Consider the following 113487-nt stretch of genomic DNA (forward strand, 5'->3'; position numbering starts at 1 on the left):
GGTCGTGTTCCGGGGCGAGGCGTCCGAGCTCACACCGCCTTCGCGCTCCTCTCCGACGGAATGAGCAGCCTGGTGTCGACCATGATGCGGTCCGGGTTGCGGCCGATCACCTGGGCGTTGGCCTTGTGGAGCGCCTGCCAGCCGCCCTTGACGCCGTAACGGCGCGCGATGCCGCTGAGGGTGTCGCCCGGCTTCACGACATAGGTGCGGCCTGCCAGATCCTGGCGCTTCGAGCAGACGGGCCAAGCTCCCCACCCCTGCGTGGCCACCACCCTCTCCGCGACCTTGATCTGTTCCTCCCGCGTGGCGAGGTCGGCGCGCGGTGCGTACGTGAGCCCACCGTGCGCCTTCCAGGTCGGCTGCCCGAACTGCAGCCCGCCGTAGTAGCCGTTGCCGGTGTTCGTGGACCAGTGGCCACCGCTCTCGCATTCGGCGAGGCAGTCCCAGGGCGACTTGTCGGCGGAGCAGTCGAACGGTACGAAGCCGGCGGCGACGCGGCCGCGTTCGGCGGAGGGCGATCCAGGGGTTGAAGGCACTTGCGCGGCCCGGGCGCTCAGCGGCACCGCGGCCAGCAGCACGGCGGCCAGCAGGACAACAGGCCGGCGACGGGAGGACGGAAACTTCGTCAGCTTCGTCATCGGGTCACGCTAAGCAGCAGTGGCGGCGGCACCCCGTCTGCCGCGCGGTGCGGCCGGCGGGGCCCCACCCGGTCGGCCGACCGTATTTGCGCCCGGTGGTTCGATTCCGTTCGCCTCTTCGCGTGACCCCGGCGACAGATCACCCGTTGTCTTCTTGACGAGCCGGGAACCGCCCGGCGTCCGCACCGAGTCCGAGGAGCCCCCCGTGCCGCGCATGCTCGACGTAAGCGACGACGTACGCGCCGAGATCGGCAATGAAGAAGCCGACCGTCTGCTCGCCGGCGACAACGCCCCGGGCAGCTACGACTGCACCTCCTGCCGCACCCAGGGCGACTCAGACCTGGAACGCACCAGCACCGTGCTGTTCGTCGGCGACGAGACCGCCGTGCTCGCCTTCGCCCACGCCAGCTGCATCCCGTCGCAGGTGGTCCAGGTGGCCGAGGAGCAGCTTCAGGGAGCCGTACGCAGCATCACCGGCGGCGGCCCCGACAGCCGGGGCGCCGGACCCACCGGCACGTCCGACCAGGCCGTGCTGGGCATCACCAGCGGCCTTGTGCTGATCGAGGGACAGCTGCACCCGGCGCTGGTGGTCGAGCCGACCGGACCCATCGCCCGCCCCGGCTCCGGTGCCGGCACCGACGAGTTCCTCCCGCTCCTCGTCGAGCAGGGCTTCGAGCCGGTCAGCGACCTGAGTCGGATGCCCGCCGCGCTGCCCGGCTGGTCCGTGCTGCTCGCCATGGGCCAGCTGCACGCCGTGCTCCAGCCCGGCACCGGCGGCGGCACCCCGGTCTCCTGGTGGCAGGCCCACCAGCCGCTCCAGGTCACCGACGGCTGGCGCGCGGCCGCCAACAAGTCGAGCACCGTTCTCGTGTTCGCCGCGCGCGTCGGTTCGATCGGCCAGCAGCCGCGCGAGGACCTCCTGCGCAACGCGCTGGCGAAGGCCGCGGCCAACGGCTCGCTGGTCGGCGCGGCCATGCCGCTGGCCGGCACCTGATGGTCCGTACGGGCTGCGAAATGCTCCCCGTACGGCCTCGCCGAGCAGCGGATTCGCTGCTCGGCCCGCATCCGACAGGCGGTGGGGTCGTTTGCACCTACGTGCACTCATATGACCCCTCCCGCCATCAGTCGTACCAGCCTCAGATCCCTGCGATGCGCCCCTCTCGGGACGCCCAGGCCGACCGCCAGTCGCACACCCCTATTTATGACGCCCTGTACTCCGAGTACCGCAGGTCCTTCCGGACCCTGCCCGGCGACCGCAGCGGCGAGGAGGATCTGGGGTTCAGGGCCTTCGGGGCGGGGACGAGCCGCAGCCAGGGCCCCGGCCAGGGCGGGCACGGCGGGCACACCGGGCACAGCGGCTTCTGGCACAGCAATGGGCGGCAGCACACCGGGAATCTCTTCCCGCCGGCGCTGCCGCCCGCCCCTCGTCGAGGGATGTGAGCCGCTACTTCGTCACTTGTTGCGGCCGCGCTTCTCGCGCACCCGCACCGAGATGTGGATCGGCGTGCCCTCGAAGCCGAACTCCTCACGCAGCCGGCGCTCGACGAAGCGCCGGTAGCCGGCCTCCAGGAAGCCCGAGGCGAAGAGCACGAACCGCGGCGGCTTGGTTCCCGCCTGCGTCCCGAAGAGGATGCGGGGCTGCTTGCCGCCGCGGACCGGGTGCGGGTGGGAGGCGACGATCTCGCCCAGGAAGGCATTGAGCCTGCCGGTCGGGATGCGGGTCTCCCAGCCCTCCAGCGCGGTCTCGATCGCCGGAACCAGCTTCTCCATGTGGCGGCCGGTCTGCGCCGAGACGTTCACCCGGGGCGCCCACGCGACCTGGGCCAGCTCGGTCTCGATCTCGCGCTCGAGGTAGTAGCGGCGCTCCTCGTCGAGCGTGTCCCACTTGTTGTACGCGATGACCAGCGCGCGGCCCGCCTCGACGGCCATCGTGATGATCCGCTGGTCCTGGACGCTGATGGACTCGCTGGCGTCGATCAGTACGACCGCGACCTCGGCCTTCTCGACGGCGGCCGCGGTACGCAGCGAGGCGTAGTAGTCCGCGCCCTCCTGGAGGTGGACGCGGCGGCGGATGCCGGCCGTGTCGATGAACTTCCAGGTGATGCCGCCGAGTTCGATCAGCTCGTCGACCGGGTCGCGGGTGGTGCCCGCCATCTCGTTGACGACGACGCGGTCCTCGTTCGCCACCTTGTTGAGCAGCGAGGACTTGCCGACGTTCGGGCGGCCGATGAGCGCGATGCGGCGCGGGCCGCCGATGGCCTGGCCGAAGGTCTGGGCCGGCGCCTCGGGCAGGGCCTCCAGAACGGCGTCCAGCATGTCGCCGGTGCCGCGGCCGTGCAGCGAGGAGACGGGGTGCGGCATGCCGAGGCCCAGCGACCACAGCGCGGTCGCGTCGGCCTCGCCGCTCTGGCCGTCGACCTTGTTGGCGCAGAGCACGACGGGCTTGCCGGCCCGGCGGAGCAGCTTGACGACGGCCTCGTCGGTGTCGGTCGCACCGACCGTCGAGTCGACGACGAAGACGACCGCGTCGGCGGCCTCGATCGCGTACTCGGCCTGGGCGGCGACGGAAGCGTCGATGCCGAGGACGTCCTGCTCCCAGCCGCCGGTGTCGACGACCTTGAAGCGGCGGCCCGCCCACTCGGCCTCGTAGGTGACGCGGTCACGGGTGACGCCGGGCTTGTCCTCGACGACGGCCTCGCGGCGGCCGATGATGCGGTTCACCAGGGTCGACTTGCCGACATTGGGGCGGCCTACGACGGCGAGAACCGGCAGCGGGCCGTGACCGGCCTCGCCGATCGCGCCCTCCACTTCCTCCGCGTCGAAGCCCTCCATCGCGGCGAGCTCCATGAACTCCGCGTACTCGGCGTCGCCAAGTGCTCCGTGCTCGTCGCCGGAGTGAATCTGGTCGTTCATGAAGTCCGTTCCTCGTTCATCATCGATGGACCGCCGCGATGCGCGGGATCCACTACTCAAGTCTCGCTCAGCGCCCGGTGAAGCGCTTGGCACCTTCCAGGTGGGCGGTCAGCCGCTCCTGGATGCGCACGGTGGCCTCGTCCAGCGCCTTCCGGGTGCGCCGTCCGCTGCCGTCGCCCGCCTCGAACGGGTCCCCGAACACGACGTCCACGCGGCTGCGCAGCGGCGGCAGCCCCGATATCAGCCGCCCGCGGCGGTCCGTACTTCCCAGCACCGCCACGGGGACGATCGGTGCGCCACTGCGTACGGCGAAGTACGAGAGGCCGGCCCGCAGCGAGGCGAAGTCGCCCTCGCCCCTGGTGCCCTCGGGGAAGATCCCGAGCACTCCGCCGTCCGCCAGCACACCCAGTGCGTTCGAAATCGCCGTACGGTCGGCGGTCGCACGGTCCACCTTCAGCTGCCCGATTCCGCGAAGGAACGGGTCGAGGGGGCCGACGAACGCCTCTTTCTTGATCAGGAAATGCACCGGCCGAGGGGCGGTCCCCATCAGCATGGGCCCGTCGATCATGTGCGAGTGATTCACGGCAAGGATCACCGGACCACTCGCGGGCACCCGCCACGCACCCAGCACACGGGGCTTCCAGAGCCCGTACATCAGCCCGATGCCGATGCCCCGTCCGACCGCCGCACCGCGCAAGGTCGGTGCGGTCACTTCGTGACCCGCTTCTCCTCGACAAGGGTAACGACGCACTCGATGACCTGCTGCAGCGTCAGCTCGGTGGTGTCCACCTCGACCGCGTCGTCCGCCTTGGCGAGCGGCGACGTCTTGCGGCTGGAGTCGGCCGCGTCCCGCTTGATCAGGGCTTCCCTGGTCGCGCTGACGTCGGCGCCCTTGAGCTCACCGCTGCGGCGGGCGGCGCGGGCCTCGGGCGAAGCCGTCAGGAAGATCTTGAGGTCCGCGTCCGGCAGGACGGTCGTACCGATGTCGCGCCCCTCCACGACGATGCCGGCCTCGGCACCCTTCGCGATGGAGCGCTGGAGCTCGGTGATGAGCCTACGCACCTCGGGCACGGCGCTGACGGCGCTCACCTTGGAGGTGACCTCCTGCGTACGGATCGGCCCGGAGGCGTCGACTCCGTCCACCGTTATGGTCGGAGCGGACGGGTCGGTGCCGGAGACGATCACGGGCTTGGCGGCGGCGTTCGCGACGGCGGCGGCGTCGTTGACGTCGATGCCGTTGCTCAGCATCCACCAGGTGATCGCCCGGTACTGGGCGCCGGTGTCCAGGTAGCTCAGGCCGAGCTTGTCGGCGACGGCCTTGGACGTGCTGGACTTGCCCGTGCCGGAGGGGCCGTCGATGGCGACAATCACTGCTGCCGGGGCGGTCCGGGCGGCGGTTTCCACGGTGTAGGACACCTTCCTGGTACACGGGCTGGGGCGGATGGGGGCCCGACGGGCCCCACACAAGGTTACCGAGTCCCAGCCACCCTCCTCGACGCCCCCGTATTCCGGGGAAAAAGCGCGGTCGTCCGGGGACAAAGCCCCGGTCGCCGAGCTACGCCGAGCTACTGGCGGATCGACCAGCCCAGCTCCCGCAGCGCCGCACTGAGCACCGGCGCTGTCGCCGGCTCCACCATCAGCTGGACCAGGCCCGCCTGCTGCCCTGTCGCGTGCTCGATGCGTACGTCCTCGATGTTGACGCCCGCACGCCCCGCGTCCGCGAAGATCCGGGCCAGCTCGCCGGGACGGTCGCTGATGAGGACGGCCACGATCTCGTACGTCGTCGGGGCGGCCCCGTGCTTGCCCGGCACCCGTACACGCCCCGCGTTTCCACGCCGCAGGACGTCCTCGATGCCGTCAGCGCCACCCCGCCGCTTTTCCTCGTCGGCGGACTGGAGCGACCGCAGCGCCTGGACCGTCTCGTCCAGGTCCGCGGCGACCCCGGCGAGGACGTCCGCGACGGGTCCCGGGTTCGCGGAAAGGATCTCGACCCACATGCGGGGGTCGGAGGCGGCGATCCGGGTGACGTCCCTGATGCCCTGGCCGCACAGCCGTACCGCTGTCTCGTCCGCGTCCTCCAGCCGCGCGGCGACCATCGACGAGACGAGCTGCGGGGTGTGGGAGACAAGTGCCACAGCACGGTCGTGTGCGTCCGCGTCCATGACGACCGGTACGGCGCCGCACAGGGCGACCAGTTCCAGGGCGAGGTTGAGCACCTCGGTGTCGGTGTCGCGGGTGGGGGTGAGGACCCAGGGGCGGCCCTCGAAGAGGTCGGCGGTCGCCGCGAGCGGGCCCGAACGCTCCTTGCCGGCCATCGGGTGCGTACCGATGTACGGCGTGAGGTCGCACCCCAGCGCCTCCAGCTCCCGGCGCGGCCCGCCCTTGACGCTGGCGACGTCGATGTACGCGCGGGCGACGCCGCGCCGCATGGCGTCCGCCAGCGTCGCGGCCACGTGCGCCGGCGGCACGGCGACGATCGCCAGGTCGACGGGGCCCTCGGGCTCCTCGTCGGTGCCGGCGCCGAGCGCGGCCGCGGTGCGGGCCTGTCCCGGGTCGTTGTCGGCGAGGTGAACGGTGACGCCCCGCCCGGTCAGGACAAGCGCCGCCGAGGTGCCGATCAGGCCGGTTCCGATGACGAGTGCGGTTCTCACTGGGCGATGTCCTTGCGGAGGGCGGCGGCAGCGCCGAGGTAGACGTGCGAGATCCCGGACTTGGGGAGGTCGGACTCGACGTGCGCGAGTATCCGTACGACGCGCGGCATGGCGCCCGCGATGTCCAGCTCCTGGGCGCAGATCAGCGGGACGTCGACTATCCCGATCTTGCGGGCGGCGGCGGCCGGGAAGTCGCTGTGGAGGTCGGGGGTGGCCGTGAACCAGATGCTGATGAGGTCGTCGGGGGTGAGCCCGTTGCGCTCCAGCATGGCCGTGAGCAGCTCGACGACCTGCTCCTCCATGTGTCCGGCCTCGTCCCGCTCCAGCTGGACGGCCCCACGGACTGCTCGTACTGCTCGTCCTGCCACGGACCTGCTCCTCGTTTACGTACCTGCTCGGCGCCTGCTTGATTCAGCGTAGTTGGGCGGGGCGGGCCGGGCCTCGGCAAGCTCCGCTCCTGAGACGCCTGCCGGGACGCCCGGTACCGGGACGCCCGGCGGACGCCTACCGGTGGGACGCGTGCAGCGCGACGAGCATCCGCCAGACGCGCCCGGAGAACGTCGAGGACGACGGCACTATGCGGCTGACCGGCAAGGGCGGCTCCGAGCTCGACGGCACTCTGCGCGCCGGAAAGATCGACGGCACGGTCGACATCCACAAGCGGAAGTGGACGTTCACGGCCGACAAGGCCGTCAAGCCGTCGGGCCTCTACCGCGCGACGGCCGAGGTGCGCGGCGCCGACATCGACGGCGGCTGGATCGTCCTCCAGAACGGCAGGCAGGTCGGCATCCTCAACCGCGACGGCAAGCCGGCCGCCGCCCCCGAAATCGACCCGGCCACCGGGTCCGTGACCGTCGACGGGACCGGGCTCACCGCCCGCCCCGTCGTCCCCTGACGCCCGACTCCCAGGGAGTGTGTCCGTCATGAACGTGGACCCCACGGCCCCGACCGCGTCCTTCCCCGCCCAGCCGAACGGCCGCCACGGCCGCCCCGGCCCGGCCCGTTACCTGGTGCCCGCCCTGGTCGCGGGCGCCGTCGCGGTCGGCCTCGGCGCGTACGGAAAGGTCCACGACCCGGCCGGTACGGCGTTCAATCTGGCCGGTTTCAGCAGCACGGGCGCGGTCAAGTCCTGGCTGGCCACCGCCGCGATCGCCTTCGCGGTCGTCCAACTCCTCTCGGCCCTGGCGATGTACGGCCGCCTGCCGGGCGTAAGGGCCCCGTCCTGGACACCCGCCCTGCACCGCTGGTCGGGGCGGGCCGCCTTCCTCGTCGCTGTGCCTGTCGCCGTCCACTGCCTCTACGGATTGGGCTATCAGACGTACGACAGCCGCGTCATGTGGCATTCGCTTCTCGGGTGCTTCTTCTTCGGAGCCTTCAGCGCGAAGATGCTCCTGCTTCGTGCCGAGCGACTGCCGGGCTGGCTGCTGCCGATGGCCGGCGGGCTGGTCTTCACCGTGGTCTGGCTGACCTCGGCGCTCTGGTTCTTCCGCACCTTCGGTGTGACGACGTGAGGAGCACGTGATGGGCATGGGTACGAGCCGCCGGGCGGTCCTGTCGGCAGGAGCCGCCGCCGCGGGCGCCGCCCTGGTGGCGGGATGCAGCGAGTACGGCGACGAGGGCGGTGACAGCGCCGAAGAGCCTGCGCCTACCGCGTCGCCGCCCGCCGAGTCGCCCGACGGATCGTCACCGACGGCCGGGGAACCACCCGCCGACGGCAAGGAGCTGGCGAAAACGGCCGACATCCCGGTGGGCGGCGGCAAGATCTTCAAGGGCGAGAAGGTGGTGGTGACCCAGCCGGAGGCGGGCACCTTCAAGGCCTTCTCCGCGGTCTGCACCCATCAGGGGTGCACCGTGAGCAGCGTCGAGGACGGCACCATCAACTGCGCCTGCCACGGCAGCAAGTACCGCGTCGCCGACGCCTCCGTCGAGAACGGCCCGGCCACGAAGCCGCTCCCGGCGCGGCAGATCACCGTGGAAAGTAATTCGATCCGGCTCACCTGACTGCGGCACAATCCGGCGCATGACCCAGCCCGCCGTCCTGCCGACACCCGAAGATCTGGTACGCCACCACACCGTCTACTCCTGTGTGATGGGCTCGCGCGCCTTCGGGCTGGCGACGAACGGCAGCGACACCGACCGCCGCGGCATCTTTCTCGCGCCGACCGCGCTGTACTGGCGCTTCGAGAAGCCCCCGACCCATGTCGACGGGCCTGACGACGAGCAGTTCTCCTGGGAGTTGGAGCGCTTCTGCGAGCTGGCTCTGCGCGCCAACCCCAATGTCCTGGAGTGCCTGCACTCCCCGCTGGTCGAGCACATCGACGACACCGGCCGCGAACTCCTCGCCCTGCGCGAGGCGTTCCTCTCCCGCCAGGTCCACCAGACGTTCAGCGGTTACGCGACAAGCCAGCGCAGGAAGCTCGAAGCCGACGTCCGGCAGTACGGCGCCCCGCGCTGGAAGCACGCCATGCACCTGCTGCGGCTGCTCGGCAGCTGCCGCGATCTGCTGCGTACAGGCGAGCTGGTGACCGACGTCGGCGAGGACCGCGAGCCGCTGCTCGCCGTCAAGCGCGGCGAGGTGGAGTGGCCCGAGGTAGAGCGCAGGATGGACCGCCTGGCGGCGGAGGCCGACGCGGCCGCGGCGCAGAGCCCCCTGCCGCCCGAGCCGGACCGGGCACGGGTGGAGGACTTCCTGACCCGTACGAGGCGTGCGTCGGCCCGCTGACAGCCTCCTGGAGGCCTTCCGGGCGCCCTTCCAGGGCGTATCAGGCGCCCGAGGTCAGGCGTCCCACAGCGCCCCCAGCGTCAGCAGCTCGCTCCGGTACTCGACGCGCTCGGCCCACTCGGCCGGCCACGCCCCCGCACCCAGGTGCGCCCCCGCGAACGCCCCCGCCAGGCACGCGATCGAGTCCGAGTCGCCCTTCGTACAGGCGGCCCGGCGCAGCGCGGTGACCGGCTCCTCGGGGAAGAGCAAGAAGCAGAGCAGCGCCGTGGCCAGCGCCTCTTCGGCGATCCAGCCGTCACCGGTGGCCAGGCACGGATCGGTCTCCGGCGAAGGACTGCGCAGCGCCGAGGCGAGCCGTTCCAGTACGGCCAGGCACTCGTCCCAGCCGCGCGCCATGAAGTCCTCCGGCGAGGCGTCGTGGGCGTACGTCCACAGATCGCCGAGCCAGCGCTTGTGGTAGCGCGTGCGGTTCTCGTACGCGTACGAGCGGAGCAGCCCGACCAGACCGGTCGGCTCCCCGCCCTGCGCGAGCAGATACACGGCGTGGGCCGTCAGATCGCTCGCCGCCAGCGCCGTCGGATGCCCGTGGGTGAGCGCGGCCTGCAACTGCGCGGCTCCGGCGCGCTGTTCCTCGCTCAGTCCCGGTACGAGCCCGACGGGCGCGACCCGCATATTGGCGCCGCATCCCTTGGAACCGACCTGACTGGCCTGCTGCCAGGGCCGGTCGCTGTCCAGCAGCCCGCAGGCGTCGAGGCAGGTGTTTCCCGGCGCCCGGTTGTTGTCGGGCGAGTGATACCAGGTGACGAACTCCTTGCGCACCGACTGCGCGAGCCGCTGCGGCTCCACCACACCCCGGTCGGACGTCTCGCGTATCCCCCGCCCCAGGGCGAGCGTCATCTGTGTGTCGTCCGTGACGATCGCGGGCCTCGGCAGCTCCATCTCCCGCCACGGCCCGCACTTGGCGAGAATCGAAGGTACGTCGTTGAACTCGGTCGGGAAGCCCAGCGCGTCCCCGAGCGCGAGTCCCGTCAGAGAACCGGTCGCTGCCTGCTTCATACGGATCGTCCTTCCGGGCGCAGAAGTGGTGGGTGCAGAGTGGCGGCGTTTCCCGCCCGGTAGACGGCGGCGGGTTTTCCCCGCCCTCCCGTACGCCGGGGCGGCCCTTCCACCGGCTCCACGAAGCCGGGCGAGGCGAGCACCTTGCGCCGGAAGTTGGGCCGGTCGAGCTCGACGCCCCACACCGTCTCGTACACCTGCTGGAGCTCCCCGAGCGTGAATTCGGGTGGGCAGAAGGCCGTGGCCAGACAGGTGTATTCCAGCTTGGCGCCGATGCGTTCGCGCGCGTCGGCGAGGATCCGCGCATGGTCGAAGGCGAGCGTCGGCGGCGCGTCGGCGGGCATCCACTGCGCGTGCGCCGCGTCGCCGCCGCCGCGCGGCTCCGGCAGGTCGGGTACGAGCGCGGCGTACGCGACGGAGACGACGCGCATCCGCGGGTCGCGGTCCGGTTCGCTGTACGTACGGAGCTGTTCCAGGTGGAGGGCTGCGGCGGACTCGTCGGACAGGCCGGTCTCCTCCGCCAGTTCGCGCCGGGCGGCCAGCTCCGCGGACTCCCGGGGCAGTACGAAGCCGCCGGGCAGCGCCCATGCCCCGGCGTAGGGGTCCTGCCCGCGCCGGATCAGCAGGACGTGCAGGCGGCCTTCCCTGACGGTGAAGACGGCAAGATCGACGGTGACGGCGAAGGGCTCGAAGGCGCTGGGGTCGTAACCATCGGGTGGCTGCGGGGCGTTCACTGGGACTCACCTCGATTCAGCTCGCAAGGCGGTCCGGGGCGCCCCCGACCGGCTCACGGAGCCTGATCCACCCCCGTGGGTCCAGGTCCACCGGTCGTAGGGAGGCGCCCACCGCCCCCTTAATGGTCACTATGACTATAAATGCAAAAGCGCCCGCACCACAAGCGAAAAAGCCCCCGGCCGGTTCCTGTACGTACAGGAACCGGCCGGGGGCCTTGCAGAGGGGCGACGGCTAGGACACGCCCTACAGGCCGACTTCCTTCATCAGCATGCCGACCTCGGTGTTGGTGAGGCGGCGCAGCCAGCCGGACTTCTGGTCACCCAGCGGGATCGGCCCGAAGGACGTCCGCACGAGCCGCTCGACCGGGAAGCCGGCCTCGGCCAGCATGCGGCGGACGATGTGCTTGCGGCCCTCGTGGAGGGTCACCTCGACCAGGTAGTTCTTGCCGGTGTTCTCGACGACCCGGAAGTGGTCGGCGCGGGCGTACCCGTCCTCCAGCGCGATGCCGTCCTTGAGCCGCTTGCCCAGGTCGCGCGGGAGCGGTCCCTGGATGGCGGCGAGGTAGGTCTTCTTCACGCCGTACTTGGGGTGGGTGAGACGGTGAGCCAGCTCGCCGTGGTTGGTGAGCAGGATGATGCCCTCGGTCTCGGTGTCCAGCCGGCCCACGTGGAAGAGACGCGTCTCACGGTTGTTGACGTAGTCGTTGAGGTTCTGGCGGCCGTCCGGGTCGCCCATCGTGGCGACGACGCCGGCCGGCTTGTTGAGCGCGAAGAAGAGGTGCGACTGGGTGGCGACCGTCAGGCCGTCGACCTTGACCTCGTCCTTGTGCACGTCGACGCGGCGGCCCTGCTCGGTCACGATCTCGCCGTTGACCTCGACGCGGGCCTGCTCGATGAGCTCCTCGCAGGCACGCCGCGAGCCCATGCCGGCACGGGCGAGGACCTTCTGCAGGCGCTCCCCCTCCTGCTCGGCGCCGGGGAACGTCTTGGGCGTCTTCACCTGCGGCTTGCTGTGCCGCTCGCGTACGCGCTCCTCAAGCTTGGCATCGAGCTCGCGCGGCCGGGAAGGGGCGCTCTGCGGGCCACGGCGCAGACCAGGGGTCCTGAAACCGCCCTGCGGGGCCTTGGGGCCGCCCTTGGCGCCACCGCGCGCGGACGCACCACGGCTGCCGGCGCCCGAGGCACCTGTGGCACCGCTGCCGCCGCGCCCTGCACCACTGCCACCACGACCTGCACCGGCGCCGCTGCCACTACGACCTGCACCGGCGCCGCCGCGACCGGCGCCGCTGCCACCACGACCGGCGCCGCTGCCGCCGCGTCCCGCGCCCGCGCCACTGCCGTCGCGGGCGCCGGGGGCGTCACGGCCGACGTCGTAACGGCGCTCCTCCGGACGGGGACGGTCCGGACGCTCGGAGCGCTTCTGCTTGTCGTCGCGCCCCTTGCCCGTGCCCCGCTGGTTCCGGTCGTTGCCGCTTCCGCTGTTCCTGCCGCTGTTCCTGCCGCTGCTGCTTCGCATCAAAATTCCGTCTTGTCGTCGTCTGCGTCGGTGTCCGGGGCGTCCGGATCGAACGACGGCACACCCTCTTGCGTCTCAGCCTCGATCGCGTCCGCCTCTGGGAGGAATGGCGCGAGCTCAGGGAGCTCGTCCAGGCCACGCAGGCCCATCCGCTCCAGAAAGTAGTTCGTCGTCCTGTACAGGATCGCACCTGTTTCGGGTTCCGTGCCCGCCTCCCCGACCAGACCGCGCTGGAGGAGGGTCCGCATCACGCCGTCGCAGTTCACGCCGCGCACGGCCGAGACCCGCGATCGGCTCACCGGCTGGCGGTACGCGACGACGGCGAGCGTCTCCAGGGCGGCCTGGGTGAGGCGGGCCTGCTGCCCGTCCAGTACGAAGCTCTCGACGGCCGCGGCATACTCCGCCCGCGAATAGAACCGCCACCCCCCGGCCACCAGCCGCAGCTCGAACCCCCGCCCCTGTACGGCGTACTCGTCGGCCAGCTCGCGCAGGGCATCGGCGACGGCCCTGCGGGGCCGCTCCAGCACCTTGGCGAGGTGTTCTTCGGTGGCGGGCTCGTCGACGACCATGAGGACCGCCTCCAGGGCGGGCCTGAGGCCGAGATCCGCGACCGCAAGGGGCTCGCTCACGGGCTCGCTCACGCTGTCTCCTCCACCGGTTGATCGAACTCGTCCGTGACGAGACTCGACGGGGGGCCCGCCGCCTCGCCGCCGGTCCACCGCACCATGAGCTCGCCCAGGGCCTGCTCCTGGTCCAGGCTGACGGCCTTCTCGCGATAGAGCTCAAGCAGCGCCAGGAACCGGGCGACAACGGTCAGGGTGTCGGCGGCGTCCTCGGTGAGCACCTGGAAACTCGCCTCGCCCATCTCCCGCAGCCGCGCCACGACCACCTCGGCCTGCTCCCGTACGGACACGAGAGGCGCATGGATGTGGTCCACGTACACCTGCGGCTCGGCCCTGGGCTGCATCGCCTTCACGGCGAGCTTGGCGAAGCCGTCCGGGCCGATGCTGATGACGACCTCGGGGAGCAGGGCCGCGTGGTGCGGTTCGAGCCCCACGGTACGCGGATACCGCCGCGCTTCGGCGTCGAGCCGCCTGCTGAAGATGTCGGCGATCTGCTTGTACGCGCGGTACTGGAGCAGCCGCGCGAACAGCAGGTCCCGGGCCTCCAGCAGCGCGAGATCCCCCTCGTCCTCGACCTCGGCGGCGGGCAGCAGCCGGGCGGCCTTGAGGTCGAGGAGGGTGGCGGCCACGACGAGGAACTCGGTGGTCTGATCAAGATCCCAGTCGGGCCCCATGGCGCGGATGTGCGCCATGAACTCGTCGGTGACCTTGGACAGGGCGACCTCGGTGACGTCGAGCTTGTGCTTCGAGATGAGCTGAAGCAGCAGATCGAAGGGCCCTTCGAAGTTCACCAGCCGAACGGTGAACCGCCCGTCACCGACTGGCGGGGCCGAAGTCGCATCCGGAGGGCCCACGACCGCCGCTCCGAAGGACCCGGCGAACCGGGGGGCCGGATCCGGTACAGGCGCCGCTCCGGAGGAGCCGGTGTCAGGGGGGTCCGGGGGTTCGCTCCCGGTTTCGGGAAGGGGCGGGGTGGGGGAAAGCTCGCCCAGCCCGACGGCCACCGCCTCGACGGGTGCGGCCACCGCCTCGACCGGTGCGGCCGCAGGAACGTCCGGGGCCGCCGGGACCGCCTCGTCCGGCACCTGCGGCGACGCCGTAGCGCGACGTGCCGTGCCCGGCCCGCGCCCCAGGCGTCGGCGTGGGGCGCCGGCAGGGCGGGCGGGATCGTCAGTGGGCGGCATCGCGGTCCAGTGTGCGGGAAAGACGGGCAGGGGCAGCGCGCAGGCTACCGCCGAGCCGGTCAGCGCCCGCGCAGGCGCCGTACGAGAATGCTCGCGTCGCCGCGCGACTCCAGGTCCGCGAGGACGACGGCGACCGCTTCGCGGACGATCCGTCCGCGGTCGACGGCGAGCCCGTGCTCACCGCGCAGCACGAGCCGCGCGTGTTCGAGGTCCATCAGTTCCTCGGCCGAGACGTAGACCGTGATCTTCTCGTCGTGGCGTTCGCGGCCGCTGGGCCTGCGGTTCGCCCCACGGCTGCCGCGCCGTCGCGGCTGAGCACCGGCCGGCTGTCCGGCGGAACGCTGCTGGGAGGGCTGGCCCTCCTGCTGGCCACGGGCCTTGGCGGCGGCCGCCTGGTCGCCGTCGGCGGACCGGCTGCGATGCCCCCCGGCTTCCGCGTCGGCGGCGGCATGCTCCGCCCCCTCACCGGAAGCGGAACCGGAACCGGACCCGGACGCAGCATCCGAACTCGCACCAGCAGAAGCCGACGCACCGTCCGACTGCCCCGCACCCGCGGGGTCACTCTCCCCCGCCGGCCCCGGCACGCGCGCGTCGCCATTGACGGGCGGCCGTCGCGGAGAGGACGACTGCAGCGCCATCCCCCCGGTCGTGCGGAACAGCTCGTCGGCCCCCGGCAGACTCACTCGGCGTGACACCGGGCGAGCACCTCCCTGGCGAGCTGACGATAGGCGGCTGCGCCGACCGAGTTGGAGGCGTACGTCGTGATCGGCTCACCGGCGACCGTGGTCTCCGGGAAGCGGACGGTACGTCCGATCACCGTGTGGTAGACGTGCTCGTCGAAGGCCTCGACGACCCGCGCGAGGACCTCACGGCTGTGCACCGTACGGGAGTCGTACATCGTGGCGAGGATGCCGTCGAGTTCCAGGTCGGGGTTGAGCCGCTCCTGGACCTTCTCGATCGTCTCGGTCAGCAGCGCCACGCCGCGCAGCGCGAAGAACTCGCACTCAAGCGGCACGATGACCTTGTGAGCCGCCGTCAGGGCGTTCACGGTCAGCAGACCGAGCGAAGGCTGACAGTCGATCACGATGTAGTCGTAGTCGGCCAGCAGAGGCTTGAGCGCCCGCTGAAGTGTCGACTCGCGGGCGACCTCGCTGACCAGCTGGACCTCGGCCGCCGACAAGTCGATATTGCTCGGCAGCAGGTCCATGTTGGGGACCGCGGTCTTGAGGAGCACCTCGTCGGCCGACATGCCCCGCTCCATGAGCAGGTTGTAGACCGTGAGGTCGAGCTCCATCGGGTTCACGCCGAGACCGACCGACAGGGCTCCCTGCGGGTCGAAGTCGACGAGAAGGACCCGTCGCCCGTACTCCGCGAGAGCCGCACCCAGGTTGATGGTCGACGTCGTCTTGCCGACGCCGCCCTTCTGGTTGCACATGGCGATGATCTTCGCGGGGCCGTGGTCGGTCAGCGGGCCCGGGATCGGGAAGTACGGCAGCGGCCGTCCGGTCGGGCCGATCCGCTCGCGGCGCTGGCGGGCAGCGTCGGGGGCGAGGGTGGCCGCGTACTCGGGGTCGGGCTCGTATTCGGCATCGGGATCGTAGAAGTGCCCCTCGGGCACCTCGTCGAAGTCGGCGAAGCGGGTGGTGGACTTGTCCCCACTCTTGTCGCCGGCCATGGCGTTCACGTGTAGGCCGTCCATGCTCTGGTGGGCTGTCGTCATGTGCTGATGGGTGGCGAAGGTGCGGACAGCGACGGAGCCGACAGCTTCGAGCCCCGATGGGCCCCGGCCCCGCGCAGGCATTCCTGGTTGACCACCCCCGGGAGTAAATGTCGACTCATTCACAAGTCGTCTTACCTCCTTGGACGTGACCAGGAAACTTATCGATAGGTCAGCGTGGCACCATGCCGACGGTTGGCGACTCTATGGCGTGTCACCGGTCCGCAGCAACACAATCCGCCGGACCCGGCCCGATGTGTCGGCAATGGAACACCCCGATGTCAAGGGTGCGCGGACGCAAATGAGGGGCAGACACCGCGCGTTTCGCAGGTACGCGAAACGGTTAAAGTGTTACGTTCACGGCGAGTTGAGCGAGGCCCCGGAAGGGGCCGGACACACATCCGGCCGGACCTTGCTCGACAAGGTCCGGCCAGTTGCGTGAGGTTGACGACGTCGGTTGACGGGTCAGCCGAGAAGCGAGCTCAGTTCGAGGTGCGCCAGACCGTGGGCCTCGGCGACCTCACGGTAAACGACCTGGCCGTCATGGGTGTTGAGGCCCTTGGCGAGCGACGCGTCGCGGCGCAGCGCCTCGACCCAGCCGCGGTTCGCGAGCTCCACGATGTACGGCAGCGTGGCGTTCGTCAGCGCGTACGTCGAGGTGTTCGGGACGGCGCCCGGCATGTTCGCGACGCAGTAGAAGACCGAGTTGTGGACGTTGAACGTCGGCTCGGCGTGCGTCGTCGGGTGCGAGTCCTCGAAGCAGCCGCCCTGATCGATTGCAATGTCGACAAGGACACTTCCGGGCTTCATCTTGGCGACGAGCTCGTTCGTGACCAGCTTCGGCGCCTTGGCGCCGGGGATCAGAACCGCGCCGATGACGAGGTCGGCCTCGACGACGGCCTTCTCCAGCTCGAAGGCGTTGGAGACGATCGTCTTCACCTTGGTGCCGAAGACCTTGTCGGCCTCGCGCAGCTTGTTGATGTCACGGTCGAGCAGGGTCACGTGGAAGCCCATGCCGACGGCGATCTGCGTGGCGTTCCAGCCGGAGACGCCGCCGCCGATGACGACGGCCTCGCCGGCCGCCGTGCCCGGGACGCCGCCCGGCAGCACACCGCGGCCGCCGACCGAGCGCATCAGGTGGTACGCGCCGACCTGCGGGGCCAGGCGGCCCGCGACCTCGGACATCGGGGCGAGCAGCGGCAGCGCGCGGTTGGCGGTCTCCACCGTCTCGTACGCGATGGCCGTGGTGCCGGACTCCAGGAGGGCGTCCGTGCACTCGCGGGACGCGGCGAGGTGCAGGTAAGTGAAAAGTGTCTGGTCCTTGCGGAGGCGGTGGTACTCCTCGGCAATGGGCTCCTTGACCTTCAGCAGCAGGTCAGCGGTGGCCCAGACCTCGTCGGCCGTGGAAAGGATCTGCGCTCCGGCGGCGACGTACTCACCGTCCGTGATCGAAGATCCGACGCCGGCGTTCTGCTCGACGAAGACCTGGTGGCCGTGGCGCACGAGCTCGTGCACGCCTGCGGGGGTGATGGCCACCCGGAACTCGTTGTTCTTGACCTCGCGGGGGATGCCGACCTTCACGTCGATCACGGTCCTTGGCTCAGGGGGAATAAATGGGTCATTGCCATACATACCCAGGTACGCACGGCACACCCGGGCAACACCGCAGCATGGCGCGGCAGAGCCAGTCTAATGAAGGATTTCCCGCTGTCTAGCCTTACAAAGCATCAATCTCTCGGCGAAGTACTGCGGATTTCGTAGGCGGAACCCTCCTCTCCCAAGAGTGTTTCCGCAGCGCTCCTGTGCACCTCGGCCGCCGCCGGGTCGCCCAGCCGGTCGAGCGTGTCCGCGAGCCGCAACTCCAGTGCCCCCTGCAGCCGTACGTCCTCAGCCTGGCGCGCGCATTCCACGGCTTCCTGGCAGGTGCGCAGCGATTCGTGCGGCCGTCCCGCGTACTCCTGCACACGGGCCACTTCGCTCAACGCCCTTGCGTGGCCCGCCAGATCACCGAGCCTGCGGTGTCCGGCCGCGGCGGCCCGCCAGTGGCGAAGGCCCTCGCCGTACCGGCCCGCATAGGTGTGCACGCTCCCGAGCCGCCCGTACAGCCGCGCTGCGTCCTCGCGTTCACCGCGCGCGAGCCGCTGTTCCAGGGCCCGTCCGTACCAGTCGGAGGCGCGCTGCCAGTCCCCCATTTCCTGGTAGGTCCCGCCTACGGATTCCATCGCACGACCGGTCGCATACGCGTCGGCGGCCGCCCGGCCGGCGTCCAGCGCGGCCCGGTATCGGGTCAGCGCCTCCTGCATACGTCCGGTCCGGGCGTCCAGATCGGCAAGATTCAGCAGCGCGGCGGCCTGCTCCCGGTGCAGACCGTGCCGCTCGGCCACGCCCAGTACGAGCCGGTGCAGCCCGTACAGATCGGGAGCGGCGGCCTCGGCGCCCCGGTGCGCGGCCAGTGCCCGTACCAGCGCGGCCACCAGGCGCCGGGCCAGCGTGTCCAGATCACCGTCCTCGACCGCGATACGGGCGGAGGCGAGCAGCGCGGGCTGCCGGATCCGCAGCCATTCGGCGCCCTCCGGGGCATTGGAGAAGCGCAGCGCGCGCGGCAGTCCCGCCAGTTTCTTGCGGGCCGGGGAGCCGTCGGGCTCGGTGATCGCCCGGCAGGACTGGAGCTGGCGTACAGTCCGCTCCAGCATCCTGGCCCGGGCCAGCTGGACCTCGGTGGGCCGGTCCCGGTTCTCCATGAGCGCCTTCATCATGGGCGCGAGACAGCCGGGCACCTCGTACTGCCGCCCGCTCTTCCTCCTCAGCAGGCCGAACGCGGCGAAGTCGTCCAGTGCCGACTTGGCCCCGGAGACCGAGCAGCCGGCCAGGGCGGACGCGGTGTGCGCGTCCACGAGACCGGCGGGCGCCAGGGACAGCAGGCGCAGCATGCGCGCGGTGGGCTGCGAGAGGGATTCGTACACGAACCGGAAGACGCGGGCCAGCGGCCTGGCGCCGGTGGGCTGCTCCGGTCCGGCCGGCATGTCGTGCAGCCGCTTGGTCACATCGGCGACCGATGCATTGGGCCTGGCCGCCAGCCACCCGCCGACCAGTGTCAGCGCGGCGGGCTGTCCCCCGCACTCCTCGGCGAGCGCGTGGGCCGCCGTGGGGTCGACCGTGATCCTGACCTCGCCCGTGGAGCGACCGAGCAGCGCGACGGCGGAGGCGGTGTCCAGGCCGCCGATCGTGCAGGGCCGGACGTCGGGGATGCCGGTGAGCGGGCCCTGGGCCGTGGCGACGACCAGGCAGTCCGGGTTGTCGGGCAGCAGCGGGTCGACCTGCTCGGCGTCGACGGCGTCGTCGAGGACCAGCAGGTGGCGGCGTACGGCGAGTGCGTCGCGGACCATTGCGGACAGCTCGTCCTCACCGGCTCCCGGCGGGGACGCGATGCCCAGGTTGTCGAGCAGCTCGCGGGCGGTGCGGTCAGTGGGGACGCGTTCGCCGCCCGGGTCGGTGAGCCGGGCGTGCAGGATCCCGTCGGGGTAGTCACCGGCGAGGCCGGCGGCGAGTTCCCCGGCGAGGGCGGTGCGCCCCGAGCCGGGGCGGCCCGCGATCAGCAGCACGCGGGCCCTCGGCGCCTTGCGGCCGGCGAGGGTGTCGAGTCCCGCCCGTTCGATGTCGGCCCGCAGCGCCTTCAACTCGCGTTCTCTGCCGAAGAATTCACCCGTCGCCCACCCTGCCGCGGAACCCGCAGCCGTGCCGCTGGTGTCCACCGCCTGATCCGTCACGGGCCACGCTCCCGTCCGCCTGCGCACAAGCCCGCCGCGACTGCGGTCGGGGGCTTCGAGCGTAGTTCACGCTCTGCTACGAACCGGGCAGAGCAGGGCGGGCGCATCCCCCGATCGGATCAAGGGATTTTCAGACGACCGTTCCGGGTGTGACGGCTACGCGTCGAAGGGCCGGGCCGGCCACGGGTCATCGGCCGGACGCAGCGCGTCGACCCCGTCGCCCGCGAGTGCGGCGGAGAGCGCGAGGGCGCCCACGACCAGGCAGGTGTTGTGCAACTCGCCCGCCAGCACGCCCCGTACGAGTTCCGCGAGCGGCACCCGGGCGTGCTCCATGTCGGCCTCTTCCTCCTCGACGACGAAGCGCTCGCCCTCCACCGCGGAGAGATCGCGGGCGAAGAAGATCCGTACAGCCTCGTCACAGCCGCCGGGCGTCGGGTAGACGTCGGCCAGCACCCGCCAGTCCTCGGCCTTGACGTGCGCCTCTTCGTAGAGTTCGCGCTGCGCGGCGGCCAGCGGGTTCTCGCCCGGTACGTCGAGCAGGCCGGCCGGGATCTCCCAGAGCTTGTGGCGCACGGGGTGCCGGTACTGACGGATGACCAGGACGCGGTCGTTCTCGTCGAGGGCGAGTACGGCCACCGAGCCGGGGTGGACCTGGTAGTCGCGGCTCACCACACTGCCGTCGGGCATGACCACGTCGTCCGTGCGGACACTCGTCTTGTTGCCCGTGAAGGGGGTCGCGGTCGAGGTGACCTGCCACTCCTCGGGGGTGTCCTTGATGGCCATGAAAACGTCCTCCCAAAAAGCAGAAACCGGGGTACGGACCCCCAAAGGGCCGTACCCCGGCAACCGTATCTCCTGCTCCTACTTGCTGGTCCTGCCCACACCCTGCTGACGCTCGACGGCCGCCTTGACCAGGCCCGCGAAGAGCGGGTGGGGGCGGGTCGGGCGGGAGCGGAGCTCCGGGTGCGCCTGGGTGGCGACCAGGTAGGGGTGGACCTCGCGCGGGTACTCGACGTACTCGACGAGCTTGTTGTCCGGGGATGTGCCGGAGAAGACCAGGCCGGCCTTCTTCTCCAGCTCCGCGCGATAGGCGTTGTTCACCTCGTAGCGGTGGCGGTGGCGCTCGTCGACGTAGGGCTGGTCGCCGTAGACCTCACGGACGATCGAGCCCTCGGCGAGCTTCGCCGGGTAGAGGCCGAGGCGCATGGTGCCGCCCAGGTCGCCCGCGCCCTCGACGTACGCAAGCTGCTCCTCCATGGTGGAGATCACCGGGTGGGCGGTCGCGGCGTCGAACTCGGTGGAGTTGGCGTCCGGGATGTCGGCCAGGTTCCTGGCGGCCTCGATCACGATGCACTGCAGGCCCAGGCACAGGCCCAGCAGCGGGACCTTGTTCTCGCGGGCGTACTGGATCGCGCCGACCTTGCCGGACACGCCGCGGTCACCGAACCCGCCGGGGATCAGGATCGCGTCGCAGTCGGCGAGCTGGTTCTTGGCACCGGCCTGGGTCTTGCAGTCGTCGGAGGCGACCCACTTGACCTTGACCCGGGCCTTGTTCGCGAAGCCGCCGGCCCGCATCGCCTCGGTCACCGAAAGGTAGGCGTCGGGCAGGTCGATGTACTTGCCGACGAGCGCGACGGTGACCTCGTGGTCGGGGTTGTGGACGCGGTCCAGCAGGTCCTCCCACTGGGTCCAGTTCACGTCGCGGAACGGCAGGTCGAGCTTGCGCACGACGTAGGCGTCCAGGCCCTCGGTGTGCAGCACCTTGGGGATGTCGTAGATCGACTTGGCGTCGATCGCGGCGACCACTGCGGCCTCGTCGACGTCGCACATCAGCGAGATCTTGCGCTTGATCGAGGTCGGCACCTCACGGTCGGCGCGCAGCACGATCGCGTCCGGCTGGATACCGATGTTGCGCAGGGCCGCGACCGAGTGCTGGGTCGGCTTGGTCTTGAGCTCGCCGGACGGGCCGATGTAGGGCAGCAGCGAGATGTGCACCACGAAGACGTTGTCGCGGCCGACCTCGTGGCGGACCTGGCGGACCGTCTCCAGGAACGGCAGCGACTCGATGTCGCCGACCGTGCCGCCGACCTCGGTGATGACGACATCGACGTCGTCGGTCGCCATGCGGCGGATACGGTGCTTGATCTCGTTGGTGATGTGCGGGATGACCTGCACCGTGTCACCGAGGTACTCGCCGCGCCGCTCTTTGGCGATCACTGTGGAGTACACCTGGCCGGTGGTGACGTTGGCCGAGCCGTCGAGGTCGACGTCGAGGAAGCGCTCGTAGTGGCCGATGTCCAGGTCGGTCTCGGCGCCGTCGTTGGTGACGAACACCTCGCCGTGCTGGAACGGGTTCATCGTCCCCGGGTCGACGTTCAGGTACGGGTCCAGCTTCTGCATCGTGACCCGCAGGCCCCGCGCCTTGAGCAGCGCACCCAGACTGGAGGCCGTCAGGCCCTTACCGAGGGAGGAGGCGACACCCCCGGTGACGAAGATGTGCTTGGTCGTCATGGATTTGGGCGGCATCGCCAAGAGGGGGCTCCCGTGGTCGCGAGGTGAGGTGCGTACCGGCGTCCTGCCCGGATTCGGGAGGTGCCGTCGCTGCGGTTCGGGGGCCGAACTGATGCCACAGCCGCCCACCGGTCCACGGGGTACCAGGGTATCAGCGACAGGGCGAGGCCGCTTCCGGCCACGCGCCACGTGCCGCGCCCCCTTTCACCTGCGAGTCACCCTTCGTCCACTCGTTCGGCCGACCCGCGTTGCCAAGACCGTCGCGCAATCCATCGACGTTGCGTCGTATCCTGCTCAGACACATCGCTGCGAGCCGGCCGGCGAAGGCACCATCCCAGCCCGCTCCCGGGACCAAGAGCTCGTCGAAGATCCCCTGACCGCAGCCGCCCCGTCCGGGGTGGATGTGGCCGTTCGACTGGAGATTGCACGTGGCCGGGCGCATCGAGGACTACGCACTCATCGGAGACATGCAGACAGCGGCACTGGTCTGCAGGGACGGCACGGTCGACTGGCTGTGCCTTCCCCGCTTCGACTCCCACGCCGTGTTCGCCGGGCTTCTCGGCACCGAGGAACACGGCTTCTGGCGCATCGGGCCCGTACACGCGGCCGACGCGGGGCCGCCTGCGGCTGCCCGCCGCAGCTATCGCGGGGACTCCCTGATCCTCGAATCGGAGTGGGACACCCGGTACGGCACGGTCAGAGTGACCGATTTCATGCCGCCGCGTGACGGCGCTCCGCAGCTGATCCGGATTGTCGAGGGTCTCAGCGGCCGGGTGCGGATGCGGTCCTCGCTGCGGATGCGCTTCAGCTACGGGCGTGTGACGCCCTGGGTCCACAAGGTCGACTCGCGCACGGTCGCCGTCGCGGGGCCGGACTCGGTGTGGCTGGACACGGAGGCCGAGACCCACGGCAAGGACCTCACGACGTACTCCGACTTCACCGTCGCACCCGGTGACCGGGTCACATTCACGATCAGCTGGCAGCCCTCGCACAAGGAGCCCCCGCCGGCGGCCGACCCCACCGCCTCGCTGGAGGCGACCGCCCACTTCTGGCGCGAGTGGGTCGAGCAGTGCACGTACCACGGCCCCTACCGCGAGGCCGTCGTCCGCTCGCTGATCACGCTCAAGGCGCTGACGTACGCCCCGACGGGCGGCATCGTCGCCGCGCCGACCACGTCGCTGCCCGAGGACATCGGCGGCGTACGGAACTGGGACTACCGCTACACCTGGCTGCGCGACGCCGCGATCACCCTCTCCTCGCTGCTGCGCACCGGCTACCGCGAAGAAGCCCGTGCTTGGCGCGAGTGGCTGCTGCGCGCGGTCGCCGGCGACCCCGAGAACCTGCAGATCATGTACGGGATCGCGGGCGAACGGGAGCTCGGCGAGGCCGAACTGGACTGGCTGCCCGGCTACGAGAACTCCAGCCCCGTCCGGGTCGGCAACGGCGCCGCGCACCAGCTCCAGCTGGATGTGTACGGCGAGGTCACGGAGGCCCTGCATCTGGCGCACATGACGGGCCTGGCCCGCAACGACTACGCGGCCCTCCTCCAGCTGAAGCTGATCCACTACCTGAAGACCCACTGGGACCAGCCCGACGAGGGCATCTGGGAAGTGCGCGGCCCGCGCCGCCACTTCGTGCACTCCAAGGTGATGGCCTGGGTCGCGGTCGACCGCACGATCAAGCTGATCGAGATGGGCGACGCGGACGGGCCGCTGGAGGAGTGGCGCGAACTGCGCGACGAGATCCACCGCGACGTGTGCGAGAAGGGCTACGACAAGGAGCGCAACACCTTCACCCAGTCCTACGGGTCGACGGAGCTGGACGCCTCCCTGCTGCTCATTCCGCAGATGGGCTTCCTGCCGCCCGACGACAAGCGGGTCATCGGCACCATTGAGGCGATCCAGCGCGAACTGTCCACGGAGGACGGCTTCGTACTGCGCTACCCGACCGTCGGTGAGGACGCGGGCGTGGACGGTCTGGAGGGCGACGAGGGCGCGTTCCTGGCGTGTTCCTTCTGGCTCGCCGACGACCTGGCCATGATCGGGCGGGTCGACGAGGCCCGCAAGCTCTTCGAGAAGCTGCTGGGACTGCGGAACGACCTGGGACTGCTCGCCGAGGAGTGGGACTCCAGGCTCCAGCGCCAGGTCGGCAACTTCCCGCAGGCGTTCAGCCACGTGCCCCTGATCGACACGGCACTGCGGCTGACGGCGAGCGGCGCGTACGGAGGCTAGGGCTCTGGGTCGCGGGGCCCGGCGAGCCGCCCGGGGCGGGACCGTTCGACGCGTCGTCGGCCCCCTCCCCGGGCTACGCTGAAAATGTCCTGTCGCCCCTTGGAAGGGGGGCATCATGGCTCCCCACAGCTTGAAGGACACGGCTCTGGCCGGCTTCCGGGAGGACCTGACCGGCGATGTCCTCGTCCCGGACGACCCGGGCTACGACGAGGCCCGGACGGTGTTCAACGCCATGATCGACCGGCGCCCGGCGGTGATCGCCCAGTGCGCGTCGGAAGAGGATGTGGCCCTGGCGATCCGCTTCGGCCGTGACCACGAGCTCCCGATCGCGGTCCGCGGCGGCGGCCACAGCGTCGCGGGCATGGCGCTCAACGACGGCGGCCTGGTCGTGGACCTGCGCCGGATGAACACGGCGGAAGTGGATCGCGAGGTCCGCACGGTGTATCTCGGCGGCGGCGCCACGATCAGTGACATGGACCGGGCCACACAGCCGTACGGCCTGGCGACCACCGGCGGCCGGGCATCCACCACGGGCGTCGGCGGCTTCACGCTGGGCGGTGGCTCGGGCTGGCTGGAGCGCCGGTGCGGGCTGGCCTGCGACAGTCTGGTCTCCGTCGACCTGGTGACGGCCAACGGCGATTTCGTGCACGCGAGCGGGGACGAGAACCCCGAGCTGTTCTGGGCCCTGCACGGCGGTGGCGGCAACTTCGGGGTGGCCACGGCGATGACGCTGAGGCTGTACCCGCTGCCGTCCTTCGCCATCGTTCTGCTGCTGTATCCGCCGGAAGCCGGCACCGACGTGATCCGTACGTACCGGGACCTCATGGAATCCGCACCGGATGACGCCGGAGGCGGGGCCCTCTATCTGACCGCACCGCCCGAGGAGTACGTACCGGAACACCTGGTCGGTCAGCTCCTGTGCGGAGCGCTGGTGACGTACGCGGGCACCGAGGCACAAGCGCGCGCAGTGGCCAAGCCGCTGCTCGACATCGCGCACGTGGCGGAGGTGATCACCGAGCTGCCCTACGCCGACTTCCAGTGCATGCTCGACGACCCGCCCGGGCTGCGGAACTACTGGTCCGCCGAGTACCTCGACGCGTTCCCGGACGAGGCCGTGGACCTGTTCTGCAACCGCGCGGCCGACATGATCGTCCCTTCGAACAGCCAGCATGTGCTGTTCCCGTTGGGTGGCGCGGTGGCGCGGAGCGGTACGGACTATCCGGTGCCCTGGCGCGGGGCGCCGTGGGCCGTCCATCCGTTCGGGCTCTGGGAGAACGCGTCGGACGACGAGCGCGGGAAGAAGTGGGTCCGTGATTTCCGCGCGGACGTCCAGCCGTGGTCCACGGGCGCCGTCTACCTCAACTTCATCGGCCGGGAGGGCGGGGAACGGGTCGTCGCCGGCTTCGGCGCCGGCAACTACCGGCGCCTCGCCGCGGTCAAGGCCCAGTACGACCCCGACAACGTCTTCCGGCTGAACCACAACATCGAACCCGCACAGGAGCCCTAACCGAGGGCGGTGATCACCTCCCGCGCGGCGCGCTCCCCCTCGGTGGCGCCGCCCCAGCCAAGCTGCGTACGGAGGCCCCTTGGTCCCGTTACGGCGGCAAGTTACGCATTCGGCCCCGCCGTCACGCTTCTCCGTACTACCTTTGGTGCCCTGCCTACGGGCAGCGGTCAGGGCTTGGCCGTCACGAGGGTCCATGCACCTGAGTGAGAAGCCCCTCGCATGCGCGAAGGGGAGGAGTCACGAAGCCCTGGAAGTCGTCGTCACCGCGACTCTTGTAACCAGGGGTTGGGGCGCGGGCCGAAAACTTGCGCCGAGCTGGATGAGGATTCCGCCCGCGTCACACTGGACCGGGCGGTGTCCCAGGTCTGCTGGACGTCGCTGTCGGTGAAGCAGTCACCCGCCGAAACGCCCGGCCAGGCGCCTTCGCCACGCCACGACCGCGAGGTGAACTGCATATTGAGCTTGGTGCAGTGGCCCATACGGGCATCACGCACCAGGTTCGTCATGAGCGGGTCGAAGCCGGCGGAGGACAGATCGAAGCGCTGGAGGACGGGCAGCGGGACGCACAGGACGGTGTGGTCGGCAGTGACGGTGGTCGTGGTGCCCGCGTCGGTGAAGGTAAGGGTCTGGGTGCCATTGGCATTGGCCCTTACCGCCGTAAGCTGTTTGCCCATCTGGAGCGTGCCTGCGGGCAGGGATTGCGCGATGGCGCGCGGGAGCTGATCGTTGCCGCCGGTGATGTGGTAGCGCTCGTTGGACAGGCCCCAGACGTTGAAGTGGCCCGGGTTGGGCTGGTAGCCCATCAGCAGGACCAGGGCGAGGGCGGACTGTTCGGTGGTGTCCGCGCCGTACTCGACGTTGTACGCGACGTCCATGAAGCGGCCCAGCGGTGAGGCGTGCCCGCCCGGGACGCGCGAGTCGATCCACTCGTAGATCGACATGTTGTCGAGGGCGGTGCCGGTCGGGGTCGTCCGGTTCCACTTCACCTCGCCGGCTTCCTGGAGGTCGCGGTGGAGCGCCTGGAAGACGGCCTTGAAGTCCTCGTCGGCCTGTTCGCGCGGGTAGTACGCACCGTTGAACCAGAGCACCTCCTCGGCGCCGTTCGGTCCTCCGCCGAGGAAGTCCTCGACCGGCAGACCGAAGCGGCGGCACAGCTCCAGCATCTTCTTGTGACTGGTGTCGATCAGCTCCCCGCCGATCTCGGAGGTCTGGCCGTACGCCCAGTGGTCACGCTGGGTCCACATCCGGCCGCCGACACGGTCCGGACTCGCCTCGTAGAGCGTGCAGTTCAGGCCCGCGTCCTTGAGGGTGAGGGCGGCGGTGAGTCCCGCTATGCCCGCGCCGACCACGGCGATTCTGGGCGCGGCCGCTCGTACGACGGCCTGGGCGGGTGCGGCTGCGGTGCCGGCAAGGGCGGTGCCGAGGCCGAGGGCCGCGGCACGGCCCAGCAGTTCCCGACGGGTGGACCCGCGGACCTCTGCGGCGGGCATCCGCAGCCTGCGGGCGGCGGCGTGCTCTGCGGCGAGCCGGCGCAGTGCGTGCATCGTGTTCGTACGGGACATGGGGACGCTCCTCAGACTGTGGCGGCGGGCTGGGGGTCTGCGTCGGTGCGCTCGGCCGCGTCGTCGAGGACGATCCGGCCGATGATCTCGTAGCGCTCCGGCTGCTTGGCCTTGAGGTAGAAACCGAGGCCGAGACCGCCGAAGAAGACCGCTCCGACGATCCACGGGATCAGCTTGAAGAAGAGGGAGTCGGCGGCGAGGCCGGCCGCGGTCTCCATGTTGAGCACGAGCAGTACGACGACGGCGATCATGCCGATGCCACCGAGCAGGGGCGCGGTGAACGTCCTGAACCAGTGCCGGTCCTCGGGGTGGTTCCTGCGGAAGTAGCCGATCACCGCGAACGAGCACAGCGTCTGGACGATGAGGATCGCCATCGTGCCGAGGATCGCGAGCAGCGTGTACAGGTGGATGTACGGGTCCTCGCCGCCCAGCCAGAACGCCCCGACGAGCAGGGTGGCGATGCCGGACTGGACGTACGACGCGATGTACGGCGAGCCGTGCGAGCGGTGCGTGCGGCCGAGGGCGGGGGGCAGGAAACCCTCGCGTCCGATGGCGTAGAGGTAGCGCGACGCGCACTGGTGGAAGGCCATGCCGCAGGCGAACGAGCCGGTGAGCAGCAGCCACTGGAAGGCGTCGACGGCCCAGCCCCCGATGAACTGCCGCGTCGGGTCGAAGAAGAGGTCGAGCGGAGAGGCGGACGAGGAGACCTTGACCGCACCGTCCAGCCCGTTGCCGGCGATCGTCATCCAGGAGACGTAGATGTAGAAGAGCCCCACACCCACCACCGCGATCAGCGTCGCGCGTGGGATGACGCGCTTCGGGTCGCGGGACTCCTCGCCGTACATCGCGGTCGATTCGAAGCCGACCCACGACCAGAAGGCGAAGAAGAGGCCGAGCCCGGCCGAGCTGCCGGTGAAGGCGTTGACCGGATTGATCGGCTCGACGGGGATGCCGTCGGGGCCGCCGCCCGCGAGCAGTACGGCGGTGGCGACGGCGAAGAGCACCGCGATCTCGGCGACGAGCATGATGCCGAGGGCCTTCGCGGTGATGTTGATGTCGAAGTACGCGAGAACGCCGGTCACAGCGAGCATTCCGGCGGCGTACACGATCCAGGGGAGGTCGACGCCGAGCTGGTCGGCGACGGTCGTCCGGCCGAAGTAGGCGAAGATCCCGACGATCGAGGCCTCGAAGACGATGTACGCGAGGACGGCGAGCATGCCGGACGCCATGCCCGCGATGCGGCCGAGGCCGTGCGAGATGTAGCCGTAGAAGGCGCCCGCGGCGGTGATGCGCTTCGCCATGGCGACGTATCCGACCGAGAAGACGGTCAGGACGACGGTCGCGAAGAGGTAGCCCGCCGGGGCGCCCGTGCCGTTGCCGAAGCCCACGGCGATAGGGAGATTTCCGGTCATGGCGGTGATCGGCGCCGCGGTGGCCACCGCCATGAAGACCACACCGACCAGTCCCACGGAATTTGCCTTGAGCCGCTGGACTTCACGTGCGGGTTTGTCAGACATGCCGCGCCCTCTCTTACGAACCTTCGTGTACGGGGGCGACAGTCTTTGTCCGGGTGACGTACACCACAACAGACACGGGGTCACTCAAAACCCTTGTCGAGGCGACGAGTTGTCGGGGCACAGGGCCGCGATATCTGTCCCGTAACCGCAGGGTGATGTTCCTGGAACTTGGCCGCAGGTAGCGTCCTCGGGATGGACACTCAGGGCGGAATCACCGTGCAGCGCGCTCTGGAGCTGCCGGGGCTGCGCGGCGGGCTCCCCGAGGTGGTCGCAGGCGCCGACCGTCTGAACCGCACGGTCCGCTGGGTGCACGCCGGCGAGGTGCCGAACATCGCGTCGCTGCTCAAGGGCGGCGAGCTGCTCCTCACCACCGGCCTCGGCCTCGGTACGCGCCCCGCCGAGCAGCGCGCCTTCGTACGCCGCCTCGCCGAGCGCGGGATCGCGGCCCTGGTGGTGGAGCTGGGGCCGCGCTTCAGCCGGCTGCCCTCGACCATCGTGGAGACCGCGCGGGCGGCCGGCCTGCCGCTCGTGCAGCTGCACCGCGAGGTGCCGTTCGTATCGGTCACCGAAGAGGTCCACACCGAGATCGTCAACGGCCACTACACGCTTTTGCGGCGGGCCGAAGAGGTGCACCGCCGCTGCACGGAGGCGCTGCTCGACGGGGGCGGGATTCCCCAGGTCCTCGGCATCCTCGCCGACTTCACCGCCAACCCCGTCTTCCTCGAAACGGCGGACGGGCAGCTCCTCTACGCGGCCGCGCCCGAGTCGGGCGAGGCCTGCGCCGACCCGCTCCAGGTGTGGGAAGGCCTGCGCGGGCAGCGGGAGGCACGCGAGGCGGGCCCGCCCGCGAACGGCGTGCTGGTGGACGTACCGGGCGGCGGCCACGGCGCGGGCGCGGTACGGGCCAGGATCGCCCTGCTCGCCGTCTCGGCGCCTCTCCTTCCCGTCCACCGGATCGCGGCCGAGCGGGCGGCCGGAATCCTCGCGGTGGTCCTGATGCAGGCACGCCAGGAGGAGGAGCTGGCCGCGCGTGGACGCGGCGACTTCCTCACCGACCTGGCGGAGGGCCGTATCGCTGCCGAGGACGCGCCCGCGCAGGCCAGGGTGCTCGGCTTCAAGCCGGGCGAGGGCCCGCTGCTCCCCGTCGTGATGCGGCTCGCGGCCGAGCTGGCTCCTGCGGGCAACTGGGCGGTGCTGGCGCGGGCCGTCCTGGAGGAGCTGTCCTCGGTCGGCGTGCCGGTCCTGCTGGGCGTACGCCCCGTGGAGGGCCGCGTACCTCTGCTGCTCGGCCTGCGCTCCGAATCGGAACGTACGGCGGTCGCCGACCGGGTGGCCGCGGCCCTGCGCGCCGGTGTGGAGCGGGCCGGCCTGGAGCGCGCGGGCGGCCATCCGCCGGTCGTGGTGGTCGGCGTCGCGGGCAGCTGGGCGGCAGCATCGGCGGGCCTGCGGCACGCGGCGGAAACCGCCACGGCGGCCCAGGGGCTCTCCGACCGCCCCTGGTACGACGCCCGGCGCCTCGACATCGACCTTCTCCTGTGGCGCCTGCGGGACCATCCGGACCTGGCGGCCTTCGTGGACCGGGCGATCGGCCCCCTCCGCGACCACGACCGCACGTCCCGCCCGCCCCTGCTGCCCACCCTGCAGACGTATCTCGCGCACGCCGGCCGCAAGGCGGAGACAGCCCGCGAGCTCCACCTGAACCGCCAGACGCTCTACAACCGCCTGGCGCGCATCTCCGAACTCCTCGGCACGGACCTGGACGACCCCCAGACGGTCCTGGCCCTGAGCCTCGCGCTGCGGGCCCGCCGCCACACGTCCTGACCCGACCCAACCGCCCTAACCGGTCAACTCGTCGTACACACTCAGCACCTGCGCGACGGTGTCGTCCTCCGTGGGCCAATGGGCGGCCTGCGCCCTGCCCGCGTCAGCCAGCAACTGCCGTCGCGCCGGGTCGGTCAGCAGCCGGACGACGGCTCCCGCGAGCGCGTCGGTGTCCCCGTACGGCACGAGTTCGGCCGCGTCGCCCACCAGCTCTGGCACCCCGCCGACCGCGGTGGCGACCAGCGGAACCCCCGCGCGCAGAGCCTCCTGCGCGACGACGGACCGCCCCTCCCACTTGCTGGCGAGCACCGCGACGTCGGCGACCGCAAACAGATCGGCGATGTCGTCACGACGGCCGATGAGCTTGACGGGCAGCGACTCGTCCTCGATACGACGCTGAAGGGCCGCCCGCTCGCGCCCCTCACCCGCAACGATCAGCAGCGGCACGGGGTCGAGGTCGCGCCACGCACGGGTGGCGTCCAGCAGCGTTCCGTACCCCCTGCCCCGGACCAGGCTGCCGACCGCAATGATCAACGGCCGTTCCACCGCACCCAGTTCGGCCCGCGCCTTGCCTTCCTTGACGCGCGCGGCCGGCAGCGGCGCGGGCACACTGACCGGCGCGAGCCGCGCGTCACGCGCACCCCGCCGACGGGCCCGGTCGACCAGATCGGACGACGTACCGAGCACAACCGCGGCCGCCTTGGCCGCCCTTCGTTCCAACAGTCGTACGACATGACCGCGCGGGCCGTCGGCATGCGCCCGGGTGTGCCAGGTGACCACCAGCGGAATCCCCCACCCTCGCAGTGCCAACGTGCTCCGTACGGCGGCGTGGAGCCCGTGCGCGTGCACCAGGTCGGCCCCGGCACAGGCGGACCGCAGCGCGCCTACTGCGGCGGGATCGCTCCTCCTGGGTACGGACACGAACTGCGCGCCGGCACCGCCGAAGTCGTAACCCGGCTCCAGCCCCGCAGGGGCGCACACGGTCACCCGCAGCCCCCGCGCGACGAGCCCGGCGGCCAGGGACCTGACGTGCGTACTGCTGCCCGCGCTGCCGCCGCCCAGCACTTGGACCACGCTCAGCGGCGACTGACCGTACGGCGGGACCGGGGTGCTGCTCACGGAGCTCCTGAGTCGACGTCGGTGCGGGGTACGCACGCGGTGCAGGCCCAAGAATGCCAGCCCGCACGCGCGTTCCGGCACCGCAGAACGACCGAACCGGCAGCCGACCCCCACAACGACCACACAGGGACCACCCACATGGGTGAACCCAGGAGGTTGTGGGGCCACGATTGGTGCCGAGGTGCGGGGCCGGTGTTGGTGCCGGGGGCCGGGGCGGTGCGGGGCCCTGTCGTGGTGCCGGGGGCGGGACGCTGCGGGGCCGGTGGTGGTGCCGGGGGCCGGGGCCTACGGGAGCGGCATTCGGGACTGCATGATTTAGCTGCGATCCCGGGTCACCGAAAGCCTCCCGGCGTCCCGCGCACAAATCACGTTTTACGTCCCGAACACCACTCCCTACGGCCCCGTCCCCCTCCCGTACGTCGCAAATCATCGACCGGCGCCGGTTGCGGACCGGGTGAACGGGGTGGGAACGGCGGCGAGGGGGCGGGACGCGCAGGGGGCGCTGTTCGGGACGTAAAGCGTGATTTGTGCGCCAGTTACTGGCCTCGCACACGCAGCCCCCGCACCGCAGCTAAATCATGCAGTCCCGAATGGCGCCCCCGGAGCGGCCCGACCCCGCACGGGGCCCACCCGGCGCAAGCCAAACCCCACCCCCCGCCAACCGCGTTACGCGTCCGCGCGCGCAGCCGCCAGCAGTTCTTCCGCGTGCGCCCGCGCCGTCTCCGAGTCCTCCTGGCCCGCCAGCATCCGCGACAGCTCCCGGACCCGGGCCTCGCCTTCCAGCACCGTGACGCCACTCCTCGTCACCGACCCGTCGTTGGTCTTTTCCACCAGCAGCTGCCGATCAGCAAACGCCGCGACCTGCGGCAAGTGCGTCACCACAACCACCTGCGCCGACTTGGCAAGCTTCGCCAGCCGCCGCCCGACCTCGACCGCCGCCTTGCCGCCGACGCCCGCGTCGACCTCGTCGAAGAGATACGTAGGCACCGGATCGGACCCGGCGAAGACGACCTCCACGGCGAGCATCACCCGCGAGAGCTCACCGCCCGAGGCGCCCTTGGCAATCGGCCGAGGCTGTGCACCGGGGTGGGGAGCGAGCAGCAGCTCGACCTCGTCCGCACCGGACGACCCGTATGCCACAAGCCGCCCGCCCACCTCGATCCCGTTCTCCCGGTCCTCGACCTGCCGGATATCGATCGAGACGCGCGCATGCGGCATGGCAAGGGAGGCCAGTTCAGCGGTGACGGCGTCGGCGAACCGCTGAGCCGCATCCGTACGGGCATCGGTCAAGGCCTGGGCGAGCCCCGCGAGTTCGCCCCGCAATGCGTCCCGCTCGGCCGTCAGCTCACCGATCCGGTCGTCGTCGCCCTCCAGCTCGGTGAGCCGCGCCGCACTCTCCTGCGCCCACGCAAGTACGGCGCTGATGTCCTCGCCGTACTTCCGGGTGAGCTGGTTGAGGGCCGCGCGCCGTTCCTCCACCGCGGACAGCCGCAGCGGATCGGCGTCGAGATTGTCGGCGTACCCGGCGAGCTCCCCCGCCACGTCGCCCAACAGGATCCCGATCTCACCGATTCGCTCAGCAAGCACGGCAAGCGCGGGGTCATGGGCGCGTACGGCGTCCAGCGCCCTGTGCGCCCCGGCGACCAGTGTGGTGGCGTCGACGCTCTCGGGGTCCTCGGGGTTCCCGGCGAGCGCGGCATGAGCCACGGACGCGGCGGATGCCAGTGCCTCGGCGTGCCCGAGGCGCTCCGCCTCGGCGGCGAGTTCGACGTCCTCGCCGGCCAGCGGTTCGACGCCCGCGATCTCTTCGAGCCCGAAGCGCAGCAGATCCGCCTCCTGCGCCCGCTCACGCGCCCGCGTGGTCAGCTCGTCCAGCTCGACCGCGACAGTCCTGAGCCGCCGGTACGCGGCCGCGTACTTCGCATGGGGTACGGCGACGGCGTCGCCCGCGTACCGGTCGAGAGCCTGCCGCTGGCGGGCCGGGCGCAGCAGACCTTGCTGGTCGGTCTGGCCGTGTACGGCGACGAGGTCGTCGGCCAGCTCGGCAAGCAGCCCCACCGGAACCGAACGCCCGCCGACATGGGCACGCGAACGCCCCTCGGCCGAGACGGTCCGGCTGACCAGCAACGCCCCGTCGTCGAGTTCGGCGCCGGCTTCCGCGGCCCGTACGGCGGCGGGCGCGTCGGCGGGCAGGGTGATCCGCCCCTCGACGACCGCCGCTTTGGCCCCGATCCGCACCAGGGCAGGGTCGGCGCGTCCGCCGAGCAGCAGCCCGAGGCTGGTGACGACCATGGTCTTGCCCGCGCCCGTCTCGCCGGTCACCGCGGTGAACCCGGGTGACAGCTCGACGACAGCATCGTCAATGACGCCCAGCGACCGTATCCGCATCTCCTCCAACACGGACACGACCTTACGAGGTCCGGGCCCCGCTGTGCGACGGACCCCACACCACCACTCCTAGGACGGTACGGAAAACCCCACCCTCAAGACGGGTGATCACCCCATGGCGGGGCTCCTCCCTCAGGCCGCACTCTGATTCCATGAGTTCGGGATTGGCAAGATCAGCCCTGCGTGGCCACCGCCCCGCCTTCGTCGGCACCGCGGTTGCGGCGCTTTTCGCGGCGACCGTGGTGAGCGCGTCGACAACCATGCTGACGGTCACGAGCACGGACGGCGTGTCCGTGCATGTCGCCGACATGGCCACGGTCCTGCTGATCGGTTCGATCTACATGTCGATATTCGTGGTCGTGTCGACGATGGGCACGGCAGTGGTCCAGCAGCACCGCGAGCTCGCCCTGGTACGGGCGATCGGCGCCCGCCCCCGCCAAGTCCGACGGGCCGTGGCCACCCAGGCGCTGGCAGCCTCCGTACCGGCCGCGCTGGCCGGTTTCGCGCTCGGCGGGGCGCTGGCCCGGCCGTGGTTCGACGGGATGCGGGACCACGGCCTGATCCCGCCCGAGGTGACGTACCAGTTCAGCTGGATCGCGCTGCCGGTCAGCTTCGCCGTGGCCGTGGTGACCTCAACAGCCGCCGCCCTGCTGGCTTCCCTGCGCTTCTCGCTGCTGCGCCCGGCCAAGGCGCTCGAGGAGGCGTCGGCGGGCCGTCGCGGCCTCGGTGTGGTGCGGGCCCCGCTCGGTCTGATCTCCGTCGGGGGCGGTGTCGCCCTGTCCATAGTGCTGTCCGGGCAGCCTGCGGCGGAGGCGAGCGAGGGCGCGTTTCTCGTGCTGATTCTCTTCTGCGTGGGCGCCGGACTTCTCGGCCCGCGGATCGTGGGCCCCGCGGCCTGGCTCGTCTCCGCACCCGCCCAGCGGCTGGGCAGCAGCGCACGTCTGGCCATGCTCAACGTCCGCTCGCAGCCGCGCCGCTTCTCCGCCGCGGTCGTGCCGCTCGTCCTGGTCGTGGGCTTCGGCCTGACCAAGATCGGGATGCGTACGACGGCCCAGCACCGCACCGGCTCCGCGGGCAGCGCGGGCGAGGTCTGGCTGGACTACGCCGGCACGGGTCTGTACGCGGGCTTCGCGGCCATCGCCGCGGCGAACACCCTCGCCATGATCTCCTTCGAACGCCGCCGGGACGTCGCCCTGCTCCGCGTGATCGGCGCGCTCCCCCGGCAGATACGGGCGATGGCCGCCTGGGAGGCAGGCATCGTGGCGCTCACGGCGCTGGTGCTGGGCGGCGTCATCTCGCTGGCCACGCTCGCACCGATCCTCGCGACAGCCTTCGGCTCACCGTTGCCGTACATCCCGTGGACGGTGGCGGCAGGCGTCGCGGGCGGCACGCTGCTGCTGACCGTGCTCGCCACGGGCCTGCCCGTGCAGTCCGCGATGCGCCGCCGCGCGACAGCCACGGTCAGCGCGACGGCGTAACGGACCCGAGGGGCGAGCCGTGCTGCGTCAGTGCGGCGCCCCGCGCCAGCCCGAAACGGGCAGGGCGAACTTGGCGACCAGCCGGTCGGTGAAGGACGCGTGGTGCAGCCGTGCCAGTCGTACGGGCACGGCCCCCCGCCGCACCTCCACGCGCGCCCCTGCGGGCAGTTCGACGGTCCTGCGCCCGTCGCACCACAGCACGCCGTGCGGCGTGTGCGGCTGCACCTCGACGGCCAGCACCGAGGACGGCGACGTCACCAGCGGCTTGGCGAACAGCGCGTGCGCACTGATCGGCACCATCAGCAGCGCCTCGACCTCGGGCCAGACCACGGGCCCGCCCGCAGAAAAGGCGTACGCCGTGGACCCCGTGGGGGTGGCGCAGACGATGCCGTCGCAGCCGAAACCGGTCACCGGACGGCCGTCGATCTCCAGGACGACTTCGAGCATCCGCTCGGGCGAGACCTTCTGCACGGCGGCCTCGTTGAGCGCCCAGTCCTCGTGCACGACGTCGCCGTTGTTGTGCACGAGGACGTCGAGGGTCATGCGTTCCTCGACCTCGTACGCACGCGTGACGACCCGGTCGACCACCTTGTCGAGGTCGTCGCGCTCGGCCTCCGCGAGGAAGCCGACACGGCCCAGGTTGACGCCGAGCATCGGCACCCCGGACGCACGCGCGAACTCGGCGCCGCGCAGCAGCGTTCCGTCCCCGCCCAGGACAACGAGCAGTTCACAGCCGTCGAGTACGTCGGGCGAGGCCTCCGCCACCGTCTCGACTGATGGCGGCAGCGGCAGGTCGGCAGCCTCGGCTGCCAGCACGCGCACGCCGAGGCCGCTGCGCAGCAGCCCCTGTACGACCAGTTCCGCACTGCGGATCGCCGCTGGGCGCCCGGTGTGCGCGAGCAGAAACACGGTGCGCGTCGATGCAGACGCAACCGCCGTCGCTGTCGTCGCCGTCGCTGTGGTTGTCGTCGTCGCTGTCGTCGTTGTCAACTCGGCCCCTCCGCCACTGCACGGTCAACATCCGCCGGGTCGAGTTCAGGAGCCCCCGCCCGGAGCCAGAGAAAGTATTCGACATTTCCCGAAGGCCCGGGCAGCGGACTGGCGGTGACGCCCCGTACGCCGAGACCGAGCTCCCACGCCTGCCGCGCCACTGCCCGTACCGTTTCCGCCCGCAGTTCAGGACTGCGCACGACCCCGCCGCTGCCCAGCCGGTCCTTGCCCACCTCGAACTGCGGCTTGACCATCATCACGAGGTCGGCATCGGGCGACGCGCACCGCACCAGCGCCGGCAGCACCAGCCCCAAAGGGATGAAGGACAGATCGCCGACGATGAGGTCCACCGGCTCCCCGTCGATCGTGTCGGGTGTCATTTCCCGCACGTTGGTACGGTCCTTGACGGTCACGCGTTCATCCGACTGCAAAGACCAGGCGAGCTGCCCGTAACCGACGTCCACCGCGACGACATGCCCGGCCCCGGCCCGCAGCAGCACATCGGTGAAGCCGCCGGTCGACGCCCCCGCGTCCAGCGCCCGCCGCCCCTCCACCTTCAGCCCGAGCGGTACGAACGCCTCCAGGGCGCCGGCCAGCTTGTGCCCGCCCCGCGAGACGTAGTCGGGGTCGTTGTCGTCCTTGAGCACCACGACGGCGGCGCTGGTCTCGACCTGCGTGGCGGCCTTGGTCGCGACGGCGCCGCCCACCTTCACCCGCCCTGCGGCGATCAGCTGGCTCGCGTGCTCCCGTGAGCGGGCGAGTTTCCGGCGGACCAGCTCGGCGTCGAGGCGTCGGCGCGCGACTCCTGCCACGTTCGGTTCAGCTCCTGTTGTCGTACGACGAAGGGGGCGCCGGAGGTCCCGGGCGGGCGTCCAGCGCGGTCAGCGCCTCACGCAGCCCCCGATGTACATCCTCGTACACCTCGATGTGCCCGTCCGCCGGGAGGTGGTCGGCGTCCCCGAGCCGCTCCAGCAGGGCGTCCACATCGGCGTGCCCGGTGGGGGTGCGCTCCACCCCGATCGGTGCGGGGGCAGCCGGGTCGTACGCCGGCTCGGGCCCGCCCGTCGATCCCGCCGTCTCGTCGTTCATGCCCCGACGCTACCCCGAAGCGCTGGGGTACCGTCGATCCCGATGGCAACGATGGAGGAGTGCCGCAGCGCGCTCGACAAACTTTCGGACAACCTGGCTCAGGCCGACGACGGCGTACGCAGCGCCGCCGCCCTCGACCGCTCCCTGAGCTGCCACATCAAGGATCTCGACGTCACCTTCACCGGCCGCCTCGCGGGCGGCCGGATCGACGTACGGGAAACCCTGGAGGGCCCCCCGCGCGAACGCGCCGAGATCCGCCTCGCCATGACCGGCGACGACCTCGTGGCCATGGTCGGCGGCGAGCTGAGCTTCGCGAAGGCCTGGGCCTCGGGCAGAGTCAGGCTGGAGGCCGGTTTCCGCGACCTGATCCGCCTCAGGACGCTGCTGTAGCCGCAGCTGTAACAGCCGTAGCCGCCGCGTCGGCCTTTCCGGTACGGGCCTTCCTCGCGGCGGGCACCACCAGCGGTGTCCCCGTCTCCGGGTCGTCGATGACCTGGCAGCGCAGCCCGAAGACCCGCTCCACCAGCTCGGCGGTGACGACCTCGGCGGGCGGCCCCTGCGCGACGATCTCCCCGTCCCGCATGGCGATCAGGTGCGTGGCATAGCGGGCGGCGTGGTTCAGGTCGTGCAGTACGGCGACGAGCGTGCGCCCCCGCGTCTCGTGCAGCTCCGCGCACAGGTCGAGTACGTCGATCTGGTGCTGGATGTCGAGGAACGTCGTCGGCTCGTCCAGCAGCAGCAGCGGCGTCTGCTGGGCCAGCGCCATCGCGATCCAGACACGCTGCCGCTGTCCGCCGGACAGCTCGTCGACGTAACGGTCGGCCAGTCCACCGACGCCCGTCGAGGCCATCGACTCGTCGACGATCCGCTCGTCCTCCGGCGACCACTGCCGCAGCAGCCCCTGGTGCGGGTAGCGACCGCGCGCCACCAGGTCGGCGACCGTGATCCCGTCGGGCGCGACGGACGACTGCGGCAGCAGCCCCAGCGTCCTGGCGACCTTCTTCGCCGGCATGGAACCGATGGCGTTCCCGTCCAGCAGCACCCGCCCCTGCGAGGGCTTGAGCATGCGTGAAAGCGCGCGCAGCAGCGTCGACTTGCCGCAGGCGTTCGGCCCGACGATGACCGTGAAGGAGTTGTCGGGTATCTCGACGGACAGGTCTTGCGCGATGACCCGCTGGTCGTAGGCGAGGGTCACCGATTCCGCGCTGAGGCGCTGCACTGGCATGCTCCTGGAGTTCTTCACAGTGGGTTGCGTGGTCGTACGGCTCGTCCGCGTACCGCTCATATGCGTCCCGCCTTGCGTTCGGTGACCAGCAGCCACAGCAGATAGCAGCCGCCGAGCACCCCGGTGACCACACCCACCGGCAGCTGTCCCCCGAAGGCCTGCTGGGCGATCCAGTCGGCGATCACCAGGAGGGCGGCGCCCATGCAGGCGGACGCCCCGAGGTTGGGCCCCGGCATGGGGGCACCTCCCGCGCCCTTAAGGCAGCGGGGGAACGTCAGCCTGCGGGCCAGCTGCGGCGCGCTCAGCGCGACGAAGGCGATGGGCCCGGCGGCCGCCGTGGCGACCGCGATGAGCAGTACGGCACACAGCATCAGCACCATCCGCCCGCGCTCGACGCTCACCCCGAGCGCGTACGCCGCGTCGTCGCCCATCTCCATCATGCGAAGCGCACGCCCGTGCCCCAGCACCAGCGGAACGGCGACCGCGCACACGCCGAGCAGCGGCCACGCCTGGTCCCAGCCCCGCCCGTCGAGCGAGCCGGTCATCCACACCGTGGCCCGGGTCGCGTCGACGATGCTCGCCTTGGTGACGAGATAGTGGTTGAGCGCCGTGAGCATGGCGGCCGCGCCGATCCCGACGAGAACCAGCCGGTAGCCGTGTACGCCGCGCTTCCACGCGAGGAGGTAGACGGCGGCGCCCGTCAGCAGGCAGCCGGCGAGCGCACCGCCCGCGACCGCGAGGGAGTTGCCCTTGGACAGGACGATGACGAGAAGCGCGCCGGCCGTCGCCCCCTGCCCGAAGCCGATGACGTCGGGACTGCCCAGCGGGTTGCGGGAGACGGACTGGAACACCGCCCCGGACATCCCGAGCGCGACACCGACGAGCAGCCCCACCACCACCCGCGGCAGCCGCAGGTCGGTGACGATGAACTCCTGCGAGGCGGTGCCGTTGCCGAGCAGCGTGCGTACGACGTCGCCCGGCGACATCTGGAAGTCGCCGCTGCCGATGAGCACGACGCCCATGGCCAGCGCCACGGCCATGAGCAGCACGATGGCGACGAGCGCCCTGGGTTCGACCCGGACGGAGAGACCGCCGGGGGTGCGTATCGCGCGAAGTCCGGGGGCCCGCCCGCCGGAAGTACGGGAGTTGCGGGAGGCAGCAGTCACAGTTGGGTCATCTTCCGGCGGCGTACGAGATGGATGAAGACGGGCCCGCCGACGAGCGCGGTCACGATGCCGACCTGAAGCTCGGAGGGCCGTGCGACGACGCGGCCGATGACGTCCGAGCCCAGCAGCAGCACCGGCGCGAGCACCGCGGCGTACGGCAGGATCCAGCGCATGTCGGGCCCTGTGATGGCCCGCACGAGGTGCGGCACCATCAGGCCGACGAAGACGATCGGCCCGCACGCGGCGGTCGCGGCCCCGCACAGCAGAGTCACGGCGACCATCGCCAGTACGCGGGTACGTGTCAGATGCGCGCCCAGCGCCCTGGCGGTGTCCTCGCCCATCTCCATGGCGTTGAGCGGCCGCGCGATCAGCATCGCGAGCACGACACCGGCGGCGACGAACGGCCAGACCTTGCCGATGATCTCCATGTTGGCGGACGCGAGCGAGCCGACGGTCCAGAAGCGCAGCTTGTCGAGCGCCGCCGAGTCCATCAGCTGTACGGCGTTGACGTATCCGTAGAGCGCCGCGGTCACCGCGGTGCCGGCGAGCGCGAGCCGTACCGGTGTCGCACCGCGGCTGCCGCCCAGGATGTATACGAGCACGGACACAACCCCCGCGCCGATGAACGAGAACCAGACATATCCCGTCAGCGATGTGACGCCGAGGAAGCTGATGGCGGACACGACGGCGGCCGCGGCCCCCGCGTTGACCCCCAGCAGCCCGGGCTCCGCGAGCGGATTGCGGGTGAGCCCCTGCATGACAGCTCCGGCCAGCCCGAGCGCCGCACCGACGAGTACGCCAAGGAGCGTGCGGGGCATCCGCACGTCCTGGACGATCACGTCGTTGCCGGTGCCCGAGGCGTGGAACAGGCCGTGCCATACGTCGCCCAGCGGGACCTGCTTGGCACCGATCGCGATACTCGCGACGACGACCACCAGCAGTACGCCGAGGGAGACGAGCAGCCCGAGGGCGCGCAGGGCATGGCGTTTGCGGGGCGCGGGGGCCTGCGGGGCCTGCGCCGCGCGCTGTTCGGGAGGACTCTCAACCAACACGGAGTTAGGTTAGCCTACCCTCGCATCGCGACAAACAGGCAGGTGGGACGAGCCCCGGCCCCGTCCTACAAGCCCAACCTGCCGAGCGGCTCACCCGCATCCAGCCCGCACACACCGTCCCCGGCGTACGTCCAAGCCGCCGCGCACAGCGCCCGCAGCCCGTCCAGCGCCGCGCCTTCCCCGTCAAGCACCAGCGCATCCTCCCGCACCGAAGCGGTCCACCCACCGCACACGAACCGGCCGTCCGCTCCGCCCACTTCCGGCTGCCCGGTCAGCAATCCCCGCAGATCCGCGTCGACATACGTCGGCCGGTACTTCGGCTCGGCCGTCAGCAGCAGCGCGGCGTCCGTCACCCCGGTCAGTACGAGCAGCGAGTCGACGCCTCCGGCATTCGCGCCCTCGATGTCCGTGTCAAGCCGGTCCCCGACGACCAGCGGCCGCTCGGCGCCGGTCCGCAGGATCGTTTCCCGGTGCATCGGCGGCAACGGCTTGCCCGCCACCTGCGGAGGCTCGGCGCCCGTGGCGATCCGTACGACCTCCACCGCCGCACCGTTGCCCGGAGCGATCCCCCGCGCACTCGGAATCGTCAGATCCGTATTGGAGGCGAACCACGGCACACCCCGCGCGACGGCGTACGAAGCCTCCGCGAACCGGCCCCACGCCAGGTCGGGCCCGCCGTATCCCTGCACCACAGCCGCCGGATCGTCGTCGGCCGACTCCACCGGCACGAGCCCGCGTTCGCGCAAGGCGACCCGCAGCCCGTCCCCGCCCACCACCAACACCCGAGAACCGGACGGGATCTGATCGGCAATCAGCCGGGCGACCGCCTGCGCCGACGTAATGACGTCCGCCGGCTCCGCAGGCACCCCGAGCTCCGTCAGATGCTTCGCCACAGCATCGGGCGTCCTCAGCGCGTTGTTGGTCACGTAGGCGAGATGCATCCCGCCCTCCCGGGCTGTCCCGAGCGCCTCGACGGCATGCACTATGGCCGCACCGCCCGCGTACACCACCCCGTCCAGATCCAGCAGAGCCGTGTCGTACGCCTCCCTCAGCGCACGCGCGCATCCGTCCGGCCGTGTCCTGGTCTGCTGGCTCATTCCGTAGCGCTCCTCGGTCGGTGCTTGTCCCCCGATCATCGCTCATATAGACATCCCACTTACCATGCACCAATGAGCAATCATGGTCGGCCAGAGGAGGACCACGGCCTGCGCCTGTCCCCATTCCGTGGACTGCGCTATGTCCCCGAGCGGGTGGGCAGCCTGGCCGCTGTGACGTCACCGCCGTACGACGTCGTCGTACGGCCCGACGGCCTGTCCCACCTGGAGTCGGCCGATCCGCACAACATCGTCCGGCTGATCCTCCCGCAGGCCGCGACCCCCGCCGACCGCAACCGCCAGGCCGCCGAAACGCTGCACCGCTGGCTCTCCGACGGCGTACTTGCTCCCGATCGCGAGCCCGCTCTGTACGTGTACGAGCAGCGCAAGGGCGATCTTCTCCAGCGCGGCGTCATAGGCGCCCTGGCCCTCACTCCGCCCTCCGACGGCATCGTCCTCCCCCACGAGGACGTCATGCCGCACGTCGTCGCGGACCGCGCGGGCCTGATGCGAGCCACCGCCGCCAACCTCGAACCGCTCCTGCTGACCTATCGCAGCGGCGGCAAGGCGACCGGCGCGACCGCCGTCATCGACCGCACCATCCTGCGCTCCCCCCTCCTGGCCACCACGACAGAGGACGGTTTCAGCCACCGCCTGTGGTCCATCACGGACCCTACGGAGCTGGCAGAGGTCACCTCGGACCTTTCGACCCGTCAGGCACTGATCGCCGACGGCCACCACCGCTGGGCGACGTACCTCCGCCTCAAGTCGGAGCACCCGAGCCCCGGCCCCTGGGACTCCGGCCTCGTCCTCCTCATCGACACGGCTCGATACCCGCTCCAGGTCCGCGCCATCCACCGCGTACTGCACCGCCTGCCGGTTGCCGACGCGATGGCGGCGGTCGCCGGCACCTTCCGCGTCCGCAAAATCCCGGGCCCCCTCCCCCAGGCCCTCGACGAACTCGCGGAAGCGGCCACCGCAGGCAATGCGTTCCTGCTGGCGGGAGACGGCGCCTTCCACCTCATCGACCGCCCCGACGAAGCCCTGTTGGCCCGTACGATCCCCCGGGACCATCCGGCGGCCTGGCAGACCCTCGACGCGACGGTCCTGCACGCCACGCTCCTGGACCATGTGTGGTCGATCCCCGACGCCCCCGAGGACATCGCCTACATCCACGACACCGAGGCTGCCGTCACCCACGCGGAACGCCATGGCGGCACGGCAGTCCTGATACATCCGGTACGGGAAGAGATCGTCCGGGACCTGGCCCGCCAGGGCGTCATGATGCCCCGCAAATCCACGTCCTTCGGCCCCAAGCCGGCGACGGGCCTGGTCCTGCGGAGCCTCGATCTGAGCTGACCCCGCAAACGCGAAAGGGCGGCACCCCGAAACGGGATGCCGCCCTTACTCACACACTCAGCCCTTGTCGCCCTCGACGTCGGGCCCAACCGGCGACTCGGCCTCGGCCTCAGCCTCCACGGACTCGGCAGCTGCCGATTCCACGTTGGTCTCCTCCGTCGCCTCGGTCGCCTCGTCGAGGGCGTCGACGAAGTCCACGCCGTCGAGCTCGGCGAGCCGGTCGGAAGCGTCCGTCGAACCGTCCTTGTCGGCCTCGACGGCCTTGGCGAACCACTCGCGCGCCTCGGCCTCACGCCCCGCCGTCAGCAGCGCATCGGCGTACGCGTACCGCAGTCGCGCGGTCCACGACTGTACGGAGTTCGACGCCAGCTCGGGGCCCTGGAGGGTCACGATGGCCGCATCGATCTGCCCCATGTCGCGGCGCGCACCAGCCGCGACCAGGCGCATCTCGACCTGGCCGGCCTTGTCGAGCTTCTTCACCTCGGGCTCACCGGCCATCGCCATCGCCCGCTCCGGCCGCCCGAGCCCGCGCTCGCAGTCCGCCATGACGGGCCACAGCTCGACGCTGCCGGTCATACGACGGGCCGCACGGAACTCCGCGAGCGCCTCCGTGTACCGCTGCGTCGCGTACGCCGCAAAGCCTGCCGCCTCACGAACCGCCGCCACTCGCGAGGCGAGCCGCAGCGCGATGCGCGAGTACGCGTAGGCCTCTTCGGGGTCGTCGTCGATGAGGTTCGCGACCATGACGAGGTTCCTGGCGACATCCTCGGCCAGCGTCTTCGGGAGGCTCATCAGCTCCTGACGCACGTCCTTGTCGATCTCCTGGCCCGTGACGTCGTCGGGAATCGGAAGCCGCTTGATGGGCTCACGATCCCGCTCGTCACGCTGCCCGCGGTAACCCTCGCGGTCCCGGTCGTCCCGGCGAGGCGCGCGATCGTCCCGGCGAGGCCCACGGTCGTCGCGACCACCACGGAAGCCACGCTCGTCATCACGACGCCCGCCGGAGCGGTCATCACGGGGGAAGCGACCGCGCTCGTCGTCCCGACGAGGTGCACGGTCATCACGACCGCCACGGAACCCGCCACCCCGCTCATCATCACGACGGGGCCCACTGGGCCGCTCGTCGCGACGCTGATAGCCGCCACCACCACTCGGCCGCTCATCACGACGCTGGTAACCGCCACCACCACTCGGCCGCTCATCACGACGCTGGTAACCGCCACCACCACTCGGCCGCTCATCACGACGCTGGTAACCGCCACCACCACTCGGCCGCTCATCACGACGCTGGTAACCGCCACCACCACTCGGCCGCTCATCACGACGCTGGTAACCGCCACCACCACTCGGCCGCTCATCACGACGCTGGTAACCGCCACCACCACTCGGCCGCTCATCACGACGCTGGAATCCACCACGGTCGTCATCACGACGCGGCCCACTGGACCGGTCGTCGCCACCGCCACGGAATCCACCGCCACCACTTGGGCGGTCGTCACGACGCGGTCCGCTGGGCCGCTCGTCACGACGCTGGTAACCACCGCCACCACTAGGACGGTCATCGCGACGCTGGAATCCACCACGGTCGTCATCACGACGCGGCCCACTGGACCGGTCGTCGCGACCGCCACGGAATCCACCGCCACCACTGGGGCGGTCGTCACGACGCGGTCCGCTGGGCCGCTCGTCACGACGCTGGTAACCACCGCCACCACTGGGCCGCTCGTCACGACGCTGGTAACCACCGCCACCACTGGGCCGCTCGTCACGACGCTGGTAACCGCCACCACCGCTGGGCCGCTCGTCACGACGCTGATAGCTGCCACCGCCACCACTGCTCGGACGGTCATCGCGACGCTGGAAGCCGCCGCCACCGCTGGGGCGACCACCCCGGCTGTCGTCGCGACGGAACCCGCCGCCACGCTCATCATCACGACGGGGCCCACTGGGCCGCTCATCACGACGCTGGTAACCGCCGCCACCACCGGTCGGCCGCCCACCACGGTCGTCGTCACGGCGAGGACCGCCGGAGCGGTCGTCCCGTCCGCCACGCGAAGGGCCGCCGGTGGGACGGTCATCACGACGGAACCCACCGCGGTCGTTGTCCCGGCGCGGCCCACGGTCGTCACGACCGCCGCGGAATCCGCCCCTGTCATCGCCGTCTCGCCGGCGCGGCTCGCGCTCCGGACGATCGTCGGAAGAGTTGGTGGACATCGGTTGGCTCCTGTCTTGGGGTAACGCAGTCATTCTCGCGCAGTCGGCCATCCGACGCGCTTCGGAAAAACAAAAAGGACCCGCAGTCCAGCATGAACGCTGGACCACGGGTCCTGAAAGATTGTTCGGCGGCGTCCTACTCTCCCACAGGGTCCCCCCTGCAGTACCATCGGCGCTGAAAGGCTTAGCTTCCGGGTTCGGAATGTAACCGGGCGTTTCCCTAACGCTATGACCACCGAAACCCTATCGGGCTTAGCGAACAAGCACACTCTTCAATTAAGTAAGTGGATCTGTTCAACCGGTGCGACAACTATTCGCAACCCGGGAACAACACAGTGGACGCGAGCAACTGAGGACAAGCCCTCGGCCTATTAGTACCAGTCAGCTCCACCCGTTACCGGGCTTCCACATCTGGCCTATCAACCCAGTCGTCTACTGGGAGCCTTAACCCCTCAAAGGGGGTGGGAACACTCATCTCGAAGCAGGCTTCCCGCTTAGATGCTTTCAGCGGTTATCCTTTCCGAACGTAGCCAACCAGCCATGCCCTTGGCAGGACAACTGGCACACCAGAGGTTCGTCCGTCCCGGTCCTCTCGTACTAGGGACAGCCCTTCTCAATATTCCTACGCGCGCAGAGGATAGGGACCGAACTGTCTCACGACGTTCTAAACCCAGCTCGCGTACCGCTTTAATGGGCGAACAGCCCAACCCTTGGGACCGACTCCAGCCCCAGGATGCGACGAGCCGACATCGAGGTGCCAAACCATCCCGTCGATATGGACTCTTGGGGAAGATCAGCCTGTTATCCCCGGGGTACCTTTTATCCGTTGAGCGACAGCGCTTCCACAAGCCACTGCCGGATCACTAGTCCCGACTTTCGTCCCTGCTCGACCCGTCGGTCTCACAGTCAAGCTCCCTTGTGCACTTACACTCAACACCTGATTGCCAACCAGGCTGAGGGAACCTTTGGGCGCCTCCGTTACTCTTTAGGAGGCAACCGCCCCAGTTAAACTACCCATCAGACACTGTCCCTGATCCGGATCACGGACCGAGGTTAGACATCCAGCACGACCAGAGTGGTATTTCAAGATTGACTCCACACACACTGGCGTGCATGCTTCACAGTCTCCCACCTATCCTACACAAGCCGAACCGAACACCAATATCAAACTGTAGTAAAGGTCCCGGGGTCTTTCCGTCCTTCTGCGCGAAACGAGCATCTTTACTCGTAGTGCAATTTCACCGGGCCTATGGTTGAGACAGTCGAGAAGTCGTTACGCCATTCGTGCAGGTCGGAACTTACCCGACAAGGAATTTCGCTACCTTAGGATGGTTATAGTTACCACCGCCGTTTACTGGCGCTTAAGTTCTCAGCTTCGCACGCCCGAAAGCGCACTAACCGGTCCCCTTAACGTTCCAGCACCGGGCAGGCGTCAGTCCGTATACATCGCCTTACGGCTTCGCACGGACCTGTGTTTTTAGTAAACAGTCGCTTCTCGCTGGTCTCTGCGGCCACCCCCAGCTCACCGTGTAAAACGGATCACCAGTGATGGCCCCCCTTCTCCCGAAGTTACGGGGGCATTTTGCCGAGTTCCTTAACCATAGTTCACCCGAACGCCTCGGTATTCTCTACCTGACCACCTGAGTCGGTTTAGGGTACGGGCCGCCATGAAACTCGCTAGAGGCTTTTCTCGACAGCATAGGATCATCCACTTCACCACAATCGGCTCGGCATCAGGTCTCAGCCCTAATGTGTGACGGATTTGCCTATCACACGGCCTACACCCTTACCCCGGGACAACCACCGCCCGGGCTGGACTACCTTCCTGCGTCACCCCATCGCTTACCTACTACCACCTTGGGCCGCCGGCTCCACCACTTTCCTTTCCCCGAAGGGTCCGGAACGGCTTCACGGGCTTAGCATCAATGGGCTCGATACTGGGCGTTTCAAAGCGGGTACCGGAATATCAACCGGTTGTCCATCGACTACGCCTGTCGGCCTCGCCTTAGGTCCCGACTTACCCTGGGCAGATCAGCTTGACCCAGGAACCCTTAGTCAATCGGCGCACACGTTTCTCACGTGTGTATCGCTACTCATGCCTGCATTCTCACTCGTGAACCGTCCACAACTCGCTTCCGCGGCTGCTTCACCCGGCACACGACGCTCCCCTACCCATCCCAGCAGGCGTTGGCCCTATTGCTGGAATGACACGACTTCGGCGGTACGCTTGAGCCCCGCTACATTGTCGGCGCGGAATCACTTGACCAGTGAGCTATTACGCACTCTTTCAAGGATGGCTGCTTCTAAGCCAACCTCCTGGTTGTCTCTGCGACTCCACATCCTTTCCCACTTAGCGTACGCTTAGGGGCCTTAGTCGATGCTCTGGGCTGTTTCCCTCTCGACCATGGAGCTTATCCCCCACAGTCTCACTGCCGCGCTCTCACTTACCGGCATTCGGAGTTTGGCTAAGGTCAGTAACCCGGTAGGGCCCATCGCCTATCCAGTGCTCTACCTCCGGCAAGAAACACACGACGCTGCACCTAAATGCATTTCGGGGAGAACCAGCTATCACGGAGTTTGATTGGCCTTTCACCCCTAACCACAGGTCATCCCCCAGGTTTTCAACCCTGGTGGGTTCGGTCCTCCACGAAGTCTTACCTCCGCTTCAACCTGCCCATGGCTAGATCACTCCGCTTCGGGTCTAGAGCGTGCAACTACGTATCTAAATTAGACACAGCGCCCTATTCGGACTCGCTTTCGCTACGGCTTCCCCACACGGGTTAACCTCGCTACACACCGCTAACTCGCAGGCTCATTCTTCAAAAGGCACGCAGTCACGACTGCATGTGCAAGCACATACAGCGACGCTCCCACGGCTTGTAGGCACACGGTTTCAGGTACTATTTCACTCCGCTCCCGCGGTACTTTTCACCATTCCCTCACGGTACTATCCGCTATCGGTCACCAGGGAATATTTAGGCTTAGCGGGTGGTCCCGCCAGATTCACACGGGATTTCTCGGGCCCCGTGCTACTTGGGTGTTGCACAAGCAAGCCGTTGATGTTTCAGCTACGGGGGTCTTACCCTCTACGCCGGACCTTTCGCATGTCCTTCGCCTACACCAACGGTTTCTGACTTGCCCAACAGCCGGCAGACTGTTGAAGTGCAATCCCACAACCCCGCATGCGCAACCCCTGCCGGGTATCACACGCATACGGTTTGGCCTCATCCGGTTTCGCTCGCCACTACTCCCGGAATCACGGTTGTTTTCTCTTCCTGCGGGTACTGAGATGTTTCACTTCCCCGCGTTCCCTCCACATACCCTATGTGTTCAGGTATGGGTGACAGCCCATGACGACTGCCGGGTTTCCCCATTCGGAAACCCCCGGATCAAAGCCTGGTTGACGGCTCCCCGGGGACTATCGTGGCCTCCCACGTCCTTCATCGGTTCCTGGTGCCAAGGCATCCACCGTGCGCCCTTAAAAACTTGGCCACAGATGCTCGCGTCCACTGTGCAGTTCTCAAGCAACGACCAGCCACCCATCACCCCGCCCCGAAGGAGCGAGTGCACTGGGGCCGGCATCGCGAAGATACAAACCAACGGTCCGTACCCTCAGATACCCAACAGCGTGCCCGACACGGTCAACCAGGACTCACGTTCCACGCCGAAGCAGTACTAGTGAACCTTGCCGATCGTGCCGAGTAGTCAACGTTCCACCCATGAGCAACCAGCACCGGACGTTCGCCGATGAACTGGCCTCTGACCAAACCGAAGCCTGGTAAGAAGTGCTCCTTAGAAAGGAGGTGATCCAGCCGCACCTTCCGGTACGGCTACCTTGTTACGACTTCGTCCCAATCGCCAGTCCCACCTTCGACAGCTCCCTCCCACAAGGGGTTGGGCCACCGGCTTCGGGTGTTACCGACTTTCGTGACGTGACGGGCGGTGTGTACAAGGCCCGGGAACGTATTCACCGCAGCAATGCTGATCTGCGATTACTAGCAACTCCGACTTCATGGGGTCGAGTTGCAGACCCCAATCCGAACTGAGACCGGCTTTTTGAGATTCGCTCCGCCTCGCGGCATCGCAGCTCATTGTACCGGCCATTGTAGCACGTGTGCAGCCCAAGACATAAGGGGCATGATGACTTGACGTCGTCCCCACCTTCCTCCGAGTTGACCCCGGCGGTCTCCTGTGAGTCCCCATCACCCCGAAGGGCACGCTGGCAACACAGGACAAGGGTTGCGCTCGTTGCGGGACTTAACCCAACATCTCACGACACGAGCTGACGACAGCCATGCACCACCTGTATACCGACCACAAGGGGGCACCTATCTCTAGGTGTTTCCGGTATATGTCAAGCCTTGGTAAGGTTCTTCGCGTTGCGTCGAATTAAGCCACATGCTCCGCTGCTTGTGCGGGCCCCCGTCAATTCCTTTGAGTTTTAGCCTTGCGGCCGTACTCCCCAGGCGGGGAACTTAATGCGTTAGCTGCGGCACCGACGACGTGGAATGTCGCCAACACCTAGTTCCCAACGTTTACGGCGTGGACTACCAGGGTATCTAATCCTGTTCGCTCCCCACGCTTTCGCTCCTCAGCGTCAGTAATGGCCCAGAGATCCGCCTTCGCCACCGGTGTTCCTCCTGATATCTGCGCATTTCACCGCTACACCAGGAATTCCGATCTCCCCTACCACACTCTAGCCTGCCCGTATCGAATGCAGACCCGGGGTTAAGCCCCGGGCTTTCACATCCGACGCGACAAGCCGCCTACGAGCTCTTTACGCCCAATAATTCCGGACAACGCTTGCGCCCTACGTATTACCGCGGCTGCTGGCACGTAGTTAGCCGGCGCTTCTTCTGCAGGTACCGTCACTTTCGCTTCTTCCCTGCTGAAAGAGGTTTACAACCCGAAGGCCGTCATCCCTCACGCGGCGTCGCTGCATCAGGCTTTCGCCCATTGTGCAATATTCCCCACTGCTGCCTCCCGTAGGAGTCTGGGCCGTGTCTCAGTCCCAGTGTGGCCGGTCGCCCTCTCAGGCCGGCTACCCGTCGTCGCCTTGGTAGGCCATTACCCCACCAACAAGCTGATAGGCCGCGGGCTCATCCTTCACCGCCGGAGCTTTTAACCCCCACCCATGCAGGCAGGAGTGTTATCCGGTATTAGACCCCGTTTCCAGGGCTTGTCCCAGAGTGAAGGGCAGATTGCCCACGTGTTACTCACCCGTTCGCCACTAATCCACCCCGAAGGGCTTCATCGTTCGACTTGCATGTGTTAAGCACGCCGCCAGCGTTCGTCCTGAGCCAGGATCAAACTCTCCATGAATGTTTTCCCGTAATCGGGAGTGAACACCACGTTGAGCGGAACAGATCGGACCGGAATATGGCCCGCTGTCCTCAGCGTCCTCGCTGTGTTTGCCTACCCGCCACATGGGCCGGTAGGACTTCAAAGGAACCACCAACCCACCGAAGTGGGCCGGGGTATCAACATATCTGGCGTTGACTTTTGGCACGCTGTTGAGTTCTCAAGGAACGGACGCTTCCTTTGTACTCACCCTCTCGGGCTTTCCTCCGGGCTTTCGTTCGGTATTTCGTGTTTCCGACTCTATCAGACTCTTTCGTGTCCGACTTCCTCGGCGCCTTTCAGCTCTTCGCTTTCGCGTTTCCCTTTCGGCGATCACTACGTTAGCGGATTTCCCTTGCGGCTCATAATCGAGCCGGTGGGCTTGAATTCGGGCATGCCGAAATTCGAACCCGTCAGGGAAGTCGTAGTAGTGGTTGGCCGCTTCGAGGTGCTTCGGTTCGGCCCGAGGGCCCGTATCGAAAGCACTGCCCGTGTCAAGCGGCTCGGGCTACGTTAGGCGTCCGCCGGGTCCGAGTCAAGTTGCGCGGCGGCGTGGCTTGTGCGCCCTGAAAATGCTCACCGTGGGGTCGTCGGCGATCCAGAAGCGCCAGGGGTGGTGCGCGCCGTCGCCGCCCACTCCGGTGCGCGGGCCGTTCTGCACCAGCTCAGCGGGGGCGGGGGTGCCGTGCAGTACATAGAGAGGGGAGCCGGGGCCGTCGCAGACGTCGGTGCCGTCGAGGGTGCGGTCGATGTCGAGTGCGGTCGCGAGGCGAGCCGGGCCTTTGGCCAGTTCCTTGTCACTTCGGGCTGATAGTCGCCGTTTGCGGACGAGATCGTGGCCCCGTGTCACCTCTCCCGCGCGCAGGAGGACGCCGCTCGCCGTGTGCTCCTGGCCGCAGACCAGGTTGAGGCTGAACCACATGCCGTAGATGAAGTAGACGTACGCATGTCCGGGCGGGCCGAACATGGAGGCGTTGCGTCGGGTCTTTCCACGGAAGGCGTGGGAGCCGGGGTCGCCCGGGCCGTCGTATGCCTCGACCTCGGTGAGGCGGAGCTCGATCGGGCCGTCGGCGGTCTCGCGTACCAAAGTGCGGCCCAGCAGATCGGGGGCGACCTCCAGTACAGGGCGGTCGAAGAACGCGCGAGGGAGCGGCGTACGGTCGGGGTCCGTGATCATGCCCTCCGAGCGTAGTGGATGTCGTCCGTTCGGGTGGGTGGCGGCCGGGCGGCCGCTTTGTCAGGGTGAGGGCGCGGAACCGGGCGTCCCCGTTCCGCGTTTGTAGTGGTCAGAACCAAGAGCTGGGGAGGAAGACATGGGCTTCAAGAAGTTGCTGGCGAGCCTGGGTGCCGGTGGCGCGTCGGTGGAGACGGTGCTGACCGAGGCAAACGTCGTGCCGGGTGGCGTGGTCCAGGGCGAGGTGCGTATTCAGGGCGGCTCGGTGGATCAGCAGATCGAGGCGCTCTCTGTGGGGCTGCAGGCCCGCGTCGAGGTCGAGGGTGGTGACCAGGAGGTCAAGCAGGACATCGAGTTCACGAAGCAGCGGCTCGGTGGCGCCTTCGAGGTGAAGGCCGGCGCGGTGCATGTGGTGCCGTTCGGGCTGGAGATTCCGTGGGAGACGCCGGTCACGAGCATTGCCGGTCAGCAGCTGCACGGGATGAACATCGGGGTGACGACCGAGCTGGAGATCGCGCGGGCCGTCGACTCGGGTGACCTGGACCCGATCAATGTGCACCCCCTGCCGGCGCAGCAGGCGCTGCTGGATGCCTTCGTACAGCTGGGCTTCCGCTTCAGGAGTGCGGACATGGAGCGCGGTCACATCCGCGGGACACGTCAGCGGCTGCCGTTCTACCAGGAGATCGAGTTCGCTCCGCCGCAGCAGTACCGCGGGCTCAACCAGGTCGAGCTGACCTTCATCGCGGACGACCGGGAGATGGACGTCGTCCTGGAGATGGACAAGAAGCCGGGGCTCTTCAGTGAGGGCAGCGACTCCTACCGGTCCTTCAAGGTCGGGCTGAACGACTTCCAGGGGACCGACTGGGTCGCGTACCTCAACCAGTGGCTCGCGCAGGTCGGTGGCCAGCGCAACTGGCTCTAGTTCAGGTTCTAGGCTCGCAGGCTGTCAGGCAGGACAGCCCAATCGGAGGTTCAGACGTGTCCGAGGCGAAGAGGCCGCCGCTTCCCCATGACTTCCATCCGCCGGTGCCCTCCTTCACCGTGGTGAGTGACGACGTCACGCACGGGTCGGTGTTGAAGGACGCTCAGGTCAAGGCGGGCGGCAATACGTCGCCGCATCTTCGGTGGGAGGGCTTCCCCGACGGGGCCAAGAGCTTTACCGTGACGTGCTTCGATCCTGACGCGCCGACCGGCAGTGGGTTCTGGCACTGGACCGTGTTCGACATTCCGGCGTCGGTCACGGAGCTGCCTGCCGGGGCAGGCAGCGGGAAGTTCGAGGGGTTGCCCGAGGGCGCCGTTCAGGTCCGTAATGACTACGGAACGAAGGACTTCGGCGGGGCAGCGCCGCCGGCCGGTGAGAGGCACCGCAATGTGTTCACCGTGTACGCGGTGGACAGCGAGAAGCTCGGGCCGGATGCCGACGCCTCCCCCGCTGTCGTCGGTTTCAATCTGCGCTTCCACACGCTGGGGCGTGCGCAGTTGGTGGCCGAGTACGAGGCTCCCGCGCAGATTTGATCGTTCATCCTCTGTTTGCCCGCCCCCGGTCTTGGAAGAGATCAGGGGCGGGCATCTTTTTATTGCGTTGTCCATCTCGGTGTGCCCGGTCAGAGTTGATCCAAGCCCGCCATGGGGTGGGCGGGCGCAGGGAGGTGGGCGGGATGCGGGACACGCTGGTACTGAACGCGAGCTTCGAGCCGCTGTCGACGGTGACGTTGAACCGCGCGGTGGTGCTTGTCCTGACGGACAAGGCCGTCGTCGAGCAGGCCCATCCCGGACTGCTGATGCGTGCGGCCGCCGTGGAGCTTCCGGTGCCGCAGGTGATCAGGCTCTGCCGGTATGTACGGGTGCCTTTCCGAAGACAGGCACCGTGGTCGAGGCGCGGCGTGCTGGTCCGGGACCAGCACCGGTGTGCGTACTGCGGGCGTCGGGCCACGACCGTCGACCACGTGGTGCCGCGGGCGCAGGGTGGCGGGGACAGCTGGCTGAATACGGTGGCGTCCTGCGCGGAGGACAACCACCGCAAGGCGGACCGTACGCCGGAGGAGGCGGGGATGCCGTTGCTGCGGCGGCCGTTCATACCGTCGCCCGCCGACGCGATGCTGCTGGCGTTGGGGGCTGATGAGCGGTCCGTACTGCCGGAGTGGCTGGCGCAGCCGGCGTAGGAGTGGCGTAGGGAGTTGCTGTACGACGCGGAAGCCCGCCTCTTGCAGGAGGCGGGCTTCCGTGTATCGGTGTCAGCGCAGCAGCAGTTGGACGATGGCCAGCGTCCCTACGGCCACGATCACTGTGCGCAGCATTGCCGGGGGAAGGCGGCGGCCGATCTTGGCTCCGATCTGACCGCCGAGGGTGGAGCCGACGGCGATGAGTGCGACCGCCGTCCAGTCGAATTCCGCGGCGAAGACGAAGAAGAGCGCGGCGATGGAGTTGACGACCGCGGCAAGGACGTTCTTGGTGGCGTTGATGCGCTGCAAGGTGTCGTTGAGCAGCATGCCCATCAGTGCGACGTAGATGATCCCTTGGGCAGCGGTGAAGTAGCCGCCATACACGCTGGCCAGCATGAGGGCGACGAAGAGGAGCGGGCCGCCGTTCTCGGAGGCGTGGGAGCCGTTGCGGTCGCGGCGGCGCTGTACGGCCTTGGTGATGCGTGGTTGCAGGACCACCAGGACGAGGGCGAGGCCGACGAGGACCGGGACGATCGTCTCGAAGGCGGTCGGTGGCAGTGCGAGGAGCAGTACGGCTCCGCAGAAGCCGCCGGTGGCGGCGGCCAGGCTCAGGCGCAGGATGCGGTCGCGCTGGCCGGCGAGTTCCTTGCGGTAGCCGATGGCGCCGCTGACGGCTCCCGGTATCAGGCCGAGGGCGTTGGAGACGGTTGCGGTGACCGGCGGCAGGCCGGTGGCGAGCAGGACGGGGAAGGTGATCAACGTGCCTGAGCCGACGATGGTGTTGATGGTTCCGGCGCCGACGCCTGCCGCGAAGATCGCGAGCATTTCCCAGATGGACAAGGCCATCTCCTTCGGTGTTCAGGGAAGCCTCCCCGCCATGAAGGTCGAGGGGCTCCCTGATCATGCACGAAGGCGGGGCCGTGTCAGTCGACCGGGGGCTCCTCGCGGCGCTCCTTGCCGGTGTTGAAACCGGGGACGCCGCCGCCGAGGTTGCCGAAGGCGCCGCTGAGGCCCTTGAGGGCGTCGCCGATTTCGCTGGGGACGATCCAGAGCTTGTTCGCGTCGCCCTCGGCGATCTTCGGGAGCATCTGGAGGTACTGGTACGAGAGGAGCTTCTGGTCCGGGTCGCCCGCGTGGATGGACTCGAAGACCGTACGGATGGCCTGGGCCTCGCCCTCGGCGCGCAGCGCGGATGCCTTGGCCTCGCCTTCGGCGCGCAGGATCGCGGACTGCTTCTCGCCTTCGGCGGTAAGGATCGCGGACTGCCGGATGCCCTCTGCGGTGAGGATCGCGGCGCGCTTGTCGCGGTCGGCGCGCATCTGCTTCTCCATCGAGTCCTGGATGGAGGTCGGCGGCTCGATCGCCTTGAGCTCGACGCGGTTGACGCGGATGCCCCACTTGCCGGTGGCCTCGTCGAGGACGCCGCGCAGGGCCGCGTTGATCTCCTCGCGGGAGGTCAGGGTCCGCTCCAGGTCCATGCCACCGATGATGTTGCGGAGGGTGGTGACGGTGAGCTGCTCGATCGCCTGGATGTAGCTGGCGACTTCGTACGTCGCGGCGCGGGCGTCGGTCACTTGGTAGTAGATGACCGTGTCGATGTTGACGACCAGGTTGTCCTGGGTGATCACCGGCTGGGGCGGGAAGGGCACGACCTGTTCGCGGAGGTCGATCCGGTTGCGGATCGAGTCGATGAACGGGACGACGATATTCAGGCCCGCGTTGAGGGTCCGCGTGTAGCGGCCGAAGCGCTCGACGATGGCGGCGCTGGCCTGCGGGATGACCTGGATCGTCTTGATCAGGGCGATGAAGACCAGCACCACCAGAATGATCAGGACGATGATGACGGATGACATCGCGTACCCCGTGCCCTTCGTGTCGTGCTTCTCGGGAGACCGGTCAGGACTATCTGATAACTGAAGATCGATCTTCCCAGAACGCGGTGCGGTGTGTGGGGTGTTCGGCTCAGCTCATTGGGCATTCGGCTCGGCTCATTGGGGTGTTCGGTTCGGCTCACATGACCACGGCCGTGGCTCCGTCGATCTCGATGACGTCGACGTGCTCGCCCGGTTCGAAGATCTGGTCCGCGTCGAGGGACCGTGCGGACCAGATCTCGCCCGCGAGTTTGATACGGCCACCGCTGCCGTCGACCCGTTCCACCACGACGGCCTGACGGCCTTTCAGCGCATCGACGCCGGTGGCCAGTTGGGGCCGCTCTGCCCGGTGTCTGGCCGCGATGGGACGTACGACCGCGATGAGCGCGACCGAGACGGCGGCGAAGACCAGTACTTGGGCGACCATGCCGCCGCCGAGGCCCGCGGTGACCGAGCCCGCGACCGCGCCGGCCGACAGCATTCCGAATTCGGGCATCGCGGTGACTACGAGCGGGATGCCCAGCCCCACCGCACCGATCAGCCACCACACCCACGCGTCGATGTCCACGTGGTCATGGTAGGTGCGGGGGGGTCTTCGCGGACAGGGTGTCCCTCGGGTCAGCCGAGAGGCAGGCCCTGGGCCGTCCAGCGGTCGGACCTGCGCTCGACGACGAGCGGGAGGCCGAAGCAGCGGGAGAGGTTGCGGGAGGTCAGTTCGGTCTCCATGGGGCCCGCGGCGAGCACCTTGCCCTGACGGATCATCAGGACGTGGGTGAAGCCGGGGGCGATCTCCTCGACATGGTGCGTGACCATGATCATGGAGGGGGCGTACGGGTCACGGGCGAGGCGGCCGAGACGGCGTACGAGGTCTTCGCGGCCGCCGAGGTCGAGACCGGCGGCGGGCTCGTCGAGGAGCAGCAGCTCCGGGTCGGTCATCATCGCGCGGGCGATCATCGTGCGCTTGCGCTCGCCCTCGGAGAGCGTGCCGAACTTCCGGTCGAGGAAATCCGTCATGCCGAGGCGGTCGAGGAAAGCGCGGGCGCGCTGCTCGTCGATCTCGTCGTAGTCCTCGTGCCAGGTGGCGGTCATGCCGTACGCGGCGGTGAGCACTGTCTGGAGCACGGTCTGGCGCTTGGGCAGCTTCTCGGCCATCGCGATGCCGGCCATGCCGATGCGGGGGCGGAGCTCGAAGACGTCCGTGCCGGGGCTGCCGAGCTGCTCACCGAGGACCGTGGTCGTGCCGGTGGAGGGGAAGAGGTAGCTGGAGGCGATGTTCAGCAGGGTGGTCTTGCCGGCGCCGTTCGGGCCGAGGATCACCCAGCGCTCACCCTCTTTGACCGACCAGGAGACGTCGTCCACCAGAGCGCGTCCGTCGCGGACCACGGATACGTCCACCAGCTCCAGTACATCGCTCATGAGCGCGTTGTCTCCCCATGCAGTCTCGAGAATGTCGGGCGTACCTGTAGGCACAGCTCCAGGGAAAACCTACGCCACCGGTCGAGCGGCCCGGCTTCTAGGTCCGCCCTACGGTCCGGCCCGGGGTCCGGCCAGGGGTCCGGCCCAGGTCTGCCCTGGGTCCGGCGCCTGGCTCGGTCCCGGGTCTCTGGTCCGTCCGGCGCCTGGCGTCCCCGGTCTGTCCTTAGGGTGGGTCCATGCTCTTGGAACCACGCTCAGGACGACTGGCCGCATGGGGAAATGCCCTTTTGGCCGGGATTGCTTCGCCGGATGACGCCGCGCTCGGCATCGTCGGGGAGGACACGGTGCACCGGGTTGAAGGGGTGCCCGGGGAGACGGGGCCGGTCGGGCTCACTCTGGCCCTCGGGCGACTGCGCGGCCTGGGAGTGACCGGGTTCCGGGTGGCGCTCCCCGCGCCGGGGCATCCGCTGGGGCTCAGCGGGCCGCCGGAATTCAATGCGCGTGCGCTGGAGGCGGAGGAGGCGGTGGTCTGCTCCGGGGCGGCGTTCGGGCTGGTGCCGGAGGTGTACGAAGTGGGCCCGGCCGGTGATGTGCATACCGAGGTGACGTGGCACTGCCTGACAGTACGGGAGGCTCCGCCGGCGGATGTGCCGTCGCTCGGGGAGGCCGAGCGGGAGCTCGCGGAGGCGCTGCGGGATGCGACGGCGATGCTCTCCCGGCTGGATGTCGCCGGGTCCGGGCCGGTGGCGGAGGCGGCGATCGACGCGTACCGGGCGCGGGTTGAGGGCGGCGGCGGGGAGCTGCTGGCTCCCGGGTATCCGCCGCGTGCGGTACGGGTCCTGGAGCTGGCGCAGCGGGTTGGGCTGCTGATCTCGGTTGCGTACGAGAACGGACACGGCGGTGCGGTGAGCGCGTCGGAGATCGCGGCGCGGGGTGAGGCGCTGCGGCCGGTGGAGCGGGTGGCGCGGAGGGCTCAAGTGGCGGCGTACAACGCGTGGGTGGAGGAGCGGGAGCGGGGGGTGTGAGCGGTGGGTCGGTGCGGGGGGTCTGAGCGATGGATCGGTGCGGGGGGGTGCGGTGCGGGTGCCGGCGGGCGCGGTGTGGGGTGCGTGCCGGGGGCTGCGTGGCGTGCGGGGGCATGCCGGGGGCTGCCTGCCGTGCGGGCGCATGCGGCGCTGGTCCCCTCCCCGCCCCTTCCCGAAACCGGGGGCAAGCCCCGGACCCCCCAGGGGGTGGGAGGCGGACCGGCCCCCAGGCGCTGTGCGCCTGGGGGCCGGTGGTCACCGCTCGACCGGGGGTCGTCAGTGGTTGATGCCTTCGTTCCCGAAGGCCGGGTTCAGGACGCCGACCACGTTGATGGTGTTGCCGACGACGTTCACCGGGACGGCGACCGGGGCCTGGACCAGGTTGCCCGAGGCGACGCCCGGGGACTGGACGGCCTTGCCGTTCGCGTGCGCACCGTCGGTGGCAGACGCGACGCCCGCACCGGCGGCGATGAGGCCTCCGGCAACCATCGTGACGGCAGCGGCCTTCTTCAGGGTCTTCACTTCAGGATCCTCCTAGCGGTCGCTGCGGCCAGCCGCCGCAGCACGCCATGGAGAACGGCCGCGGGCCGATCTGGTTGCGCCATGTGGGGGACGTACACCCGACAGTATGAATCTCGGATCGGATGTAGACGCCCGGATTAGCCCGTTACCCCATGTCGTACGGCCCAGAGCGCCGCCTGGGTCCGGTCGGAGAGATCGAGCTTCATCAGGATGTTCGATACGTGCGTCTTGACGGTTTTCTCCGAGAGGACGAGTGCGCGGGCGATCTCGCGGTTGGAGCGGCCGTCGGCGATCAGAGTCAGTACTTCCCGCTCCCGCTCGGTGAGCGTGTTCCCCCGGCCCGTGCCGCCGTTCCCCTCGTCCTGGGACAGCAGGGCGCCCGCGACCTCCGGCTGGAGGAGGACGTGGCCGGCGTGGACGGAGCGGATGGCTCCGGCCAGGGCGTCCGGGTCCACGTCCTTATAGACGTAGCCGGAGGCGCCGGCCCGAAGGGCGGGGACGACGGTGCGCTGCTCAGTGAAGCTGGTGACGATCAACACCTTGGCGGGGTTGGCCAGTTCGCGGAGTTTGCGGAGTGCGTCGATGCCGTCCGTGCCCGGCATCTTGATGTCCATGAGTACGACGTCGGGGCGGAGCTCTTCGGCCCGGGCCACCCCCTCGGCGCCGTCCCCGGCCTCCCCGACCACCTCGATGTCGTCCTGGATCTCCAGGAACGTGCGGAGACCTCGGCGTACCACCTGGTGATCGTCGACCAGCAGTACGCGGATACCGGCCTTTGCGTCAGCCACCGGGGACCTCCATCTTGATCGTGGTGCCCGTGCCGGGCGCCGATTCCACGGTGAGCTGTCCGCCGGCCCCGCTCGCGCGGTCGCGCATCGAGACCAGGCCCAGGTGGCGGCCCGCCTTGCGGACGGTTCTCGGGTCGAAGCCGGAGCCGTCGTCCGTGACCCTCAGCATGGCGCCCTGGCCGTGCTTTTCGAGTACGACGTCCACGCGGGAGCCGCCCGAGTGGCGCAGTGCGTTGTGCAGTGCCTCCTGGGCGACCCGGAGGAGGGCTTCTTCCTGGGCGGCGGGCAGGGCCCGTACTCCCGAGCTTTTGAAGGTGACGTGGGCGCCGTGGGCGCGGTCCATGACCTGGATCTGGGTACGGAGGGTGGCGATCAGGCCGTCCTCGTCCAAAGCCGCGGGGCGGAGTTCGACAACGGCGTCGCGCAGTTCGTCGGCCGCTTCGGCGGCGAGCGCCGCCACCTGCTGGAGCTCGCCCTTGGCGCGGGCCGGGTCGCGGTCGACGAGGGCGGCCGCGGCCTGGGCGGTCAGGCGCAGGGAGAAGAGCTTCTGGCTCACGGCGTCGTGGAGCTCGTGGGCCAGGCGGGAGCGTTCCTCGACGATGGTGAGTTCGCGGCTGCGCTCGTACAGACGGGCGTTGGTGAGGGCGATCGCGGCGTGCTGGGCGAGCATGCCGAGCAGCTCCTCGTCCTCTTCCGTGAAGCCGCAGCTGCCGTCGGGCTTGGGGCAGCGCTTGTTGGCGAGGAAGAGCGCGCCTATGACCTCGTCGCCGTCGCGGATGGGCAGGCCCAGGAAGTCGGACATGTCGGGGTGCGCGGACGGCCAGCCCTCGAAGCGGGGGTCCTTGCGTACGTCCCCGAGGCGCTCGGGCTCTGCGCCGTGCAGCATCGCGGCGAGGATGCCGTGCTGCCGGGGCAGGGGGCCGATGGCCTTCCACTGCTCGTCGCTGACGCCGTCCACCACGAACTGGGCGAACCCGCCGTGATCGTCGGGGACGCCCAGGGCGGCGTACTCCGCGTCCAGTAGCTCACGGGCGGAGGCGACGATCGTCTTGAGGACGTCGCGCACTTCCAGGTGCCGGCTCATCGCGAGCAGCGCGGTGCTCACGGCGGACAGGCCGGAGCGTGGGGACGGGGTCTCCGCCCCTGCTCGAACGGGGTTGAGACCTCGGGGAACGGTCATGGGATCACCGTACCGGCGGGGGTGCGGTGGCCGTATCGGACCTGCGGCGGCCTCTGCTTAGGGCGCAAGGCGTAGGCCGAAGTGCCCTGGTGCGGTGGGGCTCGCGCATGAGGCGCGGGGCGGGGGCGCGTTCCTACGTTGGGGGCATCGAACGCGATGTCTAGGGATGCAAGGGGACGGTTGCCATGCCGGTTGCGATCATCACGGGGGCTTCGAAGGGGCTGGGGCAGGCGCTGGCCCTGGGGCTCGCGGAGCGGGGCTGGGATCTGGTGCTGGATGCCAGGACCGGGAGCGTGCTGGAGGACGCGGCGCGGGAAGTGCGTAAATACGGGACGCGGGTGGTGGCCGTGGCGGGGGATGTCACGGACGCCGCGCACCGGGGGGAGCTGGCCCGGGCGGCGCGCGGGCTCGGCGGCCCGGATCTGCTGGTGAACAACGCCAGCGCACTGGGCGCGGAGCCGCTCGTACGGCTGGAGGAGCTGCCGCTGGAGGGGCTGCGGGCGGCGCTGGAGACGAACGTGGTGGCGGCGCTCGGGCTCGTACGGGAAGTGCTGCCGATGCTGCGGGAGGCGGGGGGCGCGGTGCTTTCGGTGAGCTCGGACGCGGCGGTGGTGGCGTACGAGACGTGGGGCGGGTACGGGGCTTCGAAGGCGGCGCTCGACCATCTGTCGGCGGTGCTGGCGGTGGAGGAACCGGGGCTGCGGGTGTGGGCGGTGGACCCGGGCGACATGCGGACCGATCTGTACGCGGCGGCTGTTCCGGGGGACGAGGACGCGCGGCCCGAGCCCGGGAGTGTGGTGCCCGCCCTGCTGCGGCTGCTGGACGAGCGGCCGGCCAGTGGGCGGTACACGGCGGCCGCGCTGCCGGAGGTACGGCGATGACGGTGCTCGACGCACTGCGCGTACCGGAGGAGCTGTCGGCACGGGTGCCCGCCGAGGAGCGCGGCGGCGGGCGTGACGATGTGCGGCTGCTGGTGTCGCGCGGGACGGAGGTGGCGCATCACGCGTTCCGGGACCTGGCGGGTCGGCTGCGAGCCGGGGACGTACTGGTGGTGAATACGTCACGGACGCTGGCGGCGGCGGTGGACGGGTGGCTTGTGGGGCGGGGGTCGGGAGCGGGGACGGGGACGGGAGCGGGAGCGGTTCCGGGGGCAGGAGCGGGAACGGGGCCGGGACCGGAGACGGGAGCGGGGTCGAGGCCGGGACCGGAGACGCGAGCGGGGTCCGGAGCGGGAACGGGGTCCGGAGCGGGAACGGGGTCGGGTGCAGGGTCCGGAGCGGGAGCGGGTGCAGGGTCCGGAGCGGGGACGGGGACGGGGACGGGGACGGGTCCAGTGTCCGGGGCCGTTTCGGGGGGCGAGGCTGTGGTCGTGCACTTCTCCACCCGGGGGGACGACCTGCGGTGGAGCGTGGAGCTGCGGAGTCCTGTGGGGGACGGGACCACCCGGCCGCGTGCCGGTGGGGGCTCGGGGGACGTGGTGCTCGTGGGTGGCGGCGTACGTCTGGTATTGGAGGAGCCTGTCAGTGCGGTTGGGGAGCGGTTGTGGTGGGCCCGGGTTTCCGGTGGGGACGTGCCGGGGCTGTTGCGCGGGCACGGGCGGCCCATTCGGTACGGATACACGGAGCGGGACCAGCCGCTGTCCGCTTACCAGACGGTGTTCGCGGTGGACTCCCCCGACGGGGCCGGTTCCGCGGAGATGCCCAGCGCCGGGCGGCCCTTCACCGCGGCGACGGTGGCGGGGCTGGTGAGCCGGGGTGTGCAGTTCGCACCGCTCACCCTGCATACAGGGGTGTCGTCGGCCGAGGCGCACGAGCCGCCGTACCCGGAGCGCTTCGAGGTGCCGGACGCGACGGCGCGGCTGATCAATGCCGCCCGTGCGGGAGCAGGCCGGGTCATTGCCGTCGGGACTACGGCCGTGCGCGCGCTGGAGTCGGCGGCGGGTCCCGACGGGGTCGTGCGCGCGGCGGCGGGCTGGACCGATCTGGTGGTCACCCCCGAGCGCGGGGTGCGTGTGGTGGACGGGCTGCTGACAGGACTGCACGAGCCGGAGGCATCGCATCTGCTGATGCTGGAGGCGATCGCGGGGCGGGCCGCTCTGGGCCGCAGCTACGCCGAAGCGCTGACCCATCTCTACCGCTGGCACGAGTTCGGCGACGTACACCTCATCCTGCCGGAGGAGGCCACTCACTCTGAGCATCGCTCGTGCAACGAGCGGTGAGGTTGTTACGTGCCCGATGTGAGCCCGCGCATAGGACGTACATCACTTACGAAGGAGCGTAGTGGTCGTATAAGGGCCAGTTCCGTGGGGTAGGCGCGGGCGCCGGGCCTAGATCCGGGGGGTCCTTCCCACTACCTCCCGTAGTACGTCACACCTTTGCCAGAGGATTTTGCGGACGCTAACAATGGCTGCCGTCGCGGACTCCGCGGCTTCCGCTACTTGAAGAGGTACGTCTGCATGTCCGCGTCCAGCACCCCCGGCCATAGTCGCCTGAAGAAGACCCACAAGGTTTCCATCGCCGGTGTCGCCGCCCTCGGCGCCGCTGCCCTCGCGTTCTCTCTCGTCCCCAGTAACGCATCCGCTCAGGCAGAGCCCGCGACCGTCGCCGCCGCACCGGTGGCATGGTCCGCAGCGGCCGCCGACAGCGCGCAGGCCAAGACTGTGCACACCAGCATCACCCAGCAGCACACCGACGCCGACAGGCTGGCGAAGGCTGTGGCCGACGCGCGGGCGAAGGCCGACGCCAAGGCCGCCGCGGCCGCCAAGGCAAAGGCTGAAGCCGAGGCGAAGGCCAAGGCCGCCGCCGCCGCGAAGAAGCGCGCCGCCGACAAGAGGGCCGCGGCCAGCCGCGCTGCTGCCCGCAAGCCCGTCTACGCGAACAACCTGGACGGCTGGATCCGCGAGGCCCTGTCCATCATGAAGGCCAAGGGCATCCCGGGTACGTACGACGGTCTGCACCGCAACATCATCCGCGAGTCCGCCGGCGACCCCCGCGCCATCAACAACTGGGACATCAACGCCCAGAACGGCGTCCCGTCGATCGGCCTGCTGCAGGTCATCAAGCCGACGTTCGACGCGTACCACGTGGCCGGTACGGCCCACAGCCAGTACGACCCGGTTGCCAACATCACCGCCGCTGCCAACTACGCGGCCGACCGGTACGGCTCCATCGACAACGTGAACAGCGCCTACTAAGAGGCACTGGACTTCACGAGCATGAAGGAAGGGCGGCACCCCGTGCGGGGTGCCGCCCTCCTTCGTGTGCGCAGGCGCTGTTACTTGCGCATGACCTCGGGCTCGTGGCGGCGCAGCAGTCGCGCGACCGCGAAGCCGCAGGCGACGCCGATGGCCAGCAGGACCGTGATGTTCATGCCCCACACGCCCGCGCTGTGCTCCCACAGCGGGTCCAGGTCCGTGGGGTTCTGCGGGTCCCACGGCGGCATGAGGTGCGCCAGGTCGAGCGTCGCACCCGCGCCGGCGATGGCCCAGCGGGACGGCATCAGCCAGGCGAACTGCTCCAGGCCGGGCGAACCGTAGACCTGGAAGAGGATGCCGGTGAAGACGACCTGGACGATCGCGAACATGACGAGCAGCGGCATGGTCTTCTCGGCGGTCTTCACCAGCGAGGAGATGACCAGGCCGAACATCATCGAGGTGAAGCCGAGCGCGATGATGATCACGCACAGCTCGACGGCCGGGGGCATCAGCAGGCCCTCTTCCGGCAGGTCGCGGGATGCGAAGCCGATGGCGCAGATGATGACGCCCTGGATGGCCGTGATCACGCCGAGGACGATGACCTTGGACATGAGGTACGCCGAGCGGGACAGGCCGGTGGCCCGTTCCCTTTCGTAGATGACCCGTTCCTTGATCAGCTCACGTACGGAGTTGGCCGCGCCGGAGAAGCACATGCCGACCGCGAGGATCAGCATGATCGTTCCGGCGTCGCCGTTGAACCTGGACGGCGGCTCGGGCGGCGCGAGGCCGAAGTCGGCCGGGATGACGACGCTGACCACGCCGAGGACGGCGGGCAGGACCACCATCAGGCCGATAAAGCCCTTGTCGGACGCGATGACCGAGGTGTATCGCCTGATCAGTGTCCAGAGCTGAGCCATCCAGCCTTGCGGCTTGGGCGGCCGCATCTGCTGCGGGGGCGGCATGTGTACGGACTGTGCGGCAACGGCGTCGATGTCCGCGGCGTACATCTGGTAGTGCTGCGAGCCGCGCCAGCGGCCCGCCCAGTCGTAGTCGCGGTAGTTCTCGAAGGCGGAGAAGACGTCGGCCCAGGTGCTGTAGCCGAAGAAGTTCAGTGCCTCCTCCGGCGGACCGAAGTAGGCGACGCTGCCGCCGGGCGCCATGACGAGGAGCTTGTCGCAGATAGCGAGCTCGGCCACGGAGTGCGTGACGACGAGGACCGTACGGCCGTCGTCGGCGAGGCCGCGGAGCAGCTGCATGACGTCGCGGTCCATGCCCGGGTCGAGGCCGGAGGTCGGCTCGTCCAGGAAGATCAGCGACGGCTTGGTCAGCAGCTCCAGGGCTACGGAGACGCGCTTGCGCTGGCCACCGGAGAGGGAGGTGACCTTCTTCTCCTTGTGGATGTCCAGCTTGAGCTCGCCCAGAACCTCGTCGATGCGGGTCTGGCGCTCGGCCTCGGTGGTATCTGCCGGGAAGCGGAGCTTGGCGGCGTACTTGAGGGCCTTCTTGACGGTCAGTTCCTTGTGCAGGATGTCGTCCTGCGGGACCAGACCGATGCGCTGGCGGAGCTCGGCGAACTGCTTGTACAGGTTCCGGTTGTCGTAGAGGACGTCGCCCTGATTGGCGGGCCGGTAGCCGGTGAGCGCCTTGAGCAGGGTGGACTTGCCGGATCCGGACGGGCCGATGACCGCGATGAGCGACTTCTCCGGTACGCCGAAGGAGACGTCCTTGAGGATCTGCTTGCCGCCGTCGACCGTCACCGTGAGGTGGCGGGCGGAGAAGGAGACCTCACCGGTGTCGACGAACTCCTCGAGCCGGTCCCCGACCAGGCGGAACGTCGAGTGACCGACGCCGACGATGTCGCTCGGACCAAGCAGCGCGGTGCCGGACTTGGGGATCGGCTGACCGTTGACGTACGTGCCGTTGTGGCTGCCGAGGTCGCGGATCTGGAAGCGGCCGTCGGGCGTCGCGGTGAACTCGGCGTGCAGCCGGGAGACCTGGAGGTCGGAGACGACCAGCTCGTTCTCCAGCGCACGGCCGATCCGCATGACGCGGCCGAGGGCCACCTGGTGGAACGTCGTCGGGCTGCGGTCTCCGTACACCGGCGGAGCCCCCGCGACACCGCCGGACTGGGCGCCGCCGTGGCCTGCGTGGCCGCCCTGGCCGCCTTGCTGGTGTGGCACCTGAGGCTGCTGCCAGGCTTGCTGGGGCTGCTGCTGTTGTTGCTGGGGCTGCTGCTGTTGTTGCTGAGGCTGCTGTTGCTGGTGCTGCTGTTGCTGCTGTTGCTGCGGGGCCTGTGCTGCCCAGCCGGGAGCGCCCTGCTGGTGTGGTGCCTGCTGGTGTGGTGCCTGCTGCTGCGGCGTCTGAGCCGGTGCCTGCTGGGCCATCGCGCCGGCCCCGCTCAGGCTCAGTCGCGGACCGTCGGTGGCGTTGCCGAGGTGCACGGCGGAGCCGGGGCCGATCTCCATCTGGTGGATCCGCTGGCCCTGCACGTACGTGCCGTTGGTGCTGCCGTGGTCCTCAATGACCCAACTCCGGCCCCCCCAGCTGATGGTGGCGTGTCGCCACGAGACCCTGGCGTCGTCGATCGCCAGGTCGCCCTGCGGATCGCGTCCGAGGGTGTACGACCTGGACGGATCGAGCGTCCAGGTCCTTCCATTCAATTCCAGTACGAGTTCCGGCACTCCGCGCCCCACTAGTTGTCCCCCGAGTTACCCCCGTCGCAGGGAGTCTAGGGATGCTGAACATCGGGAGGAACTATTTCAGGCCCGGTCCCGAATTAGAAAGTCGGGCTCCGTACAGACCGTGCACGGGCTGCCCGTTGACGCGGGAGAAATACCTCCGGAGAGTGGTAAGCACCCATGAGTACGTACGGATCATGCGCGAATAGAACAACCTAGGACAGTTCTGCACGGATCGGGGGGTCCTGATGGGCGCTGGCGGCAGTGTGGGCGTGCGGTGGGGCGATGTGCTGTTCGCCGCGATCGCTTCGGTGAGCTGGGCGTTGGTCGGCATGGCGGGCGTCGCGGCCCTCGGGCTCCATCTGCTGGGCGCGGATTCGGCGGCATCGCTCGGGCCGATGACAGCGGCGGTGGTGGTGCTCGGGGCAGGGGGTTCGGTCAGTCCTTCCGGCAATGTCTCGGCCTTCGGTCTGGAGGGCGCGGAGGCGACGACCGCCGTCGACATCGCGCCACTTGGGGTGGGTCTGGTCGGGGCTCTCCTGCTGGCGTTCTTCTTCCTGCGGTCGCTGCGGGGCGCGGGGAAGGTGATCTCCGGGGGCGAACTGGCCGCGCGGGCGGGCTCGGTGGCCGTGCTGTTCGTCGCCACGATGGGCGGGCTCGCCTGGGCCGGCCACGACGTCATCACCATCGACGGCGATGCGCTCGGCGGCGCGCTCGGGCTCGACGACACCGGCGACGTGCCCGGCGGTATCGCCGACCGCCTTCCCGACGGGCTCGGGGACATCGGCGGTCTGCTCCCCGGCGGCCTCCCCGACCGGCTCGCCGACCTCGCGGACGCGAAGGCGTCGGTCGGCTTCACCGTCAATACCGGCGATTCTCTGGTGGGCGGGGCGTGCTGGGTGGTCGGAGTGCTGGTCATCGCGTTACTCGCGTCCCGTCGTACGCCGCTGCCTCGCGGGTGGGACGCCATGCACCGGGTCGTACGGCCGGCCGCTTCCGCCCTGGTCACAGTGCTGGTTGTCGCGGTTGTGGCCGGGCTCGCCGCGGCGGCGTACGCGGCGGTCGGCGACGACCACCCGAAGCGGGTCGTGGGCGCCGCGCTGCTCGGGACGCCGAACGGGGTGTGGCTCGGGATCCCGCTCGGGCTGCTCGTGCCGTGGGACGGCGAGGCGACGGGCGAGCTGGCGAAGGTGCTGCCGGATCCGCTGGACGAGCTGCTTCGGGCGGGCGCGGAGGAACCGGTGACGCTGGGCAGGCTCGCCGAACTCGACGGTCGTATCTGGCTGTTGGGGGTCGCGGCCGCGGTGATGATGCTGTACGCGGGGGTGCTTGCGGCGGCCCGTACACCTCGGGGGGAGCTGTCGGTCGCGGGGTTCGCGGGACGGTGCGGGGTGCGGCTGGGGGTGGTGGCGGCGATTGCGCTGCCGCTGCTGGTGTGGCTGACGGATGTTTCCGCCGACGCTTCGCTGTCCGTGCTGGGGTTCGACGCGTTCGGCGCCGGTATCGAGCTGCACGGGAGTGTGCCGATGGCGGTACTGATGGGCCTGGCGTGGGGTGCGGGGGCAGGGAGCGTGGGGGCGCTGCTGGCGTGTGCGGCGGGGGTGGCGGGGGCGCGGGCCGCGGCCTTGGCGTCGGCGTCGGCTTTGGGTGGCGGCGGGGGGCGGACCTATCCGGATCTTGCTTACGTGCCGGGGCCCTACCGGCCGTCGCCGGCCTATCGGCCCTCGCACGACGATACGAACCCGTATCTGAGGCCGCCGGAGGATGTGCATGGGGCGCCTACGGTGGCGGGGCCGATGGTACCGCCGCCTCCGGTGGGGCCAAGGCGGCCGCCGCCTCCGGTGGGGCCGCGGCGGCCGTGGCCTCCGGAGGAGGAGGGACCGCCGCCGGGGTGGCCGGGGCGGCGGGGGTGAGGGGCTGAGTGCGCACGGGCGGGGTGTGCTGGTGGCTGGGGCTGCGGGCGCCGGGGCTTTGTTCCTCCTGGCCGCCCCTTCCCGTGGGGGGGCACTCCCCAGCCCCCCGGGCGCGCTGGAAAATCAGCCCTCCGGCATTCGAGGAGCTGGGTCCGGGGTGGAGCCCCGGTTCGCCCGGTGTCCGGTCCTCGGGACAGGAGGTGAGCGTGGGAGGCCGGGCCGATACGGTGGAAGCATCATGAGCGCATCGCAGCCCAGCCAGACCTCCGACGCCCCCACCCTTCTCGTCAAGATCTTCGGGAAGGACCGCCCCGGAATCACCGCCGGGCTCTTCGACACCCTCGCCGCCTACTCCGTCGACGTGGTCGACATCGAGCAGGTCGTCACCCGTGGCCGCATCGTCCTGTGCGCCCTCGTGACCGAGCCCACCGTGAGCACCGCCGGTGAGCTGCGCGCCACCGTGCACAGCTGGGCCGGGTCCCTCAAGCTGCAGGCAGAGATCATCTCGGGTACGGGCGACAACCGTCCGCGCGGCAGCGGTCGTTCGCACGTCACCGTGCTCGGGCACCCGCTGACCGCGGAGTCGACCGCCGCCATAGCGGCCAGCATCACGGCGACCGGCGGGAACATCGACCGTATCTTCCGGCTCGCCAAGTACCCCGTCACCGCGGTCGAGTTCGCGGTGTCCGGTACGGAGACCGCACCCCTCCGCACCGCGCTCGCGCTGGAGGCCGCCGAGCTCGGGATCGATGTGGCCGTGGTGTCCGCCGGGCTGCACCGACGGGCACAGCGGCTGGTCGTGATGGATGTGGACTCCACGCTCATCCAGGACGAGGTCATCGAGCTGTTCGCGGCGCACGCGGGATGCGAGGACGAGGTCGCCGAGGTGACCGCACAGGCGATGCGCGGTGAGCTGGACTTCGAGCAGTCGCTGCACGCACGCGTGGCGCTGCTCGCGGGGCTCGACGCCGCGGTCGTGGACAAGGTGCGGCAAGAGGTGCGGCTCACGCCCGGCGCCCGGACCCTGATCCGTACGCTCAAGCGGCTGGGTTACCAAGTGGGCGTCGTATCGGGCGGTTTCACGCAGGTCACCGATGATCTGAAGGAGCGGCTGGGGCTGGACTTCGCCTCGGCGAATACGCTGGAGATCGTCGACGGGAAGCTCACGGGGCGCGTCGTCGGCGAGATCGTGGACCGCGCCGGCAAGGCCCGGCTGCTGCGCCGTTTCGCCAAGGAGGCGGGCGTACCGCTCTCGCAGACCGTCGCGATCGGCGACGGTGCGAATGACCTCGACATGCTGAACGCGGCGGGCCTGGGCGTTGCCTTCAATGCGAAGCCTGTCGTCCGCGAGGCCGCCCACACCGCCGTGAATGTGCCCTTCCTGGACACGGTTCTGTATCTGCTGGGCATCACGCGCGAAGAGGTCGAGGCGGCCGACGGCCTCGCCGAGTGAACGTGAGGGGCCCCGGGACGGATATCCGTTCCGGGGCCTCTTTTCGTACGCGGAAGGTTCGTATGCGGAAGATTCGTACGCGGAAGAGAAAGCGCGCCGTCAGTCGTGCGGTGCCCAGTAGTCCAGCAGCCTGCCCGCGCCGTGCTCCACGGACTTCCAGGAGCCGGTGAACCCGATGACCGCGAACGACGCGGTCGGGAATCCACTGCGGGTCATCCGGGCCAGTGCGTCGCCCTCGGCACCGCCCGCCAGGGCGTCGGCGGCCGCGTGCATGCCGGGGTTGTGGCCGATGACAAGAAGGTCGTTCACCTCGTCCGGGGTCTCGTTCAGCAGCGCGAGAAGGTCGCCGAGGGAGGCCTCGTACAGCCGCTCCTCGTAGACGGTCCTGGGTCGCCGCGGCAGCTCCTGCACGGCCAGCTTCCAGGTCTCACGGGTCCTGGCGGCGGTCGAGCAGAGAGCCAGATCGAAGGTGATGCCGGTGTCCGCCAGCCGGTGGCCGGCGACCGGGGCATCCATGCGGCCTCGGTCGGCGAGCGGGCGCTCGTGGTCGGACACCTGTGGCCAGTCGGCCTTCGCATGCCGGAGTAGGACGATCCTTCGGGGTGTATCGACGCTCATGCATCCCAGCTTCGCACGAATCGTGCCACGGGGCGCTGGGTGTTGGCGGGCTCCCCCACCACGGGTGAACGGGCCCTGAATGACTAGCGGGACAGGGTCTGCTGGAGGCGTTCCACGAGGTGCGCGACCGTCGGGTCGCCGCTTACGGCGTGCGCCTCGCCGGGACCGGCGATGAGGATGAGCAGTACGGCGAAAGCGAGCGTGGGGAGGACGACGCCCCACCACGGCAGGCGAATGTCGACGCCGGAGGCCTGCGGGTTGGACCGGGTGTGTGCACGGGCCGCCATGGCCGCCTCCGTTGACGTTTCGACTGGTGTACGTCGAACCTACGGAGGGCCGGCGGCGTAACCCATCCGGTGACCCACCCACTTCACCCTGACCCTGTCCCCCTAGGGGAGGGTGGGGAAAACCCCACCACCCTCAGGTCAGGGGGAGGCGAGCGACGCGACGATCGCGATGAGCACCGTGATGCCGAGCATCGCGCCGAGCACGATGAGCAGCTTCTTCTGGCCGTTCTGGGGGTTGGGGTCGAGTACAGGCATACGGCCAGTCTCGCACCCTTTGTACGCCCGGACGCGGCCGGGTCAGCGGAGCTCTTCCTCGATGGTGCGGTTGCGCCCGGCCAGCGCGCCGACCACGATCTGCGGCACCATCAGCCCCGCCATCAGGGCGATCGGCAGGCCCCAGCTGCCGCTGTGCTGGTAGAGCACGCCGACGAGCAGCGGCCCGGGGATCGAGAGGAGATAGCCGGTGCTCTGCGCGAAGGCGGAGAGGCGGACGACGCCCGCGCCGGTCTTCGCCCGCATCCCGATCATGGTGAGGGCGAGCGGGAACGCGCAGTTGGAGACGCCGAGCAGCAGGGCCCACACCCAGGCGCCGGAGGCCGGAGCGAGGTAGAGGCCGGTGTAACCCATGAGCCCGCACAGGCCGAGGGCGACGACGATCGGGCCCTGGGTGCGCATGCGGGACGCGAGGCGCGGGATGACGAAGGCGAGCGGGACGCCCATCGCCATGGTGACGGCGAGCAGCACACCGGCAGTGCCCGCGGAGACTCCGGCGTCGCGGAAGATCTGCGGCATCCAGCCCATCGTGATGTACGCCGCCGTGGCCTGGAGGCCGAAGAAGCAGGCGAGCGCCCATGCCGTACGACTGCGGGTGATCCTCAGCGCGGGGGCGTTCCGCTGCTCCTGGGCGGCGGCGCGCGTCTCGGCGGCCCTGGCGCCGGCCTGCCGGGTCAGGACGAGCCAGGGCAGTACGGCGACTGCGGCCAGCGCGCCCCACAGGGCGAGGCCGGTCTGCCAACTGCCGCCCAGGGCCTGGGTCATGGGGACGGTGGCGGCCGCGGCGAGGGCGGTGCCGAGGGAGAGGGCCATCGAGTAGAGCCCGGTCATCTGGCCCACGCGGTCGGGGAACCAGCGCTTGACGATGACCGGCATGAGGATGTTGCTCAGCGCGATGCCCATGAGGGCGAGCGCGCTGGCCGCGAGGAATCCGGCGGTGGCCCCGACGAAGGGGCGTACCAGCAGGCCTGCCGCGATGGCCGCCATACCGGCGCACACGATCGCGCCGGGGCCGAAGCGGCGGGCGAGGCGCGGCGCGGTGAGGCCGAAGAGCGCGAAGCAGAGAGGCGGTACGGAGGTCAGGAGACCGGCGACGCTGCCGCTCATGCCGAGCCCGATGCGGACCTCTTCGAGGAGCGGGCCGAGGCTGGTGATGGCGGGGCGGAGGTTCAGGGCGGCGAGGACGAGTCCGACGATCAGGAGCCGGGTGATCCAGACTGTGCGCCGGTCCGCGGAGGCCTGTGCCTGTGCGGGGATGGTCGGCGCCTTGTGGGCGGGGCTCAGGGTCCGGGTCTCGTCGTCGGGCATGGGGCCATCATAGAATCATGGGATGATTGGTTGTCCAATCGTGGCACTGCTGACCAGAGGAGCACCATGGCGCTGACCTCCCCCCGGCGTTCGGCACTCGCCGACCAGGTGATCAACGAGCTGCGCAACCAGATCACCTCGGGCGAGTGGCCCGTCGGGTCGCGCATCCCGACCGAGCCGGAGCTCGTCGAGCAGCTGGGAGTGGCCCGCAACACCGTGCGTGAGGCGGTGCGCGCGCTGGCGCACAACGGGCTGCTCGACATCCGGCAGGGCTCGGGTACGTACGTCATCGCCACCAGCGAACTGGCCGGCGTGATGCACCGCCGCTTCGCGGACGCCGACCCCCGCCACATCGCCGAGCTGCGCTCCACCCTGGAGTCCTCCGCGGCCCGGCTGGCGGCGGAGCGGCGTACCGAGCGTGATGTGAGGCAGCTGGACGCGGTGCTCGCGCGCCGGGAGGCGGCCTGGGAGTCGGGCGACGCAGAGCTCTTCGTCCGCGCGGACGCGACGCTGCACCTGGCCGTGGTCGCCGCCTCGCACAACGACGTACTCATCGGGCTCTACGCCGACCTGGGCGACCTGCTGCGCGCCTGGCTGCGCGACGACGTGGGGCACGAACTGCGCCCCGAGGACCACATGGACCATGCACGGATGGTGGAGGCGATCCGGGCGGGCGACGCCGATACGGCGGCCACCGAGGCGGCGAGCTACTCCCTCAAGTGCCTCGGGGACCGCGTGCAGTCATCTCCCGGGATGTGACTGCATCCGCTCGTGGCTGACCCACGCCGCGCGGACTTCCTTCCAGCAGCGGTCGGTGAGTCGCACGGTCCGGGCGGGGCCGACCTCGACCGGCGGCCCGTCCGCGTCTATGTCCCACCAGCGGTCGCACTCGGTGTGCAGCTGCACCCGGTCGGACTCGGGGTAGGGGTTGTGGCAGTACGCGACGACCCGGGACCCTTCGATCGAGGTCCGGCAGGTGGAGCCGAAGGGTGGTGTGCCGGATGCGGCCGCCTGGGCGGCGGTGGCCGGGGCCACCAGTCCGGCCACGGCGACCGATGTCAGTACGAAAGCTGCCGCTCGGTGGTTCGACGGGCGCAAGCGCCGTCACCTCCTCCCCACAGCACACCGGGTGAATCCCGGCCTTCACAGTTTGCGGGGAGTGGTCCGCATTTTCGACTCGGGGAGCCGGACGCACACCGGACGCACACCGGACAGGCAGAAAGCCGCGCACCGTCTCGTCGACGGTCGCGCGGCTTTCTGGCAGCCGTGAGACGCTGAGTGGTCGAGCGCTGCGCGCTACGCGCCGATGGCGTGCAGCCCGCCGTCGACGTGGATGATCTCGCCCGTCGTCATCGGGAACCAGTCGGAGAGCAGCGCGACGACGCCGCGGCCGGCCGGCTCCGGGTCGGACATGTCCCACTTCAGCGGGGAGCGGTCGTCCCAGACGCCCGCCAGCTCCGCGAAGCCGGGGATGGACTTGGCGGCCATGGAGCCGATCGGTCCGGCCGAGATCAGGTTGCAGCGGATGTTGTCCTTGCCCAGGTCACGGGCGAGGTAGCGGGAGGTGGCCTCCAGCGCGGCCTTGGCCGGGCCCATCCAGTCGTACTGCGGCCAGGCGTACTGGGCGTCGAAGGTGAGGCCGACGACCGAGCTGCCGCTGCCCATCAGCGGGCGGCACGCCATGGTGAGCGACTTCAGCGAGAACGCCGAGACGTGCATCGCCGTGGCGACGGATTCGAAGGGCGTGTTGAGGAAGTTGCCGCCGAGCGCGTCCTGCGGGGCGAAGCCGATGGAGTGGACGACGCCGTCGAGGCCGCCGAGCTCCTCGCGGACCAGGCCTTCGAGCCGGTCCAGGTGCTCGGTGTTGGTCACGTCCAGCTCGATGACCTTCGCGGGCTTCGGCAGCTTCTTCGCGATGCGCTCGGTGAGCGTGGGCCGGGGGAAGGCGGTCAGGATGACTTCGGCACCCTGCTCCTGGGCCACCTTGGCGGTGTGGAAGGCGATGGAGGACTCCATCAGCACACCCGTGACGAGGATGCGCTTGCCGTCAAGAATTCCACTCATGTGATCAGTGACCCATGCCCAATCCGCCGTCAACCGGGATGACGGCTCCAGTGATGTACGACGCGTCGTCGGAGGCGAGGAACCGCACCGTCGCGGCGATCTCGTCCGGCTGCGCGTAACGGCCGAGCGGCACCTGGGCAACGATGCCCTTGCGCTGCTCGTCCGAGAGCGCCTGGGTCATGTCGGTGTCGACAAACCCGGGCGCGACGACGTTGAAGGTGATGTTGCGCGAGCCCAGCTCACGGGCGAGCGAACGCGCGAAGCCGACCAGACCGGCCTTGGAGGCGGCGTAGTTCGCCTGCCCCGCCGAGCCGAGGAGCCCGACGACCGAGGAGATCAGCACGACCCGGCCCTTCTTGGCGCGCAGCATGCCGCGGTTGGCACGCTTGACGACCCTGAAGGTGCCGGTGAGGTTGGTGTCGAGTACGGACGTGAAGTCCTCTTCCGACATGCGCATGAGGAGCTGGTCCTTGGTGACGCCGGCGTTGGCCACCAGCACCTCCACGTTGCCGTGCTTCTCCTCGATCTCCTTGTAGGCCTGCTCCACCTGCTCGGCGTCGGTGATGTCGCACTTGACGGCCAGGCAGCCCAAGTCGGTGAGAGCTGCCGGCGGCTCGCCGGAACGGTAAGTGATCGCGACCTTGTCGCCTGCCTCGGCGAAAGCGCGGGCGATGGCGAGGCCGATGCCCCGGTTTCCTCCGGTGACGAGAACCGAGCGGCTCAACGGATCACCCTTTCGATAGCGGTCTGGTACCGATCGAAGCTATCGGTACCGGGCCTCCTACGGAGAATCGGGGCCTGACAGCGCCGTACGAAAGTCACTGTCGGGTCCCTACAGAAAGTAGTGGGCACAGCGCCCCCGGGCGCGACATGATCGGGGTGACCGGTCTCGACGACAGGAGTCATCCGTGCCTCATTCCATCGACGAAGCGTTCACGGCGCTGCCGTTGCGCGCGCTCGCCGACGCGGCGCTCGCGCGTGCTCGCGCGCTCGGCGCCGATCATGCCGATTTCCGCTTCGAGCGGGTGCGCAGCGCGACCTGGCGGCTGCGCGATGCCAAGCCATCGGGTACGTCCGACACCACGGACCTGGGGTATGCGGTACGGGTGGTGCACGGGGGTAGTTGGGGCTTCGCTTCCGGCGTCGACCTGACCATGGACGCGGCCGCCCGGGTCGCGGGCCAGGCCATTGCGATGGCGAAGCTGTCGGCGAAGGTGATCAAGGCGGCGGAATCGGACGAGCGTGTGGAGCTGGCCGACGAGCCGGTGCATGCCGACCGGACGTGGGTCTCGGCGTACGACATCAATCCGTTCGATGTACCGGACGAGGAGAAGTCGGGGCTGCTCACCGACTGGAGCGCGCGGCTGCTGGCGGCCGAGGGGGTCGCCCATGTGGACGCCTCGCTGATGACCGTGCAGGAGAACAAGTTCTACGCGGACACCGCCGGCACCGTCACCACCCAGCAGCGGGTGCGGCTGCATCCGCAGCTCACCGCGGTCGCCGTGGACGACAAGAGCGGCGAGTTCGACTCGATGCGGACCATCGCGCCGCCGGTCGGGCGCGGCTGGGAGTACCTGACGGGGACCGGCTGGGACTGGGAGTCCGAGCTGGAGCGGATTCCCTCGCTGCTCGCCGAGAAGATGCGCGCGCCGAGCGTGGAGGCCGGGACGTACGACCTGGTGGTCGACCCGTCGAATCTGTGGCTGACCATCCACGAGTCGATCGGCCACGCGACCGAGCTGGACCGGGCGCTGGGCTACGAGGCGGCGTACGCGGGGACTTCCTTCGCCACCTTCGATCAGCTCGGGAAGCTGGCGTACGGCTCCCCGATCATGAATGTGACGGGTGACAGGACCGCCGAGCACGGGCTCGCGACGGTCGGGTACGACGACGAGGGTGTCGAGGCGCAGTCCTGGGATCTGATCAAGGACGGGACGCTCACCGGCTACCAGCTGGACCGGCGCATCGCGAAGCTGACGGGCCTGGGGCGGTCGAACGGCTGCGCCTACGCCGACTCCCCCGGCCATGTGCCCGTACAGCGCATGGCGAATGTCTCGCTCCAGCCGGATCCGGGCGGGCTTTCGACCGATGATCTGATCGGGGGTGTGGAGCGCGGGATCTACGTCGTCGGTGACCGGTCCTGGTCGATCGACATGCAGCGGTACAACTTCCAGTTCACCGGGCAGCGCTTCTTCCGGATCGAGAACGGGCGGCTGGCCGGGCAGCTGCGCGATGTCGCCTACCAGGCGACGACGACGGACTTCTGGGGCTCGATGGAGAAGGTCGGCGGCCCGCAGACGTACGTGCTGGGCGGCGCCTTCAACTGCGGCAAGGCCCAGCCGGGCCAGGTGGCGGCGGTCTCCCACGGCTGCCCGTCGGCCCTGTTCCGGGGCGTGAACATCCTCAATACGACGCAGGAGGCCGGTCGATGAGCCGCACAGCCAAGCCCTACGAGATTGTCGAGCGGGCGCTGGAGCTGTCCAGGGCGGACGGCTGCGTGGTCATCGCAGACGAGCACTCCTCCGCCAATCTGCGCTGGGCGGGCAACGCGCTCACCACCAACGGCGTCACGCGCGGGCGCACTCTCACCGTCATCGCGACCGTCGACGGCGCGGAGGGCACGGCGTCCGGTGTGGTGTCGCGTTCGGCCGTCACCGCCGACGAGCTGGAGCCGCTGGTACGGGCCGCCGAGGCCGCCGCGCGCGGCGCCGGGCCGGCCGAGGACGCACAGCCGCTGGTCACCGGCGTGCCCGCGTCCCCCGATTTCACGGACGCGCCCGCCGAGACCTCCTCCAGCGTCTTCGCCGACTTCGCGCCCGCGCTCGGCGAGGCCTTCGCCCGCGCCAAAGCCGGTGGGCGTGAGCTGTACGGGTTCGCGAACCACGAGACGACGTCCAGCTACCTCGGTACGTCGACGGGCCTGCGCCTGCGTCACGACCAGCCCAACGGCACGCTGGAGCTCAACGCCAAGTCCCCGGACCGTACGCGCTCGGCCTGGGCCGGGCATGCCACGCGCGACTTCAAGGACGTGGACCCGGCCGCGATGGACACGGAGCTGGCGAAGCGCCTGGGGTGGGCGGAGCGCAGGGTGGACCTCCCTGCCGGGCGGTACGAGACGCTGCTGCCGCCGACCGCCGTCGCCGACCTGCTGATCTACCAGCTGTGGTCGTCGACGGCCAGGGACGCCGCGGAGGGCCGCACCGTCTTCAGCAAGCCGGGCGGCGGCACCCGGATCGGCGAGACGCTGTCCGAGCTGCCGCTGACGCTGCGCAGCGACCCGAACGAGCCGGGCCTGGAGTCCGCGCCGTTCGTCATCGCACACTCCTCCGGCGACGACTCGTCGGTCTTCGACAACGGGCTGCCGCTCAACGCCACCGACTGGCTGCGCGACGGCAGGCTCGAACACCTGCTCACGACCCGGCACAGCGCCGGCCTGACCGGGCTGCCGGTGGCTCCCGGGATCGGCAACCTGATCCTGGACGGCGGGGGCGGTCGTTCGCTGGACGAGATGGTGGCCTCCACGGAGCGAGGGCTGCTGCTGACCTGCCTCTGGTACATCCGCGAGGTCGACCCGGCGACGCTGCTGCTGACCGGGCTGACCCGGGACGGTGTCTATCTCGTAGAGAACGGCGAGGTCGTCGGCGAGGTGAACAACTTCCGGTTCAACGAGTCGCCGGTCGACCTGCTGTCGCGGGCCGCCGAGGCCGGACGCAGCGAGAAGACGCTGCCGCGTGAGTGGGGCGACTGGTTCACCCGGGCCGCGATGCCCGCGCTGCGTATCCCGGACTTCAATATGAGCTCGGTCAGCCAGGGCGTATGACGCCCATAGACTGGCCGGGAGACTTCCCATCATTTCGAGGAGAGACAAGACCGTGACGGACATCGTCGACGAGCTGAAGTGGCGCGGGCTGTTCGCCCAGTCCACTGACGAGGACGCACTGCGCAAGGCGCTCGCGGACGGTCCGGTCACGTTCTATTGCGGCTTCGACCCGACGGCGGCCAGCCTGCACGTGGGGCACCTGGTGCAGGTCCTCACCGTGCGCCGGCTCCAGCAGGCCGGTCACCGGCCGCTCGCCCTGGTGGGCGGGGCCACCGGCCAGATCGGTGACCCGCGGCCGACCGCGGAGCGCACGCTGAACGACCCGGAGACGGTCGCGAACTGGGTGGCGCGGCTGCGCGCCCAGATCGAGCCGTTCCTCTCCTTCGAGGGGCCGAACGCGGCCACCATGGTCAACAACCTGGACTGGACCGCGGAGATGTCCGCGATCGAGTTCCTGCGGGACATCGGCAAGCACTTCCGGGTGAGCAAGATGCTCGCCAAGGACTCGGTCGCCCGGCGGCTGGAGTCCGACCAGGGCATCAGCTACACGGAGTTCAGCTACCAGCTGCTTCAGGGCATGGACTTCCTGGAGCTGTACCGGCGCTACGGCTGCACGCTCCAGCAGGGCGGCAGCGACCAGTGGGGCAACCTCACGGCGGGTCTCGACCTGATCCACCGCCTGGAGCCGCACGCGAACGTGCACGCGCTGGCCACCCCGCTGATGGTCAAGGCGGACGGCACCAAGTTCGGCAAGTCCGAGAGCGGTGCGGTCTGGCTGGACCCGGAGATGACCACGCCGTACGCGTTCTACCAGTTCTGGCTGAACGTGGACGACCGGGACATTTCGCCGTACATGCGCATCCTCAGCTTCAAGAGCCGTACTGAGCTGGAGGAGCTGGAGAGGCTCACCGAGGAGCGCCCGCAGGCCCGCACGGCCCAGCGCGCGCTGGCGGAGGAGCTGACGACGCTCGTGCACGGAGCCGAGCAGTGCACGGCGGTCATGGCCGCGTCCAGGGCGCTCTTCGGCCAGGGTGAGCTCGCCGAGCTCGACGAGGCGACGCTGGGCGCGGCACTGTCCGAGCTGCCGCACGCCACGGTCGCCGAGCTCGGGTCCGTCGTGGACCTGTTCACGGAGGTCGGCCTGTCGCCGAGCAAGTCGGCCGCCCGTCGTACGGTCCGGGAGGGCGGGGCCTACGTGAACAACGTCAAGGTCACCGACGAGGACGCCGTACCCGCGCGGGAAGAGCTGCTGCACGGCCGCTGGCTGGTGGTGCGGCGGGGCAAGAAGAACCTGGCGGCGATCGAGGTTGCCGCCGGCTGAGTCGCTTCCGCAAAGAAAAGCGGCCGGGTGCGCGATTCCGCGCTCCCGGCCGCCTTTCGCGTTCCTGGCCCGTAATACGTGAGGCCCGTACGTCACGCCCGCCGTCTGGTGCCCTCCATCGATGCCCAGAGCATGTCGCCCCCTGCCGTGTGCGCAGGTGCGCCCAGTCCCGGACCGCCCCCGGTACGGCGCATGCCGGACGGCGCCCTACGTGGTCGGGCGGTCGCCGTGCGCGCAGGGCTGGGGATCCCCCGGTCTCGAACACGGCGCAGGCGCGGCGTAACGTGGAACGCGTCCGGTCCGGGGAGCGTCCGGCACACGAATCGGGTGGTGGAACATGATGCGGAAGCACAGCAGCGCCGAGGTCTTCCGGATCACAGGAGCCCGGCAGTCGCTGGCCGACGACGTGCGTGGCCGGCAGCGGCGCTATGTCATTTCGATGTCCGTACGGACCGTTTCGTTCATCCTGGCCGCGGTCCTGTGGAATGTGGAGCGGCCCGTCGCGATCGTGGCCCTGGTACTGGGAGCGCTCCTCCCGTACATCGCCGTGGTCATCGCCAACGCGGGCCGGGGAAACGCACCTTCACTGCCCTCGACCTTCGTCCCCACACCCGTACGCCCGGCGCTCACCGCCTCCCCCGAACCGGCCGCCCCGGAAGCCGAGCCGGAGGGGGCCGAACCCGGCCGGGGTCAACGGGCGCCTGACCAGAGCTGATCCCGTCCGGTCTGCAAAGCTCAAGAAAAGCTCAGATCAATCATGAAGTTCCGGTGCACCGCACCCCGTGTCGCGTGACATACTTCGTAGGCGCTCCGCATCCCCCGTCGGAGCGACGGACCGACGCCGGGCAGCTCCCCCCGTGGCTGCTCGGCGTCGCCATTTGGGGCTGGCCTAGGGTTGAGCGCGTGAACTCCCCTGATGCTTCCGATTCCAGCGCACCGGTCTGCTCCGCCAAGGGCTGCCGCACCGCCGCCGTCTGGGTCCTTGCCTGGAACAATCCGAAGCTGCACACCCCGGAGCGCCGCAAGACCTGGCTGGCCTGCGACGAGCACCGTGAGCACCTGTCCCAATTCCTCGGCGTACGCGGCTTCTTGAAGGATGTGGTGACGCTCAGGGAGTGGGAGGACTCCGCCGCCGGAGACGACCGGGACGGCTGAGCCCAAGACGGCGACGGCTGAGCCCACGACGGCCGAGACGGCCGAGACGACCGATCGGCGCCTCAGCCTCCGATGGCCGACATCGGACGGTCGGGCTGCAGGAAGGACGGGTCGTCGAGACCGGAGCCCGCCTTCTTGCCCCACATCGCCAGCTTCCAGAGCCTGGCTATCTCCTCGTCCGGGGCGCCGGAGCGCAGGGCCCCGCGCAGGTCCGACTCCTCACGGGCGAACAGGCACGTACGCACCTGGCCGTCGGCGGTGAGCCTGGTCCGGTCGCAGGCCCGGCAGAACGGGCGAGTGACGGAGGCGATGACGCCGACGCGGTGCGGGCCGCCGTCGACTACCCAGCGCTCGGCGGGGGCCGAGCCGCGCTCGTCGTCGCCCTCCGAGGTGAGCGCGAAGCGCGTACGCAGCGACTCCAGGATGTCACCGGCCGTAATCATACCGTCGCGCTTCCAGCCGTGCTGGGCGTCGAGCGGCATCTGCTCGATGAAGCGCATCTCGTAGTCGTTCTCGACGGCCCAGGCGAGCAGGTCGGGGGCCTCGTCGTCGTTGAGCCCGGGCATCAGCACGGCATTGACCTTGACGGGCGTGAGGCCCGCGTCGCGGGCGGCCGCCATGCCGTCGATCACGTCGTGGTGACGGTCCCGGCGGGTGAGGGTCTTGAAGACGTCGGGGCGCAGGGTGTCCAGCGAGACATTGACCCTGTCCAGGCCGGCCGCCTTGAGGGCGACGGCGGTGCGCTTGAGGCCGATGCCGTTGGTCGTCAGGGACATCTGGGGGCGCGGCTCCAGGGCGGCGCACCGCTCCACGATGCCGACGAGGCCGGGGCGCAGCAGCGGCTCTCCGCCGGTGAAGCGCACCTCGGTCACGCCCAGGTCCGTCACGGCGATCCTTATCAGCCGGACGATCTCGTCGTCGGTGAGCAGATCGGGCTTGGCCAGCCACTGCAGGCCCTCTTCCGGCATGCAGTACGTACACCGGAGATTGCAACGATCGGTGAGTGAAACACGCAGGTCAGTGGCGACCCGGCCGTAAGTGTCGATAAGCATCCTCGGCCCCCTCCCCGATCCGGAATTCGTCTTGGTCCAACGCTGTCGAGCCTACGCGACGCCTCTGACAACAACAGGGGCCCGATGCCACGAGGAGCACAGTGGCCGCCTCGTACGACTCTACGACGCGGCCACGGCTCACCGTTGTGGAATGTGCTGTGCAATGTGCGGTGGATTCCGCTGTGGCACCTGAGGTCAGTGCGCTCCGATGCCGGTGAGGGACTTGACCTCCAGCTCCGCGTACTTGCCGACGTCCGGCTCCTCCTTCGACAGTACGGACCCGAGCCAGCCGAGCAGGAAGCCCAGCGGGATCGAGATCAGCCCCGGGTTCTCCAGCGGGAACCAGGCGAAGTCCGCGTCGGGGAACATCGACGACGGCTTGCCCGAGACGACCGGCGAGAAGAGCACCAGGGTCACGGACGAGATCAGGCCGCCGTAGATGGACCACAGTGCGCCCTGGGTCGTGAACCTCTTCCAGAAGAGGCTGTAGAGGATCGTCGGCAGGTTGGCGGAGGCGGCGACCGCGAAGGCGAGGGCCACGAGCCCGGCCACGTTCAGGTCGCGGGCCAGTGCGCCCAGTGCGATGGAGACGATGCCGATGGCGACCGTCGCCCAGCGTGCGGCGCGTACCTCTTCCTTCTCGGTGGCCTTGCCGCGCCGGATGACGTTGGCGTAGATGTCGTGCGCGAACGACGACGAGGACGCCAGGGTGAGGCCCGCGACGACCGCGAGGATGGTCGCGAAGGCGACCGCGGAGATCACGGCGAGCAGAATCGCGCCGCCCGGGGAGTCCGCGCCGCCGCCGATTTCCAGGGCGGCCAGCGGGGCGGCCGTATTGCCCGCCTTGTTGGAGGCGACGATGTCGCCGGGCTTGAGCAGCGCGGCGGCGCCGAAGCCGAGCACGATGGTCATCAGGTAGAAGGCACCGATGATGCCGATCGCCCAGTTCACTGACTTACGGGCGGCCTTCGCCGTCGGCACGGTGTAGAAGCGGATCAGGATGTGCGGCAGGCCGGCGGTGCCCAGGACCAGGGCGATGCCCAGTGAGATGAAGTCGAGCTTCGAGATCCCCGTGGCGCCGTACTTCAGGCCGGGCTCCAGGAACGCCGAACCCTTGCCGCTGTTGGAGGCCGCGGTACCGAGCAGGTCGGAGAGGTTGAAGTTGAACTTCAACAGAATCAGGAAGGTGATCAGCAGGGTGCCCGCGATGAGCAGGACGGCCTTGACCATCTGGACCCAGGTGGTGCCCTTCATGCCACCGATGGTGACGTACAGGATCATCAGGACGCCGACGAGGGCGACGATGAGGATCTTGCCCGCGTCGCTGGTGATGCCGAGGAGCAGCGAGACGAGTACGCCCGCGCCCGCCATCTGCGCGAGCAGGTAGAAGATCGAGACGACGATGGTGGAGGTGCCTGCTGCGGTACGGACCGGGCGCTGGCGCATGCGGTACGCGAGGACGTCGCCCATGGTGTAGCGGCCGGAGTTGCGCAGCGGCTCCGCGACGAGGAGCAGCGCGACCAGCCAGGCGACCAGGAAGCCGATGGAGTAGAGGAAGCCGTCGTATCCGAAGAGGGCGATGGCGCCCGCGATGCCGAGGAAAGACGCGGCGGACATGTAGTCGCCGGAGATCGCGAGGCCGTTCTGAAAGCCCGTGAACTGGCGGCCGCCCGCGTAGAAGTCGGCGGCGTTCTTGGTCTGGCGGCCCGCCCAGACCGTGATGAACAGGGTGGCGACGACGAACAGGCCGAAAAGGGTGATGATGAGCGGCCGGTGCTCGCTCGCGTCGCCGGCGGCGGCGAGCTGGACCGTGGCCGCCGTGGTCAGCGCGGTGCTCATGCGTCGCCCTCCATACGGGACTTGATCGCCTCGGACTTGGGGTCGAGCTGCGCGGCGGCGTGGCGCGAGTAGAACCAGGCGATGAGGAACGTGGTGGCGAACTGGGCGAGGCCGAGGGCGAGCGCCACGTTGATGTTGCCGAAGAGCTTGGTGCCCATGAAGCCGCCCGCGTAGTTGGACAGCAGGACGTACAGCAGGTACCAGGCGATGAACGCGACGGTCAGGGGGAAGGCGAAGGAGCGGTGGGAGCGGCGCAGTTCGCCGAACTCCGCGCTCTCCTGCATCTCGACGAACTCTTCCGTCGTGTGCCCTGCGGTGTGTTCCGCCGTGTGCTCTGCCTGGCTCAGGCCCGTGCCGCCCTCGGGCGGTGGTGCATCGGTTGCCACGGAATCTCCTCGCGACGCGGGTGCGGTGGGTGGGGTGGGCAATGTGACCTCACTGGTGGGGGACGGTGGTGCGTGTCTCCCTGTCAACGGCACGGGTCGCGCGACGACTCGGTTCAACGTCGGCCATTATCTTTTCCCAACTCGTTGATACGAATGCATGATCGGCGCTAGCTTCACTCGTCACGTACCCGCTCTCGCGCACCCCGCGCAAGGGCGGCTTTCAAAGATGATGTGGAGAACCCATGGCTCATCTGGGATCCAGACGGCAGCGCAACCTGGCACTGCCCCTCGGACTGGCTCTCACGGCGTCGCTCGGCTTCCTGCCTGGAGCGATAGCCACCGCGGCACCTCTCGAAGACCCGGTTGCGGCCACGGCCGCCGCCACAGGCCCGAAGCTGTCGTACGTGGTGAACACCAACGGTGGCCACGGCACGACCGCTTCGGTGAAGAGGGCGATCGTCAGGGCCGGCGGCACCGTGGTGAAGGCGTACGAGCAGATAGGCGTCATCGTCGTCCACTCGCAGAACCCCGACTTCGGCAAGCAGATACGCATGGCGAAGGGTGTGGCGTCGGCCGGTGCCACCCGCACCGCGCCGCTCACCCCGGTCGCCACCACCGAAGAAGGCACCACGCAGAAGCTGTCGGCGGCCGAGGCCGCGAAGGCGGCCGAGGCGGCGGAGCCCGGGCAGGAGCCGCTGGAGGCCAACCAGTGGGACATCCGCGCCATCGGTGCGGACAAGGCCGCCGAGATCAATGACGGCAGCAGCAAGGTCACCGTCGGCGTGATCGACACCGGTGTCGACGACACGCACCCGGACCTCGCCCCGAACTTCTCCAAGTCCCAGTCGGCCAACTGTGTCGGCGGCGTGGCGGATTCGTCCGAGGGCGCCTGGCGTCCGTACGCCGACGGCAGTGACCACGGCACCCATGTCGCCGGTACGATCGCCGCCCCGCGCAACGGGCTCGGCGTCACCGGTGTCGCGCCGGGCGTCAAGCTCGCCGGTATCAAGGTCAGCGAGCCGGGCACCAGCCTCTTCTTCACCGAGGCCGTCGTGTGCGGTTTCGTGTGGGCCGCCGAGCACGACATCGACGTGACGAACAACAGCTATTACGTCGACCCGTGGATGTTCAACTGCAAGGACGACCCGGACCAGAAGGCCCTCCTCGACTCCCTGACGCGCGCCACGAAGTACGCGGAGCGCAAGGGCGCCCTGAATGTCGCGGCGGCGGGCAACTCGAACTTCGACCTCTCGGCCGACGAGATCCTCGACGACTCCAGCCCCAATGACACCACCCCGGCCGACCGGCTCATCGACCCGTCCGAGTGCTTCGACGTGCCGACTCAGCTGCCGGGTGTCGTGACGGTGACCGCTACGGGCGACAAGAACGTCAAGTCGTACTATTCCAGCTTTGGTTACGGTGTCGCCGATGTCGCGGCCCCGGGTGGCGACAAGTACCAGATCCCGGCCACGCCCGACGCCAACGGCCGGGTCCTGTCGACCGTCCTGAACGGCGGCTACGGCTACAAGCAGGGCACTTCGATGGCCACCCCGCACGTCGCGGGCGTAGCCGCGCTGCTGAAGAGCGCGCACCCGAAGGCGACTCCGGCGCAGCTCCAGGCGCTGCTCAAGGCGCAGGCCGACAACCCGGGCTGCCCGAGCCACGTCTACGACGCGGCCGGCAAGTGGGTCGAGGCGACCACGTGCGAGGGCGACAAGAACTACAACGGTTACTACGGCTTCGGCGTCGTCGACGCTCTCGACGCCGTCAAGAGGTGACCGGCCGGCGCTCCGTCCCATTCCGCTCCGCCCACTTCAGCGAACCGGAGATCTCATGACGCCGCACCGCACCCTGCGGTCCAGCCGTACCGTGGCCATATCCGCGGGCATGGCCATCACCGCCGCCCTCGCCTTCCTGCCGGGCACCGCATCGGCGACATCGGCCGACGCCACCGGCGCGACAGGAATGGCAGATGCCCGGTCCGCGGTCGCCGAGGCCGCGGGGACGCCGCTCAGTTACGTCGTCAACGTCCGCCCGGGACACGGCAACGCGTCGAAGGTGAAGCAGGCCATCGGCAAGGCCGGCGGCACGATCGTCCAGGCGTACGACCAGATCGGCGTGATCGTCGTCCACTCGTCGAACGACGCGTTCGCGAAGACGATGCGCAAGGTGAAGGGCGTCCAGTCGGCGGGTGCCACCCGTACCGCGCCGCTGCCCGCCCAGTCGACGAAGGATGTCGGCACGCCGAAGGCGCTCACCGGCGCGCAGCTGGAGGCGGCGTCCGCGGACGCCGTCGCTGGTGAGGACCCGTTGCAGCCGCTGCAGTGGGACCTGCCCGCCATCAAGGCGGACAAGGCCCACGAGAAGTCGCTGGGCAGCAGGGACGTCACGGTCGCCGTGATCGACACGGGTGTCGACGACACCCACCCGGACCTCGCGGCGAACTTCGACCGCGAGGCGTCGGTCAACTGCGTGTCCGGCAAGCCGGACACGACGGACGGCGCCTGGCGCCCGTCGGCGGAGGAGAGCCCGCACGGCACACATGTGGCGGGCGAGATAGCCGCCGCGAAAAACGGTGTCGGGGTCACCGGTGTCGCACCGGGCGTCAAGGTGTCCGGCATCAAGGTGTCCACTACGGCCGGTTTCTTCTACACCGAGTCGGTCGTCTGCGGCTTCGTGTGGGCGGCCGAGCACGGCGTCGATGTGACGAACAACAGCTATTACACCGACCCGTGGATGTTCAACTGCAAGGACGACCCGGACCAGAAGGCGCTGGTCGACGCCATCGTCCGGGCGTCGCAGTACGCCGAGAAGAAGGGCGCGGTGAACGTCGCCGCGGCCGGCAACTCGAATTACGATCTCGCGGCGGACTCGATCAAGGACACGACGAGCCCGAACGACACCACACCGGTGCCGCGCGACATCGACCCGAGCGAGTGCCTCGACGCTCCGACCCAGCTGCCGGGCGTCGTCACCGTCGCTTCGACGGGTGCGAAGGGCCTGAAGTCGTCGTTCTCGAACTACGGTCACGGTGTCGTCGACATCGCGGCTCCGGGCGGCGACAGCACGGCGTACCAGAAGCCCGCGCCGCCGGCGGTCAGCGGGTTGATACTGGGCCCGATTCCGGGCGGCAAGTGGGGCTACATGGCCGGTACGTCGATGGCCTCCCCGCACGTCGCGGGCGTAGCGGCGCTCATCAAGAGCACGCACCCGCACGCCTCGGCGAAGCGGATCAAATCCCTCCTGGCGAGCCAGGCGGACGAGACGGCCTGCACCGACCCGTACGACATCAACGGCGACGGCAAGATCGACGCGGTGTGCGAGGGCGGTAAGAACTACAACGGCTTCTACGGGGTCGGCATCGCCGACGCGCTGGACGCCGTGACCAAGAAGTAGGTCGCTTCACGACTTACGCGTTACGAGTGCGCGGGCCGCCCGGTCTCTCCGGGCGGCCCGTCTCGCGTCACGGCCGCCCCGTCGCCGGGAGCCGGGGCCGCCCGCCGCGCGAGTACGCCCATGGCCAGCAGGCACTGCGCTGCCACGTAGGTGAGCATGATCCAGAAGTCGGGTGCGGGCAGCTGTGGCCATTCGGCGACGCCGGTGGCGATGAGGGTGTCGGAGAGCAGGAAGAGCGCGCCGCCGAGCCCGGCGTACAGCCCGAGGCCGCTCGCTCGCCACGCCATGGCGGTGAGCAGCAGGCTGTATCCGGCCACCGGGATGCGCAGTTCGGCGGGGAGGTCGGGCCACAGGAGCGCGACGGTGGCGACGAGGGCGACGGCGTATCCGGCGCCGAGGAGCGGGGACGTGTGGCTGACGCCATTACTTCGTTGACGGCTGCGCCCGAACAGTGCGAGATAGCAGACGTGACCGGCGGCGAAGGAGCCCATGCCGGCCATGAACGCCGGCTCGGCGTCGGAGAGCAGGGCGACGTCGCCGCCCCACCCGAACAGCAGGGCCGCGACCAGCAGTCGGGGTGCGCCGCGCAGCATGGCGTACGCCGCGAGGAGCGGCATCAGCAGCGGTTTGGCGATCAGGTGCCCGGCGTCGGCCCCGGCGACGAGCGAGCCGAGGTCCGCGAGGGCCACGAGGCCGAAGCCGAGGAGCAGCCCCCGGGCCCACACCTCGCGCCGGTCGCGGACGCGGGCGCCGTCGGGCCGGCCCCCGGGCGTGGCGGTGGCGCTCACGCGGTGCGCCCCGCGGCGGCTTCCTGCGCCTGACCCTGGCTGGCAGCCGAGGCCGGCTCCGCCGGGCGTGGCTGCCAGCCGGGGCCGCGGAAGATCCGGCCCGCCCGCTCGCGCCAGGTGGCTGCCGCTCGTACGTCGCGGGCGATGGCGGCGTACTCGTGGGTGGCGACGCGCAGCGGGTTGTAGGTGTCGATGTTCTTCGTCAGGCCGAAGACGGGCCGCTCGGTCTCGGCCGCGAAGGAGCGGAAGAGCCGGTCCCAGAGGATCAGGATGCCGCCGAAGTTCCGGTCCAGGTAGCCGCCTTGGGAGGCGTGGTGGACGCGGTGGTGGGACGGCGTGTTCAGGACGTACTCGAAGGGGCGCGGCAGCTTGTCGACGCGCTCGGTGTGCACCCAGAACTGGTAGACGAGGTTCGCGGAGGAGCAGAACGCGAGCGCGGCCGGATGCACACCGCACGCGATCAGCGGCACGTAGAACGGCCAGACGGTGAGCGTCGTCCAGGGCTGGCGCAGGGCGGTGGTGAGGTTGAACTTGCGGCTGGAGTGGTGGACGACGTGGCAGGCCCAGAGAATGCGGATGACGTGGTGGCCGCGATGCGACCAGTAGTAGAAGAAGTCCTGCGCGAGGAGCATCAGCGGGATCGTCCACCACAGGACGGGGACGCGGGCGGGCGTGAGTTCGTACACGGCCATGTAGATCGCGACGATCGGGATCTTCCAGAGGAGATCGAACGCGATGCTGCCGAGCCCCATGCTGACGCTGGTGACGGCGTCCTTGGTCTCGTACCCGGCGGCATCTTCGTCGGGATGGAGGCGGTAGCTCACTATTTCGAGCGCGGTGAGCAGTACGAAGGCGGGTATCGACCACAGCACGACATCGGGCAGGTTCGGCATGCCCGCACGATAGAGGCGCAGGTGAGCGCTCGGCTAGGGGTTGTTACCGCCAAGTATGTAAGACGTGATGTCAGCGACTCCGCTACCCCCTAGATGCCCGCCGCCCCCAGCAGCGACCCAGCCCCGTACGTCACCGCCATCGCCAGCGCCCCGCCCGCCACGTTCCGTACCACCGCCGGTCTCGGCGGTGCCGCGCCCAGGCGGGCGCTGCCCCAGCCCGTCAGGGCCAGGGCGATCAGAACCGAGACCACTGTGACCTGGAGGCGCCAGGACTCGGGCGGGAGGACGATCGCGAGGAGAGGGAGGAGGGCTCCGACCGTGAAGGCGACGAAGCTGGCGGCCGCCGCGTGCCAGGGGTTGGTGAGCTCGTCGGGGTCGATACCGAGTTCCACGCGCGCGTGCGCGCGCAGCGCGTCGCGTTCGGTGAGCTGTTGCGCGGCTTCGCGGGCCACGTCCGGGGAGAGGCCGCGCCCGGCCAGCAGCTCTGTCAGTTCGTCGAGTTCGGCCTCCGGCTGTTCCCGGAGCTCCCGCTTCTCCTCGGCCAGCGCCGCCTTCTCGGAGTCGCGTTGCGTCGACACCGATACGTACTCCCCTGCCGCCATCGACATCGACCCGGCCAGCAGTCCGGCGAGGCCCGCCGTCAGCAGCGCGGCGCGCTCGTCCGTCGCGCCCGCGACGCCGACGACGATGCCCGCCGTGGAGACGATGCCGTCGTTGGCCCCGAGCACCCCGGCGCGCAGCCAGTTCAGGCGCGTGCCGAGGCCGCCGCCGTGGGCCGCGTCAGCCGCTTCATGGGGTACTGGTTCAGTCACTCGGGGAGGGTCTCACCCGCACGCTCACCACACGCGGACCGACCCGCCCGGTGCGAAGGCGGGGCTGGTCGCGTCCGGCGGGATCTCCTTCAGGGGCTCGGCGATCTCCGCGACGGTGGGTCCGGTCTTCGCCGCGATGCGGTCGAGTGCGGCGAGATCGAAGCCGTACACGCAGGCCGCGTTGCCGCCCGCCATGGCCGCGACCTCCTCGCGCGGCAGGCCCGCGTACGCGATCCGAAGGCCCTCGCGCGAGTACGGAGTCGTGCCCTCGTCGTGGGGGTAGTCGGAGCCCCACATGATCTTGTCGAGGCCGATCCGGTCGCGGAGCGGCACCTCGTGCGGGCGCATGAAGCTGGCGCCGACGAAGCAGTTGTCCCGCCAGACCTCGCCGGGGCCCTTGCCCATCGAAGCGGCAAGGCCCGACCCGAACTTGGACTCGGCCGTGGAGGCGCCACGAGTCTCTGCCGCCACCAGGCGCGAGTGGTAGTAGTCCAGCATCTCGATCACCCCCGGGATCCAGCCCGAACCCTGTTCGGTGAGGACGAGTTTCAGGCCGGGGTGACGTCGGAAAGCGCCGCCGAAGATCAGGTGCCACAGCGCCCGGTGCGAGAACCACGTCGTCTCCACCATGAAGACGGCGCGGGCCGCCGGTTCGTCACCGAGCGGCGGGGACGCGGACCCGCCGTGGTGGTTGACCGGTACGTCCAGCTCTTCGCACACCGCCCAGATCGGGTCGTACATCTGCGAGTACAGCTCGGGCATGCCGCAACCGGGCGGCGTGCCGGGCAGCAGGATGCCGCCCATGAGGCCCGCCGCCTTGGTGCGGCGGATCTCGCGTACCGCTTCGTCCACGTCGTTGAGGAGGATCTGCGCGACACCGGCCCGGCGGCCCGGAGCGGCGTCGCAGAAGTCGGCCAGCCAGCGGTTGTGCGCACGCAGACCCGCCCAGCGCTGCTCGTACTCCGCCTGCGAGGGCGCCGGGGCCATGAGTGAGGCGGAGGGGAAGAAGGGCGGGATGGTGTTGGGGAAGACGACTTCGGCGACGATGCCGTCGGCCTCCAGCTCGGCGAGGCGGCGTGCGGAGTTCCAGTTGCGGTCGGCGGTGTCGGCCAGGAGGTCCTCGTACGGATTGACGTACGCCGCAGCCCAGGCGTCGAAGTCGTCGTGGTGCCTCTTCTCCAAGTACGGCTTGTAGTCAAGGAGATCGGCGCCGGCGTGACAGTCGGCCGAGATCACCGTGTAGCGGTCCGACGTCATGGCGAGACCCCCAGCACCGGGAAGTCGTGGTCGGTCAGCCAGTGGCGGCCCACCTCACGCGACCTGGCCCACGACGCTTCGACCGGCCCCTGGTCGTCGGGTTGGCCCAGCTCCTCCGGCGTCGGGCCGATCCGCCGTGCGAGCGGGGCGAGTTTCACCGTGTCGAAGCCGAAGACGTCGGCGGCGGCGAGGCCGAGGATGCGGCGGGTCTCGGTCACCGGGATGTCGTGGAAGGTCCTCTTCAGCCACGCACGCGTGTCGGGCCAGGTGCCCTCCGGGTGCGGGAAGTCGCTGCCCCAGAGGATGTTGTCGACGCCGATCTCGTAACGCTGGGCAAGTTCGCGGCGCTTGGTGTTGGTGGCGCAGATGAAGACCTGCCGGTCCAGGTACTCGCTGGGCGGGCGCTTGAGCTCGGCGAACGGGGAGAGCTTCTTTCCGCCGTGCGCGCCGAGGTAGAGGCGGTCCATGAACCACAGCTGGTTCGGCAGCCACCAGCAGCCCGACTCGGCGACGCCGAACTTCAGGCCCGGGTGGCGCTCGAAGACGCCGGACCAGAGCAGGAACCACAGCGGCCTGGCCGGCCACCACGTCACCTCGGACACGTAGATGCCCAGGTGGTCGCCGTACTCGTGGCGGGGCGCCGCCCCCGAGTGGGTCACGACCGGCATGCCTGTCTCGGCCGCCGCCGCCCACACCGGGTCGTAGCGCCGGTCGTGGTACGGCGCCTTGTCGACCCACATCGAGGGGATCATCAGTGCGCCGAGCCCGGACTCCTTGGCCCGGTGGATCTCGGCGACGACCCGGTCCACCTCTCCCGTGACGGGGAGGAGTGCGACCCCGCAGTGGCGTTCGGGATTCTGGGCGACGAATTCGGCGAGCCAGCGGTTGTGCGCCTGCGCGCCCGCCATGCCCAGCTCGGGGTCCTGGTCGCCGGAGAGGCCGAGGCCGACCCCGAAGGGCGCGGCGGTCTGGCTGTCGACGGCATCGGCGTCGGGGAAGACGACCTCGGCGGCCACCCCGTCGCCGTCGAGCTCCTTGAGGCGCTGGGCGGTGTCCCAACCGCCGCGCAGCCCCTCCTCGTTGTCCTGGAACCATTTGGCGGCGAAGGCTTCGTTGCGTACGCCCAGGCGCGTCATCTCCGCGCGGCGGGCATCGCGCTGCCCGAGGAATTCGTCGAAGTCGCGGTGGAAGGCGCTGTCCAGATAGGGCCGGTACTGCTCGGTCGGCAGCCCGGCGTGGCAGTCGGAGGAGATGATCAGGTACGGGTCTGTCATCGCACGTCCCTCAGTCCAGGATGAAGCTTTCCAAGTACGACGGGTTGGCGCGGTCGAGCATCGACTGCGACCTCGCCCGGATCTGCCGGTCGCTGTGCTCGCTCGCCGGAAGCATCCAGAAGCGGTCGGCCCGGATCCCGTCCACGACGGCATCGGCGACCTGCTCGACCGGCGTGAACTCGATCTCGTGCCCCGCATCCTTCATTGCCGCCTCCCACTGGCCGAGGCTGCGGTAAGGAGTCTTGCGAGGCCGCTCCTTGGCGTACCGCTCGAGCCGGTTCCTGTGCGACTCCCACAGTCCGGTGCGGAGCATGTGCGGACCGGGGAAAAGCACCGACGCGCCCACCGGCACGCCCTCCGCCTTCAGGTGGGCGTACAGCGACTCGGTCATCGTCACGACGGCCGCCTTGGTGACGGCGTACACGGAGGCGGTGGGCAGTGGCGCGATGCCGCCGTCGGCCGACGACGTGTTGACCACATGGCCCGGCTCGCCGCCCGCGATCATCCGCGGTAGGAAGGCCTGGATGCCGTGGAAGACCCCCCACACGTTGACCGCGAACGCCCACTTCCAGTCGTTCGGTTCGTGCTCCCACATGCGGCCCTCGGCGCCCGACCCGACGCCCGCGTTGTTGCACAGCACGTGCACCGCGCCGAAGGTGTCGTACGCCGCGTCCGCGAGCGCGACGACGGACGCGCGCTCGCTGACGTCGACGGCGTGGGCCAGCACCTGCGCGCCCTCCTCGCGGAGTCCGGCCGCCGCCTTCTCCAGCGCGGCCTCCTCCACGTCCGCGAGGACGACCTTGAGGCCTTCGGCCGCGAACCGGCGGGCCATCGCGAGCCCGATGCCGCTCGCCGCGCCCGTGACGACGGCGACCTGCCCTTCCGCCGGCCGCATCAGACGCTCCCTTCCGGCGGGCCGTCGAGGATCTGCTGCGGGTCGTCGTAGCGCTGGTGGATGTACGGCAACAGGGCCTGCGCGCTGACCCGTTCGGCCACCCGGCCCTTCTGGTCGGTGGTCTTCTCGCCGACGGTGATGCTGACGACGCGGCGTACGGGCAGGTCGGCGACGGGGTCGTACATCGACTCGCGCAGCACCACATCGCCCACGATCCGCTCCAGCTTCCGGACCTTCTCGTTGCGGGTGCAGTGCACGAGGACCGGGTCGGCGTCGAAGCCCCGCCCGTCAACCGCCGGCAGGAACTTGAAGTAGAAGTCCACCTTCTCCACCGGCTCGGGCAGCGGAAGCGGCCCGTCCACCGCGCCCCGCACCTCGACGAACGCGATGCCGTGCCGCGCGAGGGCCGCTCGTACGACCAGACCGTCGCGCTCGACGCTCACCTCGCCCAGCTTCTTCGGCTCGCCGAACACCTCGCGGCCGCCGATGAGCGCCCGCTCGTGGGTCATCGGCATGACGAGGGGGTACCAGCCGGTGATCCCGTCGTGGACGGCCGCGACCGCCACCGAACCGGCGCCCAGAGGATATCCGGGCAGGTCGACCTTGCTGATGTTCGCCCGTACGAGCGCACTCCCGTCGGGCTTGAGCGGCGGCGGCAGTACGGCCGCCACCGCGTCCGGGTCGCTCTCCCAGACCGCCACCACACCGGTCGACCAGATGTCGGGGAGCTTGGTGCCGGCCTCGCGCGCGGCCCTGATCTCGGCCTCGGTCCGCGCGCCGTACCGTACGCGTGCCATGTCGTACCTGCCCTTCGTCGGTAGCCTGTAACACAGTTACACCGAGGGCGATGAACGGTAAAGAGCCGTGCACGTACGAGAATTGGGGGCTCCATGCCACGCACCGCCCTGACCCGCGAAGAGGTCCTGGAAACCGCCGCGGCTCTAGTGAAACAGCACGGTCCGGCGTCCCTCACGATGCGCAAGCTCGCGGCCGAGCTGGGCACCGCCGTCACCTCGATCTACTGGCATGTCGGCAACCGCGAGTCGCTCCTCGACGCCCTCGTGGAGCGCACCGTGCAGGAGATGGGCGCCATCCGCCCCACCGGCCGCACCCCGGCCGCCCGCATCGTCTCCGTCGCCCGCACGCTCCGCCGAGAACTGCGCGAGCGCCCGCACCTGATCGCGATGGTCCACGAACGCGGCCTCACCGAGCGGATGTTCCTGCCCGCCCAGCAGGCCCTCGTCCACGAGATGCACGCGGCGGGCCTGCGCGGCGCGGCCGCCGCCGAGGTCGTACGGGCGGTCCAGTTCCAGGCCGTCGGACACGTCCTCGTCGAACGCAATCGCGAACGCGCCCCCGTTCAGCACCCGGGCGAGGAGGAACTGTGGGACGCCGAGACCGCGGAACACGACCCGGCGCTGGCCCGCGCGCTCGCCCGCCCCGCCGATTCCGAACGGCTCTTCGTCAACTCCGTGAGAGCTCTGGTCGATGGTCTGCTCACCCGGGATGACCGGGCTGTCAGTGGGGGCCCGTATCCTCAGTGACCATGCTCGAAGACCACTCGACAGCAGCGCCGTGGCCGACCGCCTACCCAAAGGGGTACGCGGTCGTCGACGTGGAGACCACCGGACTCGCGCGCGACGACCGGATAATCTCCGCTGCCGTCTACCGGCTGGACTACCGGGGGGACGTCGAGGACCACTGGTACACGCTGGTCAACCCGCAGCGCGACCCGGGCCCCGTCTGGATCCACGGACTGACCAGTGACGTCCTCGGCGGCGCTCCGCTCTTCCCGGAGATCGCGGCCGAGCTGTCCGAGCGGCTCGACGGGCGGGTGCTCGTCGCGCACAACGCGATGTTCGACTGGTCGATGATCGCCAGGGAGTACGCGCGCGCCGAGCGCACCGCACCCGTCCAGCAGCGGCTGTGCACCATCGCGCTCTCCAAGGAGCTCCGACTCCCCCTGCCCAACCACAAGCTGGAGTCGCTCGCCGCGCACTTCGGCGTCGTACAGCAGCGGGCGCACCACGCTCTCGACGACGCGCGCGTGCTCGCCGAGGCGTTCCGGCCGAGCCTGCACGCGGCGGCGCAGGGCGGCGTACGACTGCCGCTGCTGGAGTGCCGACCGCTCACCGAATGGTCGGATTCGCCCGCTACACCCCGAATTGGGTACCAGGCGTCGTACGGAGGATCAAGCAGCCCGGCGAGCTGGCGCCCGTCGCGCAAGCGCCCGGCCTGCCCGTATCCGAACCCCGGGCGGTACGAGCCGGGGAAGCTGCTGAAGCAGGGGATGCGGGTGGCGTTCTCCGGGGACACCTCCGTGGACCGCGAGCTGCTGGAGGATCGGGCGATCGAAGCGGGGCTGCACGTCGCGACGAGTGTGTCGCGGCTCACGAGTCTGCTCGTCACCAACGACCCCGACTCCGCCACCTCCAAGACGGTCAAGGCCAAGTCCTTCGGCACTCCCGTCGTCGACGAGGCCGCCTTCACCCAGCTGCTGCGGGACGTGACCCCGGCAGACGGGTGATTGCCGAAGACTCGCCCGGCGACCGCTCGCACCGCCGCCGCCCACCGTCCCACCCTGTGGCGCATGGCACGTTGCGAAGTATGCGGAAACGACTACGGCATGTCCTTCGAGGTGCACGCGCAGGGCGCGGTGCACGTCTTCGACTGCTTCTCCTGCGCCATCCACCGGATGGCGCCCATCTGCGAGCACTGCCGGTGCCAGATCATCGGCCACGGCGTGGAGGCGAACGGACACTGGTACTGCTGCGCGCACTGTTCGCGCGCGGAGGGGAAGGTGGGCATCGTCGACCACGTCTGAACCGGCTCCACCGCCCTTCTCATCCGCCCCCGCCTTCCGGACACCCCATGGCCGAGTTGTACGGTCATGGGGTGTACCGCTTCCTGTTGTCCCGGCAGTGGGTGATCCTCACCCTCCTGATGCTCGCTCTCATCCCCACGATGACCGAGCTGGGGTTCTGGCAGCTGCACCGTCATGAGCACCGGGTCGCGCAGAACAAGCTGATCGCCGACAACCTGAAGGCGAAGCCCGTCCCTGTGGGCGACCTCACCTCCCCCGGACACACCGTCCCGCGCGCCGACTACTGGCGCCGGGTGACCGCCACGGGGACGTACGACACCGCGCACGAAGTCGTCGTACGCCGCAGGACCTCCGCCGACGACAAGGTCGGCTACCACGTCCTCACCCCGCTGGTCCTCGGCGACGGCCGCGCGGTGCTCGTCAACCGCGGCTGGATCCCCTTCGGCGCCGACCAGCAGGCCTTCCCCAAGATCCCGGCCGCCCCCAAGGGCGAAGTGACCGTCACCGGACGCCTCAAGGCCGACGAGACGACGGCCGGCAGCGGCATCAAGGACCTGAGCGGACTGCCGCCCCGGCACATCATGCTGATCAACAGCGAGCAGCAGGCGAAGACCCTCTCCCGGCCCGTCCTCGGCGGCTACATCGAGCAGATCGAGCCCGTCCCGGCGGGCCCGAAGCCCGAGCTCGTCCCCTCCCCCGACGCGGACTCCATCGGCCCGCACATGGCGTACGCCGTCCAGTGGTGGCTCTTCGCCGCGGCGGTGCCGGTCGGCTGGGTCGTTCTCGTACGCCGGGAACTGCGCGACCGGGCGGAGGCCGCGGTGGCCGGCGACAGCGGTACCGACGACAGCGGCGGCGGTGACGCGGGCGGTGGCGACGCACCGGCGGAGCCCGCCGCCGCGAACGCCTGACCGTAACCGCACCCGCTTAGCCCCCCGCCTGTGCGGGAACACGGTTGGCGTGACCCAACTCATCGAGGACTACGCGCTCATCGGGGACCTCCAGACGGCAGCGCTGGTCGGCAGGGACGGCTCCATCGACTGGCTCTGCCTGCCCCGCTTCGACTCGGCGGCCTGTTTCGCCGCGCTGCTCGGTGACAAGGACAACGGCCACTGGCGCATCGCCCCCAACGGCGCGGGCAACTGCACCCGCCGGGCCTACCGGGGCAACACCCTCGTCCTGGAGTCGGTCTGGGAGACCCGCTCCGGCACGGTCAAGGTCACGGACTTCATGCCGCAGCGCGACAAGGCCCCCGACGTCGTACGGATCATCGAGGGCATCTCCGGCACGGTGTCGATGCGCTCCACACTCCGGCTGCGCTTCGACTACGGCAGCATCGTGCCGTGGATGCGCCGCTCGAAGGGCCACCGGGTGGCCGTCGCGGGGCCCGACGCCGTGTGGCTCCGCAGTGGTCCCGAGGACCGGGTGAAGACGTGGGGCCAGCAGTTCAGCACCTGCTCGTCGTGCACCGTCGCCGAGGGCGAGCGGATCGCGTTCGTCCTCACCTGGCACCCGTCGCACGAACCGCAGCCGGAGTTCATCGACCCCTTCGAGGCGCTCGAACACAGCGTCGAGGACTGGGAGGAGTGGTCGTCGCGCTGCTGCTACACCGGTCCGTACGCCGAATCCGTACTGCGCTCCCTCATCACCCTCAAGGCCCTGACGCACGCCCCGACCGGCGGCATCGTCGCCGCCCCCACCACCTCGCTCCCGGAGGAGATCGGCGGCGTACGCAACTGGGACTACCGCTTCTGCTGGCTGCGCGACTCCACCCTCACCCTCAGCGCCCTCGTCTCCGCCGGCTACCTCGACGAGGCCGCCGCCTGGCGCGACTGGCTGCTGCGGGCGGTGGCGGGCGACCCCGCCGACCTCCAGATCATGTACGGAATCTCCGGCGAGCGCCGGCTTCCCGAGGTGGAACTGCCGTGGCTGCGCGGGTACGAGGGGTCCGCCCCCGTCCGTATCGGCAATGAAGCCGTCAAGCAGCTCCAGCTCGACGTGTACGGAGAGGTCATCGACTCTCTCCACCTGGCCAGGTCTTCGGGCCTGGTCACCAAACCGCACGCCTGGAACCTGCAGCTCAGCCTGCTCGGCTTCCTCGAATCCACATGGCGCGAGCCGGACGAGGGCCTGTGGGAAGTCAGAGGGCCGCGCCGCCATTACGTGCACTCCAAGGTGATGGCATGGGTCGCGGCCGACCGGGCCGTACGCGCTCTGGAGGAGCATCCGGCGCTGCGCGGCGACGCCGACCGGTGGCGGGTGATGCGCGACGAGGTGCACAGGGATGTCTGCGAGAAGGGGTTCGACCCGGAGCGCAACACCTTCACGCAGTCGTACGGCTCCGCCGAACTGGACGCCGCCACGCTGCTCATCCCCCGGCTCGGCTTCTTGCCGCCCGACGATCCGCGGGTCCTCGGCACGATCGAGGCGGTACGGACCGGGCTCGCTCACAACGGGTTCATCCGCCGCTACACCACGGACCGCAGGGACCGTATCGCGGTCGACGGGCTGCCCGGCTTCGAAGGGGCCTTCCTGGCCTGCTCGTTCTGGCTGGTCGACGCGCTGCGGCTGACCGGGCGCGAGAAGGAGGCCCGGGAGCTCTTCGAACGGCTGCTGTCGCTGCGCAACGACGTGGGGCTGCTGGCCGAGGAGTACGACGCGGCCACCGGGCGCCAGCTCGGCAACTTCCCCCAGGCCTACAGCCATATCGGACTGGTCGTATCGGCCCTCGCCCTGGCAGGGGAAGAGACGGCAGGATAACCCCATGGATCTTGAACTGAAGGACCGCGTGTACGTCGTCACCGGAGCCAGCCGTGGGCTCGGCTTCGCCTCGGCGCGGCAGCTGACGGAGGACGGCGCGAAGGTCGTCCTCACCGGCCGCGACGAGAAGGCGGTCGCGGACGCCGCCGCCGAACTCGGCCCGAACGCGGTCGGTATCGCCGCGGACAATGCCGACCCCGGGGCGGCTGAGCGCCTGATCGGCGCTGCCCGTGCGCACTTCGGGCGGTTCGACGGCATCCTCATCAGCGTCGGCGGACCTGCGCCGGGAAGCGCCGCCGACAACACGGACGAGCAGTGGCAGGCGGCCTTCGACTCCGTCTTCCTGGGCGCGGTACGGCTGGCACGCGCCGCGGCCTCCTCGCTCACTGAGGGCGGAGTCATCGGCTTCGTCCTGTCCGGCTCCGTCCACGAACCCATCCCCGGCCTCACCATCTCCAACGGCCTGCGGCCGGGCCTGGCCGGCTTCGCGAAGTCGCTCTCCGTCGACCTGGGCCCGCGCGGCATCCGCGTCGTCGGCCTGCTGCCGGGGCGTATCGACACGGACCGGGTGCGCCAGCTCGACGCGCTCTCGGGGGACGGCGACGCGGCGCGGGCGAGGAGCGAGTCCCGCGTACCGTTGCGCCGCTACGGGAGGCCGGAGGAGTTCGGCAGGGCGGCGGCGTTCCTGATGTCGCCCGCGGCGTCGTACGTGACGGGCGTGATGCTCCCGATCGACGGCGGCGCACGCCACGGCTACTGATTCCCCGTGCACCCCTCGCACCGCTCAGCCCTGGCGGGCTTCCCGGGCTTCGGGGCACTGCGCCGGACTCCGTCCGCCGGGCCGTGGCGCCGGGCCGCACCTGCGGGCCGGTAGCTGGTGCCCCGGCCTGCGGCCGGGCCCGGCCCCACCCCGCCGCGCCCGTGCGCGGGGGCGAATGCTCGGTTACCACCCCCGGTGAGCAGCTCAGCATCGTTGGAGGCCGTCGGCCGGTGGGTGGTACCCGGCCTGCGGCCGGGGCCTGCCCCGCCGCGCCCCGTGCCGGGGGGCGACTGGTCGGTTACCGCCTCCGGGTGGGCAGCTGCTCAGCGCCGTTGACGGCCGTCGGCCGGTGGGTGGTATCCGGCCTGCGGCCGGGGCCTGCCCCGCCGCGCCCCGTGCGGGGGGGGGCGACTGGTCGGTTACCGCCTCCGGTGGGCAGCTCAGGCCGTTGGCAGCCGTCGGCCGGTGGGTGGTGGGTGGTGGGAGCAAGGGCACCGTAAGCGTCAGGGGCGCGGCCGCTCGCGGCACAGAGCGTCGCGTAACCAGGGTGGGGCCTCGCCCGTGCGGGTAACACCCCCTGAGCCCGGCCCCGCCGCGGAGCAGCACCCCGATCAGCCGGCCCGTCCGGAGATTGAGGACCGGGGTCTGGGGCGGAGCCCCACCACGCGGCGGCAGCCGCAGAATGTCACAGCGGGAAAGGGCGGGGTGGCGGAAGTTGCTGTCGGCACGCCACACTCGCGTCAAGTCACGCGTTGCGCACGGTGTTTGACTTCCCTCAGGCGGATCTCCGCCGGCAGCGTCTCCAGCCCCGCCGAATCCCGCGCCCGCGCCAGCGCCTCCCGCGTGACGCCCGACAGCGCCGCCGCCGGTTCCGCGTACGGCGCGAGGGTCAGGGTGATCCGGGCCCGGGGCATGGTCCGGCGGCCCGTCAGCCTTACGCGGGCCCGCTCCACCCCCTCCACCGCCTCCGCATCGCTCGCGAGCACCGCCTCCAGCGCCCGCCCCCGTAGCAGCGCCCCCTCGCCGTCGCCGCTGTCGACCAGCACCTCCGCCAGCCGCGAGCGGCGCAGCTGGGCCAGCAGCCACCACAGTGCGAGCAGGACCACCGCGGTGAGAACCGCGAAGACCGTGGGCCACCACCACGTCTCGTCCCGCCACCGCTTACGGCCCGACTCGCTCAGCAGTACGTCGTCAGGCCCGTCGAACGGCCACCAGGACGGTACGGAGAGCCCGGCTCCGGCGGCGAGCACCGCGCCGCCGACGGCGATCAGTACCAGGCCCGCGAGCCCGAGCAGGACACGGTTGGCCTTCTTCGGCATCACCCCGTCACCCCTTCTTGTCCGGGCGGCCGACGTGCACGGACAGCCTTGGCGGGTCGTCGAGGCCGAGCTGCCGGATACCGACACCGAGCGCGGTGTCCAAGTCGCTGCGCACGTCGTCGAGTTGACGGAAGTGGGACACGGCGTTCACGGAAACCTTGGAGCGCCCCACCTGCACCCGTACGGACTGCACGCCGGAGACCTCCATGGCCCGGTCGCGCAGCACGAGCGCCGCCGCGGACCGGTCGAGCCCGGCCCGTACATCCTCCGAGGGCCGCCTCATCGGCAGAATCGCCCGCAGGCCGGGCGTCACGGCCAGGACCAGCAGCCACAGGCCGAGCGCCACGGCGATGCCCGCCCCGGTGAATACCCACGTGTCGTCCAGGGGCCGGGTCGCGAGGTCGTCCGCCAGCTCGCGGCGCCAGCGCATCGCGGGGTGGTCGGCCCGTACAGCGGCGATGTCGTACAGCAGCAGACCGGCGGCGCCGAGCACCACGAGGGCGAGCAGCCCGGCCGGCACCCGGCGTTTGGACCAGAAGCGTCCGGTCTTCCCGTCGTCGTCGTCCCCGAGGGTCGGCACCGGGTTGAAGTCCGCGGCGGACGCGGACTGTTCGCGTTCGACGACAGGGAGCCGCCGCGTCGTGCTGTCGGGTTCACTCATCGGATCCTCCCGCGGTCCGCGCGGCGTGCCTGGGACGCCGAGTGGAGGCGCTCGACCTGAACCGACACCTCGGGCACTTCCATCCCCGCCAAGGCCTTTACCCGCTGCGCGACTTGGCGACGCACTGTGCCGCACTGCCCGCCGATGTCGGAGGGATAGCCGAGTTCGAGACTGATCCGTACCCGCGCCGTGTCATGGCGCACGGTCACCGCGGCGTGCGGCTCCTTGCCCCTGTCCCTGCCCGGCTGGTCGTCGGGCGCCTGGGCGAGCGCCTCGCGCGCCGCCTGTGCGGCGATCTTCGCGACGACCCGGTCGGCGATACGCGTCGCACCGCGCTCGGCGGCCGCGACCCGGCCCGCTGGGGCCTCCCCGGCCGGGACTTGACCATCAGCGACCCGACCGGCGGCGCCCACTCGCGGGTCACCTCTGCCGTTCGCCGCGCTCGCGGACACGGAAGAAGTCGCCGGGTTCGAGGTCGCCGTCGGCGAACCGGCCGAGTACGTAGCCGATCGCGCCAAGGGCCGCCACCAGCAGAAAGGCTCCGAAGCCACCGAAATACCCGGCGAACCCGAGCGCCATACCGGCCAACAGGCCGACCACAGCCATGCTCATCCTGCGCTCCTCCTCCTAGTGGGCTGTCCTACGGAACAGGCGGCCTACTGGATACGTGGCTCGGGCTCTTCCTCTTCCTCTTCGGGCAGCTTCACATCGCTGACCGCGATATTGACCTCGACCACTTCGAGGCCGGTCATGCGTTCCACGGCCGAGATGACGTTCTCGCGTACGGCGCGGGCGACATCGGCGATCGAGACGCCGTATTCGACGACGATCTCCAGGTCGAGCGCCGTCTGCACCTCGCCGACCTCGGCCTTCACGCCCCGGGAGACGGCTCGGGCTCCAGCTCCGGCACCGGCACCCGGCACCCGGTCGCGTACTGCGCCGAAGGTCCGGGAGAGGCCGCTGCCCATGGCGTGGACGCCGAGTACGTCGCGGGCCGCGAGGCCGGCGATCTTCTCCACCACTCCGTCGGCGATGGTGGTACGGCCACGGGCACCCGGATCGCCGCCGCCCCGCTTGGTCACGGAGGTCTTCTTGGTCTCGTCGCTGGTGTCAGTCATCGCCGTTCGTCCCTTCCGAGCGGTACTGGACTCCATTGCCCAGATTAGGCTCGGTTGCCCGATCTCGCGCCGCGAGTGCGGCAGGCTGGAGGTATGGCACCTGACGGATTGACTCGGGCAGTACGGCAGCGACTGGGCCTGGGCAGGCTGCTGCCGCTGGGTGGGGCGGCGGACGGCGCGTGGCTGGCGGAGCAGGCGGCGGACTCGGTATTGCGGCGCGCGGCGAGGGAGGTCGCGGGGGTGTCCCTGGGGACGCTACGGATCGGGCTCGCAGATCCGGAAACGGTCGAGGCCCCCGCCGTACCTCCGCCGCCGGGGGCGCTGCCGCCCGGCCCGCTGCGTATCGATGCGGATTTCGCGGCCACGGCGGACGAGCCGCTTCCGCTGACGGCGGAGGGGCTGCGCGAGGTGTTGTGGGAGGTGGCGTCGGGCCGGCTGGGGCTCGTGGTCACGGAGGTGGACCTGCGGGTGACGGACCTGCTGGATGCGGGGCCGGGTGGTGCGGCGCGGGACTCTGCGGCGGCCGCGGCTCCTCCGGAGGAGGGAGAGGCGGGGCCGCAGGCCGGCCCCCAGGCCGTCGTGGCCTCGGCAGCGGCGGCCGTCCCCGGGGTGGCGCGGCTGACCAGCACGCTGGGGGCGCCGGTGCATATCGCCGAGGGCCATGTGCGGGTGGAGCTGGCGACGGCGGCGGGGCGCAACCCGGTGGAGGTTGCGCGGGCGGTGCGGGAGGCGGTGGCCGTGGCCCAGGGCGGGCGCGTGACGGTGACTGTGGTGGTGACGGCCGTCGACTGAACGGGGTGCGCCTGCGGCGGGTTTGTTCCCCACCCCGCCCCTTCCCGCTGTGACACTCTGCGGCTGCCGCCGCGTGAGGGGCTCCGCCCCGGACCCCGTGTCCTCAAACGCCGGACATGCTGAAAGATTCAGCCCGTCCGGGGGTCTGGGGCTTGCCCCCAGCTTCGGGAAAGGGGCGGGTAGGGGAAAGCGCCGCAGGCAACCCGCACCCGGCGCCGTCCACCACTACCCGCACCGAGCAGCACACACCCACCGGCTGCCCGCGCCTAGGGGGGGTGTCCGGTCGATCTCCGCGGCGTCGCGGGGCTCGACCGGACACCCCCTAATCCGCGAGCCCCGCCAAGTCGCGCAGCCTGCGCGCCTGCGCCGCCCGCTCCGCCACGCGCTGCTCCTCGTACGTACGGTCAGCCGCCCCCCGGAGCAGCGCCTTCGTCTCGATCACCGCATCCCGCGGGGCAGCCAACAGCGCGCCCGCCAAGTCCCGTACCGCGCCGTCGAGTTCCTCGGCGGGCACGACGAGGTTGGCGAGGCCGATACGCTCCGCCTCCGCCGCGTGGACGAAGCGTCCCGTGGCGCAGATCTCCAGCGCGCGGGCGTACCCGACGAGGCCCGTCAGCGGGTGCGTACCGGTGAGGTCGGGGACGAGACCGAGGCTGGTCTCGCGCATGGCGAACTGCACGTCCTCGGCGACGACCCGCAGGTCGCACGCGAGGGCGAGCTGGAAGCCCGCGCCGATGGCGTGGCCCTGTACGGCGGCCACGGTGACGAGGTCATTGCGCCGCCACCAGGTGAACGCGTCCTGGTACTCGGCGATGACCTTGTCGAGGTCTTCGTCGGAACCACGTGCGAGATCGAGGAAGGACGGCTCACCGTCGAACCCCTCGGGGGTGAACGCCTGCCGGTCCATGCCGGCGGAGAAGGACTTGCCCTCGCCGCGCAGCACGACGACCCGCACGTCGCCCGGAAGTGACCGTCCGGCTTCCGTCAACGCCCGCCACAGAGCGGGAGACTGGGCGTTGCGCTTGGCCGCATTGGTAAGGGTCACCGTGGCAACGGCGTCTTCGACGGTGAGTCGTACGCCGTCCTTGTCCAGCACAGGGTCGAGCGAAGCCATGTGGCGCCTCCGGTTCGGGTGGCAGTCGGGCAGTGCAGATAAGTGACTGCACAGTAACCACCCGGGCGATCGTGCGACCGACCGGGTGGCCACCGCCGAAACCGGTGAGCCGAGTCCGCCTGCGACCGTCAGGCCGAAGCGGCCTTCTTGCCTCGCGTCGCCCCGCCGCGTCCCCGCAGCGTGACTCCGGACTCGCTGAGCATCCGGTGTACGAACCCGTAGGAGCGGCCGGTCTCTTCGGCCAGCGCCCGGATGCTCGCACCGGAGTCGTACTTCTTCTTCAGGTCTGCCGCGAGCTTGTCGCGCGCGGCGCCGGTTACCCGGCTGCCCTTCTTAAGAGTCTCGGCCACCCGTGCCTCCTCAAGGAAGTGCGCTCTGGACTCTCATGATCACCCCTCCAGGGCTTCCTGGCCACCCATTCGGCAAGGTCCGTACAACAACGTTCCCGGACAGGAACCGCCCGCCACGAGTGGAATCAAGGGTTCCGCACGTCTCGCGCCGTACGGCCGAACGGGGGCACGGAAAGAATCACCAGGTCAGCGCCCCCAAAAGATCAGAGGGACAGAAAGGGCCCGCCCCGTGAGGGACGGGCCGCAATCCGGTGGCTGACACGCCGGGGTACGAGAGCCACTACCTCAGATGAAGGATCACCCGTAGGCCGAATGATCCAGAGGAAGTGGATCAGGAGTGGATCAGCAGTGGATCAGGGGGCACTCAGGCCAGCGCGACGAGGTCCTTGTAGTCCGGACCCCACAGGTCCTCGACGCCGTCCGGCAGCAGAATGATCCGCTCCGGTTCCAGGGCGTCGACCGCGCCCTCGTCGTGGGTGACCAGGATGACCGCGCCCTTGTACGTGCGCAGGGCGCCGAGAATCTCTTCGCGGCTGGCGGGGTCGAGGTTGTTCGTCGGCTCGTCGAGCAGCAGGACGTTGGCCGAAGAGACAACCAGGGTGGCCAGCGCGAGACGGGTCTTCTCACCGCCGGAGAGGACCCCCGCCGGCTTGTTGACGTCGTCACCGGTGAAGAGGAACGAGCCGAGCGTCTTGCGTACCTCGACGAGGTCGAGGTCGGGCGCGGCCGAGCGCATGTTCTCCAGGACGCTTCGGTCCGGGTCGAGAGTCTCGTGCTCCTGGGCGTAGTAGCCCATCTTGAGACCGTGGCCCGGGGTCACCTCGCCCGTGTCGGGCTTCTCCGCGCCCGCGAGCAGGCGCAGCAGCGTGGTCTTGCCCGCGCCGTTGAGGCCGAGGATGACGACGCGCGAGCCCTTGTCGATGGCCAGGTCGACGTCGGTGAAGATCTCCAGGGATCCGTACGACTTCGACAGGCCCTCGGCGGTCAGCGGGGTCTTGCCGCAGGGGGCGGGCTCGGGGAAGCGCAGCTTGGCGACCTTGTCGGAGACCCGTACCGCTTCGAGGCCGGACAGCAGGCGCTCGGCACGCTTGGCCATGTTCTGCGCGGCGACGGTCTTGGTGGCCTTGGCACGCATCTTGTCGGCCTGTGAGTTGAGGGCGGCGGCCTTCTTCTCGGCGTTCTGACGCTCGCGCTTGCGGCGCTTCTCGTCGGCCTCGCGCTGCTGCTGGTAGAGCTTCCAGCCCATGTTGTAGATGTCGATCTGCGAGCGGTTGGCGTCCAGGTAGAAGACCTTGTTGACGACGGTCTCGACGAGGTCGACGTCGTGGGAGATCACGATGAAGCCGCCGCGGTACGTCTTGAGGTAGTCCCGGAGCCAGACGATCGAGTCGGCGTCGAGGTGGTTGGTGGGCTCGTCGAGGAGCAGGGTGTCGGCGTCCGAGAAGAGGATGCGGGCCAGCTCGACGCGGCGGCGCTGACCGCCGGAGAGCGTATGCAGGGGCTGGCCGAGCACGCGGTCGGGCAGGCCGAGCGCGGCGGCGATGGTGGCGGCCTCGGCCTCGGCGGCGTATCCGCCCTTGGTGAGGAACTCCGTCTCCAGGCGCTCGTACTTCTTCATCGCCTTTTCGCGGGTCGCGCCCTGGCCCGTCGACATGCGCTCCTCGTTCTCGCGCATCTTGCGCAGGACGGAGTCGAGGTCGCGGGCGGAGAGGATGCGGTCGCGGGCGAGGACGTCGAGGTCGCCGGTGCGGGGGTCCTGCGGGAGGTAGCCGACCTCACCGGAGTTGGTGATGGTGCCGCCGGCGGGGGTTCCTTCACCTGCGAGGCACTTGGTGAGGGTGGTCTTGCCCGCTCCGTTGCGGCCGACGAGGCCGATGCGGTCGCCCTTGGCGATACGGAAGGACGCGTTCTCGATGAGGATGCGGGCGCCGGCGCGCAGCTCGATGCCGGAAGCGGTGATCACGGAAAAACTCCAGGGCGGTATGGACGGCGGAAGAAGGGCAGGCGGAGGTGATTCTTCGACGCCGGCTAATGCACAAGGAGAGATGCCATACGGCCCAGTCTAACGGGCGCCCGCAACCACTTTTCTGGCGCGGCCCTCTCCGCCCTCTCCGCCCGGCAGGGCATTGCCGAGCGGTCTGCGGTCGGGCACGATCCGGCCGAGATCGTCGACGGCCACCAGTTCCGTGGTCCAGGCGGCGGTTGGCCCGCAGGGCTGGGCGACCAGGAGCACGCCGCCGATGCGGGCCGTGCGGCGCGGCTCGAAGGCGCATCCCCGGGCGGCGGGCAGCACCCAGCGCAGGTCACCGTCCATGGTGCGGTACGCGGCGATGCGCTGCGGGGTGATGACGGCGAGCATGCCGGAGGAGGGGCCGAGCGACTGCAGGACGTCGGCGGCCCGGCCGGTGCCTCCGGCCGCCAGCCAGCCGGAGAGCCCCGGGACGGCGCGGTGCCAGTTGACCGTACGGCCGTGGGTGCGGGCGGTGTCGGTGACCAGGCCGTCGCTCCAGAGCGCGAAGGCGTGGCCGGGTGCGGGGCGCAGGGCGAGGGGGCGGCGGCCTTCACGGGTGTACGTCCAGTGGCGCCGGCCGGAGGCGGGGTCGTAGGCCTCTACTGCCTGCCCCTTCATGCGCAGGGCGGGGTCGGGTCGGGCGGGGGGTGTGTGGGCGGTGAGGTGGTCGCCGTACGGGGTGGGCCGGATCTGGTGGGCGGCGGTGACCAGGGGCAGGGCCAGGGTGGCCGCGGCGAGAGTGAGGATGATGCGGATGCCTCGGCGGAGGGTCGCGTTCCTGGCTGCCGGTGCCGTCGGCGTACTGGCAGTCACGGTTTCCCCCTTGTGGCGCCGCCCATGGATCAGGGACAGAACGTAGCGGCGGGGGATGTGGGGGCGGGCCGGGAGCCCGGCCGACACGGTGGCGGGGGCGGGCCGGTCCCCCATTCGGCCCTGTCCCGGTCCGCGCCGAACACCCCTGGAACAGGGCGGAAGTGGGTGAAGGCGGCGCGTACGCCCGAGAAGTCGACAGGGCCGCCGCTGGTCACCTCGCTGACGGACCAGGACATCGAGGACGGGCTCGACGCGGCGGCCGCGGTCGGTGACAACCGGATCCGGGAGCGGTCGCGGGGGCGGGTGACACCGGAGTCCTGGACGCAAGGCTCGGCGGCGCAGCGCCGGCAGTGGTTCCGGCAGGGCTTTCGTACGGGGGACGACATGGCGCGGTGCGACACCTTCGCCCGGTGAAATCGCGCGTGGAGTCCGCCCGGTGAGATTCGCCCGGTGAGACGTCTCGCCGGGGCGTTGTCAGTGGGCGGTGCAAAACTGGGATCCACGTCACATTCGGCGAGACGAGCGAGAAGAGAAGGTGGACCGCATGACCGGCGCACCGAGCATCTACCCGACGGTTCTGTACAAGGACGCGAAGGCCGCGATCAGGACGCTGAAGGACGCTTTCGGCTTCCGCGAGGTGAGTCTCTACGAGAGTGAGGACGGCTACGTCGAGCATTGCGAGCTGGCGTGCGGCAACGGCGCGGTGATGGTGGGCTCGCACGGCCGCGAGGGAGTTTTCGCCAAGGCCATGGCGAACGCGGGACCGGTCGGTGTGTACGTGGTGGTGGACGACGTGGACGCACTCCATGCGCGGGCCGTGGAGAACGGGGTGGAGATCCTGATGCCGCCGACCGACCAGGATTACGGCTCGCGGGACTTCATGGCGCGGGATGCCGAGGGCAACGTCTGGAGCTTCGGGACGTATACCCCCGACATCGGCGGCTGACTTCCTTTTACGACCCGCCGGTGTGCACCTGGAACGCCGCCCTGCGCACGGCCTTGGCGAGCGCCGGGTCCGGGTGGGCCGCGGCCAGGGCCACCAGGACCTGGACGGTACGGGGGTGTCCTATGGCGCGTACCTCGTCGAGCAGGGCCGGGACGGTCGACTGCACGGCCGCATCGAGGTGGCGTACCAGCACCTGGGTCTCACCGTGGTCGGCGACGGCCGCGGCGGTGTCCACCCAGAGCCAGGTGGACTCCTGGCGGGTGAGGACCTCGTGGGCGTCCTCGGGATCGGCGCCCTCGTGCTCCGCCAGCCACAGGAGGGCGTAGGGGCGCAGCGAGCTGTCGTCGGCCGCGGCGCGTACGTCGGCCTCCGCCGGGGCGCCGACCACGCGCAGCGCCTCGAAGGCGAGCCCGCGCAGCAGGGCGTCCTCGCCCCGGGCGGCTTCGAGGAGTTCGGTGACGGCGCTGGACACGGGGCGGGCGGCCAGCCAGGCGCGGTACTCGGCGCGGGCCGGGCCGGGGGTCAGGCGGGCGCAGCCGCGCAGCATGTCCTCGGCGGACTGCTCGATGTTGCCGGCGGGGCTCTGGGCTGCGACGCAGATCTGCTCCAGCTTGACCCACACCGCCCAGTTTCCGAGTGCGGTCAGGGTGGCGAGTCCGGGCCGGAGGGTCAGGGCGCCGACGGCGGCCATGCCTTCCAGGGCCCAGTCGAGGAGAGGGAGGAGCGGCACGTCGGGTGCGGTGGGCTCCGCGGGCGTGAGGGGCTCTGCGGGTGCGGCCGGCCCGGGGAGCGGCTGGGGTCCGTACGGGACCTCGCAGCGCTCTTCACGGAGCTCGGCGACGCGCTGCTCCAGCAGGTCCAGGAGGGCCGGTACGTGTACGGGCCCCGCCGACAGCTGAAGGAGGGAGAGAACTTGGGGGACGGCTTCGACGACCTCGGCCACTGAGGCGGCGGCGATGCCGTCGGGGGCGGGGTGGACGATCGACCAGGCGTCGAAGAGCGCGACCCAGCCGCGCAGTACCGCCGCCTCGTCGCGGTCCCAGGCTCTCAGCCGCCAGCCGGGGCGGGTGCGGTCGCCGTGCAGTTCGACGAGTCCGGCGAGCCTGGCCCTGTCCCAGGCCGCGCGTACCTGAGCCGGGGTCAGTGCGAGGTCGGCCGCGGCCTGTTCGACGGCTGCGGCCGAGAGGGCGCCGGCCTGGCCGGGCTCGGCGTGGGACTTTCCGCCGCGGAGCGACGGAGATGCCCACCGGGCGACCCGTACGGCGTCGGCGAGCACGATCCTGGCCTGGCGGGCCAGTTCCGCGGGGGGCGGAGTGCCCTCGGGGGGCCTCGGGGCCGGCCGGGTACGCCGGTTCGTCACGGCCTGGGGTCCGCCCTGAGAAGTCAGGGGGAGGGAGGCGGCGAGGGATCGCGGGCGGACAAGTCGGAGCCTGGAGTCGCGCGGGGTACGGGACGTCACGGGGAGCAGTCTCGCCGCTGACGCCCCGAAAGCCCAAACGGAACCGGGCTTGCCGCTCACGGCTGGCGCTGCGGGACTACGGGGCGGAGTACGACACCGGGACATTCCGCCCGGGGGTGGGTGCGCCGCCGAAGCTTTCCCCTCCCCTCCCCGCCCCGTCCCGAAACTGGGGGCAAGCCCCCAGACCCCCTGTACGCCCTTGGGGGTCCCCCCGGACGAAGTCTGGGGGAGTGTCCTCAGGCTCCCCCAGACTTCGTCCGTGGGGCCCCAACGGGCTGGATCAGGGCTAGATCAGGGGGGTGAGGAAGCGGCGGAGGGTTTCTTCGTAGGCCGTTGGGTTCGCGTTCCACATCGATGCGTGCGGGGCGCCGCGGACCGTGTGGAGGGTGATCAGTTCAGGGCGCAGGCGAGCAAGTTCGCGTGAGGGCTGCCACGGGGCCAGGGCGTCGTCCGGGCCGTGGAAGATCAGCACGGGGACGCTCACCGCCTCGGGGTCGGCCGCTTCGCGCAGGCGGTCGCCGTGCACGCCCGTGCTGCCCTGTACGGACCTGACCGCGAGCGGGAGCAGCGCTCCCGGGATGCGGCGGGCGGTGGCCAGCGCTCGTACCGTGGCTTCCCAGTCCAGCACCGGGGAGTCGAGCACGAGGCCGCAGATGTGGTGGCGCAGCGCGGAGTTCGCCGCGGCGTGCACGGCCATGGCGGCGCCGGTGGACCAGCCGTGCAGGATGACGCGCTGCGCGCCGTACCGCACCGCGTAGCGGATGGCGGCGTCCAGGTCCCGCCACTCCGAGTCGCCGAGGTGGCCGAGTCCCCCGGGAGGCCTCGGGGCTCCGAGGTCGCCGCGGTAGGCGAGGTCCAGGAGCGGCAGGCGCTGGTCGTGCAGGAAGCCCATGATGTTCATGGGGTGTTCCCGTGTCGTGCCGAGGCCGTGCACGGTGATCACCCAGGTGTCGCGGATACCGGGCACGAACCAGGCGGGCAGCGCGCCGAGTTCGCCCAGGACGTCCACGTCGGCGTGGTCGAGGCCGAGCGCGGCGCGCGGGTCGCCGACGTACAGCTGCGGGGTGAATCTCACCTTCGTGCCGGTGCCGAGGGTGCCGTGGCTGACCCGTTCCAGGCGGCGTACGACGGTGTCCGCGGTGTGCGGCGCGTCGTTGAGGACGGGGCCGACGACCGCGTGGACGCCGGAGCCCTCGATGCCGTACGTGCCGGGGCGCAGGGACGCCAGGCAGCGGGTCAGCGTGATCTGTCCGGCGGCGGTGGCGTGCACGGTGAGTCCGGGGTCGGAGGGCAGCGGGCGGCCGGGCGATGCGTTGAGCGCGGCGTGGCCGGCATACCGGCCGACCGCGACCGCCGCCGCCCCGACGCCGATGATTGTGGTGACGGCCACTGCCGCCGCTGTCGCCGGACGCACCGCTCCAGTGTCCGCACAGGCGGTGCGCAGGGCCAGTGGGCGGTGCCGTCCGGCGGTCAGCGGGGCTGGCCGTAGCTGCGGAGTTTCTCCTTTACCTCGTCCAGTTGCCCGCTGGAGAGCAGCGAAGGTTCGCGGCCGGGGACGGAACTCGCGGTCAGCCAGAGCCTGCACATCCACTCCAGCTGGGCGGTGCGGTCGTAGGCCTGGCCGAGGGTGTCTCCGTAGGTCACGGTGCCGTGGTTCTGCAGAAGCGCGCCGGTACGGTCCTCCAGGGCGCGGAGCATGTTCGCGGCGAGCTCCTCCGTTCCGTACGTCGCGTACGGGGCTGTGCGGACGGGGCCGCCGAGGGCCGCGGCCATGTAGTGCACGAGGGGGAGCTCGGAGACGAGGGTGGAGACGGCGGTGGCGTGGACGGCGTGGGTGTGCACGACGGCCCGGGCGGAGGTGTTGCGGTAGACCGCGAGGTGCATGGGGAGCTCGCTCGTCGGGGCGAGTTCACCGAAGACCTGTTTCCCTTCGAGGTCGACGGCGACGGTGTCCCCCGGACCGAGGCGGTCGTACGGGACTCCGCTCGGGGTTACCAGGACGAGTTCGCCGAGGCGTACGGAGACGTTGCCGGACGTGCCGACGACGAGTCCGTCCGTCACTGTCCTACGGGCCGCGTCCACGAGCTCGGCCCACGCCCGCTCGATCTCGTCCCGCCGCTCGCCCTGCGGTTCGCCCTGCCGCTCGTCCTGCCGCTGCTCAGCCATGCGGCAGATCCTGCCAGCCGTGGGCGGCGAACTGTAGTGCGGAGCCCGGGACTCCGTAAGTCCGCATAAGAGAACTATTCACCCGCTGGGGCGGATTGGCCGGAGATCGACCGGCATCTGCGGATCTTCCAGTAGCGTCTGGGGCATTTGTCATGCACGTCGCCATCGGGGGGAAATATGGCTCGTGATCACAAACCGTTCCGCCGTGCCCGGATGATCGGGACAGCCGCCACCGTCCTCGCCCTGGGTGGCACCACCCTCGCCGAGATCCCGGTCTCGGCGGCCACCAAGCCGAAGGGGCACGACGTCTCCTCTCACCAGCGGAACGTCGACTGGCGGAAGGCGAAGAGCAAGGGCGCGAAGTTCGTGTACGTCAAGGCGACCGAGTCGCACAGCT

At 69.9% G+C, this 113487-nt stretch carries 105 protein-coding genes, 3 rRNA genes and 3 pseudogenes (2 of these 111 cut by a window edge); 40 read left to right on the plus strand and 71 right to left on the minus strand.

Annotated elements, in window-relative coordinates; translation table 11 throughout:
• Positions 1-64, plus strand: partial view of an ATP-binding cassette domain-containing protein gene (locus tag PXH83_RS03740; RefSeq protein ID WP_274556602.1) — the end only. 647 nt of this gene lie to the left of the window's left edge; the window shows 64 of its 711 coding nt (coding positions 648-711); the start codon falls outside the window, past its left edge; the stop codon is at positions 62-64.
• On the opposite strand, the gene PXH83_RS03745 is transcribed toward PXH83_RS03740, so the two are convergent.
• Positions 30-638 (minus strand): LysM peptidoglycan-binding domain-containing protein, encoded by a 609-nt coding sequence (locus PXH83_RS03745; RefSeq protein ID WP_274556604.1) that lies wholly within the window; start codon positions 636-638, stop codon positions 30-32. The genes PXH83_RS03740 and PXH83_RS03745 overlap by 35 nt on opposite strands.
• A gap of 205 nt (positions 639-843) precedes the next feature.
• On the opposite strand from PXH83_RS03745, the gene PXH83_RS03750 reads away from it, so the two are divergent.
• Positions 844-1632 carry a hypothetical protein gene (locus tag PXH83_RS03750; protein WP_274556606.1) on the plus strand — a complete coding sequence of 263 codons (789 nt, stop codon included), beginning with the start codon at positions 844-846 and terminating at the stop codon, positions 1630-1632.
• 155 nt (positions 1633-1787) lie between these two features.
• Positions 1788-2078, plus strand: a complete 291-nt coding sequence (locus tag PXH83_RS32315) for a hypothetical protein (protein ID WP_338054698.1) — start codon at positions 1788-1790, stop codon at positions 2076-2078.
• 12 nt (positions 2079-2090) lie between these two features.
• Here the strand turns inward: PXH83_RS32315 and der are convergent, their stop codons facing one another.
• The 5 genes from der to aroH form a co-directional block, all read right to left on the minus strand.
• Positions 2091-3551: a ribosome biogenesis GTPase Der gene (gene der, locus PXH83_RS03760; protein ID WP_274556609.1), complete on the minus strand. Its 1461-nt coding sequence runs from the start codon at positions 3549-3551 to the stop codon at positions 2091-2093.
• Positions 3552-3618: 67 nt separating this feature from the next.
• On the minus strand, positions 3619-4206 hold the full coding sequence (locus PXH83_RS03765; protein WP_274562654.1) for a lysophospholipid acyltransferase family protein: 588 nt from the start codon (positions 4204-4206) through the stop codon (positions 3619-3621).
• Between the two features lie 53 nt (positions 4207-4259).
• Entirely contained in the window at positions 4260-4967 is a 708-nt protein-coding gene (gene cmk, locus PXH83_RS03770; RefSeq protein ID WP_274556611.1) for a (d)CMP kinase, read from the minus strand.
• Positions 4968-5116: 149 nt separating this feature from the next.
• Positions 5117-6202 carry a prephenate dehydrogenase gene (locus PXH83_RS03775; protein WP_274556613.1) on the minus strand — a complete coding sequence of 362 codons (1086 nt, stop codon included), beginning with the start codon at positions 6200-6202 and terminating at the stop codon, positions 5117-5119.
• Positions 6199-6570, minus strand: coding sequence for a chorismate mutase (gene aroH, locus PXH83_RS03780; protein ID WP_274556615.1), 372 nt, complete (start codon positions 6568-6570; stop codon positions 6199-6201). The genes PXH83_RS03775 and aroH overlap by 4 nt, the downstream gene beginning before the upstream one ends.
• A gap of 188 nt (positions 6571-6758) precedes the next feature.
• Here aroH and PXH83_RS03785 point away from each other — a divergent pair.
• From PXH83_RS03785 to PXH83_RS03800, 4 genes and pseudogenes are all read left to right on the plus strand, one after another.
• Positions 6759-7097: pseudogene (locus PXH83_RS03785) on the plus strand (hypothetical protein); the annotation flags it as partial.
• A 28-nt stretch (positions 7098-7125) separates the two neighbouring features.
• Positions 7126-7713, plus strand: coding sequence for a DUF6529 family protein (locus PXH83_RS03790; RefSeq protein ID WP_274556617.1), 588 nt, complete (start codon positions 7126-7128; stop codon positions 7711-7713).
• Positions 7714-7723: 10 nt separating this feature from the next.
• Entirely contained in the window at positions 7724-8203 is a 480-nt protein-coding gene (locus tag PXH83_RS03795) for a Rieske (2Fe-2S) protein (RefSeq protein ID WP_274556619.1), read from the plus strand.
• 19 nt (positions 8204-8222) lie between these two features.
• Complete coding sequence (locus PXH83_RS03800) at positions 8223-8924, plus strand: nucleotidyltransferase domain-containing protein (RefSeq protein ID WP_274556622.1); 702 nt, start codon at positions 8223-8225, stop codon at positions 8922-8924.
• 54 nt (positions 8925-8978) lie between these two features.
• Here the strand turns inward: PXH83_RS03800 and PXH83_RS03805 are convergent, their stop codons facing one another.
• The 11 genes from PXH83_RS03805 to PXH83_RS03855 all read right to left on the minus strand — a co-directional run bounded on the left by PXH83_RS03805 (position 8979) and on the right by PXH83_RS03855 (position 22047).
• Positions 8979-9980 carry an ADP-ribosylglycohydrolase family protein gene (locus PXH83_RS03805; protein WP_274556627.1) on the minus strand — a complete coding sequence of 334 codons (1002 nt, stop codon included), beginning with the start codon at positions 9978-9980 and terminating at the stop codon, positions 8979-8981.
• Entirely contained in the window at positions 9977-10714 is a 738-nt protein-coding gene (locus PXH83_RS03810) for an NUDIX hydrolase (protein WP_274556629.1), read from the minus strand. The genes PXH83_RS03805 and PXH83_RS03810 overlap by 4 nt, the downstream gene beginning before the upstream one ends.
• Positions 10715-10958: 244 nt before the next feature.
• The gene (locus tag PXH83_RS03815; RefSeq protein WP_274556631.1) at positions 10959-12230 is read right to left on the minus strand and encodes a pseudouridine synthase; all 1272 of its coding nucleotides are present in this window, start codon (positions 12228-12230) and stop codon (positions 10959-10961) included.
• Complete coding sequence (gene scpB, locus PXH83_RS03820; RefSeq protein ID WP_274556632.1) at positions 12230-12871, minus strand: SMC-Scp complex subunit ScpB; 642 nt, start codon at positions 12869-12871, stop codon at positions 12230-12232. The genes PXH83_RS03815 and scpB overlap by 1 nt, the downstream gene beginning before the upstream one ends.
• Positions 12868-14037 carry a segregation and condensation protein A gene (locus PXH83_RS03825; protein WP_274556634.1) on the minus strand — a complete coding sequence of 390 codons (1170 nt, stop codon included), beginning with the start codon at positions 14035-14037 and terminating at the stop codon, positions 12868-12870. Before PXH83_RS03825 ends, scpB begins: the two co-directional genes overlap by 4 nt.
• A 59-nt stretch (positions 14038-14096) precedes the next feature.
• Complete coding sequence (locus PXH83_RS03830; protein ID WP_420803208.1) at positions 14097-14720, minus strand: hypothetical protein; 624 nt, start codon at positions 14718-14720, stop codon at positions 14097-14099.
• Positions 14717-15838: a ParA family protein gene (locus tag PXH83_RS03835; RefSeq protein ID WP_274556638.1), complete on the minus strand. Its 1122-nt coding sequence runs from the start codon at positions 15836-15838 to the stop codon at positions 14717-14719. Before PXH83_RS03835 ends, PXH83_RS03830 begins: the two co-directional genes overlap by 4 nt.
• A 381-nt stretch (positions 15839-16219) precedes the next feature.
• On the minus strand, positions 16220-17335 hold the full coding sequence (ald, locus tag PXH83_RS03840) for an alanine dehydrogenase (protein ID WP_274562655.1): 1116 nt from the start codon (positions 17333-17335) through the stop codon (positions 16220-16222).
• A 146-nt stretch (positions 17336-17481) separates the two neighbouring features.
• On the minus strand, positions 17482-19521 hold the full coding sequence (locus PXH83_RS03845) for a tetratricopeptide repeat protein (protein WP_274556640.1): 2040 nt from the start codon (positions 19519-19521) through the stop codon (positions 17482-17484).
• 156 nt (positions 19522-19677) lie between these two features.
• Positions 19678-20304, minus strand: coding sequence for an NUDIX domain-containing protein (locus tag PXH83_RS03850; RefSeq protein WP_214922490.1), 627 nt, complete (start codon positions 20302-20304; stop codon positions 19678-19680).
• Between the two features lie 78 nt (positions 20305-20382).
• Entirely contained in the window at positions 20383-22047 is a 1665-nt protein-coding gene (locus PXH83_RS03855; RefSeq protein WP_274556645.1) for a CTP synthase, read from the minus strand.
• A 413-nt stretch (positions 22048-22460) separates the two neighbouring features.
• Between PXH83_RS03855 and PXH83_RS03860 the strand changes: the two genes are divergently transcribed.
• Together PXH83_RS03860 and PXH83_RS03865 are read left to right on the plus strand one after the other, a co-directional pair.
• The gene (locus PXH83_RS03860) at positions 22461-24263 is read left to right on the plus strand and encodes a glycoside hydrolase family 15 protein (protein WP_274556647.1); all 1803 of its coding nucleotides are present in this window, start codon (positions 22461-22463) and stop codon (positions 24261-24263) included.
• A 115-nt stretch (positions 24264-24378) separates the two neighbouring features.
• The gene (locus PXH83_RS03865) at positions 24379-25770 is read left to right on the plus strand and encodes an FAD-binding oxidoreductase (RefSeq protein ID WP_274556650.1); all 1392 of its coding nucleotides are present in this window, start codon (positions 24379-24381) and stop codon (positions 25768-25770) included.
• A gap of 260 nt (positions 25771-26030) precedes the next feature.
• Here the strand turns inward: PXH83_RS03865 and PXH83_RS03870 are convergent, their stop codons facing one another.
• Together PXH83_RS03870 and PXH83_RS03875 are read right to left on the minus strand one after the other, a co-directional pair.
• The gene (locus tag PXH83_RS03870; protein ID WP_274556652.1) at positions 26031-27332 is read right to left on the minus strand and encodes a flavin monoamine oxidase family protein; all 1302 of its coding nucleotides are present in this window, start codon (positions 27330-27332) and stop codon (positions 26031-26033) included.
• Positions 27333-27343: 11 nt separating this feature from the next.
• Positions 27344-28849: an APC family permease gene (locus tag PXH83_RS03875; protein WP_274556654.1), complete on the minus strand. Its 1506-nt coding sequence runs from the start codon at positions 28847-28849 to the stop codon at positions 27344-27346.
• Between the two features lie 192 nt (positions 28850-29041).
• On the opposite strand from PXH83_RS03875, the gene PXH83_RS03880 reads away from it, so the two are divergent.
• Complete coding sequence (locus PXH83_RS03880; protein WP_274556657.1) at positions 29042-30670, plus strand: PucR family transcriptional regulator; 1629 nt, start codon at positions 29042-29044, stop codon at positions 30668-30670.
• 15 nt (positions 30671-30685) lie between these two features.
• Here PXH83_RS03880 and PXH83_RS03885 read toward each other — a convergent pair whose 3' ends face one another.
• Positions 30686-31789, minus strand: coding sequence for a glycosyltransferase family 4 protein (locus PXH83_RS03885; protein WP_274556659.1), 1104 nt, complete (start codon positions 31787-31789; stop codon positions 30686-30688).
• 666 nt (positions 31790-32455) lie between these two features.
• Complete coding sequence (gene recN / locus PXH83_RS03890; RefSeq protein WP_274562656.1) at positions 32456-34177, minus strand: DNA repair protein RecN; 1722 nt, start codon at positions 34175-34177, stop codon at positions 32456-32458.
• A 152-nt stretch (positions 34178-34329) separates the two neighbouring features.
• On the opposite strand from recN, the gene PXH83_RS03895 reads away from it, so the two are divergent.
• The gene (locus tag PXH83_RS03895; protein WP_274556661.1) at positions 34330-35655 is read left to right on the plus strand and encodes an ABC transporter permease; all 1326 of its coding nucleotides are present in this window, start codon (positions 34330-34332) and stop codon (positions 35653-35655) included.
• 27 nt (positions 35656-35682) lie between these two features.
• Here PXH83_RS03895 and PXH83_RS03900 read toward each other — a convergent pair whose 3' ends face one another.
• From PXH83_RS03900 to PXH83_RS03910, 3 genes are read right to left on the minus strand one after another with little or no spacing between them, the layout of a single operon-like run.
• Positions 35683-36645, minus strand: coding sequence for an NAD kinase (locus PXH83_RS03900; protein ID WP_274556664.1), 963 nt, complete (start codon positions 36643-36645; stop codon positions 35683-35685).
• Entirely contained in the window at positions 36642-37457 is an 816-nt protein-coding gene (locus PXH83_RS03905) for a TlyA family RNA methyltransferase (protein WP_274556668.1), read from the minus strand. Before PXH83_RS03905 ends, PXH83_RS03900 begins: the two co-directional genes overlap by 4 nt.
• Before the next feature lie 7 nt (positions 37458-37464).
• Positions 37465-37734 (minus strand): hypothetical protein, encoded by a 270-nt coding sequence (locus PXH83_RS03910; protein ID WP_274556670.1) that lies wholly within the window; start codon positions 37732-37734, stop codon positions 37465-37467.
• Positions 37735-37776: 42 nt separating this feature from the next.
• On the opposite strand from PXH83_RS03910, the gene PXH83_RS03915 reads away from it, so the two are divergent.
• Positions 37777-38124: an SCP2 sterol-binding domain-containing protein gene (locus PXH83_RS03915; protein ID WP_214922522.1), complete on the plus strand. Its 348-nt coding sequence runs from the start codon at positions 37777-37779 to the stop codon at positions 38122-38124.
• On the opposite strand, the gene PXH83_RS03920 is transcribed toward PXH83_RS03915, so the two are convergent.
• The 4 genes from PXH83_RS03920 to PXH83_RS03935 all read right to left on the minus strand — a co-directional run bounded on the left by PXH83_RS03920 (position 38108) and on the right by PXH83_RS03935 (position 42274).
• The gene (locus PXH83_RS03920) at positions 38108-38959 is read right to left on the minus strand and encodes an ABC transporter ATP-binding protein (protein ID WP_274556678.1); all 852 of its coding nucleotides are present in this window, start codon (positions 38957-38959) and stop codon (positions 38108-38110) included. The genes PXH83_RS03915 and PXH83_RS03920 overlap by 17 nt on opposite strands.
• Before the next feature lie 56 nt (positions 38960-39015).
• On the minus strand, positions 39016-40125 hold the full coding sequence (locus tag PXH83_RS03925) for a FecCD family ABC transporter permease (RefSeq protein ID WP_274556680.1): 1110 nt from the start codon (positions 40123-40125) through the stop codon (positions 39016-39018).
• The gene (locus PXH83_RS03930) at positions 40122-41177 is read right to left on the minus strand and encodes a FecCD family ABC transporter permease (RefSeq protein ID WP_274556682.1); all 1056 of its coding nucleotides are present in this window, start codon (positions 41175-41177) and stop codon (positions 40122-40124) included. Before PXH83_RS03930 ends, PXH83_RS03925 begins: the two co-directional genes overlap by 4 nt.
• 65 nt (positions 41178-41242) lie before the next feature.
• Positions 41243-42274, minus strand: coding sequence for an HAD-IIA family hydrolase (locus PXH83_RS03935; RefSeq protein ID WP_274556685.1), 1032 nt, complete (start codon positions 42272-42274; stop codon positions 41243-41245).
• Between the two features lie 72 nt (positions 42275-42346).
• Here PXH83_RS03935 and PXH83_RS03940 point away from each other — a divergent pair, with 72 nt between their 5' ends.
• Positions 42347-43630 (plus strand): DUF1015 domain-containing protein, encoded by a 1284-nt coding sequence (locus PXH83_RS03940; RefSeq protein ID WP_274556687.1) that lies wholly within the window; start codon positions 42347-42349, stop codon positions 43628-43630.
• 57 nt (positions 43631-43687) lie between these two features.
• Here PXH83_RS03940 and PXH83_RS03945 read toward each other — a convergent pair whose 3' ends face one another.
• The 6 genes from PXH83_RS03945 to PXH83_RS03970 form a co-directional block, all read right to left on the minus strand.
• Positions 43688-44422 carry a tetratricopeptide repeat protein gene (locus PXH83_RS03945; RefSeq protein WP_274562657.1) on the minus strand — a complete coding sequence of 245 codons (735 nt, stop codon included), beginning with the start codon at positions 44420-44422 and terminating at the stop codon, positions 43688-43690.
• A complete protein-coding gene (locus PXH83_RS32420) occupies positions 44422-45759 on the minus strand; it encodes a hypothetical protein (protein ID WP_420803111.1) in 1338 nt (445 codons plus the stop codon). The genes PXH83_RS03945 and PXH83_RS32420 overlap by 1 nt, the downstream gene beginning before the upstream one ends.
• Before the next feature lie 208 nt (positions 45760-45967).
• A 5S ribosomal RNA gene (rrf, locus tag PXH83_RS03955) occupies positions 45968-46084 on the minus strand.
• Positions 46085-46195: 111 nt separating this feature from the next.
• Positions 46196-49336 (minus strand): 23S ribosomal RNA (locus PXH83_RS03960).
• Between the two features lie 304 nt (positions 49337-49640).
• Positions 49641-51166 (minus strand): 16S ribosomal RNA (locus tag PXH83_RS03965).
• Together the 16S, 23S and 5S rRNA genes form the textbook arrangement of a ribosomal RNA operon.
• Positions 51167-51719: 553 nt before the next feature.
• The gene (locus PXH83_RS03970) at positions 51720-52361 is read right to left on the minus strand and encodes a DNA-3-methyladenine glycosylase (protein ID WP_274556691.1); all 642 of its coding nucleotides are present in this window, start codon (positions 52359-52361) and stop codon (positions 51720-51722) included.
• 136 nt (positions 52362-52497) lie between these two features.
• Here PXH83_RS03970 and PXH83_RS03975 point away from each other — a divergent pair, with 136 nt between their 5' ends.
• The 3 genes from PXH83_RS03975 (at position 52498) to PXH83_RS03985 (ending at position 54520) form a co-directional block, all read left to right on the plus strand.
• Positions 52498-53280, plus strand: coding sequence for a sporulation protein (locus tag PXH83_RS03975; protein WP_214914039.1), 783 nt, complete (start codon positions 52498-52500; stop codon positions 53278-53280).
• 56 nt (positions 53281-53336) lie between these two features.
• Positions 53337-53873 (plus strand): YbhB/YbcL family Raf kinase inhibitor-like protein, encoded by a 537-nt coding sequence (locus tag PXH83_RS03980; protein WP_274556697.1) that lies wholly within the window; start codon positions 53337-53339, stop codon positions 53871-53873.
• 143 nt (positions 53874-54016) lie between these two features.
• Positions 54017-54520 carry an HNH endonuclease gene (locus tag PXH83_RS03985; protein WP_214914045.1) on the plus strand — a complete coding sequence of 168 codons (504 nt, stop codon included), beginning with the start codon at positions 54017-54019 and terminating at the stop codon, positions 54518-54520.
• Between the two features lie 72 nt (positions 54521-54592).
• On the opposite strand, the gene PXH83_RS03990 is transcribed toward PXH83_RS03985, so the two are convergent.
• The 4 genes from PXH83_RS03990 to PXH83_RS04005 form a co-directional block, all read right to left on the minus strand.
• Entirely contained in the window at positions 54593-55360 is a 768-nt protein-coding gene (locus PXH83_RS03990) for a sulfite exporter TauE/SafE family protein (RefSeq protein ID WP_274556704.1), read from the minus strand.
• Positions 55361-55443: 83 nt separating this feature from the next.
• Positions 55444-56373 (minus strand): SPFH domain-containing protein, encoded by a 930-nt coding sequence (locus PXH83_RS03995; RefSeq protein ID WP_214914052.1) that lies wholly within the window; start codon positions 56371-56373, stop codon positions 55444-55446.
• A 157-nt stretch (positions 56374-56530) separates the two neighbouring features.
• Positions 56531-56959: an NfeD family protein gene (locus PXH83_RS04000; protein WP_274556708.1), complete on the minus strand. Its 429-nt coding sequence runs from the start codon at positions 56957-56959 to the stop codon at positions 56531-56533.
• A gap of 50 nt (positions 56960-57009) precedes the next feature.
• Positions 57010-57807, minus strand: coding sequence for an ABC transporter ATP-binding protein (locus PXH83_RS04005; protein ID WP_274556711.1), 798 nt, complete (start codon positions 57805-57807; stop codon positions 57010-57012).
• Positions 57808-58043: 236 nt separating this feature from the next.
• On the opposite strand from PXH83_RS04005, the gene PXH83_RS04010 reads away from it, so the two are divergent.
• The gene (locus tag PXH83_RS04010) at positions 58044-58832 is read left to right on the plus strand and encodes a hypothetical protein (RefSeq protein ID WP_274556713.1); all 789 of its coding nucleotides are present in this window, start codon (positions 58044-58046) and stop codon (positions 58830-58832) included.
• Between the two features lie 276 nt (positions 58833-59108).
• Here the strand turns inward: PXH83_RS04010 and PXH83_RS04015 are convergent, their stop codons facing one another.
• From PXH83_RS04015 to PXH83_RS04025, 3 genes are all read right to left on the minus strand, one after another.
• The gene (locus PXH83_RS04015) at positions 59109-59354 is read right to left on the minus strand and encodes a chaplin (protein ID WP_274556715.1); all 246 of its coding nucleotides are present in this window, start codon (positions 59352-59354) and stop codon (positions 59109-59111) included.
• 137 nt (positions 59355-59491) lie between these two features.
• Complete coding sequence (locus PXH83_RS04020) at positions 59492-60142, minus strand: response regulator (RefSeq protein WP_274556717.1); 651 nt, start codon at positions 60140-60142, stop codon at positions 59492-59494.
• Positions 60135-61322, minus strand: coding sequence for a GAF domain-containing sensor histidine kinase (locus PXH83_RS04025; protein WP_274556719.1), 1188 nt, complete (start codon positions 61320-61322; stop codon positions 60135-60137). Before PXH83_RS04025 ends, PXH83_RS04020 begins: the two co-directional genes overlap by 8 nt.
• Before the next feature lie 185 nt (positions 61323-61507).
• Here PXH83_RS04025 and PXH83_RS04030 point away from each other — a divergent pair, with 185 nt between their 5' ends.
• From PXH83_RS04030 to PXH83_RS04040, 3 genes are all read left to right on the plus strand, one after another.
• Complete coding sequence (locus PXH83_RS04030) at positions 61508-62203, plus strand: SDR family NAD(P)-dependent oxidoreductase (protein ID WP_274556720.1); 696 nt, start codon at positions 61508-61510, stop codon at positions 62201-62203.
• Positions 62200-63540: an S-adenosylmethionine:tRNA ribosyltransferase-isomerase gene (locus PXH83_RS04035; protein WP_274556721.1), complete on the plus strand. Its 1341-nt coding sequence runs from the start codon at positions 62200-62202 to the stop codon at positions 63538-63540. The genes PXH83_RS04030 and PXH83_RS04035 overlap by 4 nt, the downstream gene beginning before the upstream one ends.
• Positions 63541-63777: 237 nt before the next feature.
• Positions 63778-64515 carry a transglycosylase SLT domain-containing protein gene (locus PXH83_RS04040; RefSeq protein ID WP_274556722.1) on the plus strand — a complete coding sequence of 246 codons (738 nt, stop codon included), beginning with the start codon at positions 63778-63780 and terminating at the stop codon, positions 64513-64515.
• A gap of 80 nt (positions 64516-64595) precedes the next feature.
• On the opposite strand, the gene PXH83_RS04045 is transcribed toward PXH83_RS04040, so the two are convergent.
• Entirely contained in the window at positions 64596-67196 is a 2601-nt protein-coding gene (locus PXH83_RS04045; RefSeq protein WP_274556724.1) for an ABC transporter ATP-binding protein/permease, read from the minus strand.
• Positions 67197-67441: 245 nt separating this feature from the next.
• Here PXH83_RS04045 and PXH83_RS04050 point away from each other — a divergent pair, with 245 nt between their 5' ends.
• Together PXH83_RS04050 and serB are read left to right on the plus strand one after the other, a co-directional pair.
• Positions 67442-69106 carry a streptophobe family protein gene (locus PXH83_RS04050; protein ID WP_274556728.1) on the plus strand — a complete coding sequence of 555 codons (1665 nt, stop codon included), beginning with the start codon at positions 67442-67444 and terminating at the stop codon, positions 69104-69106.
• A 238-nt stretch (positions 69107-69344) separates the two neighbouring features.
• The gene (gene serB / locus PXH83_RS04055) at positions 69345-70559 is read left to right on the plus strand and encodes a phosphoserine phosphatase SerB (RefSeq protein ID WP_274556730.1); all 1215 of its coding nucleotides are present in this window, start codon (positions 69345-69347) and stop codon (positions 70557-70559) included.
• A 99-nt stretch (positions 70560-70658) separates the two neighbouring features.
• Here serB and PXH83_RS04060 read toward each other — a convergent pair whose 3' ends face one another.
• The 4 genes from PXH83_RS04060 to PXH83_RS04075 all read right to left on the minus strand — a co-directional run bounded on the left by PXH83_RS04060 (position 70659) and on the right by PXH83_RS04075 (position 73045).
• On the minus strand, positions 70659-71177 hold the full coding sequence (locus PXH83_RS04060; protein ID WP_274556733.1) for a SixA phosphatase family protein: 519 nt from the start codon (positions 71175-71177) through the stop codon (positions 70659-70661).
• Between the two features lie 83 nt (positions 71178-71260).
• The gene (locus tag PXH83_RS04065) at positions 71261-71464 is read right to left on the minus strand and encodes a hypothetical protein (protein WP_274556735.1); all 204 of its coding nucleotides are present in this window, start codon (positions 71462-71464) and stop codon (positions 71261-71263) included.
• 138 nt (positions 71465-71602) lie between these two features.
• A complete protein-coding gene (locus tag PXH83_RS04070) occupies positions 71603-71719 on the minus strand; it encodes an SGM_5486 family transporter-associated protein (RefSeq protein WP_251019915.1) in 117 nt (38 codons plus the stop codon).
• 42 nt (positions 71720-71761) lie between these two features.
• Complete coding sequence (locus PXH83_RS04075; protein WP_274556741.1) at positions 71762-73045, minus strand: CynX/NimT family MFS transporter; 1284 nt, start codon at positions 73043-73045, stop codon at positions 71762-71764.
• Positions 73046-73111: 66 nt separating this feature from the next.
• Here PXH83_RS04075 and PXH83_RS04080 point away from each other — a divergent pair, with 66 nt between their 5' ends.
• Complete coding sequence (locus tag PXH83_RS04080) at positions 73112-73804, plus strand: FadR/GntR family transcriptional regulator (RefSeq protein WP_274556743.1); 693 nt, start codon at positions 73112-73114, stop codon at positions 73802-73804.
• On the opposite strand, the gene PXH83_RS04085 is transcribed toward PXH83_RS04080, so the two are convergent.
• From PXH83_RS04085 to fabG, 3 genes are all read right to left on the minus strand, one after another.
• Entirely contained in the window at positions 73787-74143 is a 357-nt protein-coding gene (locus PXH83_RS04085) for a hypothetical protein (protein ID WP_420803112.1), read from the minus strand. The two genes, PXH83_RS04080 and PXH83_RS04085, sit on opposite strands and share 18 nt — an antisense overlap.
• A 198-nt stretch (positions 74144-74341) precedes the next feature.
• A complete protein-coding gene (fabI, locus tag PXH83_RS04090) occupies positions 74342-75109 on the minus strand; it encodes an enoyl-ACP reductase FabI (RefSeq protein ID WP_274556744.1) in 768 nt (255 codons plus the stop codon).
• 4 nt (positions 75110-75113) lie between these two features.
• Positions 75114-75833, minus strand: a complete 720-nt coding sequence (gene fabG, locus PXH83_RS04095; RefSeq protein WP_214914104.1) for a 3-oxoacyl-[acyl-carrier-protein] reductase — start codon at positions 75831-75833, stop codon at positions 75114-75116.
• A gap of 184 nt (positions 75834-76017) precedes the next feature.
• On the opposite strand from fabG, the gene PXH83_RS04100 reads away from it, so the two are divergent.
• From PXH83_RS04100 to PXH83_RS04120, 5 genes are all read left to right on the plus strand, one after another.
• On the plus strand, positions 76018-77541 hold the full coding sequence (locus PXH83_RS04100) for a TldD/PmbA family protein (RefSeq protein WP_274556745.1): 1524 nt from the start codon (positions 76018-76020) through the stop codon (positions 77539-77541).
• Entirely contained in the window at positions 77538-78929 is a 1392-nt protein-coding gene (locus PXH83_RS04105; protein ID WP_274556746.1) for a metallopeptidase TldD-related protein, read from the plus strand. The genes PXH83_RS04100 and PXH83_RS04105 overlap by 4 nt, the downstream gene beginning before the upstream one ends.
• Positions 78930-78981: 52 nt before the next feature.
• Positions 78982-80250 carry a tyrosine--tRNA ligase gene (gene tyrS, locus PXH83_RS04110; protein WP_274556748.1) on the plus strand — a complete coding sequence of 423 codons (1269 nt, stop codon included), beginning with the start codon at positions 78982-78984 and terminating at the stop codon, positions 80248-80250.
• A gap of 340 nt (positions 80251-80590) precedes the next feature.
• Positions 80591-80965, plus strand: coding sequence for a DUF3099 domain-containing protein (locus tag PXH83_RS04115; protein ID WP_274562660.1), 375 nt, complete (start codon positions 80591-80593; stop codon positions 80963-80965).
• 188 nt (positions 80966-81153) lie between these two features.
• Positions 81154-81405 (plus strand): hypothetical protein, encoded by a 252-nt coding sequence (locus PXH83_RS04120; RefSeq protein WP_274556750.1) that lies wholly within the window; start codon positions 81154-81156, stop codon positions 81403-81405.
• 62 nt (positions 81406-81467) lie between these two features.
• Here PXH83_RS04120 and moaA read toward each other — a convergent pair whose 3' ends face one another.
• The 3 genes from moaA to PXH83_RS04135 form a co-directional block, all read right to left on the minus strand.
• The gene (gene moaA / locus PXH83_RS04125) at positions 81468-82457 is read right to left on the minus strand and encodes a GTP 3',8-cyclase MoaA (RefSeq protein ID WP_274556752.1); all 990 of its coding nucleotides are present in this window, start codon (positions 82455-82457) and stop codon (positions 81468-81470) included.
• A gap of 195 nt (positions 82458-82652) precedes the next feature.
• On the minus strand, positions 82653-84296 hold the full coding sequence (locus PXH83_RS04130; RefSeq protein WP_274556755.1) for a solute symporter family protein: 1644 nt from the start codon (positions 84294-84296) through the stop codon (positions 82653-82655).
• On the minus strand, positions 84293-84682 hold the full coding sequence (locus tag PXH83_RS04135; protein ID WP_374225045.1) for a DUF485 domain-containing protein: 390 nt from the start codon (positions 84680-84682) through the stop codon (positions 84293-84295). Before PXH83_RS04135 ends, PXH83_RS04130 begins: the two co-directional genes overlap by 4 nt.
• Before the next feature lie 242 nt (positions 84683-84924).
• Between PXH83_RS04135 and PXH83_RS04140 the strand changes: the two genes are divergently transcribed.
• Together PXH83_RS04140 and PXH83_RS04145 are read left to right on the plus strand one after the other, a co-directional pair.
• Positions 84925-86460 carry a S8 family peptidase gene (locus PXH83_RS04140; protein ID WP_274556757.1) on the plus strand — a complete coding sequence of 512 codons (1536 nt, stop codon included), beginning with the start codon at positions 84925-84927 and terminating at the stop codon, positions 86458-86460.
• A 55-nt stretch (positions 86461-86515) separates the two neighbouring features.
• The gene (locus PXH83_RS04145; protein ID WP_274556760.1) at positions 86516-88078 is read left to right on the plus strand and encodes a S8 family peptidase; all 1563 of its coding nucleotides are present in this window, start codon (positions 86516-86518) and stop codon (positions 88076-88078) included.
• A gap of 20 nt (positions 88079-88098) precedes the next feature.
• Here PXH83_RS04145 and PXH83_RS04150 read toward each other — a convergent pair whose 3' ends face one another.
• The 7 genes from PXH83_RS04150 to PXH83_RS04180 form a co-directional block, all read right to left on the minus strand.
• Entirely contained in the window at positions 88099-88866 is a 768-nt protein-coding gene (locus tag PXH83_RS04150) for a lysoplasmalogenase (protein WP_420803113.1), read from the minus strand.
• Positions 88863-89759, minus strand: a complete 897-nt coding sequence (locus PXH83_RS04155) for a sterol desaturase family protein (RefSeq protein ID WP_274556762.1) — start codon at positions 89757-89759, stop codon at positions 88863-88865. Before PXH83_RS04155 ends, PXH83_RS04150 begins: the two co-directional genes overlap by 4 nt.
• An 89-nt stretch (positions 89760-89848) precedes the next feature.
• Positions 89849-90571, minus strand: a complete 723-nt coding sequence (locus tag PXH83_RS04160; protein ID WP_274556764.1) for a VIT1/CCC1 transporter family protein — start codon at positions 90569-90571, stop codon at positions 89849-89851.
• A gap of 24 nt (positions 90572-90595) precedes the next feature.
• A complete protein-coding gene (locus PXH83_RS04165; RefSeq protein ID WP_274556767.1) occupies positions 90596-91828 on the minus strand; it encodes an amidohydrolase family protein in 1233 nt (410 codons plus the stop codon).
• Complete coding sequence (locus PXH83_RS04170; RefSeq protein ID WP_274556769.1) at positions 91825-93102, minus strand: amidohydrolase family protein; 1278 nt, start codon at positions 93100-93102, stop codon at positions 91825-91827. The genes PXH83_RS04165 and PXH83_RS04170 overlap by 4 nt, the downstream gene beginning before the upstream one ends.
• A gap of 10 nt (positions 93103-93112) precedes the next feature.
• The gene (locus tag PXH83_RS04175) at positions 93113-93997 is read right to left on the minus strand and encodes an SDR family NAD(P)-dependent oxidoreductase (RefSeq protein WP_274556771.1); all 885 of its coding nucleotides are present in this window, start codon (positions 93995-93997) and stop codon (positions 93113-93115) included.
• Positions 93997-94794: an acetoacetate decarboxylase family protein gene (locus PXH83_RS04180; RefSeq protein ID WP_274556773.1), complete on the minus strand. Its 798-nt coding sequence runs from the start codon at positions 94792-94794 to the stop codon at positions 93997-93999. The genes PXH83_RS04175 and PXH83_RS04180 overlap by 1 nt, the downstream gene beginning before the upstream one ends.
• A 93-nt stretch (positions 94795-94887) precedes the next feature.
• On the opposite strand from PXH83_RS04180, the gene PXH83_RS04185 reads away from it, so the two are divergent.
• The 6 genes from PXH83_RS04185 (at position 94888) to PXH83_RS04210 (ending at position 100341) form a co-directional block, all read left to right on the plus strand.
• Positions 94888-95541 carry a TetR/AcrR family transcriptional regulator gene (locus tag PXH83_RS04185; RefSeq protein ID WP_274556776.1) on the plus strand — a complete coding sequence of 218 codons (654 nt, stop codon included), beginning with the start codon at positions 94888-94890 and terminating at the stop codon, positions 95539-95541.
• Positions 95538-96524: a DEDDh family exonuclease gene (locus tag PXH83_RS04190; RefSeq protein WP_274556778.1), complete on the plus strand. Its 987-nt coding sequence runs from the start codon at positions 95538-95540 to the stop codon at positions 96522-96524. The genes PXH83_RS04185 and PXH83_RS04190 overlap by 4 nt, the downstream gene beginning before the upstream one ends.
• 63 nt (positions 96525-96587) lie before the next feature.
• The gene (locus PXH83_RS04195; RefSeq protein WP_214914153.1) at positions 96588-96821 is read left to right on the plus strand and encodes a hypothetical protein; all 234 of its coding nucleotides are present in this window, start codon (positions 96588-96590) and stop codon (positions 96819-96821) included.
• A gap of 71 nt (positions 96822-96892) precedes the next feature.
• Positions 96893-97732 (plus strand): SURF1 family cytochrome oxidase biogenesis protein, encoded by an 840-nt coding sequence (locus tag PXH83_RS04200; RefSeq protein WP_274562663.1) that lies wholly within the window; start codon positions 96893-96895, stop codon positions 97730-97732.
• Between the two features lie 49 nt (positions 97733-97781).
• Positions 97782-99581 (plus strand): glycoside hydrolase family 15 protein, encoded by a 1800-nt coding sequence (locus tag PXH83_RS04205; protein WP_274556781.1) that lies wholly within the window; start codon positions 97782-97784, stop codon positions 99579-99581.
• 4 nt (positions 99582-99585) lie between these two features.
• Entirely contained in the window at positions 99586-100341 is a 756-nt protein-coding gene (locus PXH83_RS04210) for an SDR family oxidoreductase (RefSeq protein ID WP_274556783.1), read from the plus strand.
• Between the two features lie 740 nt (positions 100342-101081).
• On the opposite strand, the gene amaP is transcribed toward PXH83_RS04210, so the two are convergent.
• From amaP to PXH83_RS04235, 5 genes are read right to left on the minus strand one after another with little or no spacing between them, the layout of a single operon-like run.
• Positions 101082-101660: an alkaline shock response membrane anchor protein AmaP gene (gene amaP, locus PXH83_RS04215; protein ID WP_274556785.1), complete on the minus strand. Its 579-nt coding sequence runs from the start codon at positions 101658-101660 to the stop codon at positions 101082-101084.
• 7 nt (positions 101661-101667) lie between these two features.
• The gene (locus PXH83_RS04220; RefSeq protein WP_274556788.1) at positions 101668-102321 is read right to left on the minus strand and encodes a DUF6286 domain-containing protein; all 654 of its coding nucleotides are present in this window, start codon (positions 102319-102321) and stop codon (positions 101668-101670) included.
• The gene (locus PXH83_RS04225; protein ID WP_274556790.1) at positions 102318-102734 is read right to left on the minus strand and encodes an Asp23/Gls24 family envelope stress response protein; all 417 of its coding nucleotides are present in this window, start codon (positions 102732-102734) and stop codon (positions 102318-102320) included. The genes PXH83_RS04220 and PXH83_RS04225 overlap by 4 nt, the downstream gene beginning before the upstream one ends.
• Positions 102735-102741: 7 nt before the next feature.
• A complete protein-coding gene (locus PXH83_RS04230) occupies positions 102742-102933 on the minus strand; it encodes a hypothetical protein (RefSeq protein WP_274556794.1) in 192 nt (63 codons plus the stop codon).
• Between the two features lie 44 nt (positions 102934-102977).
• A complete protein-coding gene (locus PXH83_RS04235; RefSeq protein WP_274556796.1) occupies positions 102978-103439 on the minus strand; it encodes an Asp23/Gls24 family envelope stress response protein in 462 nt (153 codons plus the stop codon).
• Positions 103440-103532: 93 nt separating this feature from the next.
• On the opposite strand from PXH83_RS04235, the gene PXH83_RS04240 reads away from it, so the two are divergent.
• Positions 103533-104231 carry a hypothetical protein gene (locus PXH83_RS04240; protein ID WP_274556798.1) on the plus strand — a complete coding sequence of 233 codons (699 nt, stop codon included), beginning with the start codon at positions 103533-103535 and terminating at the stop codon, positions 104229-104231.
• A gap of 322 nt (positions 104232-104553) precedes the next feature.
• On the opposite strand, the gene PXH83_RS04245 is transcribed toward PXH83_RS04240, so the two are convergent.
• From PXH83_RS04245 to PXH83_RS04260, 4 genes are all read right to left on the minus strand, one after another.
• Entirely contained in the window at positions 104554-105345 is a 792-nt protein-coding gene (locus PXH83_RS04245; RefSeq protein ID WP_274556800.1) for an enoyl-CoA hydratase/isomerase family protein, read from the minus strand.
• Between the two features lie 128 nt (positions 105346-105473).
• Complete coding sequence (locus tag PXH83_RS04250; RefSeq protein WP_006123601.1) at positions 105474-105695, minus strand: helix-turn-helix domain-containing protein; 222 nt, start codon at positions 105693-105695, stop codon at positions 105474-105476.
• Positions 105696-106059: 364 nt separating this feature from the next.
• Positions 106060-107658, minus strand: a complete 1599-nt coding sequence (locus PXH83_RS04255) for an ABC-F family ATP-binding cassette domain-containing protein (protein WP_274556808.1) — start codon at positions 107656-107658, stop codon at positions 106060-106062.
• A gap of 99 nt (positions 107659-107757) precedes the next feature.
• The gene (locus PXH83_RS04260; RefSeq protein ID WP_274556811.1) at positions 107758-108519 is read right to left on the minus strand and encodes a hypothetical protein; all 762 of its coding nucleotides are present in this window, start codon (positions 108517-108519) and stop codon (positions 107758-107760) included.
• Between the two features lie 180 nt (positions 108520-108699).
• Between PXH83_RS04260 and PXH83_RS04265 the strand changes: the two are divergent.
• Positions 108700-108933, plus strand: a pseudogene (locus tag PXH83_RS04265) (neutral zinc metallopeptidase); the annotation flags it as partial.
• 130 nt (positions 108934-109063) lie between these two features.
• Positions 109064-109465: a VOC family protein gene (locus tag PXH83_RS04270; RefSeq protein WP_274556813.1), complete on the plus strand. Its 402-nt coding sequence runs from the start codon at positions 109064-109066 to the stop codon at positions 109463-109465.
• A gap of 7 nt (positions 109466-109472) precedes the next feature.
• Here the strand turns inward: PXH83_RS04270 and PXH83_RS04275 are convergent, their stop codons facing one another.
• The 3 genes from PXH83_RS04275 to PXH83_RS04285 form a co-directional block, all read right to left on the minus strand.
• A complete protein-coding gene (locus tag PXH83_RS04275; RefSeq protein ID WP_274556816.1) occupies positions 109473-110825 on the minus strand; it encodes a hypothetical protein in 1353 nt (450 codons plus the stop codon).
• A gap of 385 nt (positions 110826-111210) precedes the next feature.
• The gene (locus PXH83_RS04280) at positions 111211-112338 is read right to left on the minus strand and encodes an alpha/beta hydrolase (RefSeq protein ID WP_274556818.1); all 1128 of its coding nucleotides are present in this window, start codon (positions 112336-112338) and stop codon (positions 111211-111213) included.
• A gap of 56 nt (positions 112339-112394) precedes the next feature.
• The gene (locus tag PXH83_RS04285) at positions 112395-113090 is read right to left on the minus strand and encodes a class II aldolase/adducin family protein (protein ID WP_274556821.1); all 696 of its coding nucleotides are present in this window, start codon (positions 113088-113090) and stop codon (positions 112395-112397) included.
• Between the two features lie 177 nt (positions 113091-113267).
• Between PXH83_RS04285 and PXH83_RS04290 the strand changes: the two are divergent.
• Positions 113268-113487, plus strand: a pseudogene (locus tag PXH83_RS04290) (lysozyme) (it continues 520 nt past the right edge of the window).

The sequence above is a fragment of the Streptomyces spiramyceticus genome (assembly GCF_028807635.1).
Classification (GTDB): domain Bacteria; phylum Actinomycetota; class Actinomycetes; order Streptomycetales; family Streptomycetaceae; genus Streptomyces; species Streptomyces spiramyceticus.

Bases quoted from the DNA above. Each gene is read 5' to 3' on its own strand.
- PXH83_RS03910 (WP_274556670.1), bottom strand. From the start codon at position 37,734: ATGAACGACGAGACGGCGGGATCGACGGGCGGGCCCGAGCCGGCGTAC.
- PXH83_RS04270 (WP_274556813.1), top strand. From the start codon at position 109,064: ATGACCGGCGCACCGAGCATCTACCCGACGGTTCTGTACAAGGACGCG.
- PXH83_RS03850 (WP_214922490.1), bottom strand. From the start codon at position 20,304: ATGGCCATCAAGGACACCCCCGAGGAGTGGCAGGTCACCTCGACCGCG.
- PXH83_RS03970 (WP_274556691.1), bottom strand. From the start codon at position 52,361: ATGATCACGGACCCCGACCGTACGCCGCTCCCTCGCGCGTTCTTCGAC.
- PXH83_RS04030 (WP_274556720.1), top strand. From the start codon at position 61,508: ATGCCGGTTGCGATCATCACGGGGGCTTCGAAGGGGCTGGGGCAGGCG.
- PXH83_RS03935 (WP_274556685.1), bottom strand. From the start codon at position 42,274: ATGAGCCAGCAGACCAGGACACGGCCGGACGGATGCGCGCGTGCGCTG.
- PXH83_RS04040 (WP_274556722.1), top strand. From the start codon at position 63,778: ATGTCCGCGTCCAGCACCCCCGGCCATAGTCGCCTGAAGAAGACCCAC.
- PXH83_RS04285 (WP_274556821.1), bottom strand. From the start codon at position 113,090: ATGGCTGAGCAGCGGCAGGACGAGCGGCAGGGCGAACCGCAGGGCGAG.
- PXH83_RS03800 (WP_274556622.1), top strand. From the start codon at position 8,223: ATGACCCAGCCCGCCGTCCTGCCGACACCCGAAGATCTGGTACGCCAC.
- PXH83_RS03790 (WP_274556617.1), top strand. From the start codon at position 7,126: ATGAACGTGGACCCCACGGCCCCGACCGCGTCCTTCCCCGCCCAGCCG.
- PXH83_RS04240 (WP_274556798.1), top strand. From the start codon at position 103,533: ATGGCACCTGACGGATTGACTCGGGCAGTACGGCAGCGACTGGGCCTG.
- PXH83_RS03795 (WP_274556619.1), top strand. From the start codon at position 7,724: ATGGGCATGGGTACGAGCCGCCGGGCGGTCCTGTCGGCAGGAGCCGCC.
- PXH83_RS03870 (WP_274556652.1), bottom strand. From the start codon at position 27,332: ATGTCCCGTACGAACACGATGCACGCACTGCGCCGGCTCGCCGCAGAG.
- PXH83_RS03975 (WP_214914039.1), top strand. From the start codon at position 52,498: ATGGGCTTCAAGAAGTTGCTGGCGAGCCTGGGTGCCGGTGGCGCGTCG.
- PXH83_RS04075 (WP_274556741.1), bottom strand. From the start codon at position 73,045: ATGCCCGACGACGAGACCCGGACCCTGAGCCCCGCCCACAAGGCGCCG.
- serB (WP_274556730.1), top strand. From the start codon at position 69,345: ATGAGCGCATCGCAGCCCAGCCAGACCTCCGACGCCCCCACCCTTCTC.
- moaA (WP_274556752.1), bottom strand. From the start codon at position 82,457: ATGCTTATCGACACTTACGGCCGGGTCGCCACTGACCTGCGTGTTTCA.
- PXH83_RS32315 (WP_338054698.1), top strand. From the start codon at position 1,788: ATGCGCCCCTCTCGGGACGCCCAGGCCGACCGCCAGTCGCACACCCCT.
- PXH83_RS04010 (WP_274556713.1), top strand. From the start codon at position 58,044: ATGCTCTTGGAACCACGCTCAGGACGACTGGCCGCATGGGGAAATGCC.
- PXH83_RS03745 (WP_274556604.1), bottom strand. From the start codon at position 638: ATGACGAAGCTGACGAAGTTTCCGTCCTCCCGTCGCCGGCCTGTTGTC.
- PXH83_RS04195 (WP_214914153.1), top strand. From the start codon at position 96,588: ATGGCACGTTGCGAAGTATGCGGAAACGACTACGGCATGTCCTTCGAG.
- amaP (WP_274556785.1), bottom strand. From the start codon at position 101,660: ATGCCGAAGAAGGCCAACCGTGTCCTGCTCGGGCTCGCGGGCCTGGTA.
- PXH83_RS03895 (WP_274556661.1), top strand. From the start codon at position 34,330: ATGAGTTCGGGATTGGCAAGATCAGCCCTGCGTGGCCACCGCCCCGCC.
- PXH83_RS04170 (WP_274556769.1), bottom strand. From the start codon at position 93,102: ATGACAGACCCGTACCTGATCATCTCCTCCGACTGCCACGCCGGGCTG.
- PXH83_RS03920 (WP_274556678.1), bottom strand. From the start codon at position 38,959: ATGCCAGTGCAGCGCCTCAGCGCGGAATCGGTGACCCTCGCCTACGAC.
- PXH83_RS04050 (WP_274556728.1), top strand. From the start codon at position 67,442: ATGGGCGCTGGCGGCAGTGTGGGCGTGCGGTGGGGCGATGTGCTGTTC.
- PXH83_RS04005 (WP_274556711.1), bottom strand. From the start codon at position 57,807: ATGAGCGATGTACTGGAGCTGGTGGACGTATCCGTGGTCCGCGACGGA.
- PXH83_RS04115 (WP_274562660.1), top strand. From the start codon at position 80,591: ATGCGGAAGCACAGCAGCGCCGAGGTCTTCCGGATCACAGGAGCCCGG.
- PXH83_RS03940 (WP_274556687.1), top strand. From the start codon at position 42,347: ATGAGCAATCATGGTCGGCCAGAGGAGGACCACGGCCTGCGCCTGTCC.
- PXH83_RS03765 (WP_274562654.1), bottom strand. From the start codon at position 4,206: ATGTACGGGCTCTGGAAGCCCCGTGTGCTGGGTGCGTGGCGGGTGCCC.
- PXH83_RS04185 (WP_274556776.1), top strand. From the start codon at position 94,888: ATGCCACGCACCGCCCTGACCCGCGAAGAGGTCCTGGAAACCGCCGCG.
- PXH83_RS04070 (WP_251019915.1), bottom strand. From the start codon at position 71,719: ATGCCTGTACTCGACCCCAACCCCCAGAACGGCCAGAAGAAGCTGCTC.
- PXH83_RS03835 (WP_274556638.1), bottom strand. From the start codon at position 15,838: ATGCCTGCGCGGGGCCGGGGCCCATCGGGGCTCGAAGCTGTCGGCTCC.
- PXH83_RS04140 (WP_274556757.1), top strand. From the start codon at position 84,925: ATGGCTCATCTGGGATCCAGACGGCAGCGCAACCTGGCACTGCCCCTC.
- PXH83_RS03915 (WP_214922522.1), top strand. From the start codon at position 37,777: ATGGCAACGATGGAGGAGTGCCGCAGCGCGCTCGACAAACTTTCGGAC.
- fabI (WP_274556744.1), bottom strand. From the start codon at position 75,109: ATGAGTGGAATTCTTGACGGCAAGCGCATCCTCGTCACGGGTGTGCTG.
- PXH83_RS04175 (WP_274556771.1), bottom strand. From the start codon at position 93,997: ATGCGGCCGGCGGAAGGGCAGGTCGCCGTCGTCACGGGCGCGGCGAGC.
- PXH83_RS04060 (WP_274556733.1), bottom strand. From the start codon at position 71,177: ATGAGCGTCGATACACCCCGAAGGATCGTCCTACTCCGGCATGCGAAG.
- PXH83_RS03825 (WP_274556634.1), bottom strand. From the start codon at position 14,037: ATGCCGCCCACTGACGATCCCGCCCGCCCTGCCGGCGCCCCACGCCGA.
- PXH83_RS04165 (WP_274556767.1), bottom strand. From the start codon at position 91,828: ATGACGTCGGACCGCTACACGGTGATCTCGGCCGACTGTCACGCCGGC.
- PXH83_RS04230 (WP_274556794.1), bottom strand. From the start codon at position 102,933: ATGAGCATGGCTGTGGTCGGCCTGTTGGCCGGTATGGCGCTCGGGTTC.
- recN (WP_274562656.1), bottom strand. From the start codon at position 34,177: ATGCGGATACGGTCGCTGGGCGTCATTGACGATGCTGTCGTCGAGCTG.
- PXH83_RS04180 (WP_274556773.1), bottom strand. From the start codon at position 94,794: ATGGCACGCGTACGGTACGGCGCGCGGACCGAGGCCGAGATCAGGGCC.
- der (WP_274556609.1), bottom strand. From the start codon at position 3,551: ATGAACGACCAGATTCACTCCGGCGACGAGCACGGAGCACTTGGCGAC.
- PXH83_RS03995 (WP_214914052.1), bottom strand. From the start codon at position 56,373: ATGTCATCCGTCATCATCGTCCTGATCATTCTGGTGGTGCTGGTCTTC.
- PXH83_RS03945 (WP_274562657.1), bottom strand. From the start codon at position 44,422: ATGAGCCTCCCGAAGACGCTGGCCGAGGATGTCGCCAGGAACCTCGTC.
- PXH83_RS04025 (WP_274556719.1), bottom strand. From the start codon at position 61,322: ATGACCGTTCCCCGAGGTCTCAACCCCGTTCGAGCAGGGGCGGAGACC.
- PXH83_RS04065 (WP_274556735.1), bottom strand. From the start codon at position 71,464: ATGGCGGCCCGTGCACACACCCGGTCCAACCCGCAGGCCTCCGGCGTC.
- PXH83_RS03815 (WP_274556631.1), bottom strand. From the start codon at position 12,230: ATGCGAAGCAGCAGCGGCAGGAACAGCGGCAGGAACAGCGGAAGCGGC.
- PXH83_RS04130 (WP_274556755.1), bottom strand. From the start codon at position 84,296: ATGAGCACCGCGCTGACCACGGCGGCCACGGTCCAGCTCGCCGCCGCC.
- PXH83_RS03805 (WP_274556627.1), bottom strand. From the start codon at position 9,980: ATGAAGCAGGCAGCGACCGGTTCTCTGACGGGACTCGCGCTCGGGGAC.
- PXH83_RS04035 (WP_274556721.1), top strand. From the start codon at position 62,200: ATGACGGTGCTCGACGCACTGCGCGTACCGGAGGAGCTGTCGGCACGG.
- PXH83_RS03865 (WP_274556650.1), top strand. From the start codon at position 24,379: ATGGCTCCCCACAGCTTGAAGGACACGGCTCTGGCCGGCTTCCGGGAG.
- PXH83_RS04145 (WP_274556760.1), top strand. From the start codon at position 86,516: ATGACGCCGCACCGCACCCTGCGGTCCAGCCGTACCGTGGCCATATCC.
- PXH83_RS04155 (WP_274556762.1), bottom strand. From the start codon at position 89,759: ATGCCGAACCTGCCCGATGTCGTGCTGTGGTCGATACCCGCCTTCGTA.
- PXH83_RS03875 (WP_274556654.1), bottom strand. From the start codon at position 28,849: ATGTCTGACAAACCCGCACGTGAAGTCCAGCGGCTCAAGGCAAATTCC.
- PXH83_RS04210 (WP_274556783.1), top strand. From the start codon at position 99,586: ATGGATCTTGAACTGAAGGACCGCGTGTACGTCGTCACCGGAGCCAGC.
- PXH83_RS03985 (WP_214914045.1), top strand. From the start codon at position 54,017: ATGCGGGACACGCTGGTACTGAACGCGAGCTTCGAGCCGCTGTCGACG.
- PXH83_RS04080 (WP_274556743.1), top strand. From the start codon at position 73,112: ATGGCGCTGACCTCCCCCCGGCGTTCGGCACTCGCCGACCAGGTGATC.
- PXH83_RS04245 (WP_274556800.1), bottom strand. From the start codon at position 105,345: ATGGCTTCGCTCGACCCTGTGCTGGACAAGGACGGCGTACGACTCACC.
- PXH83_RS04105 (WP_274556746.1), top strand. From the start codon at position 77,538: ATGAGCCGCACAGCCAAGCCCTACGAGATTGTCGAGCGGGCGCTGGAG.
- PXH83_RS03880 (WP_274556657.1), top strand. From the start codon at position 29,042: ATGGACACTCAGGGCGGAATCACCGTGCAGCGCGCTCTGGAGCTGCCG.
- PXH83_RS03855 (WP_274556645.1), bottom strand. From the start codon at position 22,047: ATGCCGCCCAAATCCATGACGACCAAGCACATCTTCGTCACCGGGGGT.
- PXH83_RS04235 (WP_274556796.1), bottom strand. From the start codon at position 103,439: ATGACTGACACCAGCGACGAGACCAAGAAGACCTCCGTGACCAAGCGG.
- PXH83_RS04220 (WP_274556788.1), bottom strand. From the start codon at position 102,321: ATGAGTGAACCCGACAGCACGACGCGGCGGCTCCCTGTCGTCGAACGC.